This window comes from Pseudomonas sp. S2_H10, assembly GCF_054668285.1.
Window position 1 is genome coordinate 5511739 of sequence record NZ_CP162754.1, and the last position, 111734, is coordinate 5623472.

Consider the following 111734-nt stretch of genomic DNA (forward strand, 5'->3'; position numbering starts at 1 on the left):
GCATCGCCGCGTTTGAGGGCGAGCGTTATCAGGAGGCCATCGACTATTGGAATCGCCTGCTGGCGCAACTGCCACCGGAAGACCGCTCCCGCGAAGCGTTGCAGGGCGGGATCACCCGGGCCACGGAAAAACTGCTGGCCAGTGGCGGCCAGGTTGCGCAAGCGCCGGTGGCCAAGGCTGCGGCACTGCTCAAGGTCAGCGTCGATCTGGCCGCGGACCTCAAGGCCAAGGTCCAGCCGGGTGACAGCGTGTTCATCTTCGCCCGTGCGATCTCCGGTCCTCCGGCCCCGCTGGCGGTCAAGCGTTTGACCGTGGCCGATCTGCCGGTGACCGTCGAGCTGGGTGATGCCGACGCGATGATGCCGCAATTGAAACTGTCGAACTTCCCTGAAGTCCAACTGGTTGCGCGCATTTCCCGCGCCGGCAAACCCACCGCCGGTGAGTGGATCGGTCGCAGCCAGCCCCTGGCCAGCAGCACTACCGCGCCGCAAACTCTGACCATCGACAGTCCGGACAAATAACAGGAAACGCCACCATGACCGCCATCGCTCGTATTGCCCTGCTCAGCGTCGTTTTGGGGTTGAGCGCTTGTGCGGTCCAGCGGCCACCGGAGCAGACAGCTCCGCCGCCGATCCCGCCGTCGCAACCGCGTCCAACGCCATCGACGTCACCCGTGCCGAGCAAGCCGTCCGTTCCGGCCAAGCCCTCCAAGCCGTTGCCGCGCACTTCGGCCAGCTTTGCGCCGCCGCCGGGGGGCAATAGCCATTGGGATCCGAAGCTTGGCGTTTATGTGCTGGATGATCAGCCCAATACCTTTTATCGCCAGCGTACCTATTACCGCTGGGATAACGGCTGGAGCCGGTCGATCAGTCCGAAAGGGCCGTGGGAGGAGACTGATATTCACGGTGTGCCGGGTGGTTTGGGGCGGCAGTTCGGGCAGTAAGGTACCAAGGCGACTTTCGGGTCGCCTTTTTTGTGCCTGCTGAATAATTTGGCCCAACCCTTGATTCCTGTAGGAGCTGGCTTGCCAGCGATGGCGGCCTGACAGCCGACCAGCCTTTTGTTGACCGTGTACATATCCATTCCTGCGGTAACGGCAACTTATGGTTTCGCCCTTACGGCGACTCACTTTTTTTACAAGCGCCAAAAAAAAGTAAGCAAAAAAACGCTCGCCCCTTGCGTCCGGCCCCTCGCTTAGGCTCGGCGTTCCTTCGCTCCGGTATCCATCCGGGGACACTGCCCTCCGGTCGGCTTCGCTTCGACCTACATGCAGCGTGTTCGACTGCGTCGAACGGCGCTGCGCGCCAATCCCCGGATGAACACCGGAACGAGGCCTTCCGAGGGGGCGGGTGGATCAAGATCAAGAGCTGCAGGCGAGCTAACGCTCGGCCTGTTGAGTGGTGAAGAGCAGCGGGTGTACGCGGCTTTTGCTTTTGTTTTTGCACTTCTGTGGGAGCTGGCTTGCCAGCGATGGCGGCCTGACAGCCGACCAGTCTCTTTCAGATGTACTCATTCCCTGTAGGAGCCGGCTTGCCAGCGATGGCGGTGTGTCAGGTGTAGCAGGGTTGGCCGGGATGGCGCCATCGCCAGCAAGCCGGCTCCTACAGGGATTGAGTACAGCTTCGCGATCAGGCCGGCCGGTATGCCGCCTCGCTTTTGCTTTTGATCTTCTTGCCCCCTCACGCCCTGAGCCTCTCCGTCAACCTGTGGCTACCGCCATCGCGGGCAAGCCCGCTCCCACAGGGTTCCTCCGTGGACACCCAATCTGGCTACAACCGCGACCAAATGCGCAAACCTCCAGCTCAACCTTTCACAAAACCTTCATCAAATGGCCCATCCAGTGACATGTGCAAGTCATAGGGCTGACATGCCCGGTGCCTAAAGTCTGTTGAACTCAAATGCAGCCACGGATGGCTGTTCAACCAGACAGAGAAGCCCATGAACGCAGCTATCCATGTCGATCATCTGAACAAGACCTTTGCGCGTAAAACCGCACTGGTCGACCTCGAACTGACCATCGCGGCCGGTGAGATGGTCGCGCTGATCGGCGCGTCCGGCTCCGGCAAGTCCACTTTGCTGAGGCATCTCGCGGGCCTGGCCTGTTGCGATCGCAACAACGGTGGCAGCGTCAGGGTGCTGGGCCGCGAGGTGCAGGCATCCGGCCGTTTGAATGGCAAGGTGCGCCGCCTGCGCGCCGACATCGGCTACATCTTTCAGCAGTTCAACCTGGTCAACCGTTTGAGCGTGCTCGACAACGTACTGCTCGGCTGTCTGGGGCGCATGCCGCGCTGGCGTGGCAACCTGAGCCTGTTCAATGCCGAGGAAAAGCAGTTCGCCATGGAGTCCCTGGACCGGGTCGGCCTGGCTGACCTGGCGGCACAACGGGCTTCGACCCTGTCCGGTGGTCAGCAGCAGCGCGTGGCGATTGCCCGTGCCTTGACCCAGCGGGCCGAGGTGATTCTGGCGGACGAGCCGATTGCCTCCCTCGACCCGGAGTCGGCACGCAAGGTCATGGAGATTCTCGCCGACATCAATCGCCGCGACGGCAAGACCGTTGTGGTGACCCTGCATCAAGTCGATTACGCCACCCGTTATTGCCCGCGCGCCGTGGCGCTCAAGGCCGGGCGGATTCATTTCGACGGTCCGGGTTCGCAATTGAGCGGCCAGTTCCTCAATGATTTGTACGGTGCCGACATCGACACCAGCCTCATGTGTTCCGAGTCTTCCCGTCACAGCGAAGCGGCGCCGCGTCTGGTGCTGGCGCGCGTGTGATCAACCTCGAACTCCCTAGCCGTTCACCCTCAGGAAACCTTTCCATGTTGAACCGTATCGGTCGCGTTTTTGCTGGTGCAGCGCTGCTCGCCAGCTGTGTATCGGGCACTGCCCACGCTGAAGAAAAAGCCATCAACTTCGGCATCATGTCCACCGAGTCTTCGCAAAACCTCAAGAGCATCTGGCAGCCGTTCCTGGATGACATGCACAAGAAGACCGGCCTGAAGATCAACGCCACGTTTGCCTCCGACTATGCCGGCCTGATCCAGGGCATGCGCTTCAACAAGGTCGATGTGGCCTGGCTGGGCAACAAGGCCGCCATCGAGGCGGTGGACCGCTCCAACGGCGAGATCTTCGCCCAGACCGCTGCCGCCAGTGGCGCCGCCGGTTACTGGAGCGTGCTGATCGTGCGCAAGGACAGCCCGATCAACTCCGTCGACGACATGCTGAAAAATGCCAAAAACCTGACCTTCGGCAACGGTGATCCGAACTCCACCTCGGGCTATCTGGTGCCGGGCTACTACGTGTTTGCCAAGAACAACGTCGATGCCGCCACCGCTTTCAAGCGCACGCTCAACTCCAGCCATGAAGTCAACGCGCTGAGCGTGGCCAAGGGGCAAGTGGATGTGGCGACCTTCAACACCGAAAGCTGGGATCGCCTGGAAGTCACCCAGCCGGATAAAGCCGCTCTGCTGAAAGTGATCTGGAAGTCACCGCTGATCCCCGCCGACCCGCTGGTGTGGAGCAAGAACCTGAGCGACAGCGAGAAGACCAAGATCCGCGATTTCATCTTCAGCTATGGCGACACCGACGAAGAGAAGGCGGTGCTCAAGGGCATGCAGTTGGGCAAGTTCCTGAAATCCAGCGACGACCAGTTGCTGCCGATCCGCCAGCTCGAGCTGTTCAAGCAGCGCACCACGATCAGTGCTGACGACAAGCTGGAAGCCGCCGACAAGACCAAAAAACTGGCCGATATCGATGCCGAGCTGGCCAAGCTGCAAGAGCGCCTGACCTTGCTCGACAAAACCGCCGACAAAAAATCCGCAGCCAACGGCTAACCCCTGTAGGAGCGAGCCTGCTCGCGATGGTCGTCAACGATGACGCGGGAAACCGGGAGACACGCGGCGTCCTTACGTTCATCGCGAGCAGGCTCGCTCCCACAGGTTTTTGTACAAAGCATAATTTTTTAGAGAACCCTCATGACCACTCTGCACGCTGAAGCTGTTGGCAAGCGCACCTGGCCGCAGTACGTCGGTTGGGGCCTGTTCCTGGTCATGCTGACCTGGGCCTGGCACGGCGCCGAAATGAATCCGATGGCGCTGTACCGCGACTCGGGGAACATGGCGACCTTCGCCGCGGATTTCTTCCCGCCGGACTTCCATGAATGGCGCATGTACCTCAAGGAAATGATCGTCACCGTACAAATCGCCCTGTGGGGCACGGTGCTGGCGATTGTCTGTTCGGTGCCGCTGGGCATTCTCTGCTCGGAAAACATCACGCCGTGGTGGATTCACCAGCCGTTGCGCCGGGTGATGGACGCCTTCCGTTCGATCAACGAAATGGTGTTTGCCATGTTGTTCGTGGTGGCCGTCGGCCTGGGGCCCTTTGCCGGCGTGCTGGCGCTATGGATCAGCACCACCGGGGTACTCGCCAAGCTGTTCGCCGAAGCCGTCGAGGCAATTGATCCGGGACCGGTCGAAGGCGTTCGCGCCACGGGCGCCAGTGCCTTGCAAGAAGTGATCTACGGCGTGATCCCGCAAGTGATGCCGCTGTGGGTGTCCTACGCGCTGTATCGCTTCGAGGCCAACGTGCGCTCGGCGACGGTGGTGGGAATGGTCGGGGCGGGCGGGATCGGGGTGATTCTCTGGGAGAACATCCGCGCCTTCCAGTTTGTGCAGACCTGCGCCGTTTTGCTGGTGATCATCGTCGTCGTCAGCCTGATCGACATCCTCTCGCAACGCCTGCGCAAGCAGTTCATCTGATTTTTCGGAGGGGTGCCCGCGGGCGCTTTTTTTAAAGCATGAACTTGTCTAGACAAGATGAACCGGTGTACCGCGAATTGGCCGACATCCTGCGTCGGGAGCTGGCGGATTACCGCGCCGGAGATTTCCTGCCGGGGGAGGTGATGTTGGCCGAACGCTTCGGGGTCAACCGCCATACCCTGCGCCGCGCCATCGATGAACTGGTGTTCGAAGGCAGCCTGTTGCGGCGCCAGGGCAAGGGCACCCAGGTGCTGGAGCGGCCGCTGATTTACTCGATGACCGCCGAGAGTGCCTACAGCCAGTCGCTGTCGGCCCAGGGGCATGGCGTCCAAGCGCTGTTGCTCAAGCGCCGCTACTGCTTCGCCAGTCGTGAAGAGGCGCAATACCTGGGCATTGCCGAGATGGCGCCGATGATCGAATTGCAGACCTTGCGCAAGCTCGACAACCAACCGGTCAGCCTGATCCGCCATCGCTACTGCGCCAGCCACGCGCCGCTGCTGGCCGACTACAACGGCGGTTCCCTGCGCCAGTACTTGCGCGAGCGCGATATGCCGCTGACCCGCACCCAGAGCCTGATCGGCGCCCGTTTGCCCAACCGCGAAGAAGCCGCGTTGCTGCTGATGCCCCGGCATCTGCCGGCCCTGAGCGTGTTCACCCTTTCCCGCGATCGCGACGGCCGTGCGGTGGAGCTGGCGCAGTCCACCAGCCGTTCGGATCGCTTCCAGTACCAGGTCGTCACCTGATGGAGAACGCAATGCAAAACCCAGCTCCTCACACCGAACGGCAGCACTGGATCGGCGTGCTGGCCCGCGCCAGCCGCAGTGAATTGCAGCCCTTCGAAGACGCGTTGCGCGACGTCGAGTACCGACTGATCCGCGCCCCGGAAATCGGCATGACCCTGGTCCGTGGCCGCATGGGCGGTAATGGCGCGCCGTTCAACGTCGGCGAAATGAGCGTGACCCGCTGCGTGGTGCGCCTGGCCGATGGCCGTACCGGCTACAGCTATCTGGCGGGTCGCGACAAGGTTCGCGCCGAACTGGCCGCCCTGGCCGATGCGCATTTGCAGGGCGTGCAACAGCGCCATTGGCTGGCGGAGATGATCACGCCGCTGGCGACTGTCCAGGCCGAACGTCGGGCGCAAAAAGAGGCGGAAACCGCCGCCACCAAAGTCGAATTCTTCACCCTCGTGCGAGGAGAAAACTGATGAGCGCACAGCTGTTGCAACCGGCGTTCGCCGACCCGGTGCTGGATGCCCAGCGCGGATTTCGCGCGGCCCTCAAGGCCTTGGCCGGCCCCGGTGTGATCCAGACGTTGCACGCCACGCCGAGCCTCGAAGGCTTGGCGCCCGCGACCTATGCGCTATGCCTGGCGCTGTTGGATGTCGACACGCCGCTGTGGCTGGCGCCGTCCTTCGACACGCCGCTGATCCGCGCCAACCTGGCGTTCCACTGTGGTTGCTCGCTGACCTCCAAGCGTGAAGGCGCGCGGTTCGCCTTGCTTGCCGCCGAGGATCTGCTCGACCTGGGCGGCTTCGACACAGGTAACGACCGTTACCCGGACCAGTCCTGCACCTTGCTGGTTCAACTGCCGAGCCTGGACGGCGGGGCAGAGCTGAAGTGGTACGGGCCGGGCATCGAAAGCGAACACGGCGTCGCGCTGCCGCTGGCCGCTGGCTTCTGGCGCGAACGCGAACGGCGCAACGAATTCCCCCGTGGGCTGGACCTGTTTTTCACCGCCGGCGACGACCTGATCGGCCTGCCCCGCAGTACCCGTATCGCAGAGGAGCGCGCCTGATGTACGTAGCCGTCAAGGGTGGCGAACAGGCCATCGACAATGCCCACCGTCTGCTGGCGAAAAAGCGCCGGGGCGATACCTCGGTCACTGAACTGAGTGTCGAGCAGATCCGTCAGCAACTGCCGCTGGCGGTGGCGCGGGTGATGAGCGAGGGCTCGCTGTACGACGAAGAACTGGCGGCGCTGGCCATCAAGCAAGCGGCGGGGGATCTGGTGGAAGCGATCTTCCTGCTGCGGGCCTACCGCACCACGTTGCCGCGCTTCAGCCCGAGCCTGCCGATCGATACCCAGAACATGCAGCTCAGCCGACGTTTGTCCGCGACCTTCAAGGACGTACCAGGCGGCCAACTGCTGGGCCCGACCTTCGATTACACCCATCGTTTGCTGGACTTCGCATTACTGGCCGAAGGCGAATACCCGGGGCCGCAAGTCACCCCGAATGCCAGCCTCGAAGCATGCCCGCGAGTCCTCGGATTGCTGGCGCAGGAAGGCCTGATCAAGACCGAATCCGACAACGGCGAAAGCGTGGCGGACATCACCCGCGACCCACTGGAGTTGCCAGCCAGTCGCGCGCAACGCCTGCAAGCGTTGGCCCGTGGCGACGAGGGTTTCCTGCTGGCGCTGGGTTATTCCACCCAGCGCGGTTATGGCCGCAATCACCCGTTCGCCGGGGAAATCCGTATCGGTGAAGTCGAGGTGTGGATCGACCCCGAAGAGCTGGGCTTCCCGATCAACCTGGGCTGCATCGAAGTCACGGAGTGCGAGATGGTCAACCAGTTTGTCGGCTCGGCCACGGAGCTGGCGCAGTTCACTCGCGGCTACGGGCTGGCCTTCGGACACGCCGAGCGCAAGGCCATGGGCATGGCGCTGGTCGACCGTGCGCTGCGCGCTGACGAATACAACGAAGAGATCGTCTCGCCGGCCCAGCAGGAAGAGTTCGTGCTGATGCACTGCGACAACGTCGAGGCCGCAGGCTTCGTCTCGCACCTGAAGTTGCCTCACTACGTCGACTTCCAGGCCGAACTGGAACTGATCCGCAAACTGCGCAAGCCTGCCGAGGGGCAAAACCATGAATGACTTGAGCCAGGCACCGGTGCGCGATGCGGCGTACAACTTCGCCTACCTCGATGAGCAGACCAAACGCATGATCCGCCGCGCCTTGCTCAAGGCCGTGGCGATCCCCGGGTACCAGGTGCCGTTCGGCGGCCGCGAGATGCCGTTGCCCTACGGCTGGGGCACCGGCGGCATGCAATTGACCGCGGCGATTCTCGGCGACGATGACGTGCTCAAGGTCATCGACCAGGGCGCGGACGACACCACCAACGCGGTGTCTATCCGCCGCTTCTTCGCTCGCACCGCAGGGGTCGCAACCACCGAAAGCACGCCGGACGCGACGGTGATCCAGACCCGCCACCGCATCCCCGAAACGCCGCTGCATGCCGATCAGATCATGGTCTATCAGGTGCCGATTCCCGAGCCGCTGCGTTTTATCGAACCGTCGGAAACCGAGACCCGGACCATGCACGCCCTCAACGATTACGGGGTCATGCACGTCAAGCTCTACGAAGACATCGCCACCTTCGGCCACATCGCCACGGCGTACGCCTATCCGGTGATGGTCGACGAGCGCTATGTGATGGATCCGTCGCCGATCCCCAAGTTCGACAACCCGAAACTCGACATGAGCCCGGCGCTGATGCTGTTCGGCGCCGGCCGTGAGAAGCGTCTGTACGCGGTGCCGCCGTACACCAAAGTCACCAGCCTCGACTTCGAGGATCACCCCTTCGAAGCGCAGAAGTGGGAAGAGTGCTGTGCCATCTGCGGCAGCCGCGATTCGTTCCTCGATGAGTTGATTCTCGACGACGCCGGCACCCAGAGCTTCGTCTGTTCCGACACCTATTACTGCGCCCAGCGCGTCAGCCAGCAGGAGCAGGGCCAATGAACCAGGCGCTGAAAAACCAATTGTCCGTGTCCACCGAACCCTTGCTGCGGGTGCGCGATCTGTCGCTGTTGTACGGGCTGGAGAAGGGTTGCCAGGACGTCAGCTTCGATTTGTACCCCGGTGAAGTGCTGGGGATTGTCGGCGAGTCCGGGTCGGGCAAGTCGACCTTGCTTTCGCTGCTCAGCGGACGCTTGCCGCCGCAGCGCGGCAATATCGGTTACCGCGACAAACAGGGCCAATGGCTGGACCTGTACAGCGCCAGCGAAGCCGAGCGCCGCACCTTGCTGCGCACTGAATGGGGTTTTGTCGAGCAGAACCCGCGGGACGGCTTGCGCATGGGCGTGTCTGCCGGGGCCAACATCGGCGAGCGCCTGATGGCCCAGGGCGTGCGCAATTACCAGCAACTGCGCGGAGCCGGCCTGGATTGGCTGAGCCAGGTGGAAATTGATCCGCAGCGCATCGACGACTTGCCCCGGACCTTCTCCGGCGGCATGCAGCAGCGCCTGCAAATCGCCCGCAACCTGGTGTCGAGTCCGCGGCTGGTGTTCATGGACGAGCCGACCGGTGGCCTCGATGTCTCGGTGCAGGCGCGCTTGCTCGACCTGCTTCGTGGGCTGGTGCGTGAGCTGGACCTGGCCGTGGTGATCGTCACCCACGACCTGGCGGTGGCGCGGTTGCTGGCCGACCGTTTGATGGTGATGCGCCGCTCACGGGTGGTGGAAACCGGGCTGACCGACCAGATCCTCGACGATCCGCAGCACCCTTACTCGCAACTGCTGGTGTCCTCGGTGTTGCAGCCGTGAAGCCCCGTTCAATAGTGGAAACCCTGCGATGAATACCTTGATCGAGGTCCGTGACCTCTCGAAAACCTTCACTTTGCATCAGCAGAACGGCGTGGTCCTCAACGTGCTGCGCGGGGTGGATTTCAGTGTGGCGGCCGGTGAATGCCTGGTGCTGCATGGCCAGTCCGGCGCCGGTAAAAGCACCTTGCTGCGCACCCTGTACGGCAACTACCTGCCGGCGGGCGGCAGCATCCGCGTGCAGCACGACGGCGAGTGGCTGGAGCTGGTGGGCGCCGAACCCCGGGACATCCTGCAAGTGCGTCAGCGCACCTTGGGTTATGTCAGTCAGTTCCTGAGAGTGATCCCGCGGGTCGCGTGCCTGGACGTGGTGATGGAGCCGGCCCTGGCCCGTGGTTGGGCGAAAGAGCAGGCGCAAGCGCGCGCCGAATTGCTACTCACGCGCCTGAACATCCCGCAACGCCTCTGGCAACTGGCGCCCGGCACCTTCTCCGGTGGCGAACAGCAGCGAGTCAACATCGCCCGCGGGTTCATGGTGGCCTGGCCGGTGATGTTGCTCGACGAACCGACAGCCTCACTCGACGACAACAATCGCCAAGTGGTGCTGGAACTGATGAATGAAGCAAAGGCCGCCGGTGCCGCGCTGATCGGCATCTTCCACGACCGCATCGCCCGCGAGGCGGTTGCCGACCGCCATCTCGACATGACCCCAGCCGCTGTGACTGAAAAGGAGTACGCCGATGTCCGTTGAACAGATCCTCAGCAATGCCCAACTGGTCACCGCTGACCGTGTGTTCTACGGCACCGTGCTGCTGCGCGACGGCTTGATCGCCGAGGTCGCCGAAGGCCCGAGCCGTTTGCCCCAGGCTCTGGACCTCAATGGCGACTACCTGCTGCCGGGTCTTGTCGAGCTGCACACCGACAATCTGGAACGCCACATGACCCCGCGTCCCGGTGTGGACTGGCCGTCGGTGCCGGCGGTGCTCAGTCACGATGCACAGATCATCGCGGCCGGCATCACCACGGTGTTCGACGCGGTGTCGATCGGCGATGTGAACCCCAAGGGCAATCGCATGCAGAAACTGCCGGCGATGCTCGACGCCATCTCCAAAGCCAGCGACGCCGGGCTGACCCGCGCCGAACACCGCCTGCACTTGCGCTGCGAACTGTGCCACCCGGACACCCTCAGCGTGTTCCGCGATCTGGTGGAGAACCCGCTGGTGCAATTGGTGTCTGTTATGGACCACTCGCCGGGTCAGCGCCAGTTCGTGCTGGAATCCAAGTACCGTGAGTACTACATGGGCAAGTACCACCTGACCACTACGCAGATGGATGAATTCATCACCCTGCAGATGGCCAACTCGCGCACCTATGGCGACCGCTACCGCGCGGCGATTGTCGAGCACTGCCTGGCCCTTGGCCTGTCGGTTGCCAGCCATGATGACGCGACCCTGGCCCACGTCGAGGAGTCGGCGCGCTACGGCATGACCATCGCCGAGTTCCCGACCACCGTCGAGGCCGCGCGCGGTTGCCGGGAGCACTGCATGAATGTGTTGATGGGTGCGCCGAACATTGTGCGCGGCGGGTCACACTCGGGTAACGTGGCCGCCTTCGATCTGGCCGACGAAGGCTTGCTGGATATTCTGTCCAGCGACTACTACCCGGCAAGCCTGCTGCAATCGGCGTTCGCGCTGGCGGCGCAGAGTGAGCGGATCGGTCTGGCCGAAGCGGTGCGCATGGTCAGCCTGAATCCGGCCCGGGCCGCCGGGTTGAACGATCGTGGCGAGATTGCACCGGGTCTGCGCGCGGATCTGCTGCAAGCGCGTAGCCAGGATGGCTTGCCAGTGGTCCAGCAAGTATGGCGACAAGCGAAGAGGGTGTTTTGATGGCGGGCAGGTTGATCTATCTCATCGGGCCCTCGGGCTCAGGCAAGGACAGCCTGTTGGATGCGGCGCGAGAGCAGTTGGCAGATCGCGGCTGCCGGATCGTGCGCCGGGTCATCACCCGTTCGGCGGAAGCGGTGGGCGAGGCGGCACTGGGCGTCAGCCCGCAGCAGTTTGCCGACATGGAGGCAGACGGCGCGTTTGCCCTGAGCTGGCATGCCAATGGCCTGTCCTATGGCATCCGACGGGAAATCGACGACTGGCTGGCCGCCGGGCACGACGTGCTGGTCAATGGCTCGCGGGGGCATTTGCAGAAAACCCGCGAGCGCTATCCGAATGTGCTGGTGTTGTTGCTGACCGTGAACCAGGCCGTGTTATGCGAGCGCCTGCTGGCGCGCGGGCGGGAATCGGTGGCCGAGATCGATGCCCGGCTGGCGCGCAATGCGCGCTTCAATCAGCGTGTGCTCGCTGACAATGACCCGACGCTGCATGTGCTGGATAACTCCGGGGCACTGGAGCATACGGTGGCACGCATGCTAGCCTGCATCGATGGCCAGGCTGCATGCGCCTGACGTTGCTGGGCACCGGCGACGCCCGACAAGTCCCGGTCTACGGCTGCGAATGTGTGGCTTGTGACGCGGCCCGCAGGGATGAGTACTTGCAGCGTCGACCCTGCAGCGCGCTGATCGAGTGTGGCGATCAGCGCTGGTTGATCGACAGCGGCTTGCCTGACCTGTGCGAACGGTTCCCGCCGCACAGTTTCAACGGCATTCTCCAGACCCATTACCACGCCGATCATGCCCAGGGCCTGTTGCATCTGCGCTGGGGCCAGGGGCTGGTGATTCCGGTCCACGGCCCGGTGGACCCGGAGGGCCTCGCCGACCTCTACAAACACCCCGGCATTCTCGATTTCAGCCAACCCTTCGACGGCTTTGAAACCCGGCAATTCGGTGCGCTCAGTGTCACCGCGCTGCCGCTGCAACACTCGAAACCGACCCTCGGTTATCTGCTGGAAGGCGAAGGGCGGCGAATCGCCTACCTGACCGACACCGTGGGCCTGCCGCCGGACACTTCGAGCTGGCTGCAGCGTGAGCCACTGGATGTGCTGGTGCTGGATTGCTCCCTGCCACCGCAACCCCAGGCCCCGCGTAATCACAACGACCTGAACCTGGCCTTGCAGTGCATCGACGAGTTGCAGCCGAAGAAGGCGGTATTGACCCATGTCGGGCATACCCTGGATGCCTGGTTGATGCAGCATCGGGGTGAATTGCCGGTGAATGTCAGGGTCGGGTTTGATGGGGGGTGTTGTAGGAGGGAGCGGCAAGCCCGCTCCCACACTTGTCAGGTGGCGTTAATCAGAACGCGGCCTCCGTCGAACTCGTACGTCTGGGCCGTTGACCTCGGCGTAACAGATCCCACCATCCCCGGGCGGCGATTGAACTAAGCCGTCGCCAGCGAACCTTTCTGCGAAACACTCAGGAAGCGCAGCAACGCCAGCAACGGGAACGCGCTGCCGACGATCACGATCCACAACCAGCCGCCGTGTTCGTACACCGCGCTGGCCACCGAAGAACCGAAGGCACCGCCGATGAAGATGCTGGTCATGTACAGCGCATTCAGGCGGCTGCGGCTTTTGCCGTCGAGGGCGTAGACCGCGCGCTGGCCGAGGACCATGTTCATCTGCACGCAGAAGTCGAGCACCACGCCGGTCACGGCCAGGCCGATGACGCTGTAGGCTGGATGGATGAACGCCGGCAGGAAACTCAGGCTGGCGAACACCAAGGCCAGCAACGAGGCGATGCGGGTATGGCCGGCATCGGCCAGGCGTCCGGCGATCGGTGCGGCAATGGCGCCGATGGCGCCCACCAGCGCGAAAATCGCGATGCCGCTTTGCGACAAACCATGATTGCGCGCCAATTCAAGCGGCACGGCAGTCCAGAACAGGCTGAAAGTGGCAAACATGCAACCCTGGTAAAACGCCCGTTGACGCAGTACCGGTTGCTTGCACAACAGCGTCCACAGCGAGCCCAGCAACTGGCCGTAGGACGCGCTGTGATCGGGCTCACGCTTGGGAATGGTCACGGCCAGCACGATGCTGATGGCCGCCATCAACACGGCGGCAATCATGAACATCGCCCGCCAGCCGAAGTGATCGGCCACCACGCTGGACACCGGCCGGGCCAGCAGAATGCCGAGCAACAGACCGCCCATGATCCCGCCCACTACACGCCCACGTGTTTCTTCCGGCGCCAGGTGCGCGGCCAACGGGATGAGGATTTGCACCGACACCGAACTGAACCCCACCAACAGCGAAATCAGCAGGAACACGTTGGGCTGATCGGTGAATGCCGCACCCAGAAGGCTGACAATCGCCACCAGCGTGGTGATGATCATCAGCCGACGGTTCTCCAGCAGGTCCCCCAGCGGCACGAGGAAAAACAGCCCCAGCGCATAGCCGATTTGCGTCAGGGACACGATCAGGCTGGCCATGGTGTTGGTCAGGCCGATGTCCGGCGCGATCAGGCCGATGATCGGCTGGGCGTAGTAGATGTTGGCGACAATGGCGCCGCAGCAGAAGGCGAACAGCAGCACCATGCCTCGGGTCATTGTCGCGGTGCCGTGGGGCACGTGGGTCGCAGGGGTCATAACGGGTCTCGCTGTACGGAATGGAATGCGCGCAGGCTAACGGGCTGACTGAAAACGCGGAAGCGGGATTGGAGTGATAGTAATCATGCCATTGCGTAATGATCAGCACATGGCAACCGGCCATCCGAAGAAAAACCCGCAGGGCCCCGGCAGCTAGAATCTACAGGGGGGATCACTTCAATGTGTCCTTACAAGCGGGAGTATCACGATGAAAATCGTATCTTCGCTGGCGTTAGTCTTAGCGTTCGGCGGGCTCTGTGGTTGTTCGACAGTGCCTGACAACCAGGTCACCAACGTTCCCCTGAATGGCACCGCGATCAATGCCGGAAATATTGGCCGGCCGATCATGATGCCCAGCGGGCATGACACCGTGTTCTGGTTTGCGCTCAGTGGTGAGCCCATGGGCAGTGCGCTGCCGGGCCGTTTGATGGCTTACATCTACCCGGGCAGCTGCGAGAACCTGGGTGCGAAACCGGCCTATGACATGAACGACGGACCCAACGCGCGGTTCTATTCTGCGGCCTCGCACCAGTATTTCTGGAAGAGCGCACCGGTCGCCGTCGAAACCCTTCGAGCCGGCGGCTACGCCTTGGTGGTGCGTGAAAGCCCGGCCGATGGTCACCAGGCCATTTTCTGCGGCAACTTGAGCTGAAACAGCAGGCGAAAAAAACTGTGGGAGCGAGCTTGCTCGCGATGGCGTAATGACAGTCAACGTCGATGTTGACTGTGCAATTGTCATCGCGAGCAAGCTCGCTCCCACAGGAATTGCTGTGTTCCAGGCGATTATTGACCGCTGTAGATCTGGTCGAAAACCCCACCATCGTTGAAGTGGGTCTTCTGCACGGTACGCCAGTCACCGAAGGTCTTCTCGACGGACAGGAAGTCCACTTTCGGGAAGCGGTCGGTGTACTTGGCCAGCACGGCCGGGTCACGCGGGCGCAGGTAGTTGGCGGCTGCAATTTCCTGGCCTTGCGGCGACCACAGGTACTTCAGGTATTCCTCGGCGGCGGCGCGGGTGCCTTTCTTGTCGACGGTCTTGTCGACCACCGACACCGGTGGCTCGGCTTCGGCGGAAACGCTTGGGTAGATGACTTCGAACTGATCACGGCCGAACTCGCGGGCGATCATTTCCGCTTCGTTCTCGAAGGTCACCAGCACGTCACCGATCTGGTTGGTCATGAAGGTGGTCGTGGCGGCACGGCCACCGGTGTCGAGTACCGGCGCTTGCTTGAACAGCTTGCCGACGAAGTCTTTGGCCTTGTTCTCGTCACCGCCGTTTTTCAGCACGTAGCCCCAGGCGGAAAGGTAGGTGTAGCGACCGTTGCCGGAGGTTTTCGGGTTCGGCACGATGACCTGGACGCCATCCTTGAGCAGGTCCGGCCAGTCTTTCAGGGCTTTCGGGTTGCCCTTGCGCACGATGAACACGGTGGCCGAGGTGAACGGCGCGCTGTTGTTCGGCAGGCGCGTGACCCAGTTGTCCGGGACCAGTTTGCCGTTGTCCGCCAGGGCGTTGATGTCGGTGGCCATGTTCATGGTGATCACGTCAGCCGGCAGGCCGTCGATGACCGAGCGCGCCTGTTTGCTGGAGCCGCCGAAGGACATTTGCAGGGTGATGTTTTCGTTGTGCTCGGCTTGCCAGTGTTTCTGGAACGCAGTGTTGTAGTCCTTGTAGAAATCGCGCATCACGTCGTAGGAAACGTTGAGCAGGGTTGGTGCGGCCTGAGCCACGCTGGTCAGTGCCAGGCCAGCGGCCAGAAGAGAGGCGCCAAAGAGTTTTTTCACTGCGCAATCCTTGTTCTATTTAAAAGATGGGGCATTTTGCCAGCGACTATAACCGGGGTCGTATAGTCCCTTAAAGATTAAAAAGCTCTTTGCTTATTCCAATTTCTTGAACAACGCATTGCCACAACGGGAGCAGAACGCGGCGCCGTGTTCGTGGTTGTTTTTCTTGCACACCGGGCAGTCGTGCTGCAGTTGATCGCCACGCATGGCGTTGGCCAGTTCGGCAGTGAAAATGCCGGTGGGTACCGCAATGATCGAGTAACCGGTGATCATCACCAGAGAGGAAACCACCTGGCCCAGCGGCGTCTTCGGCACGATGTCACCGAAACCCACGGTAGTCAGCGTCACGATTGCCCAATAGATGCCTTTGGGAATGCTGGTGAAGCCATGTTCCGGGCCTTCGATGACATACATCAGCGTGCCGAACACCGTCACCAGCGTGCAGACGCTGACCAGGAACACCACGATTTTCTGCTTGCTGCCGCGCAGCGCCGCCATCAGGTAGTTGGCTTGTTTCAGATAGGGGCTGAGCTTGAGCACGCGGAAAATCCGCAGCATGCGGATGATGCGGATAATCAGCAGGTACTGCGCATCGGCGTAATACAGCGCGAGGATGCCCGGCACGATCGCCAGCAGATCCACCAACCCGTAAAAGCTGAAGGCGTAGCGCAAGGGCTTAGGCGAGCAGTACAGGCGCAGGATGTACTCGCCCAGGAAGATCACCGTGAAACCCCACTCGATGTACGCGAGGACATCGGCGTAGTTCTGGTGAATGCTGTCGATGCTGTCGAGCATCACGATCACCAGGCTGGCGAGGATGATCAACAGCAGAATGCCGTCGAAGCGTCGACCCGCCTTGGTGTCGCTTTGGAAAATCATGACGTAAAGCTGTTCACGCCATTGTTTGTTGCTGATGTCCATGGATAACGCCTGGCTCGAAGATCAGCGCAGCCTAGGTTGATTCTCCTCCAGAGTGCAAGGCTCACTGGCAACCGTGGCCTTGCCAAGCATTTGCACCGCGCTGCGGACCAGCCAGCAGGCAAGAATGAACGGCGCGGTCAGCGTCGGCAGACCGATGACGGCGAACAGCGGGGTCAGCGCCAGCGCCAGGCCGATGCCCAGCAACGGCAGCCACGGCTGGCGACGCTGCGAGCTGAAGGCGAGGGCGGCGAGTACGGCGTTATAGCCACCCAGACCGAGCAGCGCCGTGTAGAAATCGTGCTGCAGCATGCTCCAGCCCATGCCCGCGACAGAGGCCAGCAACGCCCAGAAAAATGCACGGCGATCAGCGATCAGCAAGCCGGCGGCAATCATCGCACCGGCCAGCGGATGGCCGAGGAACATCACCTGGCCAATGCCTTTGAAGGGGGCGGCGAGCATGTTCAGGGTGCTGACTTCGATCAAGTGCGCCTCGGTCGACGGCGTGGCGAAGCACAGCAGCCCCCAGCTCAGCACCACGAACGGCGTGGTGTAGGCGGGGAGGTATTGGCTGAACCGGACGCGCTTGAGCCACTGCTGGGTGATCATCGCGCTCAGGCCACCGGCGGCCAGAATCAGCGGCGGCATCATCGCCGACCAGGGGAAATACAGGCTCAGCAACAGTCCGAGCAGAACGCCGTTGTAGCTGAACAACCCGGCCTGGCGATCAGCCTTGGCATAGTTGCGGCGTTGCGCAGTGAGCAGCCCGGCGACACCGCCCAGGAGGGCACCGCCGAGCAGGGCCGGGGCGGTGAACAGGATGGCCGAAAGAATCAGCAAACCGCACAGCGGATTGCGCTGGAGGAATATTTGACTGAAACCGTTGAGTAACGCTTCGGCCCAGTCGGGGCAGTGGGTGTTGAAATGGTTGGCGGGCATGGCAGATCTGAAAGGTCAGTGAAACCAGGTTGCTTTCATCGCCAGCAAGCCGGCTCCTACAGAAATACGCTGTCCCTGTAGGAGCCGGCTTGCTGGCGATGAGGCCGGTATGGGCGTTCTAGATCAACGTCTCGATACGCAAAGAGTTAGTCGACCCCGGCTGCCCAAAGGGCACACCGGCGGTGATCAACAGCGTGTCGCCTCGCTGGGCCATGCCTTGTGCCTGGGCGATCTCAAGCGCCGTGGAGCAGACTTCATCGACCTGGCGCAGGCGATCGTTGACCACCGAGTGCACACCCCAGGCCACGCTCAGGCGACGGGCGGTCTGCAGGTTCGGCGTCAGGTTGAGGATCGGCACCGTCGGCCGTTCCCGCGCCGCACGCAGGCTCGATGCGCCGGATTCGCTGTAGTTGACCAGCACCGCCACCGGCAGCACGTTGCTGATGCGGCGAATGGCGCAGCTGATCGCGTCGGAAACTGTCGCCTCGGCTTTCGGCCGGCTGACGTCGAGTTGAGTCTGATAGTCCGGACCGTTCTCCACCTGACGGATGATCTTGCTCATCATCTGCACGGCTTCGAGCGGGTATTCGCCGGACGCGGTTTCGGCCGACAGCATCACCGCGTCCGCACCTTCGGCCACCGCGTTGGCCACATCGGTTACCTCGGCGCGGGTTGGCGCCGGCGAGAAGCGCATCGACTCGAGCATCTGCGTCGCCACCACCACCGGTTTGCCGAGTTGGCGGCAGGTGCTGATGATGTTCTTCTGAATCTGCGGCACGCTTTCGGCGGGCACTTCCACGCCCAGGTCACCCCGGGCGACCATGATCGCGTCGCTCAATTCGGCGATCTCGCGCAGTTGTTCAACGGCAGACGGCTTTTCGATCTTGGCCATCAGGAACGCCTTGTCGCCGATCAGGGTACGGGCTTCGCGGATGTCATCGGGACGTTGCACGAACGACAGCGCCACCCAGTCCACACCCAGCTCCAGGCCGAAGGTCAGGTCGCGGCGATCCTTGGCGGTCAGCGGGCTCAGGTCGAGTACCGCTTGTGGCACGTTCACGCCTTTGCGGTCCGACAGTTCACCGCCGTTGAGCACGGTGGTGTCGATGGCGTCGGCGTACTTGGTCACGACCCGCAGGCGCAGCTTGCCGTCGTCGAGCAGCAGGTCCATGCCCGGCTCCAGGGCGGCGATGATTTCCGGGTGCGGCAGGTTGACCCGGCGCTCATCGCCCGGCGTGGCATCGAGGTCCAGGCGCAAGGCCTGGCCGCGCACCAGTTGCACCTTGCCTTCGGCGAACTTGCCGACCCGCAGTTTCGGGCCTTGCAGGTCCATCAGGATGCCCAATGGGTAATTCAGCTGGCGCTCGACTTCACGGATCCACTGGAAACGCTGGGCGTGGTCGGCGTGATCGCCATGGCTGAAGTTCAGGCGGAAGATGTTCACCCCGGCCAGTACCAGCTCACGGATGGCGTCGATGCCGTCGGTGGCAGGTCCCAGGGTGGCGAGGATTTTGACCTTTTTATCAGGCGTCATGTTTAGTGCTCTCAAGGATCAGAATGGCGCGGAAGTCGTTGACGTTGGTACGGGTCGGCTCGGTGACGATCAGCGCGTCGAGTGCCTCGAAGTAGCCGTAGCCGTTGTTGTTGTCCAACTCGTCACTGGCGCTCAGGCCCAGCGCGGCGGCGCGGGCGAAGCTGTCCGGGGTCATGATTGCGCCGGCGTTGTCTTCGGAACCGTCGATGCCGTCGGTGTCACCGGCCAGCGCGTAGACACCGGGCAGGCCTTTGAGGCTGTCGGTCAGGCTCAGCAGGAACTCGGCGTTGCGCCCGCCACGGCCGTTGCCGCGTACGGTCACGGTGGTTTCGCCACCGGAGAGAATCACGCAGGGCGCCGCCAGTGGCTGGCCGTGCAGGACGATCTGCCGCGCGATGCCGGCGTGGACTTTCGCCACCTCGCGGGATTCGCCTTCGAGGTCGCCGAGGATCAGCGGGCTGAACCCGGCCTTACGGCATTTCACCGCCGCCGCTTCCAGCGATTGTTGCGGGCGGGCGATCAACTGGAAATGACTGCGGGCCAGGCTCGGATCACCGGGCTTGACGGTTTCCGATTCGGGGCTTTGCAGCCAGGTGCGAACCGAGGCCGGAACCTCGATGGCGTAGCGCTTGAGGATCGCCAGCGCTTCGGCCGAGGTGCTTGGGTCGGCCACGGTAGGGCCGGAGGCGATGACCGTGGCGAGGTCGCCCGGTACATCGGAAATCGCGTAGGTGTAGACAGTGGCCGGCCAGCAGGCTTTGCCCAGGCGGCCGCCCTTGATCGCCGAGAGGTGCTTGCGCACGCAGTTCATCTCGCCGATGGTCGCCCCGGATTTGAGCAGGGCTTTGTTGATCGACTGCTTGTCGGCCAGGGTGATGCCGACCGCCGGCAGTGCCAGCAGGGCAGAACCGCCACCGGAGAGCAGGAAGATCACGCGGTCTTCTTCGCGCAGGTCACTGACCAGTTCGAACACGCGCTTGGCGACGGCAAGACCCGCAGCGTCAGGCACCGGATGCGCGGCTTCGACCACTTCGATTTTTTCGCACGGGGCGCCGTGACCGTAACGGGTCACCACCAGACCGGACACTTCACCCTGCCAGCAGCGCTCGACCACCTGGGCCATGGCGGCGGCGGCTTTACCGGCGCCAATGACGATCACCCGACCGCTGCGATCTTTGGGCAAATGGGCTTCGAGGACTTGCTGAGGATGGGCCGCGTCGATGGCTGTGGCGAACAGCTCGCGCAGGAATTGTTGCGGATCGACCGACATGGCGGGCTCCCGGAATTCTTGTTATTTGAAGGGAAACTCGGTGCTGTAGGAGCCGGCTTGCTGGCGATCCAGGCGACACGGCCTGTCATGCACACCGCGGTGATGCCATCGCCAGCAAGCCGGCTCCTACAGGGAGGGGGCAGGGCTTACTTCTTGTCGCGAATCGAGAAGTTGGCCATGTGTTCCAGGCCCTTGATCAGCGCCGAGTGGTCCCAGTTGCTGCCACCGATGGCCGCGCAGGTGCTGAACACTTGCTGGGTGTTGGCGGTGTTCGGCAGGTTGATGTTCAGCTCCTTGGCGCCTTGCAGGGCCAGGTTCAGGTCCTTCTGGTGCAGGCTGATGCGGAAGCCCGGATCGAAGGTGCCCTTGATCATGCGCTCGCCGTGCACTTCGAGGATCTTCGAGGAGGCGAAACCACCCATCAGTGCTTCACGCACCTTGGCTGGATCGGCACCGTTTTTCGCAGCGAACAGCAGGGCTTCGGCTACGGCCTGGATGTTCAGGGCGACGATGATCTGGTTGGCGACCTTGGCGGTCTGACCGTCGCCGTTGCCACCGACCAGGGTGATGTTCTTGCCCATGGCCTGGAACAGCGGCAGGGCGCGTTCGAAAGCGTCGGCATCGCCGCCGACCATGATGCTCAGGGTCGCGGCCTTGGCGCCGACTTCACCACCGGAAACAGGTGCGTCGAGGTATTGCGCGCCTTTTTCGTTGATCTTCGCGGCGAAGGCCTTGGTGGCGGTCGGCGAGATCGAGCTCATGTCGATGACGACTTTGCCTTTGCCCACGCCGGCAGCGATGCCGTCGGCACGGAACAGCACGTCATCGACCTGCGGGGTGTCCGGCACCATGACGATGATGAATTCGGCTTCCTGGGCCACATCGCGCGGGTTCGCCAGGGCGACGGCGCCACCGGCAACCAGGTCGGCAGGGGCGGCGTCGTGGTGCGCCGACAGGAACAGGCTGTGACCGGCTTTCTGCAGGTTCAACGCCATTGGGTGGCCCATGATGCCGGTGCCGATAAATCCGATTTTAGCCATGAGAAAATCCTCTTGTTTTTGTCTTGCTTCAAACAAATTGGGAACTGCTTTTGTAGGAGCCGGCTTGCTGGCGATGGCATCACTGCGGTGTGCTTGACAGACCGTGTCGCCTGGATCGCCAGCAAGCCGGCTCCTACAAGGATCAGCGTCAGATTGCGTTGTGGGTTTTCAACCAGCCCAGGCCCGCTTCGGTGGTGGTCAGCGGCTTGTATTCGCAACCGACCCAGCCCTGGTAACCGATGCGGTCCAGGTGTTCGAACAGGAAGCGGTAGTTGATTTCGCCGGTGCCTGGTTCGTTGCGCCCCGGGTTGTCCGCGAGCTGTACATGGTTGATCTCGCCCAGGTGCGATTGCAGGGTGCGGGCCAGATCGCCTTCCATGATTTGCATGTGGTAGATGTCGTATTGCAGGAACAGGTTGGCGCTGCCGACCTGCTCGCGAATCGACAGGGCTTGCGCCGTGTTGTTCAGGTAGAAGCCCGGGATGTCACGGGTGTTGATCGCTTCCATCACCAGTTTGATGCCCGCCGCTTGCAGCTTGTCGGCCGCGTACTTGAGGTTGGCGACGAAGGTTTTTTCCACGGTGGCGTCGTCAAAACCCTGCGGACGAATACCGGCCAGGCAGTTGACCTGGGTGTTGCCCAGAACCTGCGCGTAGGCGATGGCCAGGTCGACACCGGCACGGAACTCTTCCACCCGATCCGGCAGGCACGCGATGCCGCGTTCGCCCTTGGCCCAGTCACCGGCCGGCAGGTTGAACAGCACTTGGGTCAGACCGTTGGCGTCGAGCGTGGCCTTGATTTCGGCGGAGCTGAAATCGTACGGGAACAGGTATTCGACACCACTGAAACCGGCCTTGGCGGCCGCTTCGAAACGGGCGAGAAAGTCCTGTTCGGTGAACAGCATGGACAGGTTGGCTGCGAAACGCGGCATGGTGGTCTCCTGTAAATTTGTGAGGCCCCCTGTAGGAGCCGGCTTGCTGGCGATGGCGTTGTGTCAGTCACATCAATGTCGATTGATACACCGCTATCGCCAGCAAGCCGGCTCCTACAAGGGACGCGGTCAGCAGTTAATCGAGCAACGAAATCGCAGTCGGTGCGTCGTCGCCAACCAGCGCCAGGTCTTCGAACTCGTTGACGGCGTTGATCTCGGTGCCCATGGAAATGTTGGTCACACGCTCCAGAATAATCTCGACAATCACTGGAACCTTGAACTCTTCGATCAGCTCCTGGGCCTTGCGCAGGGCAGGCTGGATCTGGGACGGTTCGAACACACGCAGTGCCTTGCAGCCCAGGCCCTCGGCCACCGCGACGTGGTCCACACCGTAGCCGTTGAGTTCCGGTGCGTTGAGGTTGTCGAAGGACAACTGCACGCAGTAGTCCATGTCGAAACCGCGCTGCGCCTGGCGGATCAGACCCAGGTACGAGTTGTTCACCACGACGTGGATGTACGGCAGCTTGAACTGCGCACCCACCGCCAACTCCTCGATCATGAACTGGAAGTCATAGTCCCCCGACAGGGCCACGACTTTACGGTTCGGATCGGCCTTGACCACGCCCAGCGCGGCCGGAATGGTCCAGCCCAACGGGCCGGCCTGGCCGCAGTTGATCCAGTGACGCGGCTTGTAGACGTGCAGGAACTGCGCGCCGGCAATCTGCGACAGACCGATGGTGCTGACGTAGCAGGTGTCTTTGCCGAACACCTGGTTCATTTCTTCGTAAACGCGTTGCGGCTTGACCGGCACGTTGTCGAAGTGAGTCTTGCGATGCAGGCTGGCTTTACGCTGCTGGCAGTCTTGCAGCCAGGCGCTGCGGTTCTTCAGCTTGCCGGCGGCTTGCCATTCGCGAGCGACTTCGATGAACACGGTCAGCGCGGCAGCGGCGTCGGACACGATGCCCAGGTCCGGGGTGAACACGCGGCCGATCTGCGTGCCTTCGATGTCGACGTGGATGAACTTGCGGCCTTCGGTGTACACGTCGACCGAACCGGTGTGACGGTTGGCCCAGCGGTTACCGATGCCCAGTACCACGTCGGATTTGAGCATGGTCGCGTTGCCGTAGCGGTGCGACGTCTGCAAGCCAACCATGCCCACCATCAGTGGGTGATCGTCCGGGATGGTGCCCCAGCCCATCAGGGTCGGGATAACCGGAATACCGGTCAGCTCGGCGAACTCCACCAGCAGGTCGCTGGCGTCGGCATTGATGATGCCACCACCGGCTACCAGCAGTGGACGCTCAGCCTGATCGAGCAGGGCCAGAGCCTTCTCGACCTGAACGCGGCTGGCGGTCGGCTTGGCCAAAGGCAGCGGCTGGTAGGCGTCGATGTCGAATTCGATCTCGGCCATCTGCACGTCGAACGGCAGGTCGATCAGCACCGGGCCTGGACGGCCGGAGCGCATTTCAAAGAAAGCTTTCTGGAACGCGTAAGGCACCTGGCCCGGTTCGAGAACAGTGGTCGCCCACTTGGTGACTGGCTTGACGATGCTGGTGATGTCGACAGCCTGGAAGTCTTCCTTGTGCATACGGGCGCGGGGTGCCTGGCCGGTAATGCAGAGGATTGGAATCGAGTCGGCCGAGGCGCTGTAGAGCCCGGTGACCATGTCGGTGCCGGCAGGGCCGGAAGTCCCGATGCACACGCCGATGTTGCCGGCCTTGGTGCGGGTGTAGCCCTCGGCCATGTGCGAGGCGCCTTCAACGTGGCGAGCGAGTACGTGATCGATGCCGCCGACTTTTTGCAAGGCGTTGTACAGCGGGTTGATGGCTGCACCCGGGATGCCAAAAGCGGTATCAACCCCTTCACGGCGCATCACCAGAACGGCGGCTTCGATTGCTCTCATTTTGCTCATGGTTTTGTGCCTCTTTACGTTTTGTAATTGTATACAAGTGGCTTTGCGCAGAGTGTATTCACGGCGGACGGCGCAGGTCAATCCATTTTCTCAAGCGCTTGTTTCATTCGACGGAAGGCCAATCTACTGTGGCTTTTCGTCGCATGTGGCGATTTTCGAGAATTATTGTATACAAAAAAATAGTTCATTGTGTTCTATTTGTTGCATCGGGCTGCGGCAGATCGTCTCGCACTTGTGCCGCAGCCCCACGGCTTTCCGAAAAACAAAATGAGGACGGCACCATGAGCGCTTTAACCTTGAAAGTCGCAGTCAACCTGGTCAACGAAGCCATCAGCGCAGGGCGTGCGATTTGCGCGGCACCCTTGACCATCGCGGTACTGGATGCCGGCGGGCATCTGATCACCCTGCAACGCGAAGACGGCGCCAGCCTGCTGCGCCCGCACGTCGCCATCGGCAAAGCCTGGGGCGCCATCGCGCTGGGCAAGGGGTCACGCCTGCTGGCGCTGGACGCCCAGCAACGCCCGGCGTTCATCGCCGCATTGAACAGCCTGGGGCAGGGCAGCGTCGTGCCGGCACCGGGTGGTGTGCTGGTTCGCGATCAGGACGGGAATGTGCTGGGGGCGGTAGGGATCAGCGGCGATCTGTCGGATGTTGACGAGCAGTGCGCGATCAATGCGATCGAGGCGTTGGGGTTGGTGGCGGATGCGGGGGTGGCGGCTTGATCGGCAGCGCCTGAGCTAATGCCATCGCGGGCAAGCCCCACAATGATCGAAGGTGCTCACATATTTTATGTACACCATCAGGCCCTGTGGGAGCGGGCTTGCCCGCGATGGCTATCGACGGGACACATCCAGCTAAAGGTCTGCATGACCATCCGGCATTTCCGGGGCTAGCCTTCTCATGACTTCATCATGAGAGTGGCAAAGGAATGCCGGATTCACCTGCTTCACATCGCCTGCGCACGAGTCGCTATGCCGAACCCAATCGAATCTATTTACTGACCACCAATACGCTTGGCCGAGAACCGGTTTTTGCCGATTACGCTTTGGGCAGATTGGTGGTGCATCAATTTCGCCGGGCACAAGATCTTGGATTGGCTAAGTCACTGGCTTGGGTTGTCATGCCCGACCATTTTCATTGGCTGGTCGAATTGGAAAACTGTTCGCTCAGAAAGCTCATGCGCCAGACTAAATCCCTGATTACGCGGGACGTGAATCTTTCGAATGGTAGAGGTGGACCGCTTTGGCAGCAGGGTTATCACGACCGGGCGTTGAGGCGGGAGGAGGATTTGGTGAAGTTAGCTCGGTATGTGGTAGCAAATCCACTGCGAGCCGGGCTTGTTGAAAAGCTTGGTGACTATCCGTTGTGGGATGCCGTTTGGGTTTGAACCGGTACCGAGTCGCCTTCATCGCTGGCAAGCCAGCTCCCACAGGTTTCTGTGTTGAACTCAAGCTTTGTGAACGGCACAAATCTCTGTGGGAGCTGGCTTGCCAGCGATGGCCATACCACAGGTCTACCTGTCCGGCTCACACCCCTTCAACACCAACCGGATAATCGTCTGCGCCGCCGCTTCATAATCCTCTTCATCGAGCCGGGCCTTGCCGGTGATGGCGGTGATCTGCCAGTCGAAGTCGGCGTAGGTCTGGGTCGCGGCCCAGATGCTGAACATCAGGTGGTTGGGGTCGATGGGGGCGATTTGGCCGCGGTCGATCCAGGTCTGGATGCACTCGATGTTGTGTTTGGCCTGGCCATTGAGCTGTTCGACCAGATCGCTGCTCAGGTGGGGGGCGCCGTGCATGATTTCGCTGGCGAACACCTTGGAGGCGAAAGGCAGGTCGCGGGAGATGCGGATTTTCGAGCGAATGTAGCCGCTGAGCACTTCACCGGGTTCACCGTCCGGGTTGAACGGCGTCGAAGCCTGCAGGATCGGCTCGATGATGCTTTCCAGGACCTCGCGGTAGAGGTTTTCCTTGGATTTGAAGTAGTAGTAGACGTTGGGCTTGGGCAATCCCGCCTTGGCTGCGATGTCACTGGTTTTGGTCGCAGCGAAGCCCTTGTCGGCGAACTCCTCACTGGCGGCACGCAGGATCAATTGTTTGTTGCGCTCGCGGATAGTGCTCATAAACCCGGTGATTCCTTGCCTGTTCTGGCGGTTGCGCATGGTATCACCGGCCTCGCGCGGCGCTCAAGAATGCACCGCAGCCCGTGATGCCGCGCTATGCTGCTGCGCATTCATTTGCAGAAGGAAACCCGATTCATGGCAGGAAGCAGTTTGCTGGTGCTGATCGACGACATCGCGGCCGTGCTGGACGACGTGTCGGTGATGACCAAAATGGCCGCCAAGAAAACCGCCGGCGTACTCGGTGACGACCTGGCACTCAATGCCCAGCAAGTCAGCGGCGTGCGGGCCGAGCGGGAAATCCCGGTGGTCTGGGCGGTCGCCAAGGGTTCGTTCATCAATAAATTGATCCTGGTGCCGTCGGCGCTGGCGATCAGTGCATTCATTCCGTGGCTGGTCACCCCGTTGTTGATGGTGGGTGGCGCCTACTTGTGCTTTGAGGGTTTTGAAAAACTCGCCCACAAGTTCCTGCACAGCAAGGCCGAAGACCACGCTGAGCATGCCGAACTGGTCGAGGCGGTGGCGGACCCGGCGGTCGACCTGGTGGCGTTCGAAAAGGACAAGATCAAAGGCGCGATCCGCACCGACTTCATTCTTTCGGCGGAAATCATCGCCATTACCCTCGGCACCGTGGCCGGTGCGCCATTGAGCCAGCAAGTCATCGTGCTGTCGGGGATCGCAATCGTCATGACCGTCGGCGTGTACGGGTTGGTGGCGGGTATCGTCAAACTCGATGACCTGGGACTCTGGCTGACCCAGAAACCCGGGCAGATGGCGAAAAGCATCGGTGGCGCCATCCTGCGTGCTGCGCCGTACATGATGAAAAGCCTGTCGGTGATTGGCACGGCGGCAATGTTTCTGGTCGGCGGCGGCATCCTGACCCACGGCGTGCCGGTGGTGCATCACTGGATCGAAAGTGTCAGTGCGGCGGCGGGTGGCGGCGGATTTATCGTGCCGGTGTTGCTCAATGGCGTAGCGGGGATTGTCGCAGGGGCGGTGGTGTTGGTTGGCGTGATGGCCGTCAGCAAGATCTGGAAAGCCCTGAAAGGCTGAAGACAGCACATGACAACTGTGGGAGCGGGCTTGCTCCCACAGTGTTTTTCGGCTGCCTTGTTTACTCGGCGACCTGCAACTTGCGCGCTTCGGTGTACACGTAGCGTACTTTCTCGTACTCGAACGGCGAGTTCATCTGGCCATAGCGGAAGCTGGTCTGGTTGCGCTTGTCGATGCCGCGCAGGATCCAGACTTCCGGATGGTTGGAGCTGACTTCGGCCACGTTGAGGAAGTTGATCGCATTCTCGGCCGTGTAGTCCACCAGCAGGCCGCCGGTGTCACGCAGGTTCGACGGACCGAGGATCGGCAGGACGAAGTAAGCGCCGCCCGGCACGCCATAGAAGCCCAGGGTCTGGCCGAAGTCTTCGCTCTGGCGCGGCAGGCCCATGGCGGTGGCCGGGTCCCACAGGCCGGCGATGCCGATGGTGGTGTTGAGCAACAGGCGCCCGGTGGTTTCCAGCGAACGCTGACCCTTGAGTTGCAGCAGGCTGTTCAACAGGTTGGGCACGTCGCCGAGGTTGTTGAAGAAGTTGCTGACACCGGTGCGCAGGAAGCTTGGGGTGACGTAGCGGTAACCGTTGACCACCGGCAGGAACACCCATTGGTCGAAGCGGTAGTTGAAGTGATAGACGCGTCGGTTCCACTCTTCCAGCGGATCGTAGACGGCCAGTGCGCCGAGCGTCGAGCGCTCGAACTCGCGCTGATCCAGGCCCGGGTTGAATTTGAGTTTGCTCAGCGGTTCCTTGAAGCCGTCACTGTCGACGACCACGGGGGCGTTGGCTTTGCTGTTGTCTGCCTGGGCGACGCCTGCACAGAGTAACGCTGCAAGAAGCAGGAGATATTTAGCCACGGAAGAACTCCAGCATGGCGTCGCTGTTGACGCGGTAGTTAATGTTGCCGCAATGCCCACCCAGCGGGTAAACGGTCAAGCGGTCACCGAAAGTCTTGCGCAGGAAGCCCAGGTCGCCAGGGCCGAGGATCACGTCATCGGCGTTGTGCATCACGGCGATTTTCGGGCTTTTTTGCAGATAGTCCTTCAGCGCATACAGGCTGACCTGGTCAATCAGTTGCAGCAGGCTGCCGCCGTCGGTGCGGGCGCGCCACATCGGGATGACCTGTTCGGTGATGTAGCAGTCGAAGTCGCATTGCAGCGCACGCTTGAGGAATGGCGTGAGGCTGGTGCCCTCGGTGATCGGGAACTTGGGCGGGGTGATCAGGCCGCGACGGTTGATCAGGTCCGAGGTGAAGGCGATGTCCGCCGCCGAGAAACGGAACGACGTACCGATCAGCATGGCCATCTGCTCGTTGGTCAGGTGCTGTTTGGATTGCTGGAAGTCGTAGAGCAGGGCGTCGTTGAGGTCGATGTAGCCCTTTTGCTGGAAGTAGCGGGTCAGCTTGTCCAGCACCAGTTCATAGAAGGTGGTGCTGTTGTTGATGCCCTTGACCTCGGTCTGGACCAGCTTGTCGAGGTTGCTGATCGAGGTGTAGAGATTGACCGGCGGGTTGAGCAGCAGGACTTTCTTGAAGTTGAAGCTGCGCCGGGTTTCGTCCAGGTGCGCGACGAAAGCGGCATCCAGCGCACCGAGGCTGTACCCGGTCAGGTAGTAATCGGTGACCGGCAATTTCGGGTTCTGTGCCCGCACGGCCTGCATTACCCGGTACAGGTCTTCGGCGTCTTCCTTGGACACGCCCGGCGTGGCGAAGCGCGATGCGGCGCTGATGAAGTCATAGCTGGTGGGCGATGACAGCTGCACCACGTGGTAGCCGGCCTTGTAGTAGAGCTTCTTCAGGTATTCGTTCAGGGTGCTGTCGTAGCGTGCACCGGTACCGGCGATCAGGAAAATCAGCGGTGCGGCGTGATCCTGCGTGGCAATGAGGTAGTTGAGTTTCTTCACCGCCCAGAAATTGTCCGGCAGCTCGAACGCCCGTTCCGGACGCAAGGTGACGCTGCGCACTGACTGATCGATGTCTTCGTCCAGCGGTAGCTCCGGACGCAGGTCCGGAGGCGTGGTCGCGATGGTCGCCTCGAACGGGTTGGTCAGGGGGTAGCCATAACTGGCGGCGTCAATGTCGACCGCCAGTGCAGACGCACTCAATATAAGGCCGCCAAACAGGGCGGCGAAGCGCAAGGAACGGAGCATGACTAAATCCCTTAGAAGAAGGTGCCGGATGAATTTCGCAGGCTATGACCACCGGATATGCGCCTAAGTGCCAACCATCGGCACCAAACAGGCTTGATTTCGAAGTAATAGTAGCTGGACGATACACTTTGCAGCGATTGAATGACCAGTTAACAGTTGTTATAGCTTGCGAAACGTTTAAGGGCGATTAAGCTGGCCGCCGTTTTTCGCCGATTGGAGTGTTCCATGTCTCGCCGCCTGCCCGTGATTCTGCTGCTCGTTTTGCTGCCTGTATGGCTGGCCGCCAGTTATGGCGCGCGTTATGGCTTCATGGAGGATGCGCAGTGGGTCGGCATTTGCGTGGATGGGGTCAGCCGCTGGGAATGCCAGGTGCGTTCGAACCTGGGCTTGATGATTCACTTCGCGGTGCTGGGCTGGGCTGCGTTGGCGTCAGCCATCGTCGGCTTCGTCGTGCCGGGACGGGCAGGGTGGTGGCTGGCGGTGCTGGCGTTGGTGCTCGGGTTCCCGGCGCTGGCGTTGTACAACACCACGCTGGCGGTGTTTGCGGTGGTGATTGCGGGGTTGCGGTTGGTCAGGGAGTCTCGTAGCGCCTGACTGGCCTCATCGCGGGCAAGCCCGCTCCCACAGGGATCTTTGTCGTACACAAACTCTGTGTTCACTGAGTAACCCTGTGGGAGCGGGCTTGCCCGCGATGGCGAACTATCAGGTCGCTAAAGAATCAAGCCTTGCGAACGCGCAGGCAGCGCCACAACGCCGCCGCCATCAACCCGCTCACCAGCGCCCAGCCCAAGGCCTGGTGGTTCTGCAGGCCTTCAACGAACAACTGCGGCGCAATACCGGCTCCGATGATGAAGGTCAGCAAGGCAATCTCGCGGCGCGGCACGTTCACCGGGCGGCACAGATAAACCAGCGCCGGCAAGATGAACGCGACACTCGGGAAGCTGCGGTAGCGCGGGTCGAGCACCAGTTCCAGCATCATCACGGCTGCCGCGAAGCCTGCCGTTGCCACCAGCCAGCCAGCCCGACGTTCCAGCACGTTGAAAACCTGTGCGCGCCAGCCGCTGCGAGGGCTCAATGCCAGTGCGGCATGGGCCAGTACCAGCAGGTTCAGAGCGGTCAGCAAGCCGACCCATAGCCATTCGCTGGCAAAACGCGTGGTCACCCGTGCCAGGTCACCCCAGGCGCCAATCGAACAGGCCGCCAACGCGGCGAGCAGGGGCAGCACCAGCGCCGAGCGCGTCGTGCGAACCCGGCCGCCCAGCAACAACGTGCCGATGAAGATCAAGCCACCCACCGCCAGCCATTGCGACCAGTACGGTACGTTTGTCACCGGCCCGGCCAGTACGCCCTTGTCCTGGCGATCGGCATCGAACAGTCCCCAGTAACCCCCGACCGCACCTTCACTGGCGCGTTTCCATGGCTGGTCGAAGGCTTCGATCAGGTTGTAGTGCCAGCCCTGTTGCTCGGCCATGGCGACAAAACCACGAATGAACCTGGCTTCGTTGACCCGACTTGGAACAGCGATGCGGCGCTGACGGCCTTCACTGGGCCAGCCAGTTTCGCCGATAAACACTTCCTTGGGGGCGAACATACTGCCGAACATCTTGCGCACATCGGCAAGTTGCGACAGGGAGACCTCGACGTCCCAAGGGTAATCGCCCCAGTAAGGCAACAGGTGGATAGTCACGAAGTCCACCGATGGAGCGATTTCCGGATGCTTTTGCCAAAACTCCCAAACGTCTGCGTAGGTGACGGGTTGTTTGACCTGACTCTTGACTCGATCAATCAGTTTTACCAGCTGGGTGCTGGTGACTTCCTTACGCAACAGGGCCTCGTTGCCGACGATTACCGCAGTGACCACGTCCGGGTTGGCGTTGGCTTCGGCGATCAGCAGCTCCACTTCCTTGGCGGTATCCACCGGGTTGCTGTTGACCCAGGCGCCGATCATCATTTTCAGGCCATGCTTGCGCGCCAGTTCCGGCAGGGCTTCGAGGCCGGTCATGGAATAGGTGCGGATGCATTCGAAGCTTTTGGACAGCAGCGCGAGGTCGGCATCCATGCGCTCGGGGCGCAAGTTGAATGGAACGTCGAATGGCGACTGGTCTTTATCGAACGGGGTATAAGAGGCGCATTGCAGCTTGTGCGTCGCGCTGGCGACATCCGGCAGGATCACTGGTTTGCCGAGGCCGTACCAGAAGCCGCCAAGGGCAAACAACCCCAGCAGGCAAGCGAATAGATAAGCAGCAAAAGGGAAACGGGATGTCGCGGACATGGTCACTGCCGTGTGGGAGCAAAGCGGCGCATGTTACCTGCATTTAACACGTGTCTGGTGGCTTGCATGATTTTGACATGCAAAGTTCGGGCGGGTTGGCGTGGGTGTTTGTCGTGGTCAGGATTAATGGCTTTCTGATGTCGTTTCTCGATGCCTTGAGGTCGCTGGCAGAGCAGGTCGCGATGAGCGTCAGGTTGATTATCGAGGCGTCAGTACTCCGCTGATGTTCGGACGAGTTTGCGGTGAGGCGTGATGGGGGCGCTGAGCACCATAACAATACGTTTAAGCGACTCGGCATCCGTCGAGCGCAGCACTTTCGGGGAAGTAACGATGAAGATGCGACGACTCTTGGGCGCAGGTGCCGCTTTGGTGCTGGCAATCAGCTCCACCGTGGCCAGTGCCGCCGGCAAGGAAGTGACTCTCGGTTATGTCGATGGCTGGTCGGACAGCGTTGCCACGACCAACGTGGCTGCGGAAGTGATCAGGCAGAAACTCGGTTATGACGTGAAGCTGCAAGCCGTCGCCACCGGGATCATGTGGCAGGGCGTTGCCACCGGCAAGCTCGACGCCATGCTGTCGGCCTGGCTGCCGGTGACCCACGGTGATTACTGGACGAAGAACAAGGATCAGGTCGTCGATTACGGCCCGAACTTCAAGGACGCGAAAATCGGCCTGATCGTGCCGGAGTACGTTAAAGCCAAGTCCATCGAGGACCTGAAGACCGACGATAGCTTCAAGAACCGCATCGTCGGCATCGACGCCGGTTCAGGCGTGATGCTCAAGACCGATCAGGCCATCAAGGACTACGACCTGACCGGCTATCAACTCAAGGCCAGTTCCGGCGCCGGCATGATCGCCGAGCTGACCCGTGCCGAGAAGAAGAATGAATCCATCGCAGTGACCGGCTGGGTGCCGCACTGGATGTTCGCCAAGTGGAAACTGCGCTTCCTCGAAGACCCGAAAGGCGTGTACGGCGCGGCTGAAACCGTGAACAACATCGGCAGCAAAGGCCTGGAGGCCAAGGCGCCGGAAGTGGCCAAGTTCCTGAAGAACTTCCAGTGGGAATCCAAGGATGAGATCGGTCAGGTGATGCTGGCGATCCAGGACGGTGCCAAGCCAGAAGCGGCGGCGAAGGATTGGGTAGCCAAACACCCAGAGCGTGTTGCTGACTGGACCAAGTAACAGGCATCTCGCTGTACCCTGTAGGAGCGAGCCTGTTCGCGATGGACGTGAACGTTAACGCGTGCTTTCAGAAATAGCGTGGCGTCTGCGAATTCATCGCGAGCAAGCTCGCTCCTACAATTGGCAGTTCTGTCATGTGGTTCTAAGACTAAGGTCGTCTGGAACCTGCCCCGCAGCCGCATAGAGTGGATACCGTTCCAACTTAATCTGTGCTGCGAGGATAAAAACAATGAACGACAGCATTTACCTCTCGATTCAAAACAGCCCGCGCTTCAAGGAGCTGGTTAGCAAGAGGGAACGATTCGCCTGGATTCTTTCGGCGATCATGCTAGGGCTTTACTCCGGATTCATCCTTTTGATTGCTTACGGGCCGCATGTACTGGGGGCGAAGATCAGCCCTGAGTCCTCGATTACCTGGGGCATCCCGATCGGTGTCGGGCTGATTGTCTCGGCCTTCATCCTGACCGGCATCTACGTGCGCCGCGCCAATGGCGAATTCGACGACCTGAACAATGCGATTCTCAAGGAGGCTCAGCAATGATCCGGCGTCTAATGGCTCTTTTGAGCATCGCAGCGTTCGCACCTGGCGCCTGGGCGGCTGACGCCCTGACCGGCGCCGTGCAGAAGCAACCCCTCAACGTTTCCGCGATCCTGATGTTCATCGCATTCGTCGGCGCGACCCTGTGCATCACGTACTGGGCGTCCAAGAAAAACAAGTCGGCCTCCGACTACTACGCCGCTGGCGGCAAGATCACCGGTTTCCAGAACGGTCTGGCGATTGCCGGTGACTACATGTCCGCGGCGTCCTTCCTGGGTATTTCCGCGCTGGTGTTCACCTCCGGCTACGACGGCCTGATCTACTCGATCGGCTTCCTGGTGGGCTGGCCGATCATTCTGTTCCTGATCGCCGAACGCCTGCGTAACCTGGGCAAATACACCTTTGCCGACGTGGCGTCCTACCGCCTCGGGCAAACCCAGATCCGCTCGCTGTCCGCCTGCGGTTCGCTGGTGGTGGTGGCGTTCTACCTGATCGCGCAAATGGTGGGTGCCGGCAAGCTGATCCAGTTGCTGTTCGGTCTCGACTACCACGTTGCGGTGATCCTGGTCGGTATCCTGATGTGCCTGTACGTGTTGTTCGGCGGCATGCTGGCGACCACCTGGGTGCAGATCATCAAGGCAGTGTTGCTGCTGTCCGGCGCTTCCTTCATGGCGCTGATGGTGATGAAGCACGTCAACTTCGACTTCAATGCACTGTTCTCCGAGGCGATCAAGGTTCACCCGAAAGGTGAAGCGATCATGAGCCCTGGCGGCCTGGTGAAAGACCCGATCTCGGCGTTCTCCCTTGGCTTGGCGCTGATGTTCGGTACCGCTGGCCTGCCGCACATCCTGATGCGCTTCTTCACCGTGAGTGACGCGAAAGAAGCGCGCAAGAGCGTGCTGTACGCAACCGGCTTCATTGGTTACTTCTACATCCTGACCTTCATCATCGGCTTCGGCGCGATCCTGCTGGTCAGCACCAACCCGGCCTTCAAGGATGCTGCTGGCGCTCTGTTGGGCGGCAACAACATGGCGGCGGTGCACCTGGCCAACGCGGTCGGTGGCAGCATTTTCCTGGGCTTCATCTCGGCGGTGGCGTTCGCGACCATTCTGGCAGTGGTTGCCGGTCTGACCCTGGCCGGTGCTTCGGCGGTGTCCCATGACCTGTACGCCAGCGTGATCAAGAAGGGCAAGGCCAACGAGAAGGACGAGATTCGCGTCTCGAAAATCACCACTATTGCTTTGGCGGTGCTGGCAATTGGTCTGGGTATCCTGTTCGAGAGCCAGAACATTGCGTTCATGGTGGGCCTGGCGTTCTCCATCGCGGCGAGCTGCAACTTCCCGGTGCTGCTGCTTTCCATGTACTGGAAAAAGCTGACCACCCGCGGTGCGATGATTGGTGGCTGGTTGGGCTTGATCAGCGCTGTTGGCTTGATGGTCCTTGGGCCAACCATCTGGGTGCAGATCCTGCATCACGAGAAGGCTATCTTCCCGTATGAGTATCCAGCTCTGTTCTCGATGATCATTGCGTTTGTCGGTATCTGGTTCTTCTCGATTACTGACAAATCCACGGCGGCTGACAATGAGCGTGCGCTGTTCTTCCCGCAGTTTGTTCGTTCGCAGACTGGGTTGGGGGCGAGTGGGGCTGTTTCGCACTAAGATATAAGTAGCACTGACATTGAATGCCCCGGTCGAGAGATCGGGGCATTTTTTATTGGTCGATAACCGCCCCGTATTTGGCTGATGTACGTGGTCTTGTAGGAGCTGGCTTGCCAGCGATGGCTATCTGACTGAGTACATATCCATTTCTGCGGTAACGGCGGCTTATGGTTTCGCCCTTACGGCGAGTCACTTTTTTTACAAGCGCCTAAAAAAAGTAACCAAAAAAACGCTCGCCCCTTGCGTCCGGCCCCTCGCTAAGGCTCGGCGTTCCTTCGCTCCGGCATTCATCCGGGGGCATCGCCCTCCGGTTGGCTTCGCTGGCACCTACATGCGATGAGTTCGACTGCGTCGAACGGCGCTGCGCGCCAATCCCCGGATGAACACCTCCACTCAGCCTCCCGAGGGGGCGGGTGGATCAAGATCAAGAGCTGCAGGCGAGCTAACGCTCGGCCTGATGAGTGGTGAAGAGCGGCGGGTGTACGCGGCTTTTGCTTTTGCTTTTCTGTGGGAGCCAGCCTGCTGGCGATGGTGGGCTGACAGCCGCCCAATCTCTCTCAGATGTACTCAATCTCTGTAGGAGCCTGGCTTGCCGGCGATGGCGGTGTGTCAGCTACAGCAGGGTTGGCTGGGATGGCGTCATCGCCAGCAAGCCGGCTCCTACAGGAAGGTGTGTACAGTCTCGCGATCAGGCTGCCTCGCTTTGGCTTTGGCTTTGGCTTTGGCTTTGGCTTTGGCTTTGGTTTTTGATCTTCTTGCCCCCTCGAGAGGCCGAGTGGAGGTTCTGCGCAGTGGGCAACCCGGCATGGATGCCGGGTTAGCCGCCCCCGGCCATGGATGGCCGATGGCGGCGGGCCCACGGAGCAGGACCGGAGCGAGGGCATGCCGAGCCTAGGCGAGGCACCGAACGACAGGGGCAAGAGCCCTTTGGTTACTTTGGGGCTTTTCCAAAGTGACCCGCTGTAAGAGCGGAACCATAAGCCGCCGTTACCTAAGCAACGGATATGCCCCCGATCAAAAAAACGAGACACAAACAAAAACGGCCCCTGCTCTTATATAAAAGGCAGAGGCCGTCTCCGGTACATCTCAACACGCTACAGCAAGAAAAATCTTACTTACGGTCTTCCAGCTTGGTGATATCACGCGACTCGTAGCCGGTGTACAGCTGGCGCGGACGGCCGATCTTGTACGGGCTGGAGAGCATTTCCTTCCAGTGGGAGATCCAGCCGACGGTCCGCGCCAGGGCGAAGATCACGGTGAACATGCTGGTTGGAATGCCGATCGCCTTGAGGATGATCCCCGAGTAGAAGTCGACGTTCGGGTACAGCGAGCGCTCGATGAAGTACGGGTCGGTCAGGGCGATCTCTTCCAGGCGCATGGCCAGTTCGAGTTGCGGATCGTTCTGGATGCCCAGTTCCTTCAACACTTCGTCGCAGGTCTGCTTCATGACTGTGGCGCGCGGGTCGCGATTTTTGTAAACGCGGTGACCGAAGCCCATCAGTTTGAACGGATCGTTCTTGTCCTTGGCCTTGGCGATGAACTTGTCGATGTTCGAAACATCGCCGATTTCATCGAGCATGGTCAGTACGGCTTCGTTTGCACCGCCGTGGGCAGGGCCCCACAGTGCAGCGATGCCGGCGGCGATACAGGCGAACGGGTTGGCGCCCGAAGAGCCGGCCAGGCGTACGGTGGAGGTCGAAGCGTTCTGCTCGTGGTCGGCATGGAGGATGAAGATCCGGTCCATGGCCTTGGCGAGCACCGGGCTGATCGGTTTGATCTCGCACGGGGTGTTGAACATCATGTGCAGGAAGTTTTCCGCGTACGACAGGTCGTTGCGCGGGTACATCATGGGTTGGCCCATGGAGTACTTGTAAACCATTGCGGCCAGGGTCGGCATCTTGGCAACCAGGCGGATCGCGGAAATTTCGCGATGCTGCGGGTTATTGATGTCCAGGGAGTCGTGGTAGAACGCCGAGAGGGCGCCGACTACGCCGCACATGACAGCCATCGGGTGGGCGTCGCGACGGAAGCCGTTGAAGAAGGTCTTCAACTGCTCGTGAACCATGGTGTGGTTCTTCACGGTGCTGACGAACTGGGCCTTCTGTTCTGCGGTCGGCAGTTCGCCGTTGAGCAGCAGATAGCAGGTTTCCAGGTAGTCCGACTTTTCAGCCAGCTGTTCGATCGGGTAGCCGCGGTGCAGCAGGATGCCGTTGTCGCCGTCGATATAGGTGATCTTCGACTCGCACGAGGCGGTCGACATGAAGCCTGGGTCAAAGGTGAAACGGCCCGTGGCCGTCAGGCCCCGAACATCGATAACATCGGGACCAACGGTGCCGGTTAAAATGGGCAGCTCGACGGGGGCTGCGCCCTCGATGATCAACTGCGCTTTTTTGTCAGCCATGTGGCCTCCTATTTATGCTTGAAATCATCAGACAGACCCCCCACGCAGGGCCCGCACCACTATAGTGAGATAAATTCGAATGTCAATTTGCCTAAAGTCTTGCTCCAGAAGGCTTTAACCGGACTTTTTCCTCGAAATTGACTGCCATTTACGCCTTTTATGTCAGTTGCGCAATCAGCTGTTTGGGTTAGGTGTTTGCGTTGTCATTAGTAGCCTAACTGTCTATACTCGGCCACCGACCGCCAAGGGCTTTTGGGCTTGCTTTCATTGGGGGTCGCATCCCTGGGTGGTGGTTACCTGACCAGTGCACTCCCCAACAACTTTGCCCTGATTGTTAGGGGCTCTTCAGTGTGAAAAAAAAGCCGTGAAAAGCCAACGACCTGTAAACCTAGACCTAAGGACCATCAAACTCCCAGTCACTGCTTACACGTCCATCCTTCACCGTATTTCCGGTGTCATCCTCTTCGTGTGCCTTGCCATCATGCTTTACGCATTGGACAAGTCGCTGAGCTCCGAGGAAGGCTTCGGTCAGGTGAAAGCGTGTCTGACCAGTCCGCTAGCCAAGCTAGTGACATGGGGCATCCTGTCCGCTCTGCTGTATCACCTGGTAGCCGGTGTGCGCCATTTGATCATGGACATGGGCATCGGTGAGACGCTGGAAGGCGGCAAGCTGGGCTCGAAAATCGTTATCGCCGTTTCCGTGGTGGTAATCGTTCTGGCAGGAGTTTGGATATGGTAACTAACGTCACGAACCTGTCGCGTTCGGGCCTCTATGACTGGATGGCGCAACGTGTGTCTGCGGTCGTTCTCGCGGCTTACTTCATCTTCCTGATCGGATACATCGTGGCCAACCCGGGCCTCGACTACGCCCAGTGGCATGAACTGTTCGCCCACAACGGAATGCGTATCTTCAGCCTCCTGGCCCTCGTTGCCCTCGGCGCTCACGCCTGGGTCGGCATGTGGACCATCGCGACCGACTACCTGACGCCAATGGCGTTCGGCAAGTCCGCGACCGCTATACGTTTCCTTTTCCAGGCAGTATGCGGCGTTGCGATGTTCGCTTACTTCGTCTGGGGCGTGCAGATTCTCTGGGGTATCTGATTCATGGCTAACATTCCAACGATTTCTTTCGACGCCATCATTATTGGTGGCGGCGGTGCCGGCATGCGCGCAGCGCTGCAACTGGCGCAGGGTGGTCACAAGACTGCCGTGATCACCAAGGTTTTCCCGACCCGTTCGCACACGGTATCCGCTCAAGGCGGCATCACCTGCGCAATCGCGTCCGCCGACCCGAACGATGACTGGCGCTGGCACATGTACGATACCGTCAAGGGTTCCGACTACATCGGTGACCAGGACGCTATCGAATACATGTGTCAGGAAGGCCCGGCTGCCGTTTACGAGCTGGACCACATGGGTATGCCGTTCTCCCGTACCGAGCAGGGCCGCATCTACCAGCGTCCGTTCGGCGGCCAGTCCAAGGACTACGGTAAAGGCGGCCAGGCTGCGCGTACTTGCGCTGCTTCCGACCGTACCGGTCACGCACTGCTGCACACCCTTTATCAGGGCAACCTGAAAGCCGGTACCGTGTTCCTGAACGAGTACTACGCTGTCGATCTGGTGAAGAACAGCGAAGGCGAGTTCGTCGGTGTGATCGCGATCTGCATCGAAACCGGTGAAACCACCTACATCCGCGCCAAGGCTACCGTGCTGGCGACCGGCGGTGCAGGCCGTATCTACGCTTCGACCACCAACGCCCTGATCAACACCGGTGACGGCGTTGGCATGGCGCTGCGTGCCGGCGTACCGGTACAAGACATTGAAATGTGGCAGTTCCACCCGACCGGCATCGCCGGCGCCGGTGTACTGGTTACAGAAGGCTGCCGTGGTGAAGGTGGATACCTGATCAACAAGCACGGCGAGCGTTTCATGGAGCGTTATGCTCCGAACGCCAAAGACCTTGCCGGTCGTGACGTTGTTGCCCGTTCGATGGTTAAAGAGATCATCGCCGGCAACGGTTGCGGTCCGAACGGCGACCACGTGATGCTCAAGCTCGACCACCTGGGCGAGGAAGTGCTGCACAGCCGTCTGCCAGGCATCTGCGAACTGTCGAAGACTTTCGCGCACGTTGACCCGGTGGTTGCTCCGGTTCCGGTTGTTCCGACCTGCCACTACATGATGGGCGGCGTTGCCACCAACATTCATGGCCAGGCGATCACCCAGAACGCCGAAGGCGTGGACCAGATCATTCCTGGTCTGTTCGCTGTAGGTGAAGTGGCTTGCGTATCGGTTCACGGTGCCAACCGCCTGGGCGGCAACTCGCTGCTCGACCTGGTGGTATTCGGCCGCGCTGCCGGCCTGCACCTGGAAAAGGCGCTGACCGACGGCATCGAGTACGACGACGCTACCGAAGCCGACATCGACGCTGCCCTGTCGCGCCTGAACGCACTGAACAGCCGTACTGATGGCGAAGACGTGGCTACCTTGCGTCGCGAGCTGCAAAGCTGCATGCAGAACTACTTCGGTGTATTCCGTACCGGCGAATACATGCAGAAAGGTATCGCTCAGCTTGCTGATCTGCGTACCCGCATTGCCAACGTGAAGATCAACGACAAGTCGCAGGCGTTCAACACTGCCCGTATCGAAGCGCTGGAACTGCAGAACCTGCTGGAAGTGGCCGAAGCTACCGCCATCGCTGCCGAAGTGCGTAAAGAGTCCCGCGGTGCCCACGCCCGTGAAGACTTCGAAGACCGTGACGACGAAAACTGGCTGTGCCACACCCTGTACTTCCCGGGTGACAAGCGCGTAACCAAGCGTGCCGTGAACTTCTCGCCGAAGACTGTTCCGACTTTTGAACCTAAGATTCGGACTTATTAAGGGTGGCAGCCATGTTGCAAGTCAGCGTTTATCGTTACAACCCTGATCAGGACGCCGCGCCGTTCATGCAGGAATTCCAGGTCGATACCGGTGGTAAAGACCTGATGGTGCTGGACGTGCTGGCCCTGATCAAAGAGCAGGACGAGGGTTTCTCCTATCGTCGCTCTTGCCGTGAAGGTGTTTGCGGTTCCGACGGCATGAACATCAACGGCAAAAACGGCCTGGCGTGCATCACGCCGCTGTCTGCTGTCGTAAAAGGTAACAAGTTGATCGTTCGTCCTCTGCCAGGTTTGCCGGTTATCCGTGACCTGGTCGTTGATATGAGCATCTTCTACAAGCAATACGAAAAGGTTAAGCCATACCTGCAGAACGACACGCCGGCTCCGGCCATCGAGCGTCTGCAGTCCCCAGAAGAGCGTGAAAAGCTGGACGGTCTGTACGAGTGCATCCTGTGCGCTTGCTGCTCGACTTCCTGCCCGTCCTTCTGGTGGAACCCGGACAAGTTCCTGGGTCCTGCTGCCCTGCTGCAAGCGTACCGCTTCCTGGCAGACAGCCGCGACACCAAGACTACCGAGCGTCTGGCTTCGCTGGATGACCCGTTCAGCGTATTCCGCTGCCGCGGGATCATGAACTGCGTCAACGTATGTCCGAAAGGCCTGAACCCGACTAAGGCCATCGGTCACATCCGTAACATGCTGCTCTCCAGCGGCGTGTGATTCAGCTGCTGTACCCGTTGTACCCGTAGATGCTACGGCGCAGGCTTCAACCGGCGCCGTAGTTTTAACCTGAGCAGCAGCTTAAAAGGCTGCGGCTCTTATTTTGAAGAAATGAGACAAGCAGGGGCATCCGGGCTGGTACCCGGACTATCAGTGTGATCCTAGTGGCTTGTTTTGGTCGCTGCATTCGGACTTCTGCAAGCGTGCTCGGTGTCGACACCGGTGGTGTTCCCCTAACCGAGGGTGACCAAGCATGCAAGAAAGCGTGATGCAGCGCATGTGGAACAGTGCCTACCTATCCGGTAGTAACGCTGCCTATGTGGAAGAGCTTTATGAGCTCTACCTGCACGACCCTAACGCTGTGCCAGAAGAGTGGCGCACCTACTTCCAGAAGTTGCCTGCTGACGGCAACTCTGCCACCGATGTTTCGCACTCCACAATTCGCGATCATTTCGTCTTGCTGGCAAAGAACCAGCGCCGCGCCCAACCGGTTTCCGCCGGCAGCGTGAGCAGTGAGCACGAGAAGAAGCAAGTTGAAGTGCTGCGATTGATCCAGGCCTACCGTATGCGTGGCCACCAGGCAGCCCAGCTTGACCCGCTGGGACTGTGGCAGCGTCCTGCACCTGCAGACCTGTCGATCAATCATTACGGCTTGACCAATGCCGATCTTGATACGACCTTCCGTGCCGGCGACCTGTTCATCGGCAAAGAGGAAGCGAGCCTACGCGAAATTCACGAAGCGTTGCAGCAGACATATTGCCGCACCATCGGCGCTGAATTCACGCACATCACCGATTCCGAGCAGCGCCAGTGGTTCCAGCAGCGTCTGGAAAGCGTGCGCGGCCGTCCGACGTACTCCGCCGACATCAAGAGCCACCTGCTTGAGCGCGTGACCGCCGGTGAAGGCCTGGAAAAATACCTGGGCACCAAATACCCGGGTACCAAGCGTTTCGGTCTGGAAGGCGGCGAAAGCCTGATTCCGATGCTCGACGAGCTGATCCAGCGTTCCGGTTCCTACGGCACCAAGGAAATCGTCATCGGCATGGCCCACCGTGGCCGTCTGAACGTGCTGGTCAACACCTTCGGCAAGAACCCGCGCGAGCTGTTCGACGAGTTCGAAGGCAAGAAGAAGGTCGAGCTGGGTTCCGGTGACGTCAAATACCACCAGGGCTTCTCGTCCAACGTGATGACCACCGGCGGTGAAGTTCACCTGGCCATGGCGTTCAACCCGTCCCACCTGGAGATCGTTTCCCCGGTGGTCGAGGGTTCGGTTCGCGCCCGTCAGGACCGTCGCAACGATCCTACCGGTGAGAAGGTTCTGCCGATCTCCATCCACGGTGACGCTGCATTCGCAGGTCAGGGCGTGGTCATGGAAACCTTCCAGATGTCGCAGACCCGCGGTTTCAAGACCGGCGGTACCGTGCACATCGTGATCAACAACCAGGTTGGTTTCACCATCAGCAACCCGCTGGACTCGCGCTCCACCGAGTACGCGACCGACGTTGCGAAAATGATCCAGGCGCCGATCCTCCATGTGAATGGCGATGATCCGGAAGCCGTATTGTTCGTGACCCAGCTGGCCATCGACTACCGCATGCAGTTCAAGCGTGACGTGGTGATCGACCTGGTCTGCTACCGTCGTCGCGGCCACAACGAGGCCGACGAACCAAGCGGCACCCAGCCGATCATGTATCAGCAGATCACCAAACAGCGCACCACCCGTGAGCTGTATGCCGATCGTCTGACCCAGGGCGGTGTGCTCGACGCAGAGCGTGTTCAGGCGAAAGTCGACGAATACCGCAACGCGCTGGACAACGGGCTGCATGTAGTGAAAAGCCTGGTCAAAGAGCCGAACAAAGAGTTGTTCGTGGACTGGCGTCCGTATCTGGGCCACGCCTGGACCGCGCGTCACGACACGCGTTTCGACCTCAAGACCTTGCAGGAACTGTCCGCCAAGCTGCTGGAAATCCCGGAAGGCTTCGTGGTTCAGCGCCAGGTTGCGAAGATCTACGAAGACCGTCAGAAGATGCAAGCCGGCGGCCTGCCGATCAACTGGGGTTACGCCGAAACCATGGCGTACGCGACCCTGGCGTTCGAAGGTCACCCGATCCGCATGACCGGCCAGGACATCGGCCGCGGTACGTTCTCGCACCGTCATGCCGTGCTGCACAACCAGAAAGACGCGGGTACCTACATCCCGTTGCAAAACCTGTACGACGGTCAGCCACGTTTCGACCTGTACGACTCGTTCCTGTCCGAAGAAGCGGTGCTGGCGTTCGAATACGGTTATTCGACCACCACGCCGGATGCACTGGTGATCTGGGAAGCCCAGTTCGGCGACTTCGCCAACGGTGCCCAGGTTGTTATCGACCAGTTCATCACCAGTGGCGAGCACAAGTGGGGCCGTCTGTGCGGTCTGACCATGCTGCTGCCGCACGGTTATGAAGGTCAGGGGCCGGAGCACTCCTCGGCGCGTCTGGAGCGTTACCTGCAGCTGTGCGCCGAGCACAACATTCAGGTCGCGGTACCGACTACGCCGGCACAGATCTACCACTTGCTGCGCCGTCAGGTGATTCGCCCGCTGCGCAAGCCATTGATCGTTCTGACTCCGAAGTCGCTGCTGCGTCACAAGCTGGCCATCTCGACCCTGGAAGACCTGGCCGAAGGTTCGTTCCAGACCGTTATCCCGGAAATCGATGCCCTGGACCCGAAAAAGGTCGAGCGCGTTGTCCTGTGTAGCGGCAAGGTCTACTACGACCTGCTGGAAAAACGCCGTGCCGAAGGCCGTGACGACATCGCCATCGTGCGTATCGAGCAGCTGTACCCATTCCCTGAGGACGACTTGAAAGAAGTCCTGGCTCCCTACACCAACGTCAAAGCTGCCGTCTGGTGCCAGGAAGAGCCGATGAACCAGGGTGCGTGGTACTGCAGCCAACACCACATGCGTCGCAGCATCAGCAACCTCAACAAGTCTCTCGTACTCGAGTACGCGGGCCGTGAGGCTTCTGCTGCACCTGCATGCGGTTACGCATCGATGCACGCCGAACAGCAGGAAAAACTGCTGCAAGACGCCTTTACTGTTTAACGCCTTCGCGCACCTGAAACCGAATTTAAGGAACCACAGACAATGGCTATCGAGATCAAAGCCCCCACTTTCCCGGAATCGGTTGCCGATGGCACCGTTGCCACCTGGCACAAGCAACCGGGCGATGCGGTCAAGCGCGACGAACTGATCGTCGACATCGAAACCGACAAAGTCGTGCTGGAAGTGTTGGCTACCGCTGACGGCGTGCTGGGCGCAATCGTCAAGAACGAAGGCGAAACCGTTCTGTCCGACGAAGTCCTCGGCTCCATCGTTGAAGGCGGCGCTGCTGCCGCCGCTCCGGCTGCCGCTGCTGCTCCGGCCGCTGCCGCCGCTGCTCCAGCTGCCGGCGCTGACGAAGACGCCATCGCCGCTCCGGCTGCTCGCAAGCTGGCCGAAGAAAACGGCATCAACCTGGCTTCCGTCAAAGGCACCGGCAAAGATGGTCGTGTAACCAAGGAAGACGTGGTTGCCGCTGTCGAAGCCAAGAAAGCCGCTCCGGCTGCCGCACCTGCCAAGGCTGCTGCTCCGGCTGCCGCTGCTCCTGTGTTCGCCGCCGGCGATCGCATCGAGAAGCGCGTACCGATGACCCGCGTTCGTGCCACCGTGGCCAAGCGTCTGGTTGAAGCTCAATCGAACATGGCGATGCTGACCACTTTCAACGAAGTCGACATGACCGAAGTCATGGCCCTGCGTTCGAAGTACAAGGACCTGTTCGAGAAGTCCCACAACGGCGTGCGCCTGGGCTTCATGTCGTTCTTCGTGAAAGCGGCCACCGAAGCGCTGAAACGCTTCCCGGCTGTCAACGCCTCGATCGACGGCGGCGACATCGTTTACCACGGCTACGCTGACGTCGGCGTTGCAGTTTCCAGCGATCGCGGCCTGGTTGTACCGGTCCTGCGTAACGCCGAACTGATGAGCCTGGCTGAAATCGAAGGCGGCATCGCCACCTTCGGCAAGAAAGCCCGCGACGGCAAACTGTCGATGGACGAAATGACCGGTGGTACTTTCACCATCACCAACGGTGGTACTTTCGGTTCGATGATGTCGACCCCGATCGTCAACCCGCCACAAGCCGCCATCCTGGGCATGCACAACATCATCCAGCGTCCGATGGCCATCAACGGCCAGGTCGTTATCCGTCCGATGATGTACCTGGCACTGTCCTACGATCACCGTCTGATCGATGGCAAAGAAGCTGTGACCTTCCTGGTGACCATCAAGAACCTGCTGGAAGATCCGGCTCGTCTGTTGCTGGATATCTGATAGAAGCAGCCATGAGCTGCAAGCCAGGCTGTCGGAAAACCCGCAGCTTGGCTTGCCGCTCGCGGCTTGAAGCTTTTCGCTAAAGAGGATTTTTTGAATGTCGCAGAAATTTGACGTAGTAGTGATCGGCGCGGGCCCTGGCGGTTACGTGGCTGCCATCAAGGCCGCCCAGCTTGGTCTTTCGACTGCCTGCATCGAGAAGTACACCGACAAGGAAGGCAAACTGGCTCTGGGCGGTACTTGCCTGAACGTCGGCTGCATTCCATCCAAGGCGCTGCTGGACAGCTCCTGGAAGTACAAGGAAGCCAAAGAAGGCTTCGCGATCCACGGTATCAACCACGCTGGCGTGACCATGGACGTGCCAGCAATGGTCGGCCGCAAGGCCACCATCGTCAAAGGCCTGACCTCCGGCGTTGCGACCCTGTTCAAAGCCAACGGTGTGACTTCCATTGAAGGTCACGGCAAGCTGCTGGCCGGCAAGCAAGTTGAAGTCACCAAGCCAGACGGCTCGGTAGAAATCATCCAGGCCGAGAACGTGATCCTGGCTCCAGGTTCGCGTCCGATCGACATTCCACCGGCTCCGGTCGACCAGAATGTGATCGTCGATTCGACTGGCGCCCTGGAATTCCAGACCGTGCCTAAGCGTCTGGGCGTGATCGGCGCTGGCGTGATCGGCCTGGAACTGGGTTCGGTCTGGTCGCGTCTGGGTGCAGAAGTGACTGTCCTGGAAGCCCTGGACACCTTCCTGATGGCCGCCGATGCCGCTGTTTCCAAGGAAGCGCTGAAAACCCTGACCAAACAGGGCCTGGACATCAAGCTGGGCGCTCGCGTGACCGGTTCCAAAGTGAACGGCGACGAAGTCGTTGTTAACTACACCGATGCCAACGGCGAACAGAACATCACTTTCGACAAGCTGATCGTAGCCGTTGGTCGCCGTCCGGTGACCACTGATCTGCTGGCTGCCGACTGCGGCGTGACCCTGGACGAGCGCGGTTTCGTGCACGTTGACGATCACTGCGCCACCACCGTACCGGGCGTCTACGCCATCGGCGACGTGGTTCGCGGCATGATGCTGGCGCACAAGGCGTCGGAAGAGGGCATCATGGTTGTCGAGCGCATCAAGGGCCACAAGGCCCAGATGAACTATGATTTGATCCCTTCGGTTATTTATACTCACCCGGAAATCGCGTGGGTTGGTAAAACCGAGCAGGCCTTGAAAGCTGAAGGCGTTGAAGTTAACGTCGGCACCTTCCCGTTCGCAGCCTCCGGCCGTGCCATGGCTGCCAACGACACCGGTGGTTTCGTCAAGGTCATCGCAGATGCCAAGACAGACCGCGTACTGGGCGTCCACGTGATTGGCCCAAGCGCTGCCGAACTGGTTCAGCAGGGCGCGATCGGTATGGAATTCGGCACCAGCGCTGAAGACCTGGGCATGATGGTTTTCTCCCATCCGACCCTGTCTGAAGCCTTGCACGAAGCTGCTCTGGCAGTGAATGGCGGCGCCATCCACATCGCCAACCGCAAGAAGCGTTAAGACATAATAAGAAACCACGGCGGTTTGGCCCGTCGTGAGCCTTGCATGCAAGACTCACCGCGGAATATCCGCTGGACGCAGTCTTGCATAGCTGCACCGGGTATCCGGAAAGGCTATGCAAGCAGCAGTCACAGGTGGTGCGGCACTTGAATGAGTGCAGCACCGAATGCGCAGTACCTAACGAAGACGGTAATAAGCATGAATCTTCACGAGTATCAGGGTAAGCAGCTGTTCGCTGAGTACGGCCTGCCAGTTTCCACCGGTTACGCGGTAGACACCCCGGAAGCAGCAGCAGAAGCTTGCGACAAAATCGGCGGCAGCGAGTGGGTTGTCAAAGCCCAGGTCCACGCCGGTGGTCGCGGTAAAGCGGGCGGCGTAAAGCTGGTTCGCAGCAAAGAAGACGCCAAAGCCTTCGCACAGCAGTGGCTGGGCAAGCGTCTGGTGACTTACCAGACTGACGCCAATGGTCAGCCAGTCACCAAGATCCTGGTTGAATCGTGCACTGATATCGCTAAAGAGCTGTACCTGGGCGCTGTCGTTGACCGTTCGAGCCGTCGCATCGTGTTCATGGCTTCCACCGAAGGTGGCGTGGACATCGAGAAAATCGCTCACGACACTCCAGAAAAAATTCTGAAGGCCACTATCGATCCACTGGTTGGCGCTCAGCCATTCCAGGGTCGCGAGCTGGCATTCCAGCTGGGTCTGGAAGGCAAGCAAGTTGCCCAGTTCGCCAAGATCTTCGTAGGTCTGGCCAAGCTGTTCAAGGATCACGACCTGGCCCTGCTGGAAGTGAACCCGCTGGTGATCAAGGCTGACGGCGATCTGCACTGCCTCGATGCCAAGATCAACATCGACGCCAACGCCATGTACCGTCAGCCTAAGCTGAAGACTTTCCACGATCCGTCGCAAGACGATCCGCGCGAAGCGCACGCTGCCAAGTTCGAACTGAACTACGTAGCACTGGAAGGCAACATCGGTTGCATGGTCAACGGTGCTGGCCTGGCCATGGGTACCATGGACATCGTCAACCTGCATGGCGGCAAACCAGCCAACTTCCTCGACGTGGGCGGCGGTGCTACCAAGGAACGCGTTACCGAAGCGTTCAAGATCATCCTGTCCGACACCAACGTCGCTGCAGTACTGGTCAACATCTTCGGCGGCATCGTTCGCTGCGACATGATTGCCGAAGGCATCATCGGCGCTGTGAAAGAAGTCGGCGTGAAAATCCCGGTTGTTGTTCGCCTTGAAGGCAACAACGCTGAGCTGGGCGCTAAAGTACTGGCAGAAAGCGGTTTGAACATCATCGCTGCTACCAGCTTGACCGACGCTGCTCAACAAGTTGTCAAAGCTGCGGAGGGCAAATAATGAGCGTCCTGATCAATAAAGACACCAAAGTTATCTGCCAGGGTATTACCGGTTCGCAAGGTAGTTTCCACACCCAGCAAGCCATCGAGTACGGCACCAAGATGGTTGGTGGTGTAACTCCAGGCAAAGGCGGCACCGAGCACCTGGGTCTGCCGGTGTTCAACACCGTTAAGGACGCAGTAGCTGCCACCGGCGCTACCGCCAGCGTGATCTACGTTCCGGCTCCTTTCTGCAAGGACTCGATCCTGGAAGCTGCTTTCGGCGGCATCAAGCTGATCGTCTGCATCACCGAAGGCATTCCTACCCTGGACATGCTGGACGCTAAAGTTAAGTGCGACGAGCTGGGTATCACCCTGATCGGCCCTAACTGCCCAGGCGTGATCACCCCAGGCGAATGCAAGATCGGCATCATGCCAGGTCACATTCACTTGCCAGGCAAGGTCGGTATCGTTTCCCGTTCCGGCACCCTGACCTACGAAGCTGTGAAGCAGACTACTGACGCCGGTTTCGGTCAGTCGACTTGCGTCGGCATCGGTGGGGACCCGATCCCGGGTTCGAACTTCATCGACATCCTGAAGCTGTTCCAGGAAGACCCGAAGACCGAAGCGATCGTGATGATCGGCGAGATCGGCGGTTCGGCTGAAGAAGAAGCGGCTGCCTACATCAAGGCACACGTGACCAAGCCGGTTGTTTCCTACATCGCTGGTGTGACTGCTCCTCCGGGCAAGCGCATGGGCCATGCTGGCGCAATCATCTCTGGCGGCAAAGGCACTGCAGACGAGAAATTCGCTGCTCTGCAAGACGCAGGCGTTAAAACCGTGCGTTCGCTGGCAGACATCGGCAAGGCCCTGGCCGAGCTGACTGGTTGGGCTGTCAAGTAAGCCTCGCGCTTAGCTTGCAACTCTGCTGACAAAGGCCACCTTCGGGTGGCCTTTGTCGTTTTCGGGATGCATGCGGGTTTTGGGATCTGTAGGAGCCGGCTTGCTGGCGATTCAGGCTGCGCGGTGTGTCAGGCAGCCTGAATCGCTGGCAAGCCAGCTCCTACGGGGTTGTGTTGGTAAATTAGATACGTAAACGCGACATGGAAATGTCGCGCATCGGAATGTTCGCCCTCTAACAGTGCGTTTGTCGGCCAAATTCGTTAGGCTACGCGCCATTTTTGCGTCCGCTGCCCACAAGGTGGCAACGCGCTAAAAGGGTTGGTCTTATACGGACCGACAGCATTTCCCTCACCCATAGGGAAATCCCTCTCTAAATTCCGATTCAGTAGTGTGGTATTTCCTTAATGAAAGTGTTGAAAGGCCAGGACATCCTGGCACTTGGTTTTATGACGTTTGCCCTGTTCGTCGGGGCCGGCAACATCATCTTCCCGCCTATCGTCGGTTTGCAGTCCGGGCCTAATGTCTGGATGGCGGCGCTGGGTTTCCTGGTCACCGCAGTCGGTCTGCCGGTGATCACCGTTGTAGCCCTGGCCAAGGTCGGCGGTGCAATGGATGCCTTGAGCAGCCCGATCGGTAAAGTCGCCGGTGGCCTGCTGGCAGCGGCTTGCTACCTCGCTGTTGGCCCGTTGTTCGCGACGCCACGTACCGCGACGGTTTCCTTCGAAGTGGGCCTGGCGCCGCTGACCGGCGAGAGTCCGCTGGCGCTGTTCCTGTACAGCTCGGTCTACTTCCTGCTGGTGTTCTTCATCTCGCTGTATCCGGGTCGCTTGCTCGATACCGTAGGGCGATTCCTCGCCCCGCTGAAGATCATCGCCCTGGCCGCTCTCGGCATCGCCGCATTCGCCTTGCCGGCCGGTGACATTGGCCATGCAACGCCTGAGTACGTGGCGGCACCGTTTTCCCAGGGCTTCATCAATGGTTACCTGACCATGGATACCCTGGGCGCCCTGGTGTTCGGCATCGTCATCGTCAACGCCATCCGTTCCCGCGGCGTCGAGTCGCCAGCGTTGATCACCCGCTATGCGATCATCGCCGGCCTGATCGCCGGTGTAGGCCTGGCGCTGGTCTATGTCAGCCTGTTCCGTCTCGGTTCGGGCAGCCATGAAGTGGCCGCAGGCGCTACCAACGGTGCGGCGGTGTTGCACGCTTACGTGCAACATACCTTCGGTTCGCTGGGCAGCGGTTTCCTGGCCGTGCTGATTTCGCTGGCGTGCCTGGTGACCGCGGTCGGCCTGACCTGTGCCTGCGCCGAGTACTTCAGCCGGGTGCTGCCACTGTCCTACAAGACACTGGTGATCATCCTCGCGGCATTCTCCCTGCTGGTGTCCAACCTGGGCCTGACCAAGCTGATTGCGTTCTCGATCCCGGTACTGACCGCGATCTACCCGCCATGCATCGCCCTGGTGGCCCTGAGCTTCTGCAAGGACTTCTGGCATGAGCAGGGCCGCATCGTCGGCCCGGTCATGCTGGTGTCGTTCATCTTCGGCCTGATCGACGCCCTCAAGGGTGCAGGCCTGGCGGACTGGATGCCGGCGCAAATGGCCCACCTGCCGCTGAGCGAGCAGGGGCTGGCGTGGCTGGTGCCATCGGTGATGACGCTGGTGGTTGCCGTTGTCTGCGACCGTATGCTGGGCAAGCGCGAAGAAGCGCTGGCTTAAAGCTTTCGACCTGCCATAAGCGGGTCGGACAAGCAGAAAATGAAATGCCCCGTATCAATCGATACGGGGCATTTTTTTATGGGGTGGTGCGGTGTCTTTTCTGTTGAGCTAACGTCGAAGCTCTACAAAATCCATTGTGGGAGCGAGCTTGCTCCCACAGGGTTTGTGTACTCCGCCAATACATCACAAGGACCTGCATGTCGTTCATCCAAGCCAACCTGATCCACATCCTCGCGGCCATCTGGTTCGTCATCTGCTGGGGCGGGTACACCCGCTATGCCACCTGGAAAGGCCGTGACACTGCGTGCCTGGCCAGCGTTCTGCACCTTTACCGCGAAGACTGGATGCGCCGCATGCTGTTGCGCGACAACCGTATCGCCGATGCCAGCGTGATCGGCAATCTGGAGCGCAACGCTTCGTTCTTCGCCTCCAGCACGCTGATTATCCTGGCCGGTATTCTCACGGTGTTGGGGGCGTCGGAGCGGGCGGTATCGTTGCTGGCGGATATCCCGATGGTGCAACAGGCCTCCCAGGGCATGTCGGAAATCAAGTTGCTGTGCCTGGCGCTGGTGTTTGTCTATGCGTTCTTCACGTTCAGCTGGTGCATGCGCCAGTACAACTTCGCGGCGGTACTGGTGGGTTCGGCGCCAATGGTCGGCGAGCGTCTGGTGTCCGAGCAAGAGCGTAAAGCCTTTGCTGCCCGCGCAGCCCGCGTCATCTCCATGGCCGCCAACCAGTTCAACTTCGGGCTGCGTTCCTACTACTTCGGCATGACCATGCTGGCCTGGTTCGTCAGCCCATGGTTATTCATGTTGATGAGTGCCGGCGTGGTGTTCGTGTTGTACCGCCGCGAGTTTCATTCCGACGTTCTCGACGTGATGGTCTATACCCCTACAGAGGCGCCGTTGCCGGAGTCGATAAAAGAGGCTGCTTGATGAGTATTCCATTCTGGTGCGTGTTTATCAGTGCGGTGTTGATTTACCTGGCACGGATGCCCGTGACTACCGCCATGAAAGAGCTGGGCGGCTACGACAACCACTTGCCGCGCCAACAGCAGACGCAACTCACGGGCCTGGGGGCCCGGGCTCTGGCGGCGCATCAGAATAGTTTCGAAGCATTCATCCTGTTTGCGGTGGGTGTGTTGATGGCGCACACAACGCAGACGGCCGGTTGGCTCATCGATTTGCTCGCGATCATCTTTGTGATCTCGCGGATCATTTATCTGGCGTGTTACTGGAAAGACCTGACCTGGCAACGCAGCATGGTTTGGCTGGTGGGATTTATCTGTTCGATGTTGCTGATGATTAGTCCGACTTTTAGAACGATTTTGCTCTAACCGTTTTTTTGAGGACAAAAGAAAACCCGCACTTGGCGGGTTTTCCTTTACAGCTCTAAAAACCGTATTAGTTCTTAGGTGCTTCCGGAGCAGCTGGAGTGGCCGGAGCGGCCTCTTTTGCAGCTTCCGCGTTCGATTCAGCCTGATCTTTGGCGGCTTCGGCGTTTTCTTTCGCGGCGTCGTTCACTTTATCCTGAGCTTTGCTCATGTCTTGCTGAGCTTGCTCAGCATGTTTGGCAGCATCTTGAGCTTTGTCCTCGGATTTTTTATCGCAGGCAGCGAGACCGAGGGAAGCGGTCAACATCAAGGCAATAGCTAAAGTCTTACGCATGGGGTGTTTCTCCTGATGAAAAGCATCTACTGGCCTTAAGAACCCACGCAACAGGGTTAAGTTCCTTAATTCTGTAAGATATATAAGTTTTATTCTAATGCGGAACTTTTACCCGACCGTCAGCGCATTGAATGGACCTAAACAAGAGTGTTTATCAAATGGCTGAAAACCCCATTTTTGAGCGTGCGACGCGCTTTCTGTCGGCGTTGCGACATTGTCAGGTACTTGGACTAAGCGTTCACAGCGCCAGCAGCGAAGGGCTGACGGTCGTGCTGCCATACAGCCCGCAGATCGTCGGCAATCCCGAAACCGGCGTGATTCATGGCGGGGCGCTGACCTCGCTGATGGACACCGCCTGTGGCATGGCGACGCTCTGCGTACTCCCTGAGTTTGAAGTCTGCCCGACCCTCGACCTGCGCATCGACTATATGCACGCCGCCGAGCCACATAAGGATGTCTATGGTTTTGCCCAGTGCTACCGGGTCACCACCGACGTGATTTTTGCCCGTGGCTTCGCCTATCAGGACGACCCCGAACAGCCCATTGCCCATGTGATGGGCACTTTCATGCGCATGGGCAAGGGCATCAAAGGTACCAAGGGCTTTGGCGGCGTAGTTGCCGGAGGGGCGCAATGAGCGAATCCTTGAGGGACCAACTGCAAAAGGCCCACGAGCAGGGCGATTACGCCTCGCTGCTGGATTTGATTCCCTATGCCCGGCTGATCGGCGTCGAGTGCTCCAGGGTGGGAGATGAGCTGCTGTTCAAGCTGCCGGCGAACAAGGACAACATTGGTAACCCCTTGTTGCCGGCAATTCACGGCGGAGTGATTGCCGGTTTCATGGAATTGGCCGCGGCGCTGCACCTGTTGGTGTTTACCGGAACGTCCGGGGTGCCGAAGATCATCGACTTCTCCCTCGATTACCTGCGTGCCGGGCAGTATCGCGATACGTGGGCCCGATGCCAGGTCTGGCGCCAGGGGCGGCGGGTCGCCAATGTGGCGATTACTGCCTGGCAAAGCACCGAAGCCGAACCCATAGCCACGGCCCGTGCGCATTTCAAACTCGAAGAGCCCTTGAAATCCTGAACTCAGCCCCAAACTCAGATGACAACCCGCCGTCGATCGCTCAAGGTCGCGGCCAATGCCATCTGATTGGAGTTTGATGACCATGAGTGTGGAAACTCAAAAGGAAACCCTGGGCTTCCAGACCGAGGTGAAGCAACTGCTGCACCTCATGATCCATTCGCTGTATTCCAACAAGGAAATTTTCCTTCGCGAATTGATCTCGAACGCCTCTGACGCTGTCGACAAATTACGTTTCGAAGCCCTGGCCAAGCCCGAGCTGCTGGAAGGTGGCGCCGAACTGAAAATCCGCGTGAGCTTCGACAAGGACGCTAAAACCGTCACTCTCGAAGACAACGGTATCGGCATGAGCCGCGAAGATGCGATCACCCACCTGGGCACCATCGCCAAGTCCGGCACCGCCGACTTCATGAAGCACCTGTCTGGCGATCAGAAAAAAGATTCGCACCTGATCGGTCAATTCGGCGTGGGTTTCTACTCCGCATTCATCGTCGCCGACAAAGTCGACGTGTTCAGCCGTCGTGCCGGTGCTGCCGCCAGCGAAGGCGTGCACTGGTCGTCCAAGGGTGAAGGCGATTTCGAAGTCGCGACCATCGAGAAAGCCGAGCGCGGCACTCGCATCGTCCTGCACTTGAAATCCGGCGAAGACGAATTCGCCGATGGCTGGCGCCTGCGTAACATCATCAAGAAGTACTCCGACCACATCGCCTTGCCGATCGAGCTGCCGAAAGAAGTGGCTGCTGCCGAAGGTGAAGAGAAACCGGCCGTTGAATGGGAAACCGTCAACCGCGCCAGCGCTTTGTGGACCCGTCCGCGTACCGAGATCAAGGACGAGGAATACCAGGAGTTCTACAAGCACATCGCCCACGATTTCGACAACCCGCTGAGCTGGAGCCACAACAAGGTCGAAGGCAAGCTCGAATACAGCTCGCTGCTGTACGTGCCGACCCGCGCTCCGTTCGATCTGTACCAGCGTGAAGCGCCGAAAGGCCTGAAGCTCTACGTACAGCGCGTATTCGTCATGGATCAGGCCGAGTCCTTCCTGCCGCTGTACCTGCGCTTCATCAAGGGCGTGGTCGATTCCAACGACTTGTCGCTGAACGTGTCGCGGGAAATCCTGCAGAAAGACCCGATCATCGACTCGATGAAGTCGGCGCTGACCAAGCGCGTGCTGGACATGCTGGAAAAACTGGCGAAAAACGATCCTGAGCAATACAAGGGCTTCTGGAAAAACTTCGGTCAGGTCATGAAAGAAGGCCCGGCAGAAGATTTCGCCAACAAGGAAAAAATCGCCGGTCTGCTGCGTTTCGCATCGACCCATGGCGACGATGGCGAGCAGGTTGTCGGCCTGGCCGAGTACCTGGCGCGCGCCAAGGAAGGTCAGGACAAGATCTACTACCTGACCGGCGAAACCTATGCGCAGGTCAAGAACAGCCCGCACCTGGAAGTCTTCCGCAAGAAAGGCATCGAAGTGCTGCTGTTGACCGACCGCATCGACGAGTGGCTGATGAGCTACCTCAGCGACTTCGACGGCAAGAGCTTCGTCGACGTGGCGCGCGGTGACCTGGACCTGGGCAACCTGGACTCGGAAGAGGACAAGAAAGCCGCGGAAGAAGTCGCCAAGGCCAAAGAAGGTCTGGTCGAGCGCCTGAAGGCCGCGCTGGGTGAATCCGTTGCGGAAGTCCGGGTGTCCCATCGCCTGACCGATTCCCCGGCGATCCTGGCCATCGGCGAGCAGGACCTGGGCCTGCAGATGCGCCAGATCCTCGAGGCCAGCGGTCAGAAGGTTCCGGATTCGAAGCCGATCTTCGAATTCAACCCGGCTCACCCGCTGATCGAGAAGCTCGACAACGAGCAGAGCGACGAGCGCTTCGGCGACCTGTCGCACATCCTCTTCGATCAGGCGGCCCTGGCGGCCGGTGACAGCTTGAAAGATCCGGCCGCATACGTGCGCCGTTTGAACAAGCTGTTGGTCGAGCTATCGGCTTAACTGTGTTGCAGAAAAACCCGCTTCGGCGGGTTTTTTCATTCTGGTGTTCAACAATCAGGAGTCAGAAATGAGCCAAATCACTGTACGTTCCGTTGCCTATCAGATTGATGGTCGGGATTACGAAAGCCGTCTGGCCTTCGACGCCGACCATAAGGGGCCACGCCCGGGTTTGTTGATGGCGCCGAACTGGATGGGCGTCAGCGCCGGTGCCGAGGAGATCGCCAAATCGGTGGCCTCCAAGGGGTATGTGGTGTTGATCGCCGACCTTTACGGGCAATCGGTTCGTCCGACGAACAACGACGAGGCGGGCGCGGCGATGATGCCGTTGAAGAATGACCGTCCGTTGTTGCGCAAGCGCATGCAGGTGGCGTTCGAGCAGTTGCAGAAGCAGGGTGAGGCCCAGATCGATACTTCGAAACTGGCGACCTTCGGTTTTTGCTTCGGTGGTTGCTGCGCTCTTGAGTTCGCCCGTACCGGTGCGCCGGTGAAGGCCGCGGTGTCTTTCCACGGCACGCTGGACACACCGGCCCCGGCTGATGCGAACAACATCAAGGGCAAGGTCCTGGTGTTGCACGGTGCCTCTGATCCCCTGGTGCCGAAGGAGCAGTTGCCGGCGTTCGAAGATGAAATGAACGCGGCCGGTGTGGACTGGCAGTTGCTGAGCTACGGCGGTGCGTTCCACTCGTTCACCGACCCGCACGCCAACGTGCCGGGCATGATGATGTATGACGCCAAGATCGCCGCTCGGGCGTTCACTTCGATGCATAATCTGCTGGATGAAGTGTTCAAGGGTTGATCTGTTGCCTGGCATCGGCAATTTCGGTGCCCGGGTTGACCTCTTCGCGGGCAAGCCCGCTCCCACAGGTTCAGTGTCGTTCGAAAAACTTGTGTTCGACGCGGTCACTGTGGGAGCGGGCTTGCCCGCGAAGGCGGCCTGACAAACGATAGAAAAACTAAGGCAGTTCGATCCTCTCAACTTCCCCCGGCACCGTCGGCCAATCCCCGGCCGCCCAGCGCCGACGTGCTTCATCAATTGCCGCCGGATCGCTCGCGACAAAATTCCAGTTGATCCGCCGTGGCCCGTCCAGCGCCGCGCCGCCAAACAACACGGCGTGACTGTCGCTTTCGGCAAACAGCGTCATCTCTTCCCCCGCAGGCAGGACCACCAGCGAATGCGGCTCCACCGGTTCGCCATCCAGCTGCACCTCACCGCTCAAAACATACAACGCACGTTCTTCATGCTCGGTGGGGATCAGCAATGTGGTCGCCGTTTGCAGCTGCAATTCCGCGTACAGCGTAGGAGAAAGCACCGGCACTGGCGATTCCAGGCAAAAGCCCGACCCGGCAATCATGCGAATCTTCACCCCCAGGTTGTCGCTGACCGGCAAGGTCGATGCCGGATGATGGCTGTAATGCCCCGGCCCTTGTTCCTTGTCCTTGGGCGATGCCAGCCAGATTTGTAAACCGTGCATCGTGAAGCCGCTTTCTTTCAGGGCCGCAGGTGTGCGTTCGACGTGGGCAATGGCGCTGCCGGCCGTCATCCAGCTGACATCGCCGGTATCAACGACCTGATCGGAGCCGAGGCTGTCCTTGTGCTGGATTTGCCCCTGGAACAAGTAGGTGAGGGTGGACAGGCCGACGTGCGGATGCTGGCGGATATTCATGCCTTTACCCGGCGGATAACGGGTTTCCAGCATGTGATCGAAAAACACGAAGGGGCCGACGCTGCGGCACTTGGCGGATGGCAGCGGGCGGAGAATCGGCTGGCCTTCGACATCTTCGGCGCGGGGGCGGATCACGAGTGGAGAGTTCATGGTGCGTTCCAGGCTGGGCGGGTAATGCGTTCGAGCATAACCCGCCTGCGCAAGCCTTGCCGCTATTGGCTGAAGGCGCCTTCGGACAAATGCGTTTCGATGCTGACTTCAGACGTGGTCATCAGCTTGTGGATCGGGCAACGATCGGCCACGCGGTGCAATTCATCGCGCTGGGCGTCGGTGAGCACGCCCTTGAGGGTCAGTTTGACGTGCAGCGCGTATTTGCCTTTTTGCTCTTCACTGTTGTCGCGCTTGACCTCCACACCGACACCGGTCAGCGGGATGTTTTTCTTCCTGGCATACAACTTCAGGGTCAGTGCCTTGCACGCTCCCAGCGCCGCATCGAAATAATCGTGCGGCTCCGGGGCCGAGCCTTCTCCGCCTGCCGTGACGGGCACGTCGGCGAAGAGTTCATGGTCATCGATTTGTACGCTGTGGCGAAAACCTTCGGCGGATACGGTGTTGACGGTGACAGTCATGGCAAACCTCGCAAGCGGCTGGAAATGGCATTCGATCAAAAAAGACCTTGAAGGTATAGAGCCATCACGCTTGTCGGGTGTTCCAATTTTCGCGCCCACAAAAAAGCCCCGCAATGGCGGGGCTTCATGATGTCGATCAGGATCAGCTGCCTTTGACAGCCTTGCCGTTGACCGTGCCGTCCAGGAGCATGATGTTGTACTCCTTGCCGTCGGTTTCGACCTGTTGCAGGCGGACCAGCAGGTAGTCCCAGTCCTTGGCGAACCACATCACGGTGATGCGTTTGCTTTGCGTCGGGTCGCGCACGCGCTCGACCTTGATCGCATCGATCTGGCCGGCCTTGGTGTCGACTTTTTCCGAACCCAGTACGCGGAAGTCATAGGTGTCGACTTCACCGCCATCGACCACTTGATAGCTCATGGTCTTCTTGCCGGCAGCCACATCGTGTTGCAGCGCCAGCTGGTAGGTGGATTTGTCGACCATGCCGCGGTTGAGGGGGAGCTTGACGGGGTCACCGCGATCGGTGCCGGTGACCATCTTGGTGTTCCAGTCGAAATCCAGATCCGCTTTCCTGGCCTTGCCCAGGCCGCCACGTTCAAAGTGGTACGACTGCGGAAGAAGGGTGTCCTTGTCCACGGTCAGGGTGCTTTCCTCGGACAGGCTGGCGATCATCATCGACGCCTTGAAACTCAGTTTCCATTTGCCGTCGCCGATTTTTTCCAGGCTGCGCTCGGCAGTGCCGCTCATGGGCAGCTGTTTCCAGTCGGCGGTGTAGCTGGCGGAGAAGGGTTGAAGGTCTGCCGCCTGGGCGAAGGGCAAGGCAAGCAGAGCGCAAGCGAAGAGCAGGGCGCGACGCATAAAATCTCCTAGTTTCGAATCAAGTGGCCGCTGGCCGCGAGTAGCTGTCCATCCAGTAAAGCACCTTGCTCGCCGAGGGCTATACGGCCTTCGGCAAACCAGCGTACGGCCATCGGGTAGATCAGGTGTTCCTGAACATGGACCCGCTGCGCCAGACTCTGCGGCGAATCCTGTAACTCTACCGGTATTACAGCCTGTACGACCAGTGGTCCGCCATCGAGTTCCTCGGTGACGAAGTGCACGGAGCAGCCGTGCTCGGCGTCGCCGGCTTCCAGCGCGCGCTGATGAGTGTGTAACCCTTTGTATTTGGGTAGCAGCGAGGGATGGATATTGAGCAGGCGACCCTGATAGTGGCGCACGAAACCAGCGCTGAGAATGCGCATGAATCCGGCCAGTACCACGAGTTTGGGGTTGAAGGCGTCGATCAGTTCGATCAGCGCGGCGTCGAAGGCTTCGCGGCCCTCGAAGGCCTTGTGGTCCAGGGTGCGGGTAGCGATCCCCGCGTCACTGGCACGTTGCAGACCGAAAGCGTCGCTGCGGTTGGAAATCACCGCAGCGATGCGGACCGGGCTGTCGCCGGTCCGCGTGCTGTCGATCAGGGCCTGCAAGTTACTGCCGGTGCCGGAGAGCAGCACCACGACATCACAGGTCTGAGACATCCGCACTTGCATCAGTGTGCCTTGAGGTTCTTCAGTTCTACCTGAGCCGCGCCTTCGGCAGCGGTGGCGATCTGACCGATGACCCAAGGCTGCTCGCCGGCTTCGCGCAGAACGTTCAGCGCGGTTTCAACGTGCTCTTGAGCCACGCAGATGACCATGCCGACGCCGCAGTTCAGCACGCGGTGCATTTCGTTCTCGTCGACGTTGCCTTTCTCTTGCAGCCAGTCGAACACCGCCGGGCGGTTCCAGCTTGCCACGTCAACCACGGCCTGTGCGCCTTTTGGCAGTACGCGCGGGATGTTGTCCAGCAGGCCGCCACCGGTGATGTGGGCCATGGCTTTGACAGCGCCGGTTTCCTTGATCAGCTTGAGCAGCGGCTTGACGTAGATGCGGGTCGGGGCCATCAGCAGGTCGGTCAGCGGCTTGCCGTCGAGCTGGATGTTTTCGATGTCGGCACCGGACACTTCGATGATCTTGCGGATCAGCGAGTAGCCGTTGGAGTGCGGGCCGGAAGACGGCAGGGCGAGCAGGGCATCGCCGGCAGCGACTTTGGAACCGTCGATGATTTCGGATTTTTCCACGACACCGACGCAGAAGCCGGCCAGGTCGTAGTCTTCGCCTTCGTACATGCCAGGCATTTCAGCGGTTTCGCCGCCGACCAGGGAGCAACCCGACAGTTCACAGCCAGCGCCGATGCCGGTCACGACCTGGGTCGCGGTTTCGACGTTGAGTTTGCCGGTAGCGTAGTAGTCGAGGAAGAACAGCGGCTCGGCGCCACAGACCACCAGGTCGTTCACGCACATGGCAACCAGGTCGATGCCGATGCTGTCGTGCTTGTTCAGGTTCAGTGCCAGGCGCAGCTTGGTGCCGACGCCGTCAGTGCCGGAAACCAGCACAGGCTGCTTGTAGCCGGCCGGGATTTCGCAGAGGGCGCCGAAACCGCCCAGGCCGCCCATGACTTCCGGGCGCGCAGTGCGCTTGGCGACGCTCTTGATGCGTTCGACCAATGCTTCACCGGCGTCGATGTCTACACCGGCGTCCTTGTAGCTCAGGGAGGGTTGCTTGCTCATGATCCAGGCCTTTAGGGGGGATTCAGGGGTAACGACCGAGTTCAGCGGGGCCGCCGAAATCGACGAAGGCGATTGCCTCACGCGAATTTCGAGGGTGCCCGGCTGTTGCCGGTCTGCGAAGGCGCGCGATTTTATCAGGCTTGAGCCGCAGCGGCCATCCTCAGGCCGACAGCAGGGCCATATCCGTTCAAAAAAAACCGTCGATGCGCGGTGTCGGTGGCATCCTGCATGGCTGTATAAGGTATCGCGATTAACCGTCTATCGTTATGACAGTGCGAAAACTTACCCGGGACGCGTGAATGTTTTGCGTCGGGCGATGGTCACAGCCTTGCTCGATCGTCTTCATGCGGTCTGTTCCAGCCGCTCTTGTCGTCAGGAATCTTCCATGCGTTTTTGTAAATTCTTGCTTGTGGGTTGTTTGTCGTTGGTCAGTCTGGTTTGCCATGCCGAAACCGTCAAAGGCCTTTATCAGGTGCGCGAGCCGGTGAATGGCCAGTCGCCCGAGGAGCGTGAACAGGCGACCATACGCGCGTTGGACACGTTGGTGCTGCGCCTGACCGGCGACCCCAAGGCCGCTCAAAGTCCGGGGCTGGCCGCGATTCGCAAAGACCCGCAACAGATCATCAGCCAATACGGCTTCGAAGCCGGGCCGCCGGAAGTCCTGAAAGTCGATTTCGATCCCGGCACCACCGAGCAAGCCTTGCGCCGCGCCGGCCTGGCCATGTGGGGGGCCAATCGGCCGTCGATCCTCGGATGGTGGCTGAACGATTCCACCGAGGGTTCAAGCCTGGTCGGCGACGGTCAGGCCAGCGCGGTGCCGCTGCGTCGGGCGGCGCAACACCGTGGCTTGCCATTGCGTTTGCCGTTGGCGGACCTGAACGAGCAGATCGTCGCGACCGCGCCGAATCTTGAGGGCACGGATCCCGCGCCTTTGCAGGCGGCATCGGAACGCTACAACGCCGACGCCCTGCTTGCTGTACACGCCAAGGAAGAGGGCGGGCAGTGGCAGGCCAAGTGGCAATTGTGGCTGGGGGATAAAAAAGAGGCCGGCACCGTGCAGGGCGCCGATCAGGCCGCCGTGGCCGATGCGGTGATGCTGGCGGTCAACGAGCGCCTGGCGCCGCGGTTCGTCGCCAAGCCTGGTGCTTCGAGCGCGCAATTGCTGGAAGTGCAGGGCATGAACCTTGAGCATTATGCGTCCCTTGGCCGCTTGCTGGAGCCATTCGGCGGGCGTGTGCAAAGCGTCGACGGCGACCGGATCGTCTACCGGGTCAATGGCAGTACCGATCAGTTGCGTGCACAACTGTCGCTGGCAAGGCTGCAGGAAACACCGGTGGGTCAAACCCCGGCTCCGGCCGTACCGGTTCAGCCTGCCGCCCCTGGTGCCGCGCCTGCCCCGGCACCGGCCCCGACACCGCAACTGCGTTTTCGCTGGTAGTTTTTCTTTCTTTATATAGAAGCAATGGAGTGGTTCATGGCCGATTCGCGGCGTTGGTTCTGGCTCGGTGGGGTGGTCCTGCTTTGCGCGTTTGTCTGGTTGTTGCATCCGATCCTGACGCCGTTCCTGGTGGCGCTGCTGTTGGCTTACCTCTTCGACCCCCTGGTGGATCGACTGGAGAAGGCGGGGCTGTCGCGAACCTGGGGTGTAGTGGCGGTGTTTACGCTGTTTACCCTGATCTTTACCGCGCTGCTGCTGGTCCTGGTGCCCCTGCTCGCTCGCCAGCTGTTTCGTTTATATGAGCTGGCCCCGCAGATGCTCGATTGGCTGCAGCACACGGCGTTGCCCTGGGCGCAATCGAAGTTCGGCCTGTCGGAAGGCTTCTGGAAGTTCGACAAGCTCAAGGCGGCCATCAGCGAGCATATGAGTCAGACCACCGATGTTGTCGGGGTGGTGCTCAGTCATGCTACGGCCTCGGGCCTTGCATTGATTGGCTGGCTGGCGAATCTGGTGTTGATTCCGGTGGTGAGCTTCTACCTGTTGCGCGATTGGGACCTGATGATGGCCAAGATCCGCAGCTTGCTGCCCCGCGATCGTGAAGAGCGTGCGGTGTCGTTGGCAGGTGAATGTCATGAGGTGCTCGGGGCCTTCGTTCGCGGACAGCTGCTGGTCATGGTGGCCCTGGGGATGATCTACGCGGCCGGTCTGATGCTGGTCGGGCTGGAGCTGGGCTTGCTGATCGGCCTGATTGCAGGGCTGGCGGCGATCGTGCCGTACATGGGATTTATCATCGGCATCGGCGCGGCGCTGATTGCAGGGCTGTTCCAGTTTGGTGGCGATCTGTACCCGATGCTCGGCATTGTCGCGGTGTTCATGGTCGGCCAGGCGCTGGAGGGCATGGTGCTGACGCCGTTGCTGGTCGGTGACCGGATCGGCCTGCACCCGGTGGCGGTGATTTTCTCGATCCTGGCCGGGGGCGAGCTGTTTGGCTTCACCGGTGTGCTGCTGGCATTGCCGGTCGCCGCGGTGATCATGGTGCTGGTGCGTCATGTGCATGATTTGTATAAGGACTCCGAGATCTACGGCGGGGTCGACGAGGTGGAGCTGTAAGGGGTGTCGACGGACGCTTGCGGGCTGCCCGGGTTCACGCCGGGTCAGCCTGTTTGCATCGGGTGACTGTCACATGCGCCGCCAAAGAAACTGTCATAAAACCGGTGCATTAACGCAAACCTTTGATTTTGCTTGTGGTCTGTCGCATTGTGCGGCCCGCTTCACGGGTATAAACTTCGCAAACTTTACACAGAGGCCACTAACGGTTCCTTTGGAACTGTTCAGTCAGCATGAAACCGATTCAGCTGCCCCTAGGTGTGCGTCTGCGTGACGACGCCACCTTTATCAACTACTACCCAGGCGCCAATGCCGCTGCACTCGGCTATGTCGAGCGGCTATGCGAAGCCGACGCCGGCTGGACCGAAAGCCTGATCTATCTTTGGGGCAAGGATGGGGTAGGGCGTACGCACCTGTTGCAGGCCGCCTGCCTGCGCTTCGAGCAATTGGGCGAGCCTGCGGTGTACCTGCCGCTGGCCGAGCTGCTCGATCGCGGCATTGAGATCCTCGATAACCTTGAACAGTACGAACTGGTCTGTCTCGATGACTTGCAGGCGGTTGCCGGCAAGGCGGACTGGGAAGAGGCGCTGTTCCACCTGTTCAATCGCCTGCGCGACAGCGGCCGGCGCTTGTTGATTGCCGCGTCGACATCCCCGCGCGAGTTGCCGGTGAAGCTGGCGGACCTCAAGTCGCGCCTGACCCTGGCCTTGATCTTCCAGATGCGCCCGCTGTCCGACGAGGACAAACTGCGTGCCCTGCAATTGCGCGCCTCCCGTCGCGGGCTGCACCTGACCGACGAGGTCGGGCATTTCATCTTGACCCGCGGTACCCGCAGCATGAGTGCGCTGTTCGAGTTGCTCGAGCGTCTCGACCAGGCCTCCCTCCAGGCTCAGCGCAAGCTGACGATCCCGTTTCTGAAAGAAACCCTCGGCTGGTAACCCCGCTGAAACCGTTGGTTTTAATGGGTTTGGCATATTTCAGGCGCCAGAAATCCCGCTTTCCTGCCAGGTTGCAGGCTGCGCACAGATTTAAAATAGGCTTAAGCGCTTAGATGTAATCGAGAAACCGGGAAGTCACAAAAAGTTCGATTGAATTTGCAAATGGGTTTGATAGCGGGCATAGTCTCGACTTCTTTACAACTTCAGCCACGGTCGTGCCCATGCTAAATCGCTTCGCACCCCTCGTGCCTCTCGCACTCGTCACCCTGCTGTTCGGTTGCGCTGCCCACACTCCAGTGGTCCAGCAAGCTCCGCAACCGCAGGTGCAAAACTCGGTTACCGCCCAGTCTTCCACTCTCTTTCAGGAAGAGCTGGCTACCGAAAAGGAACTCGCCGACTTCGCTGGCGGCAAGTCCTACCAGCTTCCGGTCCTGGCCGACAGCATCCTCGAACGTGGCATGTCCCTGATCGGTACCCGTTACCGTTTCGGCGGTACTTCTGAAGCCGGCTTCGACTGCAGCGGTTTCATCGGCTACCTGTTCCGCGAAGAAGCGGGCATGAACCTGCCACGCTCCACCCGCGAAATGATCAACGTGGACGCTCCGCTGGTCTCGCGCAGCAAGCTTGAGCCGGGTGACCTGCTGTTCTTCGCAACCAACGGCCGTCGCGGTCGCGCCAGTCATGCCGGGATCTACCTGGGTGACAACCAGTTCATCCACTCCAGCAGCCGCCGTAGCGGTGGTGTGCGGATCGACAGCCTGGGTGACAGCTACTGGAGCAAGACCTTCATCGAAGCCAAGCGCGCCCTGGCAATGGCACCTAACGCGTCGCCAATCGTCACCGCTCGCAAATAAGCGCACAGTTTGTAAGGCAAACTTAAAGTCTTACTTGAAGTTTGCCATATAACCGCTAGAATCCTGATATATGAATGATGGCAAACCGCCTGCGCCCCGCGCAGGCGGTTTTCTTTTCTGCATTCCCGGCAGAAAACGCCGCAGCCAGATCAGGATGCTCTGCTTATGACGACGTCGGCCCGCCTCGCAATCATGTTCTTCGCAGCGCTGCTCAGTGCCTGCGCCAGCCGTACACCGCCGCCTGCACCGGTGGTTCGCACCCCCATCGTGTTTGGTTCCCCGCAAGCTTTTTCACCCGAGGCGGAAGACGTGCTGTTTCGCGCGCTCGGCCTGGTGGGCACCCCTTATCGCTGGGGTGGCAATACGCCGGATTCCGGGTTTGATTGCAGCGGCCTGATCGCCTACGTGTACCGCGATGTCGCCGGCATTTCCTTGCCGCGCACCACTCGCGAGATGATCTCCATGCAGGCGGCGAATGTGGGCAAGGAAGGCCTGCAAACCGGTGATCTGCTTTTCTTCGCCACCAATGGCGGCTCCCAGGTCAGCCATGCCGGTATCTACGTGGGAGAAGGGCGCTTCGTCCACGCGCCGGCCACTGGCGGCACGGTGAAACTCGACAGTCTGTCCAAGAATTATTGGCAAAAAGCCTATCTGAGCGCCAAGCGTGTTCTGCAGCCTGAGCATCTGGCGCGCAACCCGTAACATCCGGAGCTGCTGGTCAGGCTGGCGGGCGCGCTTTGATACAAAGCGCGCTGCCTTTTCGTATTTGTTGCATTCCTTCCTTCTGCCCCGCTCGCTAGATTGCGCTTATCCAGCAGTCCGGTCGTCTTGGTTCGAGCTGCAATCACCGAAAATACAAAGAGCAGTACATGAAAAAGACACTGACCCTACTTGGCAGCGCATTCCTTCTCGCGGGAGCGACTTGTGCTTTCGCTGCCTCCAGCACGGACCTGATGGTCACCGGCATCATCACTCCGGTTGCGTGTACGCCGAGCCTGTCGAAGGGCGGTCTCGTGGACAACGGCGAGATCTCGGCAGGGGACCTCAATCCAACCAGGCCGACTATAGTCGGCACGCACCCACTGCAATTGACCGTGGCTTGTGATGCACCAGCTCGGTTCGCACTGGGCCCAATCGATAATCGTGCCGGTACGGGAATAGGGTGGTTTGGCCTGGGATTGACCGACGATGGAGAAAAACTGGGGTACTTTCATGTAGGGGTCAAAAACGCTTTGGCAGATGGGCAGCCGGCACAGGCGATCTACTCCGACGACGGCGGTGCGACCTGGGACAGAGCTTGGGTCACCAACCCCGGGGAGCTTCTGTCAGTCAGTTCGGCCACCGACTTCAGTGTGCCAATAGCGGTGGAAGACCTCACGATGGATTTCGAGGTGCAGACAATCATCGCCCCCGCCGACAGCCTGACCCTGACCGACGAAGTCGTCATGGACGGCTCGGCGACATTTGAAATGAAGTACCTGTAAGTCCCGGTGCTGAACCAGTCACGGCGGCAAAACCGCTGACTGGTTCAGCGCTGACTGTCATTTCTCCAGAGCATCCACCGGTAGCTGCCGACACCGCACTTTTTTCGTTCATCTGGCCGCCGACACCCGCCACACCTTGTTCCCCACATCATCGGCCACCAGCAGATCACCTTGCTGATCAATCACCACGCCTACCGGCCGGCCCATGGCTTGTTCCTTGTCGTTGAGGAAGCCGGTAAGTACTTCAACCGGTTTCCCCGCAGGTTTGCCAGCGCTGAACGGTACGAAAATCACTTTGTAGCCACTGTGGGGCTTGCGGTTCCACGAGCCGTGCTGGCCGATGAACGCGCCTTGGGTGAACGGTGCCGGCAGCTTGCTGTTTTGCGCAAAGGTCAGCCCCAGTGACGCCGTGTGCGGGCCGACGGCGTAGTCCGGGGCGATGGCCTTGGCCACCAGGTCGGGGTTTTGTGGTTCGACACGAATATCGACGTGCTGGCCGTAGTAACTGAAGGGCCAGCCATAGAAACCGCCGTCCTTGACCGAGGTGATGTAGTCCGGCACCAGGTCGCTGCCGATTTCATCCCGTTCGTTGACCGCGGTCCATAGCGCGCCAGTGCTCGGCTCCCAGGCCATGCCGTTGGGGTTGCGCAGGCCGGAGGCGAAGATCCGGTGCTGCCCGGTGGCACGGTCCACTTCCCAGATCGCTGCGCGACCTTCTTCCTTGTCCATGCCGTTTTCCGCGACGTTGCTGTTGGAACCCACGGTGACGTAGAGCTTGCTGCCGTCCTTGCTGGCGATCACGTTTTTGGTCCAGTGGTGGTTCAGCGGGCCACCCGGCAGATCGATCACCTTGATCGGTGGAGATTTGATCTGCGTATCGCCATTTTCATAGTGAAAGCGCACAAGGCGATCGGTATCGGCCACGTACAGGTCATTGCCGACCAGCGTCATGCCAAAGGGTGAATTGAGGTTTTGCACAAACACCGTGCGGGTTTCCGCGACGCCATCGTGGTCCTTGTCGCGCAGCAGGGTGATGCGGTTCGGGCTCGGCACCGTAGCCCCGGCACGGCCCATGACCTTTTTCATCACCCAGCCGCGAATGCCTTTGCCGTCTTCGGGTTTGGGCGGTGCGTTGGTTTCCGCCACCAATACGTCGCCATTGGGCAGCACATAAAGCCAGCGCGGGTGATCCAGGTCTTCGGCAAACGCTGCCACTTGAGTACCCGTGGCAGCGACGGGTTTCGCACCCTGCGGCCAGCCGATGGCCGGTGCGATGTTCAGGGTCGGAACCAGGGTCTTGTTGGGTTCGGGCAGTTGAGGTGACGGGCCGGTGCCGTCGGAGACTTGCAGTCTGGAGGTCTCACCACAAGCGGCAAGCCCTCCGGAGAGCGCGATAACGAGAACGAGCGGGATCGTGCGCATGCTGATGTTCCCTATGAATGCCTTGTTCTAATCATAGAGAAGCGTTGCCGTGCGATGGTTCAACCCTTAGCCGCGTGCTTCCTTGAACAGCACGGCAATGCCTGGGTGATAGTTGCCGGCTTCGTTGCGCAACTTGCGGTAGGCATACGGGAAATACCAGGCGACCGCGCAGGTGTGTTCCTTTTGCAGGTCGTCGACCATGTCCTGCAGTTCTTCCGGTGTTGCGCCTTGCTGGGCCTTTTGCGGGGCGACGAACAGGCAGCCGAGTTTCAGGTCGCTGGCGTGGCTCAGGCGCTTCGCATCGCTGGCGATGTCGAGCAGGGCCTGGGTCAGGTTGAGGCTGTTGACCCGTGGCCAGCGCTGGCTGGTCTGGATGTAGGCGCGGGTTTCGGCCGAGGCGAGGAGCAGGTCGGCGCGGCTGTTGCGTTCGCCTTCTTCGGTCTGTTTGCGGGTGGGCGTCTGTTGCAGCGTGACCATCTCGGCCATCCAGGCGGCGGCGGACAGCAGTCCGAGATTGGCTTTTTCGTCGTGCCAGTAGGGTGTGTCGCCATCACCGCGAACGGCGTTGTAGCGGTCGATGCATTCGAACCAGCGCTCGAGCACCGGGCGCAGGAATTCCAGCTTTGGATTGCTGATGATCATGCCTTGCATGGGCTCACCCTTGTTATTGTGTTGTGAGGTTGTGGCTCTTTGATATCACTGCTGAGGGCGAGGCACAAGATTGACGTCAGTTTTTTGATTGACGACAGTTATTCGGCCGCTGGCCGCCCGGCTTTAATTGACGCTCCACCCCCAACCCTCTAACCTTCGCGGCTTGTTTCAGGTGCTCTGTGACTTGGGTCGACAGAGTGAAACAGGGAAGCCGGTGAGCGAGTCCTTCTGTTGGTCGAAGGCCTGCAATTCCGGCGCTGCCCCCGCAACGGTAAATGAGTGAAAGCTGTGTCTATGCCACTGTGTCGATTCGATGCGGGAAGGCGCACAGTCTGGCCCCGCGGCCACTCATGAGCCCGGAGACCGGCCTGATTCATCCAGCGGCATCACGGTGGGCGATGCCAGGCTTGTTGCCTTCTATTCTTGTGCCTGCCCGCCGTTATTCCTGCCTCAACGGAGAGCTCCCCCATGACTGATACCCCCGATCGTGACGAACGCCACCTGGCGCGCATGCAGCGCAAAAAAGCCGTGATCGACGAGCGCATCGCCAATTCCCCGAACGAGTGTGGCCTGTTGCTGGTGCTGACCGGCAACGGCAAGGGCAAGAGCAGTTCGGCTTTCGGCATGCTTGCCCGCGCCATGGGGCACGGCATGCAATGCGGCGTGGTGCAGTTCATCAAGGGCCGCAACAGCACGGGCGAAGAGTTGTTCTTCCGACGCTTCCCCGAGCAGGTGCGTTTTCATGTGATGGGCGAAGGTTTTACCTGGGAAACCCAGGATCGCCAGCGCGACATCGCCGCCGCCGAAGCTGCCTGGGCTGTGTCGCAGCAGCTGTTGCGCGACCCGTCCATCGGTCTGGTGGTGCTCGACGAGTTGAACATCGCCCTCAAGCACGGCTACCTCGACCTCGATCAGGTGCTCAGCGACTTGCAGGCCCGGCCGCCGATGCAGCACGTGGTGGTCACCGGTCGTGCCGCCAAGCCGGAAATGATCGAGATGGCCGACACCGTCACCGAAATGGGCGTTATCAAACACGCCTTCCAGGCCGGGATCAAAGCGCAGAAAGGCGTCGAGCTGTGAGCCGCACTCTATGAATAGCCCTCGTCAATGTCCCGCGGTACTGATTGCCGCGCCGGCTTCCGGCCAGGGCAAGACTACCGTCACCGCCGCCTTGGCCCGATTGCACCGCAATCAGGGGCGCAAGGTTCGCGTGTTCAAGTGCGGCCCCGATTTTCTCGATCCGATGATCCTCGAGCGCGCCAGCGGTGCACCGGTGTATCAACTGGACATGTGGATGGTCGGCGAGCAGGAGAGTCGCCGCCTGTTGTGGGAAGCCGCCGCTGAAGCCGATCTGATCCTGATCGAAGGCGTCATGGGGCTGTTCGACGGTACGCCGTCGAGCGCCGACCTGGCGCGGCATTTCGGTGTGCCGGTGCTGGGTGTGATCGATGGCACCGCCATGGCCCAGACCTTTGGCGCACTCGCTCTGGGGCTGGCGCGTTATCAGCCGGACCTGCCGTTCGCCGGCGTGCTGGCCAATCGCGTCGGCACGCTGCGCCACGCGCAACTGCTCGAAGGCAGCCTGACCGAAGGGTTGCGCTGGTACGGCGCGCTGTCCCGGGAGACCGGGATCGAACTGCCGAGCCGGCACCTGGGGCTGGTGCAGGCCAGTGAGTTGAACGATCTCGACCTGCGCCTCGATGCGGCAGCCGATGCCCTGGCCAGCAGCTGCGAGGTTGCGTTGCCCCCGGCAGTCGAATTCGCCGCGCCTGATGTCATCACGGCCGAACCGCTGCTGGCCGGTGTGCGCATTGCCGTTGCCCGGGATGAAGCCTTTGCATTCACCTACGGCGCGAGTCTGGACCTGCTGCGGGCGATGGGTGCCGAACTACGGTTTTTCTCGCCGATCCGTGATGCGCAATTGCCGGAGGCAGACAGCTTGTATCTGCCGGGCGGTTATCCGGAATTGCACCATGTGGCTCTCTCGCAAAACACTTCGATGCTGAACGCAATTCGCGCGCACCACGCAGCGGGCAAACCTTTGCTGGCCGAATGCGGCGGCATGCTTTATCTGCTCGATTCGTTGACCGATGTCGAGGGCGCTCGTGCGGAGCTGGTCGGTTTGTTGAACGGTGATGCGGTGATGCAAAAACGCCTCGCCGCGCTGGCGTTGCAAGCGGTGGAACTGCCGGAAGGTTCGCTGCGCGGGCACACCTATCACCATTCGCTGACCACCACCGAACTGGTGCCGATTGCCCGTGGCCTGAGCCCCAACGGCGGGCGAGGAGCGGAGGCGGTCTACCGTGAGGGACGGATGACTGCCTCATACGTGCACTTTTATTTTCCGTCGAATCCCGCGGCTGTCGCTGCATTGTTTGCGCCAGACCGTAAGGCCGCCTTCGCTGGCAAGCCAGCTCCTACAAAGGATCACCTAAACCCTGTGGGAGCGGGCTTGCCCGCGAAGAGGCCATGACCGACACCGCATTCTCCGAAGCCGAACGCAAAGCGGTCTACCGCGCCATCGCCGAACGCCGCGACATGCGCCACTTCAGTGGCGGCACCGTCGATCCCGAATTGCTGCGGCGCCTGCTCGAGGCCGCACATCAGGCGCCGAGCGTGGGCCTGATGCAGCCCTGGCGCTTCATTCGCATCAGCGATCGCGCCTTGCGCGGGCAAATCCAGGAGCTGGTGGAAGAGGAGCGCATCCGCACCGCCGAAGCCCTCGGCGAGCGCAGCGATGAGTTCATGAAGCTCAAGGTCGAAGGCATCAACGATTGCGCCGAGGTACTGGTTGCCGCCCTGATGGACGACCGCGAGCAGCACATCTTCGGCCGCCGCACCTTGCCGGAAATGGACATGGCTTCGCTGTCCTGTGCGATCCAGAACCTGTGGCTGGCATCCCGCGCCGAAGGGCTGGGCATGGGTTGGGTGTCGCTGTTCGAGCCGCAAGCGCTGGCCGATCTGTTGCGGTTGCCAGCAGGCGCCAAACCGCTCGCGGTGCTGTGCCTGGGGCCTGTCAAAGAATTTTATCCGGCGCCGATGCTGGTGCTCGAAGGCTGGGCGCAGGCGCGTCCGCTACATGAATTGCTGTATGAAAATTATTGGGGAGTGAGTCAATGAGTGTGGCGTTGTTGAGTGTCGCCGCGGTTGCGCTGGATGCGCTGCTGGGCGAACCCAAACGCTGGCATCCGCTGGTGGCGTTCGGCCGATTTGCCGAGCGCATCGAGCAACGTTTCAACGGCGGTGGTCGCGGCTGGCGCAGCCATGGCGTCACCGCGTGGGTGATCGCCGTGTTGCCGCTGGTGCTGTTGGCCACGGCATTCTCCTGGGCGCCCTACGTTGGCTGGATCGTCGAGATTCTCGCGCTCTATTGCGCCCTCGGCATGCGCAGCCTCGGTGAGCATGTCAAGCCGGTGGCCAAGGCCTTGCGTGGCAATGATCTTGAGGAAGCACGCAAACGCGTCAGTTATCTGGTCAGCCGCAAAACCAGTGATCTGGATGAAACCGAAGTCGCCCGTGCCGCCACCGAGTCGGTGCTGGAGAACGGCAGCGACGCGGTGTTCGCGGCGTTGTTCTGGTTTGCCGTGGCCGGTGCGCCGGGCGTGGTTCTTTACCGCCTGAGCAACACCCTGGATGCGATGTGGGGTTATCGCAACGAGCGCTTCGAACGGTTCGGCTGGGCAGCGGCGAAGATCGACGACGTGCTCAATTACATTCCCGCGCGCCTGGTGGCACTGACTTACGCGTTGCTGGGCAAAACCCGGCTGGCGTTGAAGTGCTGGCGCACCCAGGGCCCGACCTGGGACAGCCCGAACGCCGGCCCGGTGATGGCGGCGGGGGCGGGTGCCCTGGGCGTCGAATTGGGCGGGGCGGCGATTTATCACGGCGAACTGCATCAACGTCCGCAGTTGGGCGAAGGCGTGCCGGCGGATGCCGACGCCATTGACCGGGGCTGGCAATTGGTCCAGCGCGGGGTATGGTTATGGCTGCTGATTCTCTGCCTGGGGGCCGAATTTTATGCTTGAGCACGGTGGGCGATTGCGCAAGGCAGCGCTCGAGTACGGCATAGATGAGGCCGACTGGCTGGACCTGTCCACGGGCCTGGCACCCTGGCCGTTCCCGGTGCCGGATATTCCGCTGCGGGCCTGGGCCCGTTTGCCGGAGACGGACGACGGCCTGGAGCAGGCCGCGTGTGATTACTACGGGACTTTGCAGGCGCTACCGGTGGCCGGCTCGCAAATGGCGATCCAGTTGCTGCCGCGATTGCGTCGGGCAGGCAAGGTCGGCGTGTTGTCGCCCTGTTATGCCGAGCACGCTGAAGCGTGGCGGCGCAACGGCTACATCGTGCGTGAAGTGGTGGAGCAGGAAGTCGACTTCTTTCTCGACAGCCTCGACGTGCTGGTGGTGGTCAATCCGAATAACCCCACGGGCCTGAGCCTGACGCCCAGTCGCCTGCTCGACTGGCACGCGCGGCTGGCCCAGCGCGGTGGCTGGCTGGTGGTGGACGAAGCGTTCATGGACAACACGCCGCAACTGAGCCTGGCGCCGTTTGCCCATCAAGTCGGGCTGATCGTCCTGCGCTCCTTCGGCAAGTTTTTCGGCCTGGCCGGTGTGCGCCTGGGGTTTGTGCTGGCCGAACGCAAGTTGCTCAAGCTGCTGGCTGACCAAGTGGGGCCGTGGGCCGTGAGCGGGGCCACCCGGGTCGTGGGCCAGGCCTGCTTGCGCGATACCCAGGGGCAGGCGCGGCAACGGGCACGCACCGACGAGGCCGGCGAACGCCTGGCGACGCTGCTGGAACAACACGGGTTCCAGCCCCAGGGCGGTTGTGCGCTGTTCCAGTGGCTGATCACCGAGCGCGCCGAAGCGCTGCGTGAATTCATGGCCCGGCGCGGCATTCTCCTGCGGTTGTTCACGCACAACAGCAGCCTGCGATTCGGCTTGCCCGGTGACGAAGCCGCCTGGGCGAGACTGGCGCAGGCGTTCGAAGATTTTGCCAAGGAAAACCAATGACCACGCTGATGGTGCAGGGCACCACCTCGGATGCCGGTAAAAGCACGCTGGTGACCGCACTCTGCCGTTGGGCTACGCGCCAGGGCGTCAGGGTCGTGCCCTTCAAGCCGCAGAACATGGCCCTCAACAGTGCGGTGACCGCCGACGGCGGCGAGATCGGCCGCGCCCAGGCGGTACAGGCCCAGGCCGCGCACCTCGAGCCACACACCGACATGAACCCGGTATTGCTCAAGCCCAACAGCGACACCGGTGCCCAGGTGATCATCCATGGCCGCGCCGTCACCACCATGAACGCCGTCGCCTATCACGACTACAAAACCATCGCCATGCAAGCGGTGCTGGCCTCCCACGAGCGTTTGAGCGCGGGGTATCCGCTGGTGATGGTCGAGGGCGCTGGCTCGCCGGCGGAAATCAATTTGCGCGCCGGCGACATCGCCAACATGGGCTTCGCCGAGGCGGTGGACTGCCCGGTGGTGCTGATCGCCGATATCAATCGCGGCGGAGTTTTCGCCCATTTGGTCGGTACGTTGGAACTGCTGTCGCCGAGTGAGCAGGCGCGGGTCAAAGGCTTCATCATCAATCGATTTCGTGGCGACCTCGCGTTGCTGCAACCCGGCCTCGACTGGCTCGAAGAGCGCACCGGCAAACCGGTGATCGGCGTGCTGCCGTATGTGATGGACCTGCACCTGGAGGCCGAGGACGGCATCGACCAGCGCCAGACCGATAAGGCCGAACAGGTGCTGAAGGTAGTGGTGCCGGTGCTGCCGCGCATCAGCAATCACACCGACTTCGATCCGCTGCGCCTGCATCCGCAGGTGGACCTGCAGTTCGTCGGTCCCGGCCAGGCGATTCCACCCGCCGACCTGATCATCCTGCCCGGTTCGAAAAGCGTGCGCAGCGACCTCGCGTACCTGCGCGCCAATGGCTGGGAAACCGCGATCGCCCGGCATCTGCGTTACGGCGGAAAACTGCTGGGGATTTGTGGCGGCCTGCAGATGCTCGGTGAGCAGGTGCATGACCCGCTGGGGCTCGAAGGCGCGCCCGGTTCCAGTGCCGGCCTGGGCTTGCTGGCGTTCCAGACCCGCCTCGAACAAGAGAAGCAGTTGCGCAACGTGCGTGGTCGCCTGGCGCTGGAAGACGCACCGGTATCAGGCTATGAAATTCATGCCGGCGTGACCAGCGGACCGGCGCTGGAACAGGCCGCCGTGCATCTGGATGACGGCCGTTGCGATGGTGCACAAAGTGCCGACGGGCAGATCTTCGGCACCTACCTGCATGGCTTGTTCGAATCGCCGGCAGCATGCAGCGCGTTGCTGCGCTGGGCCGGGTTGGAGGATGTGCAGGCCGTGGATTACCACGCCTTGCGCGAGCGTGATATCGAGCGGCTGGCGGACCTGGTGGAGAAGCATCTGGATACCGGGCTGTTGCGGCAGCTCTGCGGGATTTAGGCTGGTTTTGCCGGCCCCATCGCGAGCAAGCTCGCTCCCACATTGGAACGCGGTCAACTGTGGGAGCGAGCTTGCTCGCGATGAGGCCAGGCGCTTCACCGAAGACTTTAAGGAATAAACCATGCTTCAACTGATCCTCGGCGGCGCCCGCTCCGGCAAGAGTCGCCTCGCTGAAAAACTCGCCATCGACAGCGCCCTGGCCGTGACCTACATCGCCACCAGCCAGCCACTGGACGGTGAAATGAACGAGCGGGTCGCTCATCACCGCGCCCGTCGCCCTGCAGAATGGGCACTGATCGAAGAGCCACTGGAACTGGCCCGCGTACTGCGTGAAAACGCCCGTGCCGACCACTGCCTGTTGGTGGATTGCCTGACCCTGTGGCTGACCAATCTGCTGATGCTCGACGATCCCGCGCGCTTGCAAGCCGAACGTGACGCCCTGCTGGACTGCCTGGCGTCGCTGCCGGGTGAAATCATTTTTGTCAGCAACGAGACCGGAATGGGTGTCGTGCCGCTGGGCGAATTGACTCGCCGCTATGTCGATGAAGCCGGTTGGCTGCATCAAGCTCTGGCTGAGCGCTGCCAGCGTGTCGTCCTGACCGTCGCCGGCCTGCCCCTGACTCTGAAAGGAACTGCGTTATGACTCAATCCTGGTGGCTGAACCCGTGCAAACCGGTCGATACCCAAGCGGTCGAACAGGCCCGGGCGCGGCAACAGCAACTGACCAAGCCGGCGGGCTCCCTTGGTCAACTGGAATCGGTGGCGGTGCAACTGGCGGGTTTGCAGGGGCGGGTCAAGCCGAGCCTGGAGCAGGTGTGGATCGCGATTTTTGCCGGTGACCACGGCGTCGTTGCCGAGGGCGTGTCGGCGTTTCCCCAGGAGGTCACCGGGCAGATGCTGCTCAACTTCGTCAGCGGCGGCGCAGCGATCAGTGTGCTGGCGCGGCAACTGGGTGCTTCCCTTGAGGTGGTCGATCTCGGCACGGTAACGCCGTCGCTGGATCTGCCGGGCGTGCGTCACTTGAACCTTGGCCCGGGCACGGCGAATTTTGTCCAGGGCCCGGCCATGACCGAGGCCCAGGGGCAACTAGCCTTGCAGGCCGGCCGCGACAGCGTGCTGCGGGCAAAGGCCGACGGTGCGCAGTTGTATATCGGTGGCGAAATGGGCATCGGCAACACCACCGCTGCCAGCGCCCTGGCCTGTGCCTTGCTCGATTGCCCGGTGGACCATTTGACCGGGCCCGGCACCGGGCTCAACGCCGCAGGTGTCAGCCACAAGGCCCAGGTGATCGGGCGCGCGCTGACGCTACACGGTGCGCAGCGTGGCGATGCCTTGCAGACCCTGTTCAACCTAGGTGGTTTCGAGATCGCCGCGCTGGTCGGCGCCTGTCTTGCCTGTGCCCAGGAAGGTGTCGCGGTGCTGGTGGACGGCTTCATTTGCAGCGTCGCGGCATTGGTGGCGGTGCGCTTGAATGCTGAGTGTCGGCAGTGGCTGTTGTTCGGTCATCGCGGCGCCGAGCCGGGGCATCGGCATGTGCTGGAAACCCTGAATGCGCAGCCGTTGCTCGATCTCGGCCTGCGTCTGGGTGAAGGCAGTGGCGCGGCGTTGGCAGTGCCGCTGCTGCGCCTGGCGTGTGACCTGCACGGGCAGATGGCGACCTTCGCCGAAGCCGCCGTGGCGGATCGTCCGGCATGACCTTGCGCCTGGACCTGCTGCGTCACGGTGAAACCGAACTCGGCGGCGGCCTGCGCGGCAGCATCGATGATGCGTTGACCGACACGGGCTGGGCGCAGATGCGCGCCGCTGTGGTCGGGCAGGGGCCGTGGGATCGGCTGGTCAGTTCACCCTTGCAGCGTTGTGCACGGTTTGCCGAGGAACTCGGTGCGCAACTGGCTGTGCCGGTGCAGCTGGATAAAGACCTGCAAGAGTTGCATTTCGGCGCCTGGGAAGGGCAGAGCGCGGCGGCGTTGATGGAAACCGACGCGCAGGCGCTGGGCTTGTTCTGGGCCGATCCCTATTCGTTCACACCGCCCCGGGGCGAGCCGGTTGTGGACTTCTCGGCGCGGGTGCTGGCCGCGCTGGAGCGGCTGCACACGACCTATGCCGGTGAGCGCATTCTGCTGATCAGCCACGGCGGTGTGATGCGCCTGTTGCTGGCGCAAGCGCGCGGGCTGCCGCGAGAACAACTGCTCAACGTTGAGGTCGGGCATGGCGCACTGTTTTCGCTGACGCTGGAGCCCGCTGGCCTGTTGAAGGAAGTGCTCTGACCATGTTGTCATTCTGGATCGCCCTGCAATTTCTCAGCAGCCTGCCGATTCGCCTGCCTGGTATGCCTGAGCCTCGGGAGCTGGGGCGGTCACTGCTGTTTTATCCGCTGGTGGGATTGCTCTTCGGCGCGATTCTGTGGGCGCTGAACTGGCTGTTGTCGGGCACGCCGCCATTGCTGCACGCGGCGTTGCTGCTGAGCGTCTGGGTGCTGCTCAGTGGTGGATTGCATCTGGATGGCCTGGCGGACAGTGCCGATGCCTGGCTCGGTGGTTTTGGCGACCGCGAGCGTACGTTGACCATCATGAAAGACCCGCGCAGCGGGCCGATCGCCGTGGTGACGCTGGTGCTGGTGCTGTTGCTCAAATTCACCGCGTTGCTGGCGCTGGTCGAGCAGCCGCATTCACTGGCATTGATCATCGTGCCATTGATCGGTCGCAGCGCCTTGCTCGGCCTGTTCCTGACCACGCCGTACGTGCGTGCCGGTGGCCTGGGCCAGGCATTGGCCGACCATCTTCCGCGTTCGGCGGGCAAGCAGGTACTGGCGGTCAGCGCGCTGGGCTGTGTGCTGATTGCCGGTTTGAGTGGTGTAGTGGCGGTGGTGATGGCCGTTCTGGGATTTGCCTGGTTGCGCCAGGTGATGCTGCGGCGTCTGGGCGGCACGACGGGCGATACCGCAGGCGCAATGTTGGAGTTACTGGAAGTTGCAGTGCTGGTAGGCTTGGCACTGTTCTGACTGTTACTGCGCTTCTGTAACTTGATTTAACCGACTCGCGGGTATATACACGCACCATGCTCGATTCCCAGTGTTTATGCATCAACCTGCGACGCGCCGCCCGTGGCGTCAGCAGGCATTACGACGGCGCTCTCGATGGCTTCGGGATCAACGTTGCGCAGTATTCTTTGCTGTGTAATCTGCAGCGTCTGGATCAGCCAAGCATTTCGACCCTGGCCGAGGCCATGGGCCTGGATCGCAGCACGCTGGGGCGCAACCTGCGGGTGCTGGAGGGGGAAGGCCTGGTGACGCTGGTCGAGGGTGAGGACATGCGTAATCGCATCGTCCTGCTGACCGAGGCGGGGGCGGAGCGCCTGACGGCCGCCTTGCCGGCCTGGGAAGCCGCGCAGCAGCGCTTGATCGATCGCCTGGGGGCCGAGAAGCGCGAAATCTTATTGAAGCTGCTGGACGAACTGGCGTGACGCCGGTTTTTCCGATTTTAAGCGGGTATATACCCGCTACCGGAGAACAACAATGACATCGATGTGGCGTACGTGCGGTTGGGTTCTGTTGGGGAGTGCGCTGATCCTGGCGCTGTCCCTGGGGGTGCGGCATGGCTTCGGGCTGTTCCTGGCGCCGATGAGCGCGGAGTTCGGCTGGGGTCGTGAAGTCTTTGCCTTCGCCATCGCCTTGCAGAACCTGATCTGGGGCCTCGCCCAGCCGTTTACCGGCGCCCTGGCTGACCGCTTCGGCGCGGCGAAAGTGGTGCTGATCGGTGGCGTCCTGTACGCAGTCGGACTGATTTGCATGGGGCTCTCCGACTCGGCGGTGACCCTGTCCCTGAGCGCCGGCCTGCTGATCGGCATCGGACTGTCCGGTACCTCGTTCTCGGTGATTCTGGGGGTGGTCGGCCGCGCTGTACCGGCGGAAAAACGCAGCATGGGCATGGGGATCGCCAGTGCCGCCGGCTCGTTCGGCCAGTTCGCGATGTTGCCCGGCACGCTCGGCCTGATCGGATGGCTTGGCTGGTCCGCCGCGCTGCTGGCGCTGGGCTTGCTGGTGGCGTTGATCGTGCCGCTGGTGAGTATGCTCAAGGACAAGCCGCTGCCCGTCCTCGGCCACGAACAAACCCTGGGCGAAGCGCTGCGCGAGGCCTGCTCGCACTCCGGATTCTGGCTGCTGGCGTTCGGCTTTTTTGTCTGCGGCTTCCAGGTGGTGTTCATCGGTGTGCACCTGCCAGCCTATCTGGTGGATCAACACCTTCCGGCGACGGTCGGCACCACGGTGCTGGCGCTGATCGGCCTGTTCAATATTTTCGGTACCTATACCGCCGGTTGGCTCGGCGGGCGCATGTCCAAGCCGCGCTTGCTCACCGCTCTGTATTTGTTGCGGGCAGTGGTCATCGGTTTGTTTCTGTGGGCGCCGGTGACCACGACCTCGGCCTACCTGTTCGGCATGGCCATGGGCTTTTTGTGGCTGTCGACGGTGCCGTTGACCAACGGTACGGTGGCGACCTTGTTTGGTGTGCGAAACCTGTCCATGCTCGGTGGGATTGTTTTCCTGTTTCACCAGCTCGGTGCGTTCCTCGGTGGCTGGCTGGGCGGCGTGGTGTACGACCGAACCGGCAGCTATGACTTGATCTGGCAGGTCGCGATTCTGCTGAGCCTGTTGGCCGCCGCCCTGAACTGGCCGGTGCGTGAGCGGCCGGTGGCGCGCCTGCAAACACAAGTGAGTGCGACATGAACAGACTTTGGCCCCGGATCACGGTTCTCGCTGTCTGCGCGCTTCTGCTCGCCCTGGTGTGGTGGGGCTGGCATCAGGGCGGGCTGGCGCTGATGCAGTTGGGCATGAGCATCTGCTAGCAGCAGGCTTGCTAGCAAGCGGGGATGGCGAGTAACGTCGAACTTTGACGATTGTTCAAGGATGCTCGAGATGCTCAAACGCTGGTGTGCCGTTCCCGCGTTGCTGATGGCGTTGTCAGGACTGACCTGGGCCGCAGATTGCCCTGAGGTGCTGCAGGGCTCGCTGCCGAAACTGCGGGCCAAGGAGTCCATCGACCTGTGCCAGCGTTATGCCGACAAACCGCTGGTGGTGATCAACACCGCGAGCTTCTGCGGTTTCGCGCCGCAGTTCGAGGGCCTTGAAGCGCTCAATCAGCGCTACAAGGGGCAAGGCCTGGAAATGTTGGGTGTGCCGTCCAACGACTTCAAGCAGGAGTCCAGGGACAGCGCCGAGACCGCGAAAGTCTGCTATGCCAACTATGGTGTGACGTTCACCATGTCTGAGCCGCAGAAGGTACGTGGCGACGGCGCCACCCATCTGTTTCAGGTACTGGCCAGGCAGAGCAGCGCACCGAAGTGGAATTTCTACAAGTATGTGATCGACCGCCAGGGTAACGTGATAGCCAGCTTTTCCAGCCTGACCAAACCGAACGATCCCGAGTTTCTGGCCGCAGTGGAAAAGGCCATTGCTTCCGCGCCGCTGAAACCCTGATCGAAAGCCACAAAAAAGCCCCGTGTCGGTCACCCGAACGGGGCTTTTTTGTGGGCGAGGGGTCAACCCCGCCATGCAGCATCAGAAGCGGTAGGTTGCGCCAACACCGAAACCGTTTGCCGAGTTTTCATACTTGGAATCGTAGGTCTGGCCACGATCGTTTTCGTTTCTGATCTTGACCGACTCTTCCTTCAGGTACGAGTAGGCAACGTCGATGGTCAGGTCTTCGGTCGGGCTCCAGCCGGCACCGATGCTGAAGATGGTCCGGTCGCCAGTAGGGATGCGTGGCGAGCGGTCGACGTTGTTGGTCGGCGACTGATCGAAAGACAGACCGGTACGCAGGACCCATTCCTTGTTCAGCTGGTAGGAAGTACCAATGGCGTAAGCCCAGGTGTCGTGCCAGTTTTGCTCTTCGGTAATTTCACCGAACTGACCAGCCAGCACCGGTTGCACGCCATCGTTCTTGACGGTGATTTTTTCCAGCTGGCTCCAGCGGGTCCAGGTGGTACCCGCGTAAGCGGTCCACTTGTCGTTCAGCACCTGGGTGACCGAGAAGTCCACGGACTCAGGCGTGGTGATCTTCAGCGATGCATCGTACTTCTGGTTGGCACCCAGACCGATTGCGCCCAGCACGCCGTAGTTGACCTTGGTATCGCCTTCGAGTTTGTAGTCGACTTTCGAGTGGTAAGTCAGACCCAGGCGGGTGGTATCGGTCGCTTGCACCAGCACGCCAATGTTGTAGCCCAGCGCGGTGTCATCACCCTTGATCTTGACCTTGCCGTCCGGCGCCGCCTGAGTGATCGACAGGTTGGATTCCAGCGTGCCATCGATGCGGTTGATGGTCGGGCCGAAGCCGATCGACACCTTGTCGTTGAAGGCGTAGCTGACGGTTGGCTGCAGGGTGACGATTTGCACTTCGGACTTGCTGCCGAAATAGCGGCCGGCAAAGCCGTTTTCGTAGTCGGTAATCAAGCCGAATGGCACGTACACGCCTACACCGAATGCCCAATGCTCGTCGATTGGCTTGACGTAGAAGCCCATAGGAACGGTGGTGAAGGGCACCATGTCGCCATCGTTGCTACCGCTGTTAGGGCTGGAGCTGGCGTGGCTGATATCGGTTTTTGCATCGAGGAATGCAACGCCACCGGTAACCTGTTCGCGCTTGATGCGCGACATGCCGGCAGGGTTGCCATAAACAGTACTTGCGTCATCGGCAGAAGAAGATCGCCCGGCGTACCCAGTCCCCATCCCGCTGATGCTGTGTTCGTTGATGGCAAAGCCAGCTGCAAAGATCTGGGTGGATGCCATGGCAACGGCGAGGCTAATGGTGGATTTGAGCATTACTTTTTTCATTATTAGAACTCCTGGTGATCACCGGGGCGAAAATTACCAACATTTTCGCCGCAGCGCCATAGCCTGTATGGCTTGATTTAGAGCGGTTTTGTAGGACAATCGGACTAAAATCGCGACGTGTTGCGCGATATTGGATCCAGAGGTGTCAGCAGGCTACCTGATTCAGCGGCGAAACACAGGTTTGCCAAGCGCAAGTGAAATCACGCAGACGTCCCTGAGGCTGAAATGTCTGGCGCCAGATTCTGGCCATGCCCAGCAGATCATCAGGAGCGGGGAGGGGGGTGTTCTGTTCTTCCACCAGCAGCCAGGCGATGGCTGTGGCGTAACGCAGGTTGACGGTCAATTCGAGGTGCGGGCCACTCAGAAACGCATGCTGGCTGGCCAGGCCGCGGACCAGGCTTGCACGTTCCGGATCCAGGGCCAGGTAATGGTCCCAAAGGGCCTGGTGGCGGGGCTCGGCGATGCGGTACAGGCCGTGCCCACGGCGGTCATGCAGGGCGGAACCAAGGGCGGACTGGCTGGCGGCGATGCCCAGCAGCAGGGATTCGGCAGTAGCGCTATGGCGTCCGAGGTAGATCAACGTCGGACGAATCACGTAGCGGCACAGTTCGCTGGCAGCGATACCCATAAAACCCTCGAGACCTGAATTGGACGGCGATACCTGAAGGGGGGCTTGGCAGCTGTGGATCGGCTCAGGCTCGCCGCAAGCGGGTCAAGCCGCTTGAGTTGAAGTGTAGTGTCATATTCGCGCTGTAAAGGCCTGTTTTTAAAATATTTCCAGCGACCAGTTATAACCGTTATATCGGATCGTGCTTAGGCCTGGTTCGAGCGCGGTGAAATATCGGGCAATAAAAAGCCCTGCTTTTCGGGCAGGGCTTTCGGGGTTTCAGCCTTTCTGGCGTTTCAGGCAACCAGTGCCTGACGGGTACGCTCGATCACGGCCTGCAGCGGCTCGGCGCTGGAATATTGATCGGGGTACAGGCGTTCGCTGTGACGGGCGATGCCGTGTTCGTTGACGAGGGTGAAGCTGAAGCAGCCTTTGCGAGCAGCCATGATCAGGCAGTTCATTGGTGCAAAAGCGTTGGTTAGGGTGCGAATGGCATCCTGAGTGTGGATTTGAGTAGACATTATTGGGTGTTCCTACAAATGACACGGATAAGAACCGTGCAACGTTAAAACGTTCCAGTAACGTCGATCACCATTGATCGAACGAAGAACCCGACTGGAACAAAGCAGCCAGTTTGAAGCGCTGATAAGTTGGCGCGCTTGGGCTGGCAGGTAGGTACTTAGGAGGGCAGGCAACACATCGAGGGCAAAGGTTCTGGGCCCGGGGTGAAGATCCTGATCAATTTGCAGGTTGGTTCGAGCAGAGTAGGCAGGCGGAGCAACATCCTTTGTTTTCGATTCAAAGGTTGTGTCGGCGCAAGATTTACCTGGAAACCATCGAGGTGGTCGATCCCGCTTGTTCGGTGGAGGCTTCCGTCGGGAAGGCTGTCCGGGGGGATTTGTTCGACCAGAATTGACTTTCAGCTTGGTACTAACGCCGCGGATACTAACGGATTGAACTGGCGAATGGAAGTGTGCTAGCGAAAAGATTTGCAAAGCGGATTGATTTGCCCCTGTGTCCGGTCTGAATCCGACCATTGGTCATGGAGATTTTCAGCCGCGCATCGGTCTAAACGCCGGCTTTTCCAGCGTTTATCCCCAGGCAGAGCAAAAAATGCGCCGAAAAAGCGCATCGATATAACCGCCGGGAAGGCACTTGTGCACATTAGTTGCAGAGCCTGTCACCCTGCTGTCATCTCCCGTTCAAGCTCAGTGGCTGCCTGTAACCAAAATTTAAGTCAATGAAAAACATCGCTTTTTTTTACTGGTGAAAAAATCGTCAGTTTGACTGCGAGCCCCATTCCACAGGGCTTTGAGCGGGTTCAGGGGCGGTTGTCCACTGAGTTATCCACAGCTTCTGTGGATTGTCCCGAGCGCTTGCTCTAGGACGGGCGTGCCGGGATATTTTCAGCTTTACCTGTAAGAAAAAGAGAGTAAAGTTGCGCGCCTTCCGATCTGCCCCACAGTGCTTTATGAAGTTTCGCTCAGCTCCAGTTTCTTCTTCCTCTACGCCCCCGACTGTTGTCCCTACCAAGCGCTTTTCCATGCGCGTGGCGGAGTGGCTGTTGGACAGTCCGCACCTGGGTGAAAACCGCAACGTCAAACACATTGCCGGACGTCTGCTCAAGCAACCGGCCCGAGAGGGCGTGGTGGCTGCGCAAAGTCGCCTGGGCCAGTTGATGTGCCGCGAATGCGGGAATGCCCGGGACCGTCGGATCGGTCAGGACCTGCTGCGTCAGGCCGCCCGGGCAGGTGATGTCCGCGCTCAACAGGAACTGGGGCTGATCGAAGACTGAGCTGTCCAAGACCGGACGCCTTGGTTAACCTTCAGGCTTTATCCGAATCGCAGGAGTGGCTATGGCAATGGACTTGACCAGCATATTGCTGGGGCTGGCAGCGGCAGGGTTACCGTTGCTGGTATTGGCCTGGCAACTTCAGCGTCGGGCCAGCACCACGCAGGCAGACGTTGCTTTGCTGCAGGAACGCCTGGCCATGGCGCAACTGGCCCAGGACGGATTGAATGCCCAGCTCGAATCCAGCCGTGATGAAGTCGCTGATCTGACCCTCGCCAATTCCGCCAAACAGGCTGATCTGGCTGCGCTGCGTCGTGAAGTCGAATTGCTGCAGATCGAGCGCGACGACGCCCGGGACGCCGCCCATGCCTGGAACATCGAACGCGCCGGCAAAGAAGCCGAATTGCGCCGTCTGGATGCCCAGACCGCGTCGCTCAACGCCGAACTGCGCGAGCAACAGGACAGCCATCAACAACGCCTCAACGACCTGCAAGGTTCGCGGGACGAGTTGCGCGCGCAGTTTGCCGAGCTGGCGGGGAAAATTTTCGATGAGCGCGAGCAGCGTTTTGCCGAAACCAGCCAGCAGCGCCTGGGGCAGTTGCTCGATCCACTCAAGGAGCGCATCCAGTCCTTCGAAAAACGTGTCGAGGAAAGCTATCAGAACGAGGCTCGCGAGCGTTTCTCCCTGGCCAAGGAGCTGGAGCGCCTGCAGCAGCTGAATTTACGCTTGAGCGATGAAGCCACCAACCTGACCCGTGCCTTGAAAGGGCAGAAGACCCAGGGCAATTGGGGTGAGCTGATTCTTGAGCGAGTGCTTGAGCATGCGGGGCTGGAGAAGGGCCGCGAGTACCAGACTCAGGTCAATCTCAAGGGGCCGGACGGCGAGCGCTTCCAGCCGGACGTGATCATTTATCTGCCGGGCGACAAACAGGTGGTGGTCGATTCCAAGGTCAGCCTGACGGCCTATCAGCAATATGTCGCGGCTGAAGACGAGGCTATCGGCCAGATCGCCATCAAGCAGCACGTGCTGTCGTTGCGCAATCACGTCAAAGGCCTGGCCGGCAAGGACTACAAACGCCTCGATGGTCTGCACAGCCTGGATTTCGTGTTGCTCTTCGTGCCGATCGAGGCGGCGTTTTCGGCCGCGCTGCAGGCTGAGCCGACGCTGTTCCAGGAGGCGTTCGACCGCAACATCGTGATCGTCAGTCCCACCACTTTGCTGGCGACCCTGCGCGTCATCGACAGCCTGTGGAAGCAGGAGCGCCAGAGCCAGAATGCCCGGGAAATCGCCGAGCGAGCCGGGTGGCTGTACGACAAGTTCGTGTTGTTTATCCAGGATCTGGACGAGGTCGGCAATCGCCTGCAGCAACTGGACAAGGCCTACAGTTCGGCACGCAACAAGCTGACAGAGGGACGCGGCAACCTGGTCAGTCGCAGTGAACAACTCAAGCTGCTGGGCGCGCGGGCGAGCAAGAGCCTGCCGGCGGATTTGCTGGAGCGGGCGATGACCGATGTCGATGGGTTGGTCGAGTTGCCGGAGTAGCTGAAAGAGCTTCGCGAGCAGGCTCGCTCCCACATTGGAATGCGTTCTCCTGTGGGAGCGAGCCTGCTCGCGAAAAAACTGGAGGCATCAGTGATTACAACGGTATGTACCGGCTCAACAACGCCCGCAACGCCGCCGGTTTCACCGGTTTGGCCAGATAGTCCAGCCCCGCCGCATGCACCAGGTCAACGGTCTCCGGTCGGCCATCGGCGCTGATCACCACCCCGGGAACCGGCTCGCCCATTTGCGTGCGCAACCAGGCCATCAGGTCGGTGCCGGTCTCGCCATGATCGAGGTGGTAATCCACCAGCGCCAATTGCGGACGCATGCCTTCGTCCAGCAACGCTGCGCACTCCTCGCGATTGCGCGCGGTCCAGACCTGACAACCCCAGCGGCTCAGCAGGCTGTTCATACCGATCAGGATGCTGTCTTCGTTGTCGATACACAGCACCTGCGCGCCATTGAGCAACTTGCCATTGAGCTCGGCCACTTTGATCGGCGCGGCGGTCTGCGCCCGGGCCAACGGCACGCTGACGCTGAACACGCTGCCGCGCCCCGGCCAGGAGCGTACACGCAAGGTATGACCGAGCACGCGACATAGCCCGTCGGCAATCGCCAGGCCCAGGCCCAGGCCTTTTTCAGCCCGTGTCTGGTGGCTGTCGAGGCGCTTGAATTCTTCGAAGATCACCTGTTGTTTGTCTTCCGGAATACCCGGCCCGCGATCCCAGACTTCCAGGCTCAGTTGTTCCTTGTGCCGGCGAACCCCCAGTAGCACCGGCCCTTTGCCATAGCGGAAAGCATTGGTCAGGAAGTTCTGCAGAATCCGTCGCAGCAGTTTGACGTCGCTGTCGACTCGCAGCGCGCTGCCACGAACGCGGAACTCCAGTTTTTGTTCTTGCGCCAACACCCTGAACTCGGCGCCGAGGGTGTCGAACAGTTCGTTGATCGCGAACGGCTGGCGATTGGGGTTGATCTTGCCGTTCTCCAGACGGGAGATGTCCAGCAGGTCGCTGATCAAGTCCTCGGCCGAACGCAGCGAGCTGTCCAGGTGCCCGACCAGTTTCTGCGCCTCGCCCGACAAGCCATCGTCCTGATGGGAGAGGGCGGCGGAGAACAGTCGCGCCGCATTCAGCGGTTGCATCAGGTCATGGCTGACGGCCGCGAGGAAACGGGTCTTGGACTGGTTGGCCGCCTCGGCGGTGCCCTTGGCTTCGGTCAGGGCCACGTTGAGCTGCGACAATTCATGGGTGCGTTCGGTGACCCGCTGCTCCAGGCCTTCGTTCGCCTCGGTCAGCGCCTGCTCGGCTTCGCGGAACGCGGTGATGTCGGTGAAACTCATGACGAAGCCACCGCCCGGCATCGGGTTGCCGATCAGCTCGATCACCCGGCCATTGGGGAACAGTCTTTCGGACGTATGCGCGCGGCCCTGGCGCATCCAGTGCAGGCGACGCGCGACGTGCACTTCGGCTTCGCCAGGGCCGCACAGACCGCGTTCGGCATTGTGGCGAATGATGTCGGCGATGGGCCGGCCGACTCTGATCAGGCCATCCGGGTAGTTGAACAGATCCAGGTAGCGACGGTTCCAGGCCACCAGTTTCAGCGACTGGTCGACCACGCTGATGCCCTGGGTGATGTTCTCGATGGCGCCTTGCAACAAGGCGCGGTTGAACTGCAGCACTTCCGAGGCTTCGTCGGCGATGCGCACGACGTCCTCCAGTTGCATCTCCCGGCCTTCAATGGCGGCTTTTACCACCGCGCGGGTCGAAGAGGCCCCGAGCACGCCGGCCAGCAAGCGTTCGGTATGGGCGATCCATTCACTGTCGGCGTTCTGGTTCGGGTTGAAGCCCTTGCCCTGGCGATAGGCAAAGCGGATGAAGCTTTGGCGGGCGCGTTCTTCGCCGACGAAACGCGCCGCCAGTTGCAGCAGGTCGTCGATCTGCACCGCCAGCATCGAACGTGCGCTGGGGCGGGCATTGATTTCCTGGCCGATGAAACGGCCCGCCTGCCAGTGCTCGGAAACCCGGGTACGCGACAGCACAGAGACCCAGGCAAACAGCGTGAAATTGCCTGCCAGCGACAGCACCACGCCCTGGGTCAGCGGGGTGATCGGCAGGTTCAGTGGATTGCTGTGCAACCAGGCCAGGCCCGGGAACGTGCTCAAGGACAGGCCGAGGCTATTGGCTGCAATCGGCAGGATCAGGGTGTAGAACCAGAGGAAGGTACCTGCGGCGAGCCCCGCGAAAACGCCGCGGCGGTTGGCCTGTTTCCAGTACAGCGCCCCGAGCATGGCGGGGGCCAGTTGGGTCACGGCGGCGAAGGCGATCTGGCCGATGGTCGCCAGGCTGGCGGTCGAGCCGAGCAGGCGATAACTGACGTAGGCCAACAGCAGAATCACCACGATGCTGACGCGACGCACCGACAGCATCCACTGGCGGAACACTTCGAACGGGCGCTCGGCATTGTTGCGCCGCAGCAGCCAGGGCAACAGCATGTCGTTGGAGACCATCGTCGAGAGTGCCACGCTGGCCACGATCACCATGCCGGTGGCCGCCGATGCGCCACCGATGAACGCCAGCAGGGCCAGCGCGGGGTGAGCCTGGGCCAGGGGCAGGCTGATGACGAACGAGTCCGGCAACACCGAGCTGGGCAACATCATCTGGCCAGCCAGGGCGATCGGCACGACAAACAAGGCGGCGAGGGCGAGATAGGCCGGGAACACCCACTTGGCCAGGCGCAGGTCCTGGGGATCGATATTCTCGACGACGGTCACGTGGAACTGCCGCGGCAAGCAAATGATCGCCATCATCGCCACACCGGTCTGCACCACCATCGACGGCCAGTTGATGGTTTCCTTCCAGTACTGTTCGAGCCGCGGGGCCAGCATGGCCTGGTCGAACAGGTCCTCGAAACCGTCGTACAGGCCGTAGGTCACGAAGGCGCCGACGGCGAGAAACGCGAACAGCTTGACCAGTGATTCGAAGGCAATCGCCAGCACCATGCCACGGTGGTGTTCCGTGGCGTCGAGGTTACGGGTACCGAAGACGATGGTGAACAGCGCCAGCACCAGCGACACGATCAGCGCGGTGTCCTGGGCGCGGGTGCCCATGGCGTCGGCACCGGCGCCGATCAGCAGGTTCACGCCGAGCACGATGCCTTTGAGTTGCAGCGCGATGTAGGGCAACACACCGACCAGGCAGATCAGCGCCACCACCACCGCCAGTGACTGGGATTTGCCGTAGCGTGCAGCGATGAAGTCGGCGATCGAGGTGATGTTCTCCTGCTTGCTGATCATCACCATTTTCTGCAGGACCCACGGCGCGCCGACCAGCAACAGGATCGGCCCGAGGTAGATCGGCAGGAACGACCAGAGCTGTTCGGCGGCCTGGCCCACGGCGCCGAAGAAAGTCCAGCTGGTGCAATAGACCGCCAGGGACAGGCTGTACACCCAGGCCCGCACACGCGGCGGCAGGGGCGCGCTGCGACGGTCGCCATAGAAGGCGATGGCGAACATGATGGCCATATAGGCCAGGGCGACGGCGGCTATCAGCCCGGTGGACAGCGACATGGGGACTCCAGACAAAAGACACACGGGCTTCCCGCCCGGACAGACAGTCTCGCACGACCGCCAGCGTTAGTCAGTGTCGACCAAGGTCGTGGCGTGGCGGGGTGTCGCAGGAGGATTTGCAGTGTCTGAAGTGGCCTCTTCGCGAGCAGGCTCGCTCCCACAATTAATCTGTGTCGCGCACAAGAACCCTGTGGGAGCGAGCTTGCTCGCGAATGGTTTTACTGATCCAGCGCAATCTCGATGAACCGGTGCAGCTCTTCAAGTTCAAGCGGCGCCTCGGAAAACAGGATGCGAAACACGATGGGCGCCGCGATCAGGTTGATCAGCCGGTCAACACCTGGCACTGGCTCCTCGGGATAGCGATCCAGAATCGTCTGCAACTGCCCACCAATGATGGTCGCGCAGTAACTCGGCTTCAGCGCCGCCTGCACGTCGCGCAGCATGTTGCGGCCGGGTTCGGAGCTCATCTCGTCCAGGTACTGTTCTGCCCAGGCCCGAATATCGCCGCGCAGGCTTCCCGTGTGGGTGGGGTCGTTGTCGGGTTGCATGCGGGCGAGGGCGACGTCGGCCAGCAGCGCCGACAAATCGCCCCAGCGACGATAGATGGTCGAGGGTGTAACGCCTGCGCGCGCGGCAATTTGCGGAACGGTCACGCTGGCGCGGTCCTGCTCCTCGAGGAGTTGGCGCACGGCCGAATGAATCGACTCTTGTACCCGCGCACTGCGCCCGCCTGGGCGTAAGGTCGGAGCTGTCATCCTGTGATTCCTGTAAAAGCCATGCTTCGGACCTTAACACAAAGAATTTGCTTTAAGAGAAATCCAGTAGCACACTGCGCAAAAGCAAAAAGTTAGCTTTTGCGGAGTGTGCCCATGTCGAGTTCTCATTCAAACCGTGCCAGCCTGTGGTTTCTGGCGATTACGCTGCTCAGCTTCCTGGCCGCCTCCACTGCGCCGACGCCGCTGTATCACCTGTACCAGGAGCAGATGCAGTTTTCGGCAGCGACCTTGACCCTGATTTTCGGCGTGTACGCCCTCAGCCTGTTGGCGGCGTTGCTGACGGTCGGCTCGCTGTCGGATTACCTGGGGCGTAAACCGGTGATCTTTACGGCGGTGCTGCTGAACATTCTGGCAATGTTGCTGTTTATCTACGCCGACAGCGTTGCGTGGCTGATCAGTGCCCGGGTCCTGCAAGGGTTTGCCACCGGCATGGCGACTGCCGTGTTGAGTGCAACCTTGCTGGACAGCGATCGCCAGCAAGGCCCGCTGATCAATAGCGTCGCGCCGTTGCTCGGCATGGCCCTGGGTGGAATGGGCTGCGGTTTGCTGGCCGAGTTTGCCCCGGCGCCGTTGCACCTGACCTATTGGCTGCTACTTGCTCTGTTCGCGATGCAGGCGGTGTTTGTCTGGCGTTTGCCGGAGAGCGTCACGCGCCAGTCCGGGGCCTGGGCCTCATTGCGACCGACCCTGCATGTGCCGGTCCAGGCGCGCGCGACGTTATGGCGGGTGTTGCCGCTCAACACGGCGACCTGGGCGCTGGGCGGATTCTACGCGTCGCTGGCGCCTTCATTGGTGCGCACGGCGACCGGTTCAACGTCGAACCTGATTGGCGGGGCGACCGTCGCCGCATTGACGGTGACCGGTGCCCTGATGATCTACACATTGCGCAATCAGGCTGCTACCAGGTCGCTGCAACTGGGCGCCAGTTCGTTGCCGGCGGGCGTCGCACTGATTCTGCTGGGTGTGCACAGCGCCAGTCTGCCGCTGTTTTTCCTCGGCACGCTGGTCGCCGGTTGTGGCTTTGGCGCCGGTTTCCTCGGGGCGGTGCGCAGCCTGGTGCCACTGGCCTTGCCCCATGAGCGCGCCGGGTTGATGTCGGCGTATTACGTGCTGAGTTATCTGGCGTTCTGCCTGCCGGCGCTGCTGGCCGGGAACCTGGCGCGGACCTTTGGTCTGGTGGCAACCACCGATGGTTATGGTGCGGTGCTGATGTTGCTGGCTCTCAGCGCAATGGCGAGTCTGCTGCGATCACGTTCGGCCAGGGTCTGCGAGGCCAACCGGTAAAATTGAGTTAGCCTTGGCCCCACTCAGCTCACTCGAAGGATCGGACCATGAAGATCATCCGCAGCAAATCGTTCACTGGCGAGCGTGCCTGGGCCGCGCTGGACATCGCCAGCATGAATGGCATCACCACGCGGCTGCACTGGACCGATCAGCCCTACAAGTGGCACGTCAACGATGGCGAGGAAGTGTTCGTGGTGCTCGATGGCCGGGTGCAGATGCGTTATCGCGAAGAGGGCGTGGAGCGGGAAGCCTTGCTCGAGGTCGGTGACATTTTTCATGCCTCGGTTGGCACTGAGCATGTGGCGCATCCGCTAGGACCGGCCCGGATATTGGTGATCGAATCGGAAGGGAGTGTCTGATGCTATATAGGTGATATCGATAAGATATAGAGATATTACCCGTTATATAGATATTCTATTCGGATCTAACATGGCTCTACCTCACGTGAGGACAGGAGTTCGCCATGACATGCGCCAATAGCATCAAGCCTGCAATCAAACCGTTCAGTCACTTGCAGCACCCCCGTGAGGTGATTCGTCAGTTCACCCCCAACTGGTTCGCAGCCACCATGGGCACGGGCGTGCTGGCGTTGGCACTGGCGCAATTGCCGGTCACCATACCCGGCTTGCACGCCTTTGCCGAAGGCCTCTGGCTGTTCAATATCGTCCTGTTTCTGTTGTTTACGGCGCTGTACACGGCGCGTTGGGTGCTGTTCTTCGACGAGGCTCGGCGGATCTTCGGCCACTCCACGGTTTCGATGTTTTTCGGCACCATCCCCATGGGTCTGGCGACCATCATCAACGGCTTCCTGGTGTTCGGTCTGCCGCGCTGGGGCGATGGTGTGATCCACATCGCCGAGGTGTTGTGGTGGCTGGATGTGGCCATGTCGCTGGCCTGCGGCGTGCTGATTCCCTACATGATGTTCACCCGTCAGGAGCACAGCATCGACCAGATGACCGCCGTCTGGTTGTTGCCGGTGGTTGCGGCAGAAGTGGCCGCCGCAAGCGGTGGCCTGTTGGCGCCGCATCTGGCCGACGCGCATTCGCAACTGGTGGTGCTGGTGACCAGCTACGTGCTCTGGGCCTTTTCCCTGCCGGTGGCCTTCAGCATCCTGACCATCCTGTTGCTGCGCATGGCCCTGCATAAGCTGCCCCACGAAAACATGGCCGCCTCGAGCTGGCTGGCCCTTGGCCCGATCGGCACCGGCGCGCTGGGCATGCTGGTACTGGGCGGCGACGCTCCGCTGATTTTCGCGGCGAACGCAATGCCCGGCGTCGGTGAGATTGCCGCCGGGTTGGGGCTGGTGGCCGGCATCACCCTGTGGGGTTTCGGCCTGTGGTGGATGCTGATGGCGCTGCTCATCACCGGTCGCTATCTGCGTGCCGGCATTCCCTTCAATCTGGGCTGGTGGGGCTTCACTTTCCCGTTGGGTGTCTACTCTCTGGCGACGTTGAAGCTGGCCAGTACCTTGAACCTGATGTTTTTCAGTGTGTTTGGCTGTGTGCTGGTCGCGTTGCTGGCCGTGATGTGGCTGATCGTCGGCAAGCGCACGGTGTTGGGCGCCTGGCGCGGAGAGCTGTTTGTCTCGCCGTGCATTGCCGGATTGAAGAAATAACCGGCAAAGATTAGGTAAGGTGTGGCCTGGATCGAGTTTCGATACTCCAATTACAGTATCCAGGCCACTCTCTACATAATCAGGGACACATGGAAGATGAGTCACCCCTCACAGTTCACCTTGCTGCGCACCCGGCGCTTCCTGCCGTTCTTCATTACCCAGTCCCTCGGCGCATTCAACGACAACGTGTTCAAGCAGTCGTTGATCCTGGCCATTTTGTACAAGCTGACCATCGAAGGTGACCGCTCTATCTGGGTCAACCTGTGCGCCCTGCTGTTTATCCTGCCGTTTTTCCTGTTCTCGGCCCTGGCGGGGCAATTCGGGGAAAAGTTCGCCAAGGACGCGCTGATCCGCCTGATCAAGCTTGGGGAAATAGCGATCATGGCGGTCGGCGCCGTTGGCTTCATGTTCGATCACCTGTCGTTGATGCTGCTGGCGCTGTTCGCCATGGGCACCCATTCGGCGCTGTTCGGGCCGGTGAAATACTCGATCATGCCGCAGGCCCTGCATGAAGACGAACTGGTGGGCGGCAACGGCCTGGTGGAAATGGGCACCTTCCTGGCGATCCTCGCCGGCACCATTGGCGCCGGGGTCATGATGTCTTCGGCGCATTACGCACCGGTGGTGTCCACGGCGATCATCGGCATTGCCGTGCTCGGCTATCTGGCCAGCCGCAGCATTCCCCGCGCGGCGGCCGCCACACCGGCGTTACGCCTGAACTGGAACATCTTCAGCCAGTCCTGGGCCACATTGAAGCTGGGCCTGGGGCAAACGCCGGCGGTGTCACGCTCGATTGTCGGCAACTCGTGGTTCTGGTTTGTCGGGGCGATTTACCTGACGCAGATCCCGGCCTATGCCAAGGAGTGGATGCACGGCGACGAAACCGTGGTGACGCTGATTCTGACGGTGTTCTCGGTCGGCATCGCCCTGGGTTCGATGTTGTGCGAGAAGCTCTCCGGGCGCAAAGTCGAAATCGGCCTGGTGCCGTTCGGTTCATTCGGCCTGACCGTGTTCGGGCTGCTGTTGTGGTGGCATTCCGGTGGAATCCCGGACAGCGCCGCCGGCCATGGCTGGATCGAGATTCTCGGTTTTGGCCATGCCTGGCTGGTGCTGTTCGATATCCTTGGCCTGGGCGTCTTCGGCGGTTTCTACATCGTGCCGTTGTACGCACTGATCCAGTCACGTACCGCCGAGAACGAACGGGCGCGGGTGATTGCCGCCAACAACATCCTCAATGCGTTGTTCATGGTGGTGTCGGCGATTGTCTCGATCGTCTTGCTGAGCGTGGCCAAGCTGTCGATCCCGCAGCTGTTCCTGGTGGTCTCGCTGCTGAACATCGGCGTCAACGCCTACATCTTCAGGATCGTCCCTGAGTTCACCATGCGTTTCATGATCTGGCTGCTCAGCCATTCCATGTACCGCGTCGAGCATCGCAACCTGGATCTGATTCCCGATGAAGGCGCGGCGTTGCTGGTGTGCAACCACGTGTCGTTCGTCGACGCCTTGCTGATTGGCGGCGCGGTGCGTCGGCCGATTCGCTTTGTGATGTATTACAAGATCTACAACCTGCCGGTGTTGAATTTCATCTTCCGTACCGCGGGGACGATTCCTATCGCGGGGCGTCATGAAGACATCCAGATCTACGAAAAGGCCTTCACGCGCATCGCCCGCTATCTGAAGGAAGGTGAGCTGGTGTGCATCTTCCCCGAGGGTAAATTGACCGCCGATGGCGAGATGAATGAGTTCAAGGGTGGTTTGACGCGGATTCTCGAAGAGACGCCGGTGCCGGTGATTCCGCTGGCCTTGCAGGGGTTGTGGGGGAGTTTCTTCAGCCGCGATCCGGGCAAGGGGCTGTTTCGCCGGTTGTGGTCGCGGGTGACGTTGGTGGCGGGGCCGGCGGTGGCGGTTGAGGTGGCGGAGCCGGCGAAGTTGCAGGCGTTGGTGGGGGATTTGCGCGGGGCAGTCAGATAGTCGGTGGCTGTACTGGCCCCATCGCGGGCAAGCCCGCTCCCACAAGGATTGATGGTGTACTCAACATGTGTGGGAGTACACGAAACCTGTGGGAGCGGGCTTGCCCGCGATGGCGGTAGTGGCCTAGGCGCTTACCTTCAGCCCAACCAACCCGAAAATGATCAACGCCACACTCGCCAGCCTTACCAGCGCCATGGATTCGCCAAACAGGATGATCCCGGCGATCACCGTGCCGACGGCGCCGACCCCGGTCCAGATCGCATAGGCCGTACCCAGCGGCAGTTCCTTCATGGCAAGGCCGAGCAAGCCAAGGCTGATCGCCATGGCCGCAACGGTCAAAACGGTGGGGAGCGGGCGGGTGAAGCCGTCGGTGTACTTGAGGCCGACGGCCCAGCCCACTTCGAACAGGCCGGCGAAAAACAGAATGATCCAGGACATGAAGACCTCCATCGTCTGACGGGGTCGTCCCCTGATTAATGACTCGATCGAGCCGCGAGGTCGTCCTCGCGATGCGCAATATAGTGCCCAGCATTAACCCGGGGATCAAGTTTCCAATCAGTCGCTGACGTGCCTGGCGGCCGTTTCCCGATCCTGTTTCTCGCTCATGCGACGGAAATACGTCGAAAGCAGCGCCCCGGAAATGTTGTGCCAGACGCTGAACAACGCGCTGGGCACCGCCGCCAGCGGCGAGAAGTGCGCGCTGGCCAGTGCCGCGCCCAGCCCGGAGTTCTGCATGCCGACTTCCAGGGCCAGGGACTTGCGCTGTGCCAGAGGCAGCTTGAACAGGCGCCCGGTGAAATAACCGAGCAAGTAGCCAAAGCTGTTGTGCAGCATGACCACGGCCATGATCAACAGACCGGACTCGGCAATCTTCGCCTGGCTGGCGGCCACCACGGCGGTGACGATGATCACGATGCTCACCACCGACACCAGCGGCAGCACGTCCACGGCGTGGCGAACCTTGTCGCCGAGCACTCGTTGGGCCACCACGCCCAGCACGATCGGCAACAGCACCACTTGCAGGATCGACCAGAACAGCTCCATGAACGACACCGGCAACCAGGCCGAGGCCAGCAGCCAGATCAGCGCCGGTGTCAGCAGCGGGGCGAGGAGGGTGGTGACGGCGGCGATGGCCACCGACAACGCCAGGTCGCCGCGGGCCAGCCAGGTCATCACGTTCGACGAGGTGCCGCTTGGGCAGCAGCCGACCAGAATCACGCCGACGGCGATTTCCGGCGGCAAGTGAAACGCCTGGCAGAGCAACCACGCCACGCTGGGCATGATCACGAAATGGGCAACCACGCCCAGGGCCACGCGCCACGGATGGCGGGCGACTTCGGCGAAGTCTTCGAGTTTGAGGGTCAGGCCCATGCCGAACATCACCAGCCCCAGCAAGGGCACGATGGCGCCTTTGAGGCCGAGGAACCATGCTGGCTGCAGAAACGCCACGACAGCGAAAATCAGTACCCAGTAGGCGAAGGTGTTGCCGACAAAACGACTCAATGCAGCCAGTGCGCGCATGGCTTGATCCTTATTGTAAGAAATACGCGGTCTTGTAGGAGCTGGCTTGCCAGCGAAGGGGCCATCAAGCCGTGCGCAGGCCATTGCGACGCCATCGCTGGCAAGCCAGCTCCTACAAAAGCTCACCGTTGAGGCTAGATCCCCTGCGGAGTCTCTTCCCCACCCAACGCTTCAACCAGTGCCGGCAGGAAGTCGCCGAAGGTCAGCATCATCAGGGTGAAGCTGGCGTCCAGTTGGCCCAGGGCTTCTTCGCCGCCGTCCTGTTCCGCCTGGTCCTGCAGCAGGTCTTCGAACTTCAGGCGCTTGACCACCATCTTGTCGTCGAGGACGAACGACAGTTTGTCCTGCCAGGCCAGGGACAGCTGAGTGACCACTTTGCCGGTGCTCAGGTGCAGCTGGATTTCTTCGCTGGTCAGGTCCTGGCGCTTGCAGCGCACGATGCCGCCGTCTTCGTGGGTGTCGCGCAGTTCACACTCGTCCAGCACGAAGAAATCGTCCGCGGCTTTCTGCGTGGTGACCCACTCGGTCATGGTCGCGGTCGGGGACATCTTCACGGTCAGCGGACGCACCGGCAGGGTGCCGATCACTTCGCGCAAGGTCGACAGCAGGTCTTCGGCGCGTTTCGGGCTGGCCGAGTTGACCAGGATCAGGCCCTGTTTCGGCGCGATGGCGGCGAAGGTCGAGGAACGGCGGATAAAGGCGCGAGGCAGGAAGGCCTGGATGATTTCATCCTTGATCTGATCGCGTTCCTTCTTATAGACCTTGCGCATCTGCTCGGCTTCGATCTCTTCGACCTTTTCCTTGACCGCGTCACGCACGACGCTGCCCGGCAGAATACGTTCTTCCTTGCGGGCGGACACCAGCAGGAAGTCGCCGCTGACGTGCACCAGTGGCGCATCTTCGCCTTTGCCGAACGGCGCGACGAAACCGTAGGTGGTCAACTCCTGGCTTGCACATGGGCGCGCCAGTTTGGTGGCCAGTGCAGTTTCCAACGCCTCGGCATCAACAGGCAGATCTTGGGTCAGGCGATAGATAAGCAGGTTTTTGAACCACATGGGGTGAGTCTCTCCTTTATACAAAGGGGGGCATTATTGACTTCGCCGTGCCATAGGCCAACCTTTCTCTAAGCCTTTGGAAGGCCTCGGAAAATTATTTTAAAAAGTGCTTGCCAGAGGTTGGGTCGCTCCGTAGAATGCGCGCCACACCGAAGCGAAGGGTGATTAGCTCAGCTGGGAGAGCGTCTGCCTTACAAGCAGAATGTCGGCGGTTCGATCCCGTCATCACCCACCATTCGTTTCAAGTGTTTAGCGCAGCGGTAGTTCAGTCGGTTAGAATACCGGCCTGTCACGCCGGGGGTCGCGGGTTCGAGTCCCGTCCGCTGCGCCATATTCGGTAACTTGGAACACTGAACGCCAGGTCACCACGGAAGAACCCGCAAACGCGGGTTTTTTTCTGCCTCAAAGTTTGTACAGTTGTACCCGCGGGATGTGTCGTTTTACCGGTTTTCGGATTTATTTGAAAAAAACTTCAATTAAATCAACACTTTACGAAAACTTGTGGCATAATGCGTCCCGTAACGAAGCGAAGGGTGATTAGCTCAGCTGGGAGAGCGTCTGCCTTACAAGCAGAATGTCGGCGGTTCGATCCCGTCATCACCCACCATTCGTTTCAAGCGTTTCGCGCAGCGGTAGTTCAGTCGGTTAGAATACCGGCCTGTCACGCCGGGGGTCGCGGGTTCGAGTCCCGTCCGCTGCGCCATATTCGGTAATCTGGAACACTGAACGCCAGATCACCACGGAAAGCCCGCCTAGTGCGGGCTTTTTGCTGTTCGGGATTTGGCTTTCCTGGCTCTCTGCGGGAGCGAGCTGGCTCGCGAAGGTCGTGAACGATAACGCGTAAATTCAGGTGCCCAGCGGTGCCTATGGGTTTCTCGCGAGCAAGGCTCGCTCCTACAGTTCGGCATTGCGGGCGTGCCGGTAGTCGCTGACGGCTTCGTATACGGCCTTGCGCAGGCGATTGATCCCGCCGATGGGGCGGTGCGCCTCGATGCCGAACCAGGGGTTGAACGACTGGTTGTCGCATTGCAGGTTCAGCGCCGGTGTATCGAAGTCCTGCGCCGCAACCTTGATCCGCGCCACCGTCTCGAAGGGCGCATCGCTCTCGCGCCATTCAATGCTGGTGTCCTCGATCGGCATGTACTTGTTGGCGTCCTGCCGCTGGATTTGCAAAGCGAAACACGCAGGTACCCGGTCGGTCGACAGCTGTTGGTTCAGCGCATTGCGCAGAAAGTTCGGCAGCTTGCGATTTTGTTCCGACAGGTTGTAGACCGGGCAACTGTCCGGATCGGGCATGACCCGGAACTTCGCATTGGCTTCGCCGAACTTGTAGGGTGAAACCGAAAAATACGTCGTCTGGGTCGGGCTCGACGGAGCCGGGGACAGTGTCGCCAGGGCAATGAACAGGTGGCGAACCTGCCATCCGCGTGGATCCCAGCCGGGGAAGAAGGCCATGATCTTTTTACCGTCGGCTTGAGCGGCGACGTTCTGACGGTATTCGGCGACATTGCTTACAAAGAAGTTCGGATGGCTGAACATCACGAAATCCTGTTCGTTTCGCCCAGGTTGATCGCTCAGCAGTTGTTTACCCGTAACATCGAGCAGTTTGATCGCCATGCCCCGGGCGTCGCGGATGCTGTCGAACTGCGGGTAGGCATTGCCGTTGGACAGGCGCAGCGTCGCTTGCCAGGTTTTCCCCGGCTCGCTGAATACGCCCTGGCGCAGTTCGATTGGCAGTTCCGGCAGCACCTGGACCTCGGCCTTCACACAGCCGTGGGCCTTGGCATGGGCGTCACGCAGGTAGCGGGTGCTTTCGCGGTGCTGGTCGACGATGCGCACCGCCGTCTGGATGATGTCCCGGGTCATCGCGGCTTCGCCTTCGGGAACAAGCTCCTGCGCCGAGACCGGCCCGCGTTGCTGCCAGGCGAACCAGGCGGTGGCCAATGCCCAGCCAAGTACGCCCAGCCCCAGCAGCCACAGCAACAGCTTGCCGAGGAAGGCGCCCAGTCGTAGCCAGAGAGTTGTCAGCATGGGTAAGTCCTTTTGGCTGAGGCTGTGGTCATGGCAATTGCGCTTCCAGCGGGCCGCCCAGCACTTTCAGGTATTCCAGCAGTGCCCAGCGTTCTTGCGGCTCCAACCAGCGGCCGATCACGCCATTGCCGAGTTTGCCGGCACGGAATTCATGACCGCTGTTGTGGTTGCCGGTAATGCGCGTGTCGAACAGAAAACCGTTGGCGAAGGCTTCGGTGCGGTAGCCCAGGTGCCCCGGGTCGTACTCGAACGTGCCTTTGTAGAAGGTGGTCGCACGCTCATCCTGAGGCGACAGCAGTTGATAGATGCTCGCAACCGAACCGTTGTGCAGAAACGGCGCTGTCGCCCATACGCCTGCCAACGGCCTGGCCTTGTACGAACGCAATTCGCGCACACCGATCGGCAGGCCGAAACCGTCCATTTGCGGACGCTCGGCAGGGCTGACCCTGGCGTCTTGATAGGCGCGGTCCTGGACATAGGCGGTGACATAGGCCAGCCCCTTGGTCACGGACATTTTGCTCAGGTCCAGGGGTTCGGTGGGTTTCGGCTCGACATCAAGCTGTTCCAGCTCCGCCTGCTTCCATTGCAGCGCTGTCAGGTCGAAGCGGTGGTCGGCGATGTTATTGGCTGCACCGGGGTCTGTGCCGATGTAATCCACCGGGAGCATTTTCAGGTGTTGAACGTATCGCCCCTCGCCCTGGGTCGAACGCGGTACATGACAACCCGCGCAGTTTTCGGCGAACAAGGCGCGGCCCTGGGCTGCCAGAGGCGTGTCGACCGCACCCAGCAGATCTTCCGGCCAGGCTGGAGGCGCGAGGCGTTGCAGGGTTTCTTCGATCAGGTGCAGGTCGCGCACACGGACGCTGGAGGGGTAGCGGGCATCGCCCATCAACGGCTGGCCGTTCTTGTCGAAGAAGTTCAGTGTGGCGCCGACGCCCAACGCCTCGCCGATGTTGCGGGCCATCGGTTGTTTCGCCGAGCCGTTCCACTGCACCCATTCGAATGTCCACATGTCCCACAACTGCGGATAATCGACCGGAGCGTTGGCCACGCGGTAGTTGTCGGGGGAAATGGCGTCACCGAAGCTGGCGTTGGCAATGCGCCCGAAGGCGTCTGTGCGCCCCGGGCCTTCTTCGGTCGGATAGAGCCCGCGATGGGTGTCGTTCCAGGCCACTTTGAGGAACGTATCGAGCGAGGATTTGAACTCTTTGCGCAACGCTTGGTGGCGGGCGTCGTAGTCCTGACCCAGCACGTTGCGTGCGAAACGTTCGAACTTCCACGGGTTGTAGTAAGTGGAGGCGAGACTGGCTACCAGGGCCTGTCCGAAACTACCCCCCTTGAGTGTAGGAACAGTGGACGGCAGCACATGCTGCGCCGAGCCGCCGTCGATACGCACGGCTTGACCCTTGAAACGCAGTTCGCCGGTATGACAGGCCGCGCAGGTGATATCCAGAAACATATCCGCGCTGCCGGCATTCTGGTGCCGGGTAAAGCCCACGGGAAGGTTGCCGGGGTTGAGCGGTGTCGGTTTCTGGCCAGGGTCGATCAGAAATCCGAAGCGCGCGAGGTATTCGGGGGCGGCGAAGCGTTGTTGCGAAAAGGGCAGTTCGAGGGCGGTGAACCAGTCATAACGCAAGCCTTTGACCTGGGTACCCTGGGGGGTGAAGTAGTAGGTTTCGCGGTCGGCCGCGCTCCATTGCTCCAGATAGTGCACCTGCTGCGCAGGCGACCAGGCCGGCAGTTTCGGGTTGGCGACGTAGTAGAGCACCACGGCCATGACCAGCCCGAGCAGTACTGCGATGAGAACCAGCAAGCGAAGGAAGAGGCGCAAGATAAACATCCTTGTCGAATTATCATGCCGTTATGCCCGAGTGCCCGGGGTGCGGCAAGAGGCCATTACGCCAGATGTTGTAGGCTCAGGATTCAGTCGGCGTGGGAGCCCGATGAAAGAAGCTTCATCAGCCGAATTGTGAAATGCGTTTAAACACCTGAACTTATCAATTGTTTCCGGCTCTCATGCCGGTAGCCATTGGTCGTGGCGGCCTGATAAGCTCGCGGCTTTACTCGATTGCCCTTTAGGCGCATGAACAAGGAAATAGCATGAAACAGCATCGGTTGGCGGCGGCGGTGGCCCTGGTTGGCCTGGTACTCGCGGGTTGTGATTCGCAGACCAGCGTAGAGCTGAAAACTCCGGCGCAAAAAGCTTCCTACGGCATTGGCCTGAACATGGGCAAGAGCCTGGCTCAGGAAGGCATGGATGACCTGGATTCGAAAGCTGTAGCCCAGGGCATCGAAGACGCCGTCGGCAAGAAAGAGCAGAAGCTCAAGGACGAAGAACTGGTTGAAGCGTTCGCCGCACTGCAAAAGCGTGCCGAAGAGCGCATGGCCAAGATGAGCGAAGAGTCGGCAGCTGCCGGCAAGAAATTCCTCGAGGACAACGCCAAGAAACCTGGCGTGACCACCACCGCTTCGGGCTTGCAGTACGAAGTCGTGCAGAAGGCCGATGGCCCTCAGCCAAAACCGTCTGACGTAGTGACCGTTCACTACACCGGCAAGCTGACCAACGGCACCGTATTCGACAGTTCCGTCGAGCGCGGCAGCCCGATCGATCTGCCGGTCAGCGGCGTGATCCCGGGTTGGGTCGAAGGCCTGCAACTGATGCACGTTGGCGAGAAGTACAAGCTGTACATCCCTGCTGACCTGGCTTACGGCGCTCAAAGCCCGAGCCCGGCGATTCCAGCCAACTCGGTGCTGGTATTCGACCTGGAACTGCTGGCCATCAAGGATCCGGCAAAAGAAGACGCCGCTGCCAAGTAATCAGCGCCTGCTTCGATAACAACGCCTCGCTCATGCGGGGCGTTGTTGCATCTGGCGTTCGGTACGGGTAAACAAAACGAACAGACGCTCTGGACCGGAGTCTTAGCCATAGTAGCCTCGGCGGTAGACGCACAAGGCCGCCAAGTCAATGAAATTATGGGTTTTTTTTGATGAGTAAAAAACGCCCGATCTGAACGCAGGCCTTGTAAAACGGGGCTTTCAGCGGTGAAAAGCGGCTCTGTTCACAAGGTTATCCACAATTTGTGTGGATAACATTTCAATGGGAGGAATGATGAAAGCACCCTGGAATTTCGCTCGTTTCCTGCCACTGGCCGGACGCCTGCTGGCACGCGGTCGATTGCCGACCCTGTTGTTCGCGGTCGCCAGCAAGGGCGCGAGCCAGGGCTATCGGCTGGGCAAGATCAAGGACGATTTGAAGCTGCTGCAGGCACTCTGCCTTGCGTACTGGCGTGGTGAGTATCGGGCCATCAGCCCCAAGTCACTGATTTCGGTCGTTGCGGGCCTGATGTATTTCCTCAGCCCGGTGGATGCGATCCCGGATTTCATTCCGGTGTTCGGCATGTTCGATGACATCGCGGTATTGGCGTGGCTGATGAAAGTGCTCGACGACGAACTCGATGCCTTCCGTTCCTGGCGCAAACGGCAAGTGCCGGAGAAGCTCGCAGTGGTCGAGCGTCTGCCCGCTACCCCCGAGCAACTGCAACTTCAAGGCCCGAAAAAACGTTGAGTCGATTGCGACCTGCTCACAGATAGATGCCCCCCGCGACCTTGGCCGCTGTTAGGATTACACTTCTAGGGAAAAGTGCCGACGCGCTAAGTGTTTTTGTCCTACGGGGTAGTCATGGATATTCAGATAATTACACGCGAAGGCGAGCCCGAATACGCGGTTCTGCCATGGGCTCAGTATCAGGCGTTACTGAAAGCAGCAGGCATCAAGGAGCAAGCGTCGGCTGAAGCCACGAAGGTTCAGGCGGCAACACCAGACGTGATTCTTCCGGGTCTGGATCAACTACGCAGTTTGCGCGAAGGGAAGGGCATCGCCATCGAGGCGCTGGCCCGCACGGTAGGCATCAGCCCGTCTTACCTGGCCATGATCGAAAGTGGCGAGCGTCTGCCCGACGCCGCGATTCGCCGCAGCCTGGCCTGGGAATTGACGGTGCCTGGGTGGAGGGATGAATCGTGAGCGTACGCATTAGTCGTCAACACTGGGACGGATTGCTGGGCGAACTGGATCAGGCGCGACGCCAGCGCCATCTGTTGACGTATCGGGCATTGCTGGAGCGTTTGCAGTTGCCGACCCCGGCCATGCAGACCCTGACGGCGGCCCTCGAGCATCTGGCGGCCCTGGACGCCAAGGCAGAGCAGCCATTGCGCAGTTCACTGGTGATCAGCCAGGGCGCCAGCCGCTTGCCGCGCACCGGGTTCTTTGAGTGCGTCGAGCGCCTCGGGCGTTTCTCCGGGCCATCGGACGGCGTTGCCGCAGCTTCCTGGCACGCGTCGGAAGTGGTGCGGGTGTTCGAATACGAATACCCGGAATCGGCCGAGGCCTGAGTGTTTTTACAACTCAAGGCGCGGGCCGGCTACTGGCTCGCGCGCAGGCTGTTTCACTGGTCGTGGTTTGTCCGCCAGCCACGAGGCTGGCGCTGGCTCGAAGGCCAGTTCGCACGCATGGCCAACCTGGGCGACGTCGGCGCCCAGAGCTTCTATGGGCACATCCTGACGTTTCGCGGCGTCGGCCTCGGTGCTCGTGAGGAGGGCGTGCGTTTGCTGCGCCTGGCGGCGTTGGCGGGCGATGGCAAGGCAGCGTATCAAGTGGGCGTGATCAGTCTGGCCGGAACGGCGAGCAAGGCGCCGGATCCGGCCGAAGCAGCGCGCTTCTGGGAGATCGCGGCGAAGGCCGGGCATCCGTTGGCGCCGATCAAGTTGCACGCATTGAAAGCTCATGATCCTGGTCATTGATTACCCGTGTTTCGACAAGCAAGCAGGTTGACCTGACAGCCGCGAAAAGCCTTTCATCAACTGTCAGCTCTGGCCAGAGTTAAACTAGCCTCACCTATCCTGTTTATTTTTTTATTAGTCGTGAGAACTCATTGAGTACGTTTGTCTTGTTACTGTTGTATACGCGGATTGTATATTGAGCGATATCGTAGGGGTGCGCTTCCATGTCTACGGGGTAGACCTTGTTGTCTTTCTCGGAGAAAAGAAAATTTTTGCCTTGTATGTCTTGATGGTATAAATCTTTCTTTTCCATCTCGTGGAATGCATCTTGTAGTGCATCTGCGGCCTGTGCTGGCAAAGTGTTTTCTTTGATTTTATGCAGCGGGATTCCGTCTAGTTTTATCATCTTGAGATAGGCGCTGCCATTCTCAATCATTGCTGTTGCTGAGCCCGCTCCGTAATAGGTGTTAAAACCGCTTTCTTCGGGTGCAATATAAGCTGGGATTTTAATGGCGTCTTTCACGTTATGGTATTTCTTGTAAACATGTCGGCCATCCTTGCTTTCATAAATTTCGCCATAACCACCACTGTCGATAGGATCGCGATCACCTATATCTGCCGAGACCGAAATGACGTTATCCCCATTGGCTCCGACTGCTAGTTGCAACTGTGCCATTGATTTCTCAATAGATGCAGACAAGCTGTTTTTTTCAGGCTCCCTTATAAGTGGTTGCGTACCCAGAGACTCTAAGAGGGAGAGAGGGGAGTGTGTCGGTGCAAGCGCATTTTCTTGTGAAGGATGATTCACCAAAGTTTTGTTCTCGGGAGGACTGTCTTCAGACTGGCGCCTGATCATCCGTCCATCTATATCTTCAAAGGTCAGCGGATTGTTTCTCACCATCCTATATAGGTTCAGTCCATCCACCGTTTCCATCGGATCCGAGCTTAACCAGCGCCCTGCCCAAGGTTGATAATAGCGATACCCATAGTAATACAAACCTGTGGCATCGCGTTCCTTGCCCGAGTAGCGGTGGGTTTTGTAATCCGCTTCAATCTGGTTTCGTGTTGTCCATACGGCGGTGCCGCCATATGGATAGTACTCTTCCAGACTAATTATGTTCCCGGCTCCGTCGATCTCCAGCCCGCTGCTACCCACCAGGTTGGTGTAGCTGTAACGGATTTGGTCGTTGCGGGCGGAATCTCGTTTGCCACTTTCCCAGTGCAACATCCGTACTTGGGTTCGTCCCACCTCACCCAGCGTAATGACATGCAGGCTTTCCTTATTCGTGCTGCCGCTTATCGTGGTGCGCAGTTCAAGCCCCGGCAGGTACACCACGCGCTGAATCTGATGGCTGCCTGCGTTTTTTTTCATGTTGATCTTTATCACCCGCTGACTGTGCGCATCGTAGCGATATCGTTCGTTATCACTGGGTTCGCCATTACGAGTGACCGGGGTCACCTGCAGTAATTCCCCGCGCCCTGTCCAGACAAGATGTTGTCCCGGCTGCAACTGGTGCTGATGTCCGCCGATGCTGAAATATTTTTCTACTTGCGCAGGGTCGGCGGTCAGACTGTCCAGCACTCCGCGGTTACTACTATTGGAGACCGTTATACGAGTGGTGTAATTATGATTTGAGGCGGGAGCACGGTGGCAGATCTGGGTCAGGTTTCCACCATCATCATAAGTGTAGTGACGGGTATAGGTGGTGAAGTTACTCTGGTCTGCGGTAAGGGGGGCGGAGAGGCCAGGCAGGCTGTTTTTCTGCTGTGCGATTGCAACTGTTTCCCGGCCGGTGGCGCTGATCAGTCGGTAGAGACTGTCGTAAGTGCAGGTGTTTTCCGGGACTATTTTTTGATTGCGCCAGAACCGGGTGGCTTCGGCATCATTGGTGACACGCAGCACATTGCCAACTGGGTCATACATGTATCGCAGGTCTTGCAGAACTTTTGCACCGCCTGCGTGGCCAAGCGGACGCTCTGTCTTGATACCGGTAAGGCGCTGAGTCTGCGGTTCATACGTATAGGTGGTCAGCACTCCATTGCCATGTTCTTCCCGTAACTTCTGACCGGTCGCCGAGTACGTCAGGGATTTCACGATAATCTGCTCCGTGTCCCCTTTCAGTGTCAGCCAACTGCCTTGTAACAGGCCGGTCACGTCATAGGCCAATCGCTGTACATGACCCATTGCGTCTGTGGTGGTCAGCACTGTGCCTGTAGCATCTGCCGTACTCTTCGTGACGAATGCTTCTGGTGCCAGATGGTCATTCCAGTCTGACTCCCCGTTGCCCTGCCAATCGGCACCTGCGTCATCCGGCAACAATTGCCGTGTAACCGACTGAGGCAGGCCGGTTAGCGTCACACTATTGGTCTGGCTGAGTCCGACCGTGTCGTAATGACAAGCGCATTGCCCGGCGAGGTTCAAGTCTTGCTCTGCAGGACTGTTGCCAGCCCAGACAAAGCGTTCCGTGATACAGGGCTTCTGGCCGGCAACGTGTTCGGTGATGCCCAGCAAGTGGCCAGATAGTGTGTTTTCTTCGTACTGCCAGGTGCGCATGACCCCCGTGGCATTGACGGCCAGTGCTGGCCGGCCTGCACTGTCATTCAGTGTGACCGCATTGCCGGAGTCCACGCTGTCAGAGCCTGTCACACTACCGGTCAGGCTGGTCAGGTAGGTGAAGTTCGGTTTTGCCCTGGCATCCGACTGCTTGAGGGCGAACAGCCTCGGGTCAATACTCTGTGTCAGATGACCTCGGGAATCAAAATTGTGACGGGTAATGCGTGCTTCGGTCGCGGTTGGTGGGCCCGGGAGACGGCGGTACTCGATGGTGCGCACCGACAGCCCGCGGTTATCTATTGACGTGATCAGTGGGGTGTTCCGATGTGTACCCTCATCATTGCTGCGCATGCGTAATCCCTCGCTGGCGGAAAGTGTCAGACTGCTTTAGTTCTGGACAACAAGATCTATCAGACGCAGTTCTTTTCTACCAGCTTGGTTTGAGTACACTGTATTGCCATCCACTAACACTTCCAAACCACGGGGCGGGTCATGGACATCAACGTTGGCCGGCAACCAGTGATTCTCCGATAGCCCGTACCACCAGGCTATCAATCACATGCACGCTACAGCCCTGCACATTCTTCGCATGGTGCTTGGCCTGTGATGCCATCTCGGCCAACCGGCTCGCGTCGAGTTGTCCACAGGCCTGTGGATGCAGGTGCACCACCCCGATCGACAGCGACAACAGCGCAAACTCCTGACGCACGCCCTGGCGGTTCGGTGCGATGAAGCATCCGGCTTCCAGGTGCTCGCTGCGGTAGAAGCGCCGGCACTGGCTCTGGAAGTCGTCGAGCAACTGGTTCAAGCGTTTGCGCCAGTCTTCCGGGCCCAGCACCAGCAGGAAATCATCGCCGCCGATGTGGCCGACGAAGTCGCGGGAGGGATCGACGCGGTCGTTCAGGCATTGCGCCAGGCACAGCAAGACTTCGTCGCCGCGGCCATAGCCGTAGATGTCGTTGAAGGGTTTGAAGCTATCGATGTCGACGTAGCAGATCACCGACTCCCGTTGCTGTTGCAGCAGTCGCGTCAGGCATTGCTGGATGGGTACGTTGCCCGGTAGCAGGGTCAGCGGGTTGGCGTAGCGGGCCTGCTGGATCTTCAGTTCGGTAATCAGTTTGAGCACATCTATGACACGGCCCAACCCGAGATAGCCGCCATTGAGGGTGATGATGAAATCTTCTTCGATGCGCTGGCGGGCACGGCCCGTGATCAGGCGGCTGACTTGTTGCAGCGACTGGCTCAGCTCGACAGCGAGGAAGTCATCGTTCATCAAGCGACTGATGGGTTTGCGGGCGAACAGGTCGGTGGCAAAGGGCTTGAGCAGGGCATCGGAGAGTGAATGGCGATGGACGATGCCGCAGGGCTGCCCCTGTTCATCCAGCACCGCCAGCGAGTTCAGGTTGGCCTGGCGGCGAAAGGCTTCGAGCACCATGGCGGTCGGGGTGTCCCTGCTCACGGCAGGTTGCTCGTTGAGCAGGGCGCTGAGGTCGCTGCCGTCCTCGCTCAGTACAACGGCGGTGCTGTCCTGTCGGGGCATCAATGCCCGGGCATCCCGTGGCGGGTGTTCCTGGGGCCGGCAGAGCAGATAGCCCTGCACCAGGTCCACGCCCATTTCGGTCAGCACCGCGAGTTCTTCCGCCAGCTCGATCCCTTCGGCGATGACTCGCGCCCGCGAGGCCTTGGCGATTTGCAGGATCGAGCCGACGAACTCGCGCTTGAGCGCATCCTGATGAATGCCATCAATGAAATGCCGGTCGATTTTCACGTAGTCCGGTCGTAGCTCGGACCACAAGCGCAAACTCGAATAACCCGCCCCCAGATCATCCAGCGCAATCGAAAACCCCATCGCCCGGTAGTGATGCAGGGCGGTCTGCAGCAGCTGGAAATCATCCGTCGGTGTCTGTTCCGTGAGCTCGATGACCACCTGGCTCGGCGCAATGCCGAAGTCCTGCAGCAATTGCAGGGTGCGTCCCGGTTGATGCGCCGCTTCGAGCAGGGATTCCGGGGATACGTTCAGGAACAACAGGCCAGGCAGTTGTTGTTCGTTGAAGCGTCGGCAGGCGCTTTGGCGGCAGGCAATTTCCAGCTCGCTCAGGCGTCCGGCCTGGCGGGCGACGGCGAACAGCGCGACAGGGGAGTGCAGAGGGCTGTTGGAGGGGCCGCGACTGAGGGCTTCGTAGCCGAGGATGCGCCGTTCGGAGAGGCTGATGATCGGCTGGAACAAGCTGTGCAAACCGCCTTGAGTCAGGATCGAGCCCAATGCACTCAGCTGTTCGGTTGTGGTCATGGCGATCTCTGGCGATAAAAAAAGGACCGGGCGGCCCTTGGTAAAAGAGGCACGCCCGGTCCTTTATTTCACGACAGAATGATGACTGTTTGATGACGCTCCGGGGAGCGTTAGCATTAAATTGCCATTAGCTGTTTGTGCGCACTCAGTGCTTGGCCACTGCCGTGTTGAGTTTCAGGTAGTCCAGCAGAATCCGCCCGGTTTCGCTCAGGTAGGCATCGTCTTCCGGCTTGGTCTTGTCATCCTCGGCGGCAATGGCGTCCTCGTCTTCTTTCTTCAGCTCTTTGAGCGGTTCTTCACCCTTGGCCTTGCGACGGATGTTTTCCATTGCCAGCTGTTTGGCTTCGATGTCGGCGTGCTGGGCACGACGCTCGACTTCATTGAGGCTGACGGTTTTTTCGGCCATCAGTTTCTGCGCCAGGGCCAGCTTGTCGCGGATGAACACGAACTCCGCATCCTTGGCCGTACGCAGGTCATGCTCGGACTTGAGCTGCGAAATGTACGGCTTGAACGGGTCCACCGCCGGCTTGATCGCCGCCTTGATGGTGTCCCACGGCATGGCTTCGGGCAGGGCGCTTTCACCGATTTCCTTGGTGTCGATGATCGACGGGTAATCGATGTCCGGCAAGACGCCCTGATGCTGGGTGCTCTGCCCGGAAACCCGGTAGAACTTGGCCAGGGTCAGTTTCAGTTCGCCATGGTTGAGCGGCTGAATGGTCTGCACGGTGCCTTTGCCGAAGGTCTGGCCGCCGATGATCAGTGCGCGGTGGTAGTCCTGCATGGCGCCGGCAAAAATCTCCGAAGCCGAGGCGGACAGGCGGTTGACCAGCAATGCCATCGGGCCTTTGTAGAACGCGCCCGGGTTTTCATCTTCAAGCACATCGACGCGGCCATCGGCGTTACGCACGAGCACGGTCGGGCCTTTGTCGATGAACAGGCTGGTCAGCTCGGTGGCTTCCTGCAAGGAGCCGCCGCCGTTGTTGCGCAGGTCGATGACCACGCCGTCGACTTTCTCTTTCTGCAGCTCGGTCAGCAGTTTCTTGACGTCGCGCGTGGTGCTCTTGTAGTCCGGGTCGCCGGCACGGAAGGCCTTGAAGTCCAGATAGAACGCCGGGATTTCGATGACGCCGAGCTTGTAGTCCTTGCCGTCCTGCTTGAGGTTCAAGACCGATTTTTTCACGGCCTGGTCTTCGAGCTTCACCGCTTCACGGGTGATCGGCACGATCTTGGTGGTCTGGTCGTTCGGCGCATTGCTGGCCGGGATGACTTCCAGGCGCACCACGGTGCCTTTCGGACCACGGATCAGCTTGACCACTTCGTCCAGGCGCCAGCCCACCACGTCGACCATTTCCTTGTTGCCCTGGGCAACGCCGATGATCTTGTCGGCCGGTGCAACCTGCTTGGTCTTGTCCGCCGGACCTGCCGGCACCAGGCGCACGACTTTCACCTGGTCGTTATCGCTCTGCAACACGGCACCGATGCCCTCGAGGGACAGGCTCATGTTGATGTCGAAGTTCTCCGCGTTATCCGGCGACAGATAGTTTGTGTGTGGGTCGTAGGACATGGCGAAGGTGTTGATGTACGCCTGGAAGATGTCTTCCGCGCGGGTCTGGTCCAGACGCGCCAGCTGGTTCTTGTAGCGCTTGGTCAGGGTTTCCTGGATCTGCTTGGAATCCTTGCCGGCGATCTTCTGACGCAGCACTTCATCCTTGACGCGTTTGCGCCACAGGTCGTCGAGCTCGGCGGTGGATTTGAGCCAAGGGGCATCCTTGCGGTCGATCAGCAAGGTTTCCTTGGTGGTGAAGTCGATCTTGTCGACGCCCTTGTTCAGCTCGGCAAGGGCGAAGTCCAGACGCGCCTTCACGCGGTCCAGGTAGCGCTTGTAGATGGTGAACCCGGCGTTGAGGTCGCCGCTTTTGAGGAAGTCGTCGAACTGCGTCTTCCACTTGTCGAATTCGGCAATGTCGCTGGCCATGAAGTAGCTGCGCGACGGATCCAGCAGCTTGAGGTAGCTGTCGTAGATGATCACCGAGCGCGCGTCATCGAGTGGCGGCTTGCTGTAGTGGTGGCGCTTGAGCAACTCCACGACGTTCAGGCTGGCGATCACTTCGTCACGATCGGGTTGAAGCTTGTCCCAGCTATTGGCTGCGAAGGTGTTGCCCGACATCGGCAGCAAGCCGATACCGATGATCAAGGCGAGGGCAGTGCTGGGGAACAGATGCTTCATGCTGATTCGACGCGGGGACAATTGATAACGCATATTAGGCCGTCTTTGAAGTCGCCGGTTCTTTGGGAGCCGGTCGCATAATGCAAAAAGCCCGGCGCTATAGCTTCGGGCTCAGTCCAGACTCACTATGGAGGCACTGTGAAAGCATTGCAAGGCGTTGACGGTCAAGTGGTGTGGGTTGATGAACCGCGTCCCACGTGCGATGTAGGACAAGTTCGTATACGAGTGGCGGCATCGGGTCTAAATCGCGCCGATTTGTTGCAGAAAGCCGGCCTTTATCCACCACCGCCAGGGGCCAGCCAAGTGCTTGGTCTAGAGTGCTCGGGGGTGATCAGCGAGGTCGGCGCCGGGTCTTCCTGGCAGGTTGGCGATCGGGTTTGCGCCTT

Annotated in this window: 104 protein-coding genes, 4 tRNA genes, 2 pseudogenes and 1 riboswitch (2 of these 111 only partly in view); of the genes and pseudogenes, 75 read left to right on the plus strand and 35 right to left on the minus strand. The window is 60.5% G+C overall.

All coding sequences use genetic code 11. The features are described from left to right. From ccmI to phnP, 15 genes and pseudogenes are all read left to right on the plus strand, one after another. On the plus strand, positions 1 to 521 hold the final stretch of the coding sequence (gene ccmI / locus AB4O16_RS24815) for a c-type cytochrome biogenesis protein CcmI (protein WP_160388269.1). 682 nt of this gene lie to the left of the window's left edge; the window shows 521 of its 1203 coding nt (coding positions 683-1203); its start codon lies off the left edge, out of view; it ends in the stop codon at positions 519 to 521. 14 nt (positions 522 to 535) lie between these two features. Continuing rightward, positions 536 to 943 carry a hypothetical protein gene (locus AB4O16_RS24820; RefSeq protein ID WP_160388270.1) on the plus strand — a complete coding sequence of 136 codons (408 nt, stop codon included), beginning with the start codon at positions 536 to 538 and terminating at the stop codon, positions 941 to 943. Positions 944 to 1938: 995 nt separating this feature from the next. Continuing rightward, positions 1939 to 2772 carry a phosphonate ABC transporter ATP-binding protein gene (gene phnC / locus AB4O16_RS24825; RefSeq protein WP_460156070.1) on the plus strand — a complete coding sequence of 278 codons (834 nt, stop codon included), beginning with the start codon at positions 1939 to 1941 and terminating at the stop codon, positions 2770 to 2772. Between the two features lie 44 nt (positions 2773 to 2816). Beyond that, positions 2817 to 3830: a phosphonate ABC transporter substrate-binding protein gene (gene phnD, locus AB4O16_RS24830; protein ID WP_460156071.1), complete on the plus strand. Its 1014-nt coding sequence runs from the start codon at positions 2817 to 2819 to the stop codon at positions 3828 to 3830. Positions 3831 to 3971: 141 nt separating this feature from the next. Further along, the gene (phnE, locus tag AB4O16_RS24835) at positions 3972 to 4754 is read left to right on the plus strand and encodes a phosphonate ABC transporter, permease protein PhnE (protein WP_160388273.1); all 783 of its coding nucleotides are present in this window, start codon (positions 3972 to 3974) and stop codon (positions 4752 to 4754) included. Positions 4755 to 4792: 38 nt separating this feature from the next. Further along, a complete protein-coding gene (phnF, locus tag AB4O16_RS24840) occupies positions 4793 to 5497 on the plus strand; it encodes a phosphonate metabolism transcriptional regulator PhnF (RefSeq protein WP_178120663.1) in 705 nt (234 codons plus the stop codon). Positions 5498 to 5508: 11 nt separating this feature from the next. Next, complete coding sequence (gene phnG, locus AB4O16_RS24845; RefSeq protein WP_460156072.1) at positions 5509 to 5958, plus strand: phosphonate C-P lyase system protein PhnG; 450 nt, start codon at positions 5509 to 5511, stop codon at positions 5956 to 5958. Next, positions 5958 to 6548, plus strand: a complete 591-nt coding sequence (gene phnH / locus AB4O16_RS24850) for a phosphonate C-P lyase system protein PhnH (protein WP_460156073.1) — start codon at positions 5958 to 5960, stop codon at positions 6546 to 6548. The genes phnG and phnH overlap by 1 nt, the downstream gene beginning before the upstream one ends. Next, complete coding sequence (locus AB4O16_RS24855) at positions 6548 to 7624, plus strand: carbon-phosphorus lyase complex subunit (protein ID WP_460156074.1); 1077 nt, start codon at positions 6548 to 6550, stop codon at positions 7622 to 7624. The genes phnH and AB4O16_RS24855 overlap by 1 nt, the downstream gene beginning before the upstream one ends. Then, the gene (locus AB4O16_RS24860) at positions 7617 to 8489 is read left to right on the plus strand and encodes an alpha-D-ribose 1-methylphosphonate 5-phosphate C-P-lyase PhnJ (protein WP_160388277.1); all 873 of its coding nucleotides are present in this window, start codon (positions 7617 to 7619) and stop codon (positions 8487 to 8489) included. Before AB4O16_RS24855 ends, AB4O16_RS24860 begins: the two co-directional genes overlap by 8 nt. After that, complete coding sequence (gene phnK / locus AB4O16_RS24865) at positions 8486 to 9292, plus strand: phosphonate C-P lyase system protein PhnK (RefSeq protein WP_460156075.1); 807 nt, start codon at positions 8486 to 8488, stop codon at positions 9290 to 9292. The genes AB4O16_RS24860 and phnK overlap by 4 nt, the downstream gene beginning before the upstream one ends. A 28-nt stretch (positions 9293 to 9320) precedes the next feature. After that, positions 9321 to 10040 (plus strand): phosphonate C-P lyase system protein PhnL, encoded by a 720-nt coding sequence (gene phnL / locus AB4O16_RS24870; protein ID WP_460156076.1) that lies wholly within the window; start codon positions 9321 to 9323, stop codon positions 10038 to 10040. Then, complete coding sequence (locus AB4O16_RS24875; RefSeq protein ID WP_460156077.1) at positions 10030 to 11175, plus strand: alpha-D-ribose 1-methylphosphonate 5-triphosphate diphosphatase; 1146 nt, start codon at positions 10030 to 10032, stop codon at positions 11173 to 11175. The genes phnL and AB4O16_RS24875 overlap by 11 nt, the downstream gene beginning before the upstream one ends. Continuing rightward, a complete protein-coding gene (phnN, locus tag AB4O16_RS24880) occupies positions 11175 to 11744 on the plus strand; it encodes a phosphonate metabolism protein/1,5-bisphosphokinase (PRPP-forming) PhnN (protein ID WP_460156078.1) in 570 nt (189 codons plus the stop codon). The genes AB4O16_RS24875 and phnN overlap by 1 nt, the downstream gene beginning before the upstream one ends. Continuing rightward, positions 11735 to 12478: pseudogene (gene phnP / locus AB4O16_RS24885) on the plus strand (phosphonate metabolism protein PhnP); the annotation flags it as partial. The gene phnN and the pseudogene phnP, both read left to right, overlap by 10 nt. Before the next feature lie 134 nt (positions 12479 to 12612). Here the strand turns inward: phnP and AB4O16_RS24890 are convergent. Continuing rightward, positions 12613 to 13818 carry an MFS transporter gene (locus AB4O16_RS24890; RefSeq protein WP_160388283.1) on the minus strand — a complete coding sequence of 402 codons (1206 nt, stop codon included), beginning with the start codon at positions 13816 to 13818 and terminating at the stop codon, positions 12613 to 12615. Between the two features lie 208 nt (positions 13819 to 14026). On the opposite strand from AB4O16_RS24890, the gene AB4O16_RS24895 reads away from it, so the two are divergent. Then, a complete protein-coding gene (locus tag AB4O16_RS24895; RefSeq protein WP_160388284.1) occupies positions 14027 to 14470 on the plus strand; it encodes a hypothetical protein in 444 nt (147 codons plus the stop codon). 131 nt (positions 14471 to 14601) lie between these two features. Here the strand turns inward: AB4O16_RS24895 and AB4O16_RS24900 are convergent, their stop codons facing one another. The 8 genes from AB4O16_RS24900 to gcl form a co-directional block, all read right to left on the minus strand. Then, positions 14602 to 15600 carry a sulfate ABC transporter substrate-binding protein gene (locus tag AB4O16_RS24900; protein ID WP_460156079.1) on the minus strand — a complete coding sequence of 333 codons (999 nt, stop codon included), beginning with the start codon at positions 15598 to 15600 and terminating at the stop codon, positions 14602 to 14604. A 93-nt stretch (positions 15601 to 15693) separates the two neighbouring features. Then, positions 15694 to 16521, minus strand: a complete 828-nt coding sequence (locus AB4O16_RS24905; protein ID WP_160388285.1) for an ion transporter — start codon at positions 16519 to 16521, stop codon at positions 15694 to 15696. 21 nt (positions 16522 to 16542) lie between these two features. Beyond that, positions 16543 to 17457: an urea transporter gene (locus AB4O16_RS24910; RefSeq protein WP_460156080.1), complete on the minus strand. Its 915-nt coding sequence runs from the start codon at positions 17455 to 17457 to the stop codon at positions 16543 to 16545. 118 nt (positions 17458 to 17575) lie between these two features. After that, positions 17576 to 18991, minus strand: coding sequence for a pyruvate kinase (gene pyk, locus AB4O16_RS24915; protein WP_046037667.1), 1416 nt, complete (start codon positions 18989 to 18991; stop codon positions 17576 to 17578). After that, positions 18981 to 20261, minus strand: a complete 1281-nt coding sequence (locus AB4O16_RS24920; RefSeq protein ID WP_460156081.1) for a glycerate kinase type-2 family protein — start codon at positions 20259 to 20261, stop codon at positions 18981 to 18983. The genes pyk and AB4O16_RS24920 overlap by 11 nt, the downstream gene beginning before the upstream one ends. Positions 20262 to 20407: 146 nt before the next feature. Then, positions 20408 to 21301, minus strand: a complete 894-nt coding sequence (locus AB4O16_RS24925; RefSeq protein WP_150716447.1) for a 2-hydroxy-3-oxopropionate reductase — start codon at positions 21299 to 21301, stop codon at positions 20408 to 20410. A 148-nt stretch (positions 21302 to 21449) separates the two neighbouring features. After that, complete coding sequence (hyi, locus tag AB4O16_RS24930) at positions 21450 to 22232, minus strand: hydroxypyruvate isomerase (RefSeq protein ID WP_160388288.1); 783 nt, start codon at positions 22230 to 22232, stop codon at positions 21450 to 21452. Between the two features lie 136 nt (positions 22233 to 22368). Then, positions 22369 to 24144, minus strand: a complete 1776-nt coding sequence (gcl, locus tag AB4O16_RS24935; RefSeq protein ID WP_460156082.1) for a glyoxylate carboligase — start codon at positions 24142 to 24144, stop codon at positions 22369 to 22371. Positions 24145 to 24425: 281 nt separating this feature from the next. Here gcl and AB4O16_RS24940 point away from each other — a divergent pair, with 281 nt between their 5' ends. Both AB4O16_RS24940 and AB4O16_RS24945 read left to right on the plus strand, forming a co-directional pair. Continuing rightward, positions 24426 to 24866 (plus strand): GlcG/HbpS family heme-binding protein, encoded by a 441-nt coding sequence (locus AB4O16_RS24940; RefSeq protein WP_460156083.1) that lies wholly within the window; start codon positions 24426 to 24428, stop codon positions 24864 to 24866. Positions 24867 to 25072: 206 nt separating this feature from the next. After that, positions 25073 to 25531: an REP-associated tyrosine transposase gene (locus tag AB4O16_RS24945; RefSeq protein WP_460156084.1), complete on the plus strand. Its 459-nt coding sequence runs from the start codon at positions 25073 to 25075 to the stop codon at positions 25529 to 25531. Between the two features lie 126 nt (positions 25532 to 25657). Here the strand turns inward: AB4O16_RS24945 and AB4O16_RS24950 are convergent, their stop codons facing one another. Then, positions 25658 to 26266 carry a TetR/AcrR family transcriptional regulator gene (locus AB4O16_RS24950; RefSeq protein WP_160388291.1) on the minus strand — a complete coding sequence of 203 codons (609 nt, stop codon included), beginning with the start codon at positions 26264 to 26266 and terminating at the stop codon, positions 25658 to 25660. Between the two features lie 135 nt (positions 26267 to 26401). On the opposite strand from AB4O16_RS24950, the gene AB4O16_RS24955 reads away from it, so the two are divergent. Further along, positions 26402 to 27316, plus strand: a complete 915-nt coding sequence (locus AB4O16_RS24955; protein WP_460156085.1) for a DUF808 domain-containing protein — start codon at positions 26402 to 26404, stop codon at positions 27314 to 27316. A 61-nt stretch (positions 27317 to 27377) separates the two neighbouring features. On the opposite strand, the gene AB4O16_RS24960 is transcribed toward AB4O16_RS24955, so the two are convergent. Together AB4O16_RS24960 and AB4O16_RS24965 are read right to left on the minus strand one after the other, a co-directional pair. Then, positions 27378 to 28166, minus strand: coding sequence for an MlaA family lipoprotein (locus AB4O16_RS24960; protein ID WP_160388293.1), 789 nt, complete (start codon positions 28164 to 28166; stop codon positions 27378 to 27380). Then, positions 28159 to 29457: a serine/threonine protein kinase gene (locus AB4O16_RS24965; protein ID WP_160388294.1), complete on the minus strand. Its 1299-nt coding sequence runs from the start codon at positions 29455 to 29457 to the stop codon at positions 28159 to 28161. The genes AB4O16_RS24960 and AB4O16_RS24965 overlap by 8 nt, the downstream gene beginning before the upstream one ends. Positions 29458 to 29682: 225 nt before the next feature. Between AB4O16_RS24965 and AB4O16_RS24970 the strand changes: the two genes are divergently transcribed. After that, positions 29683 to 30051 carry a hypothetical protein gene (locus AB4O16_RS24970; protein WP_460156086.1) on the plus strand — a complete coding sequence of 123 codons (369 nt, stop codon included), beginning with the start codon at positions 29683 to 29685 and terminating at the stop codon, positions 30049 to 30051. 124 nt (positions 30052 to 30175) lie between these two features. Here AB4O16_RS24970 and AB4O16_RS24975 read toward each other — a convergent pair. Then, positions 30176 to 31772: pseudogene (locus AB4O16_RS24975) on the minus strand (glycoside hydrolase family 17 protein). A 287-nt stretch (positions 31773 to 32059) separates the two neighbouring features. On the opposite strand from AB4O16_RS24975, the gene AB4O16_RS24980 reads away from it, so the two are divergent. The 3 genes from AB4O16_RS24980 to AB4O16_RS24990 all read left to right on the plus strand — a co-directional run bounded on the left by AB4O16_RS24980 (position 32060) and on the right by AB4O16_RS24990 (position 35107). Continuing rightward, the gene (locus tag AB4O16_RS24980; protein ID WP_150716436.1) at positions 32060 to 32911 is read left to right on the plus strand and encodes a glycine betaine ABC transporter substrate-binding protein; all 852 of its coding nucleotides are present in this window, start codon (positions 32060 to 32062) and stop codon (positions 32909 to 32911) included. Positions 32912 to 33140: 229 nt separating this feature from the next. Continuing rightward, positions 33141 to 33452, plus strand: a complete 312-nt coding sequence (locus AB4O16_RS24985; protein ID WP_008061165.1) for a DUF485 domain-containing protein — start codon at positions 33141 to 33143, stop codon at positions 33450 to 33452. Beyond that, positions 33449 to 35107 carry a cation acetate symporter gene (locus tag AB4O16_RS24990; RefSeq protein WP_160388297.1) on the plus strand — a complete coding sequence of 553 codons (1659 nt, stop codon included), beginning with the start codon at positions 33449 to 33451 and terminating at the stop codon, positions 35105 to 35107. The genes AB4O16_RS24985 and AB4O16_RS24990 overlap by 4 nt, the downstream gene beginning before the upstream one ends. Positions 35108 to 36218: 1111 nt before the next feature. Here the strand turns inward: AB4O16_RS24990 and gltA are convergent. After that, a complete protein-coding gene (gene gltA, locus AB4O16_RS24995; protein ID WP_007977501.1) occupies positions 36219 to 37508 on the minus strand; it encodes a citrate synthase in 1290 nt (429 codons plus the stop codon). Positions 37509 to 37872: 364 nt separating this feature from the next. Between gltA and sdhC the strand changes: the two genes are divergently transcribed. The 12 genes from sdhC (at position 37873) to AB4O16_RS25055 (ending at position 52283) form a co-directional block, all read left to right on the plus strand. Continuing rightward, positions 37873 to 38247, plus strand: coding sequence for a succinate dehydrogenase, cytochrome b556 subunit (gene sdhC / locus AB4O16_RS25000; protein WP_032829628.1), 375 nt, complete (start codon positions 37873 to 37875; stop codon positions 38245 to 38247). Continuing rightward, complete coding sequence (gene sdhD, locus AB4O16_RS25005; protein WP_056721678.1) at positions 38241 to 38609, plus strand: succinate dehydrogenase, hydrophobic membrane anchor protein; 369 nt, start codon at positions 38241 to 38243, stop codon at positions 38607 to 38609. The genes sdhC and sdhD overlap by 7 nt, the downstream gene beginning before the upstream one ends. A 3-nt stretch (positions 38610 to 38612) precedes the next feature. Next, positions 38613 to 40385 carry a succinate dehydrogenase flavoprotein subunit gene (gene sdhA / locus AB4O16_RS25010; protein ID WP_150715593.1) on the plus strand — a complete coding sequence of 591 codons (1773 nt, stop codon included), beginning with the start codon at positions 38613 to 38615 and terminating at the stop codon, positions 40383 to 40385. 11 nt (positions 40386 to 40396) lie between these two features. Then, a complete protein-coding gene (locus AB4O16_RS25015; RefSeq protein WP_053118486.1) occupies positions 40397 to 41101 on the plus strand; it encodes a succinate dehydrogenase iron-sulfur subunit in 705 nt (234 codons plus the stop codon). 253 nt (positions 41102 to 41354) lie between these two features. After that, positions 41355 to 44186: a 2-oxoglutarate dehydrogenase E1 component gene (locus tag AB4O16_RS25020; protein ID WP_150715594.1), complete on the plus strand. Its 2832-nt coding sequence runs from the start codon at positions 41355 to 41357 to the stop codon at positions 44184 to 44186. 42 nt (positions 44187 to 44228) lie between these two features. Next, complete coding sequence (odhB, locus tag AB4O16_RS25025) at positions 44229 to 45449, plus strand: 2-oxoglutarate dehydrogenase complex dihydrolipoyllysine-residue succinyltransferase (protein WP_056721685.1); 1221 nt, start codon at positions 44229 to 44231, stop codon at positions 45447 to 45449. Positions 45450 to 45546: 97 nt separating this feature from the next. Next, a complete protein-coding gene (gene lpdA, locus AB4O16_RS25030) occupies positions 45547 to 46983 on the plus strand; it encodes a dihydrolipoyl dehydrogenase (RefSeq protein WP_103394793.1) in 1437 nt (478 codons plus the stop codon). Positions 46984 to 47181: 198 nt separating this feature from the next. Continuing rightward, positions 47182 to 48348: an ADP-forming succinate--CoA ligase subunit beta gene (gene sucC / locus AB4O16_RS25035; RefSeq protein WP_007919879.1), complete on the plus strand. Its 1167-nt coding sequence runs from the start codon at positions 47182 to 47184 to the stop codon at positions 48346 to 48348. Continuing rightward, the gene (gene sucD / locus AB4O16_RS25040; protein WP_008032672.1) at positions 48348 to 49229 is read left to right on the plus strand and encodes a succinate--CoA ligase subunit alpha; all 882 of its coding nucleotides are present in this window, start codon (positions 48348 to 48350) and stop codon (positions 49227 to 49229) included. The genes sucC and sucD overlap by 1 nt, the downstream gene beginning before the upstream one ends. A 404-nt stretch (positions 49230 to 49633) precedes the next feature. Further along, positions 49634 to 50947 carry a branched-chain amino acid transport system II carrier protein gene (gene brnQ, locus AB4O16_RS25045; RefSeq protein ID WP_160390189.1) on the plus strand — a complete coding sequence of 438 codons (1314 nt, stop codon included), beginning with the start codon at positions 49634 to 49636 and terminating at the stop codon, positions 50945 to 50947. A 197-nt stretch (positions 50948 to 51144) separates the two neighbouring features. Further along, the gene (locus tag AB4O16_RS25050; protein ID WP_110659449.1) at positions 51145 to 51882 is read left to right on the plus strand and encodes a DUF599 domain-containing protein; all 738 of its coding nucleotides are present in this window, start codon (positions 51145 to 51147) and stop codon (positions 51880 to 51882) included. After that, positions 51882 to 52283: an MAPEG family protein gene (locus AB4O16_RS25055; RefSeq protein ID WP_460156087.1), complete on the plus strand. Its 402-nt coding sequence runs from the start codon at positions 51882 to 51884 to the stop codon at positions 52281 to 52283. Before AB4O16_RS25050 ends, AB4O16_RS25055 begins: the two co-directional genes overlap by 1 nt. Before the next feature lie 67 nt (positions 52284 to 52350). Here AB4O16_RS25055 and AB4O16_RS25060 read toward each other — a convergent pair whose 3' ends face one another. Then, positions 52351 to 52614, minus strand: a complete 264-nt coding sequence (locus AB4O16_RS25060; RefSeq protein ID WP_160390187.1) for a hypothetical protein — start codon at positions 52612 to 52614, stop codon at positions 52351 to 52353. A gap of 158 nt (positions 52615 to 52772) precedes the next feature. Between AB4O16_RS25060 and AB4O16_RS25065 the strand changes: the two genes are divergently transcribed. The 4 genes from AB4O16_RS25065 to AB4O16_RS25080 all read left to right on the plus strand — a co-directional run bounded on the left by AB4O16_RS25065 (position 52773) and on the right by AB4O16_RS25080 (position 56481). After that, positions 52773 to 53249, plus strand: coding sequence for a PaaI family thioesterase (locus AB4O16_RS25065; protein WP_460156088.1), 477 nt, complete (start codon positions 52773 to 52775; stop codon positions 53247 to 53249). Beyond that, the gene (locus AB4O16_RS25070; protein WP_460156089.1) at positions 53246 to 53698 is read left to right on the plus strand and encodes a PaaI family thioesterase; all 453 of its coding nucleotides are present in this window, start codon (positions 53246 to 53248) and stop codon (positions 53696 to 53698) included. The genes AB4O16_RS25065 and AB4O16_RS25070 overlap by 4 nt, the downstream gene beginning before the upstream one ends. Before the next feature lie 82 nt (positions 53699 to 53780). Continuing rightward, positions 53781 to 55685: a molecular chaperone HtpG gene (gene htpG, locus AB4O16_RS25075; RefSeq protein ID WP_460156090.1), complete on the plus strand. Its 1905-nt coding sequence runs from the start codon at positions 53781 to 53783 to the stop codon at positions 55683 to 55685. 67 nt (positions 55686 to 55752) lie between these two features. Then, positions 55753 to 56481, plus strand: coding sequence for a dienelactone hydrolase family protein (locus AB4O16_RS25080; RefSeq protein WP_460156091.1), 729 nt, complete (start codon positions 55753 to 55755; stop codon positions 56479 to 56481). A gap of 157 nt (positions 56482 to 56638) precedes the next feature. Here the strand turns inward: AB4O16_RS25080 and AB4O16_RS25085 are convergent, their stop codons facing one another. The 5 genes from AB4O16_RS25085 to purM all read right to left on the minus strand — a co-directional run bounded on the left by AB4O16_RS25085 (position 56639) and on the right by purM (position 60563). After that, entirely contained in the window at positions 56639 to 57499 is an 861-nt protein-coding gene (locus AB4O16_RS25085) for a pirin family protein (RefSeq protein ID WP_460156092.1), read from the minus strand. Positions 57500 to 57561: 62 nt separating this feature from the next. After that, entirely contained in the window at positions 57562 to 57978 is a 417-nt protein-coding gene (locus AB4O16_RS25090) for an OsmC family protein (RefSeq protein ID WP_160390181.1), read from the minus strand. Between the two features lie 142 nt (positions 57979 to 58120). Further along, positions 58121 to 58834 (minus strand): DUF3108 domain-containing protein, encoded by a 714-nt coding sequence (locus AB4O16_RS25095; protein WP_460156093.1) that lies wholly within the window; start codon positions 58832 to 58834, stop codon positions 58121 to 58123. Positions 58835 to 58842: 8 nt separating this feature from the next. Next, a complete protein-coding gene (gene purN, locus AB4O16_RS25100) occupies positions 58843 to 59493 on the minus strand; it encodes a phosphoribosylglycinamide formyltransferase (protein ID WP_460156094.1) in 651 nt (216 codons plus the stop codon). 11 nt (positions 59494 to 59504) lie between these two features. Next, positions 59505 to 60563, minus strand: coding sequence for a phosphoribosylformylglycinamidine cyclo-ligase (purM, locus tag AB4O16_RS25105; protein ID WP_008033526.1), 1059 nt, complete (start codon positions 60561 to 60563; stop codon positions 59505 to 59507). Positions 60564 to 60948: 385 nt separating this feature from the next. Here purM and AB4O16_RS25110 point away from each other — a divergent pair, with 385 nt between their 5' ends. The 6 genes from AB4O16_RS25110 (at position 60949) to AB4O16_RS25135 (ending at position 66384) form a co-directional block, all read left to right on the plus strand. Further along, positions 60949 to 62001, plus strand: coding sequence for a DUF2066 domain-containing protein (locus AB4O16_RS25110; protein WP_460156095.1), 1053 nt, complete (start codon positions 60949 to 60951; stop codon positions 61999 to 62001). 36 nt (positions 62002 to 62037) lie between these two features. Continuing rightward, positions 62038 to 63111, plus strand: a complete 1074-nt coding sequence (locus AB4O16_RS25115; RefSeq protein WP_460156096.1) for an AI-2E family transporter — start codon at positions 62038 to 62040, stop codon at positions 63109 to 63111. 230 nt (positions 63112 to 63341) lie between these two features. Next, positions 63342 to 64046: a DnaA regulatory inactivator Hda gene (gene hda / locus AB4O16_RS25120; protein ID WP_007898944.1), complete on the plus strand. Its 705-nt coding sequence runs from the start codon at positions 63342 to 63344 to the stop codon at positions 64044 to 64046. 221 nt (positions 64047 to 64267) lie between these two features. Further along, positions 64268 to 64900: a C40 family peptidase gene (locus AB4O16_RS25125; RefSeq protein WP_460156097.1), complete on the plus strand. Its 633-nt coding sequence runs from the start codon at positions 64268 to 64270 to the stop codon at positions 64898 to 64900. Positions 64901 to 65065: 165 nt separating this feature from the next. Beyond that, positions 65066 to 65602, plus strand: coding sequence for a C40 family peptidase (locus AB4O16_RS25130; protein ID WP_460156098.1), 537 nt, complete (start codon positions 65066 to 65068; stop codon positions 65600 to 65602). A 167-nt stretch (positions 65603 to 65769) separates the two neighbouring features. Continuing rightward, positions 65770 to 66384: a DUF1120 domain-containing protein gene (locus AB4O16_RS25135; protein WP_460156099.1), complete on the plus strand. Its 615-nt coding sequence runs from the start codon at positions 65770 to 65772 to the stop codon at positions 66382 to 66384. Between the two features lie 108 nt (positions 66385 to 66492). Here the strand turns inward: AB4O16_RS25135 and AB4O16_RS25140 are convergent, their stop codons facing one another. Continuing rightward, a complete protein-coding gene (locus tag AB4O16_RS25140; RefSeq protein ID WP_460156100.1) occupies positions 66493 to 67806 on the minus strand; it encodes a PQQ-dependent sugar dehydrogenase in 1314 nt (437 codons plus the stop codon). Between the two features lie 66 nt (positions 67807 to 67872). Next, positions 67873 to 68457 (minus strand): hypothetical protein, encoded by a 585-nt coding sequence (locus tag AB4O16_RS25145; RefSeq protein WP_160390174.1) that lies wholly within the window; start codon positions 68455 to 68457, stop codon positions 67873 to 67875. A gap of 153 nt (positions 68458 to 68610) precedes the next feature. Then, positions 68611 to 68843: riboswitch (cobalamin riboswitch) on the plus strand. A gap of 82 nt (positions 68844 to 68925) precedes the next feature. On the opposite strand from AB4O16_RS25145, the gene cobO reads away from it, so the two are divergent. The 14 genes from cobO to AB4O16_RS25215 all read left to right on the plus strand — a co-directional run bounded on the left by cobO (position 68926) and on the right by AB4O16_RS25215 (position 80388). Further along, complete coding sequence (gene cobO, locus AB4O16_RS25150; protein WP_057715808.1) at positions 68926 to 69537, plus strand: cob(I)yrinic acid a,c-diamide adenosyltransferase; 612 nt, start codon at positions 68926 to 68928, stop codon at positions 69535 to 69537. Between the two features lie 10 nt (positions 69538 to 69547). Next, positions 69548 to 70930 carry a cobyrinate a,c-diamide synthase gene (locus tag AB4O16_RS25155; protein ID WP_460156101.1) on the plus strand — a complete coding sequence of 461 codons (1383 nt, stop codon included), beginning with the start codon at positions 69548 to 69550 and terminating at the stop codon, positions 70928 to 70930. After that, on the plus strand, positions 70927 to 71577 hold the full coding sequence (gene bluB, locus AB4O16_RS25160; protein ID WP_460156102.1) for a 5,6-dimethylbenzimidazole synthase: 651 nt from the start codon (positions 70927 to 70929) through the stop codon (positions 71575 to 71577). The genes AB4O16_RS25155 and bluB overlap by 4 nt, the downstream gene beginning before the upstream one ends. Beyond that, on the plus strand, positions 71574 to 72482 hold the full coding sequence (gene cbiB, locus AB4O16_RS25165) for an adenosylcobinamide-phosphate synthase CbiB (protein WP_460156103.1): 909 nt from the start codon (positions 71574 to 71576) through the stop codon (positions 72480 to 72482). Before bluB ends, cbiB begins: the two co-directional genes overlap by 4 nt. After that, on the plus strand, positions 72475 to 73467 hold the full coding sequence (cobD, locus tag AB4O16_RS25170; protein WP_460156104.1) for a threonine-phosphate decarboxylase CobD: 993 nt from the start codon (positions 72475 to 72477) through the stop codon (positions 73465 to 73467). Before cbiB ends, cobD begins: the two co-directional genes overlap by 8 nt. Further along, positions 73464 to 74915, plus strand: coding sequence for a cobyric acid synthase (locus AB4O16_RS25175; RefSeq protein ID WP_160390169.1), 1452 nt, complete (start codon positions 73464 to 73466; stop codon positions 74913 to 74915). Before cobD ends, AB4O16_RS25175 begins: the two co-directional genes overlap by 4 nt. Before the next feature lie 121 nt (positions 74916 to 75036). Beyond that, complete coding sequence (cobU, locus tag AB4O16_RS25180; RefSeq protein ID WP_160390168.1) at positions 75037 to 75558, plus strand: bifunctional adenosylcobinamide kinase/adenosylcobinamide-phosphate guanylyltransferase; 522 nt, start codon at positions 75037 to 75039, stop codon at positions 75556 to 75558. Beyond that, complete coding sequence (gene cobT, locus AB4O16_RS25185; protein WP_460156105.1) at positions 75555 to 76610, plus strand: nicotinate-nucleotide--dimethylbenzimidazole phosphoribosyltransferase; 1056 nt, start codon at positions 75555 to 75557, stop codon at positions 76608 to 76610. The genes cobU and cobT overlap by 4 nt, the downstream gene beginning before the upstream one ends. Next, positions 76607 to 77182, plus strand: coding sequence for an alpha-ribazole phosphatase family protein (gene cobC / locus AB4O16_RS25190; protein ID WP_160390166.1), 576 nt, complete (start codon positions 76607 to 76609; stop codon positions 77180 to 77182). Before cobT ends, cobC begins: the two co-directional genes overlap by 4 nt. 2 nt (positions 77183 to 77184) lie before the next feature. Further along, a complete protein-coding gene (locus AB4O16_RS25195; protein WP_460156106.1) occupies positions 77185 to 77916 on the plus strand; it encodes an adenosylcobinamide-GDP ribazoletransferase in 732 nt (243 codons plus the stop codon). A 56-nt stretch (positions 77917 to 77972) separates the two neighbouring features. Then, on the plus strand, positions 77973 to 78377 hold the full coding sequence (locus AB4O16_RS25200) for a MarR family winged helix-turn-helix transcriptional regulator (protein WP_160390164.1): 405 nt from the start codon (positions 77973 to 77975) through the stop codon (positions 78375 to 78377). A gap of 52 nt (positions 78378 to 78429) precedes the next feature. After that, on the plus strand, positions 78430 to 79638 hold the full coding sequence (locus AB4O16_RS25205) for an MFS transporter (protein ID WP_160390163.1): 1209 nt from the start codon (positions 78430 to 78432) through the stop codon (positions 79636 to 79638). Then, entirely contained in the window at positions 79635 to 79757 is a 123-nt protein-coding gene (locus AB4O16_RS25210; RefSeq protein WP_256678363.1) for a hypothetical protein, read from the plus strand. Before AB4O16_RS25205 ends, AB4O16_RS25210 begins: the two co-directional genes overlap by 4 nt. 70 nt (positions 79758 to 79827) lie before the next feature. After that, positions 79828 to 80388: a glutathione peroxidase gene (locus tag AB4O16_RS25215; RefSeq protein ID WP_223593326.1), complete on the plus strand. Its 561-nt coding sequence runs from the start codon at positions 79828 to 79830 to the stop codon at positions 80386 to 80388. Positions 80389 to 80469: 81 nt separating this feature from the next. Here the strand turns inward: AB4O16_RS25215 and AB4O16_RS25220 are convergent, their stop codons facing one another. The 3 genes from AB4O16_RS25220 to AB4O16_RS25230 all read right to left on the minus strand — a co-directional run bounded on the left by AB4O16_RS25220 (position 80470) and on the right by AB4O16_RS25230 (position 82869). Next, the gene (locus AB4O16_RS25220; RefSeq protein WP_160390161.1) at positions 80470 to 81741 is read right to left on the minus strand and encodes an OmpP1/FadL family transporter; all 1272 of its coding nucleotides are present in this window, start codon (positions 81739 to 81741) and stop codon (positions 80470 to 80472) included. Positions 81742 to 81886: 145 nt separating this feature from the next. Then, a complete protein-coding gene (locus AB4O16_RS25225; protein WP_007984504.1) occupies positions 81887 to 82369 on the minus strand; it encodes a hypothetical protein in 483 nt (160 codons plus the stop codon). Positions 82370 to 82644: 275 nt separating this feature from the next. Continuing rightward, positions 82645 to 82869, minus strand: coding sequence for a hypothetical protein (locus AB4O16_RS25230; RefSeq protein WP_007898912.1), 225 nt, complete (start codon positions 82867 to 82869; stop codon positions 82645 to 82647). Between the two features lie 950 nt (positions 82870 to 83819). On the opposite strand from AB4O16_RS25230, the gene AB4O16_RS25235 reads away from it, so the two are divergent. Both AB4O16_RS25235 and AB4O16_RS25240 read left to right on the plus strand, forming a co-directional pair. Further along, a complete protein-coding gene (locus AB4O16_RS25235; RefSeq protein ID WP_160390159.1) occupies positions 83820 to 84143 on the plus strand; it encodes a sel1 repeat family protein in 324 nt (107 codons plus the stop codon). 175 nt (positions 84144 to 84318) lie between these two features. After that, positions 84319 to 85683 (plus strand): DNA recombination protein RmuC, encoded by a 1365-nt coding sequence (locus AB4O16_RS25240; RefSeq protein WP_178120819.1) that lies wholly within the window; start codon positions 84319 to 84321, stop codon positions 85681 to 85683. 94 nt (positions 85684 to 85777) lie between these two features. Here AB4O16_RS25240 and AB4O16_RS25245 read toward each other — a convergent pair whose 3' ends face one another. Both AB4O16_RS25245 and AB4O16_RS25250 read right to left on the minus strand, forming a co-directional pair. Then, positions 85778 to 89248 (minus strand): hybrid sensor histidine kinase/response regulator, encoded by a 3471-nt coding sequence (locus AB4O16_RS25245; protein WP_460156107.1) that lies wholly within the window; start codon positions 89246 to 89248, stop codon positions 85778 to 85780. 218 nt (positions 89249 to 89466) lie between these two features. Beyond that, positions 89467 to 90003, minus strand: coding sequence for a TetR/AcrR family transcriptional regulator (locus AB4O16_RS25250; protein WP_460156108.1), 537 nt, complete (start codon positions 90001 to 90003; stop codon positions 89467 to 89469). A gap of 114 nt (positions 90004 to 90117) precedes the next feature. Between AB4O16_RS25250 and AB4O16_RS25255 the strand changes: the two genes are divergently transcribed. The 4 genes from AB4O16_RS25255 to AB4O16_RS25270 all read left to right on the plus strand — a co-directional run bounded on the left by AB4O16_RS25255 (position 90118) and on the right by AB4O16_RS25270 (position 94894). Next, positions 90118 to 91308: an MFS transporter gene (locus tag AB4O16_RS25255; RefSeq protein WP_160390155.1), complete on the plus strand. Its 1191-nt coding sequence runs from the start codon at positions 90118 to 90120 to the stop codon at positions 91306 to 91308. Between the two features lie 47 nt (positions 91309 to 91355). Then, entirely contained in the window at positions 91356 to 91667 is a 312-nt protein-coding gene (locus AB4O16_RS25260; protein ID WP_160390154.1) for a cupin domain-containing protein, read from the plus strand. Between the two features lie 104 nt (positions 91668 to 91771). Beyond that, on the plus strand, positions 91772 to 92923 hold the full coding sequence (locus tag AB4O16_RS25265) for a TDT family transporter (protein WP_460156109.1): 1152 nt from the start codon (positions 91772 to 91774) through the stop codon (positions 92921 to 92923). 96 nt (positions 92924 to 93019) lie between these two features. Beyond that, the gene (locus AB4O16_RS25270; RefSeq protein ID WP_460156110.1) at positions 93020 to 94894 is read left to right on the plus strand and encodes an MFS transporter; all 1875 of its coding nucleotides are present in this window, start codon (positions 93020 to 93022) and stop codon (positions 94892 to 94894) included. A gap of 123 nt (positions 94895 to 95017) precedes the next feature. Here AB4O16_RS25270 and sugE read toward each other — a convergent pair whose 3' ends face one another. The 3 genes from sugE to rdgC all read right to left on the minus strand — a co-directional run bounded on the left by sugE (position 95018) and on the right by rdgC (position 97470). Further along, positions 95018 to 95332: a quaternary ammonium compound efflux SMR transporter SugE gene (sugE, locus tag AB4O16_RS25275; RefSeq protein WP_110660101.1), complete on the minus strand. Its 315-nt coding sequence runs from the start codon at positions 95330 to 95332 to the stop codon at positions 95018 to 95020. 117 nt (positions 95333 to 95449) lie between these two features. Continuing rightward, positions 95450 to 96415: a bile acid:sodium symporter family protein gene (locus AB4O16_RS25280; RefSeq protein WP_460156111.1), complete on the minus strand. Its 966-nt coding sequence runs from the start codon at positions 96413 to 96415 to the stop codon at positions 95450 to 95452. A 134-nt stretch (positions 96416 to 96549) separates the two neighbouring features. Then, positions 96550 to 97470, minus strand: coding sequence for a recombination-associated protein RdgC (gene rdgC, locus AB4O16_RS25285; RefSeq protein ID WP_110662726.1), 921 nt, complete (start codon positions 97468 to 97470; stop codon positions 96550 to 96552). A 159-nt stretch (positions 97471 to 97629) separates the two neighbouring features. On the opposite strand from rdgC, the gene AB4O16_RS25290 reads away from it, so the two are divergent. The 4 genes from AB4O16_RS25290 to AB4O16_RS25305 all read left to right on the plus strand — a co-directional run bounded on the left by AB4O16_RS25290 (position 97630) and on the right by AB4O16_RS25305 (position 98173). After that, positions 97630 to 97705 (plus strand) — tRNA-Val (locus AB4O16_RS25290). 19 nt (positions 97706 to 97724) lie between these two features. Further along, positions 97725 to 97801 (plus strand) — tRNA-Asp (locus AB4O16_RS25295). Positions 97802 to 98001: 200 nt separating this feature from the next. Next, a tRNA-Val gene (locus tag AB4O16_RS25300) sits at positions 98002 to 98077 on the plus strand. Positions 98078 to 98096: 19 nt separating this feature from the next. Beyond that, positions 98097 to 98173, plus strand: a tRNA-Asp gene (locus AB4O16_RS25305). 191 nt (positions 98174 to 98364) lie between these two features. On the opposite strand, the gene AB4O16_RS25310 is transcribed toward AB4O16_RS25305, so the two are convergent. Both AB4O16_RS25310 and AB4O16_RS25315 read right to left on the minus strand, forming a co-directional pair. Next, positions 98365 to 99501: a catalase family protein gene (locus AB4O16_RS25310; protein ID WP_460156112.1), complete on the minus strand. Its 1137-nt coding sequence runs from the start codon at positions 99499 to 99501 to the stop codon at positions 98365 to 98367. Between the two features lie 28 nt (positions 99502 to 99529). Beyond that, complete coding sequence (locus AB4O16_RS25315) at positions 99530 to 101332, minus strand: di-heme-cytochrome C peroxidase (RefSeq protein WP_460156113.1); 1803 nt, start codon at positions 101330 to 101332, stop codon at positions 99530 to 99532. A gap of 269 nt (positions 101333 to 101601) precedes the next feature. On the opposite strand from AB4O16_RS25315, the gene AB4O16_RS25320 reads away from it, so the two are divergent. The 5 genes from AB4O16_RS25320 to AB4O16_RS25340 all read left to right on the plus strand — a co-directional run bounded on the left by AB4O16_RS25320 (position 101602) and on the right by AB4O16_RS25340 (position 104298). Continuing rightward, positions 101602 to 102318: an FKBP-type peptidyl-prolyl cis-trans isomerase gene (locus AB4O16_RS25320; protein ID WP_160390148.1), complete on the plus strand. Its 717-nt coding sequence runs from the start codon at positions 101602 to 101604 to the stop codon at positions 102316 to 102318. Between the two features lie 292 nt (positions 102319 to 102610). Beyond that, a complete protein-coding gene (locus tag AB4O16_RS25325) occupies positions 102611 to 103066 on the plus strand; it encodes a YkvA family protein (RefSeq protein ID WP_160390147.1) in 456 nt (151 codons plus the stop codon). A gap of 114 nt (positions 103067 to 103180) precedes the next feature. Continuing rightward, positions 103181 to 103522, plus strand: a complete 342-nt coding sequence (locus AB4O16_RS25330) for a helix-turn-helix domain-containing protein (RefSeq protein WP_160390146.1) — start codon at positions 103181 to 103183, stop codon at positions 103520 to 103522. Beyond that, entirely contained in the window at positions 103519 to 103890 is a 372-nt protein-coding gene (locus tag AB4O16_RS25335; protein ID WP_003223109.1) for a hypothetical protein, read from the plus strand. Before AB4O16_RS25330 ends, AB4O16_RS25335 begins: the two co-directional genes overlap by 4 nt. After that, a complete protein-coding gene (locus AB4O16_RS25340) occupies positions 103891 to 104298 on the plus strand; it encodes an SEL1-like repeat protein (protein ID WP_160390145.1) in 408 nt (135 codons plus the stop codon). Positions 104299 to 104401: 103 nt separating this feature from the next. On the opposite strand, the gene AB4O16_RS25345 is transcribed toward AB4O16_RS25340, so the two are convergent. From AB4O16_RS25345 to AB4O16_RS25355, 3 genes are all read right to left on the minus strand, one after another. Next, positions 104402 to 107182: an RHS repeat-associated core domain-containing protein gene (locus AB4O16_RS25345; RefSeq protein ID WP_460156114.1), complete on the minus strand. Its 2781-nt coding sequence runs from the start codon at positions 107180 to 107182 to the stop codon at positions 104402 to 104404. Positions 107183 to 107330: 148 nt separating this feature from the next. Continuing rightward, positions 107331 to 109121: a bifunctional diguanylate cyclase/phosphodiesterase gene (locus AB4O16_RS25350; protein ID WP_460156115.1), complete on the minus strand. Its 1791-nt coding sequence runs from the start codon at positions 109119 to 109121 to the stop codon at positions 107331 to 107333. Positions 109122 to 109266: 145 nt separating this feature from the next. Continuing rightward, the gene (locus AB4O16_RS25355; protein WP_178120809.1) at positions 109267 to 111348 is read right to left on the minus strand and encodes a carboxy terminal-processing peptidase; all 2082 of its coding nucleotides are present in this window, start codon (positions 111346 to 111348) and stop codon (positions 109267 to 109269) included. 138 nt (positions 111349 to 111486) lie between these two features. Between AB4O16_RS25355 and AB4O16_RS25360 the strand changes: the two genes are divergently transcribed. Further along, positions 111487 to 111734, plus strand: partial view of a zinc-binding dehydrogenase gene (locus tag AB4O16_RS25360; protein ID WP_460156116.1) — the 5' portion only. It continues 715 nt past the right edge of the window; the window shows 248 of its 963 coding nt (coding positions 1-248); its start codon is at positions 111487 to 111489; the stop codon falls past the right edge of the window.

Bases quoted from the DNA above. Each gene is read 5' to 3' on its own strand.
- AB4O16_RS24820 (WP_160388270.1), top strand. From the start codon at position 536: ATGACCGCCATCGCTCGTATTGCCCTGCTCAGCGTCGTTTTGGGGTTG.
- phnC (WP_460156070.1), top strand. From the start codon at position 1,939: ATGAACGCAGCTATCCATGTCGATCATCTGAACAAGACCTTTGCGCGT.
- phnD (WP_460156071.1), top strand. From the start codon at position 2,817: ATGTTGAACCGTATCGGTCGCGTTTTTGCTGGTGCAGCGCTGCTCGCC.
- phnE (WP_160388273.1), top strand. From the start codon at position 3,972: ATGACCACTCTGCACGCTGAAGCTGTTGGCAAGCGCACCTGGCCGCAG.
- phnF (WP_178120663.1), top strand. From the start codon at position 4,793: ATGAACTTGTCTAGACAAGATGAACCGGTGTACCGCGAATTGGCCGAC.
- phnG (WP_460156072.1), top strand. From the start codon at position 5,509: ATGCAAAACCCAGCTCCTCACACCGAACGGCAGCACTGGATCGGCGTG.
- phnH (WP_460156073.1), top strand. From the start codon at position 5,958: ATGAGCGCACAGCTGTTGCAACCGGCGTTCGCCGACCCGGTGCTGGAT.
- AB4O16_RS24855 (WP_460156074.1), top strand. From the start codon at position 6,548: ATGTACGTAGCCGTCAAGGGTGGCGAACAGGCCATCGACAATGCCCAC.
- AB4O16_RS24860 (WP_160388277.1), top strand. From the start codon at position 7,617: ATGAATGACTTGAGCCAGGCACCGGTGCGCGATGCGGCGTACAACTTC.
- phnK (WP_460156075.1), top strand. From the start codon at position 8,486: ATGAACCAGGCGCTGAAAAACCAATTGTCCGTGTCCACCGAACCCTTG.
- phnL (WP_460156076.1), top strand. From the start codon at position 9,321: ATGAATACCTTGATCGAGGTCCGTGACCTCTCGAAAACCTTCACTTTG.
- AB4O16_RS24875 (WP_460156077.1), top strand. From the start codon at position 10,030: ATGTCCGTTGAACAGATCCTCAGCAATGCCCAACTGGTCACCGCTGAC.
- phnN (WP_460156078.1), top strand. From the start codon at position 11,175: ATGGCGGGCAGGTTGATCTATCTCATCGGGCCCTCGGGCTCAGGCAAG.
- AB4O16_RS24890 (WP_160388283.1), bottom strand. From the start codon at position 13,818: ATGACCCCTGCGACCCACGTGCCCCACGGCACCGCGACAATGACCCGA.
- AB4O16_RS24895 (WP_160388284.1), top strand. From the start codon at position 14,027: ATGAAAATCGTATCTTCGCTGGCGTTAGTCTTAGCGTTCGGCGGGCTC.
- AB4O16_RS24905 (WP_160388285.1), bottom strand. From the start codon at position 16,521: ATGGACATCAGCAACAAACAATGGCGTGAACAGCTTTACGTCATGATT.
- AB4O16_RS24910 (WP_460156080.1), bottom strand. From the start codon at position 17,457: ATGCCCGCCAACCATTTCAACACCCACTGCCCCGACTGGGCCGAAGCG.
- pyk (WP_046037667.1), bottom strand. From the start codon at position 18,991: ATGACGCCTGATAAAAAGGTCAAAATCCTCGCCACCCTGGGACCTGCC.
- AB4O16_RS24920 (WP_460156081.1), bottom strand. From the start codon at position 20,261: ATGTCGGTCGATCCGCAACAATTCCTGCGCGAGCTGTTCGCCACAGCC.
- AB4O16_RS24925 (WP_150716447.1), bottom strand. From the start codon at position 21,301: ATGGCTAAAATCGGATTTATCGGCACCGGCATCATGGGCCACCCAATG.
- hyi (WP_160388288.1), bottom strand. From the start codon at position 22,232: ATGCCGCGTTTCGCAGCCAACCTGTCCATGCTGTTCACCGAACAGGAC.
- gcl (WP_460156082.1), bottom strand. From the start codon at position 24,144: ATGAGCAAAATGAGAGCAATCGAAGCCGCCGTTCTGGTGATGCGCCGT.
- AB4O16_RS24940 (WP_460156083.1), top strand. From the start codon at position 24,426: ATGAGCGCTTTAACCTTGAAAGTCGCAGTCAACCTGGTCAACGAAGCC.
- AB4O16_RS24945 (WP_460156084.1), top strand. From the start codon at position 25,073: ATGCCGGATTCACCTGCTTCACATCGCCTGCGCACGAGTCGCTATGCC.
- AB4O16_RS24950 (WP_160388291.1), bottom strand. From the start codon at position 26,266: ATGAGCACTATCCGCGAGCGCAACAAACAATTGATCCTGCGTGCCGCC.
- AB4O16_RS24955 (WP_460156085.1), top strand. From the start codon at position 26,402: ATGGCAGGAAGCAGTTTGCTGGTGCTGATCGACGACATCGCGGCCGTG.
- AB4O16_RS24965 (WP_160388294.1), bottom strand. From the start codon at position 29,457: ATGCTCCGTTCCTTGCGCTTCGCCGCCCTGTTTGGCGGCCTTATATTG.
- AB4O16_RS24970 (WP_460156086.1), top strand. From the start codon at position 29,683: ATGTCTCGCCGCCTGCCCGTGATTCTGCTGCTCGTTTTGCTGCCTGTA.
- AB4O16_RS24980 (WP_150716436.1), top strand. From the start codon at position 32,060: ATGAAGATGCGACGACTCTTGGGCGCAGGTGCCGCTTTGGTGCTGGCA.
- AB4O16_RS24985 (WP_008061165.1), top strand. From the start codon at position 33,141: ATGAACGACAGCATTTACCTCTCGATTCAAAACAGCCCGCGCTTCAAG.
- AB4O16_RS24990 (WP_160388297.1), top strand. From the start codon at position 33,449: ATGATCCGGCGTCTAATGGCTCTTTTGAGCATCGCAGCGTTCGCACCT.
- gltA (WP_007977501.1), bottom strand. From the start codon at position 37,508: ATGGCTGACAAAAAAGCGCAGTTGATCATCGAGGGCGCAGCCCCCGTC.
- sdhD (WP_056721678.1), top strand. From the start codon at position 38,241: ATGGTAACTAACGTCACGAACCTGTCGCGTTCGGGCCTCTATGACTGG.
- sdhA (WP_150715593.1), top strand. From the start codon at position 38,613: ATGGCTAACATTCCAACGATTTCTTTCGACGCCATCATTATTGGTGGC.
- AB4O16_RS25015 (WP_053118486.1), top strand. From the start codon at position 40,397: ATGTTGCAAGTCAGCGTTTATCGTTACAACCCTGATCAGGACGCCGCG.
- AB4O16_RS25020 (WP_150715594.1), top strand. From the start codon at position 41,355: ATGCAAGAAAGCGTGATGCAGCGCATGTGGAACAGTGCCTACCTATCC.
- odhB (WP_056721685.1), top strand. From the start codon at position 44,229: ATGGCTATCGAGATCAAAGCCCCCACTTTCCCGGAATCGGTTGCCGAT.
- lpdA (WP_103394793.1), top strand. From the start codon at position 45,547: ATGTCGCAGAAATTTGACGTAGTAGTGATCGGCGCGGGCCCTGGCGGT.
- sucC (WP_007919879.1), top strand. From the start codon at position 47,182: ATGAATCTTCACGAGTATCAGGGTAAGCAGCTGTTCGCTGAGTACGGC.
- sucD (WP_008032672.1), top strand. From the start codon at position 48,348: ATGAGCGTCCTGATCAATAAAGACACCAAAGTTATCTGCCAGGGTATT.
- brnQ (WP_160390189.1), top strand. From the start codon at position 49,634: ATGAAAGTGTTGAAAGGCCAGGACATCCTGGCACTTGGTTTTATGACG.
- AB4O16_RS25050 (WP_110659449.1), top strand. From the start codon at position 51,145: ATGTCGTTCATCCAAGCCAACCTGATCCACATCCTCGCGGCCATCTGG.
- AB4O16_RS25055 (WP_460156087.1), top strand. From the start codon at position 51,882: ATGAGTATTCCATTCTGGTGCGTGTTTATCAGTGCGGTGTTGATTTAC.
- AB4O16_RS25060 (WP_160390187.1), bottom strand. From the start codon at position 52,614: ATGCGTAAGACTTTAGCTATTGCCTTGATGTTGACCGCTTCCCTCGGT.
- AB4O16_RS25065 (WP_460156088.1), top strand. From the start codon at position 52,773: ATGGCTGAAAACCCCATTTTTGAGCGTGCGACGCGCTTTCTGTCGGCG.
- AB4O16_RS25070 (WP_460156089.1), top strand. From the start codon at position 53,246: ATGAGCGAATCCTTGAGGGACCAACTGCAAAAGGCCCACGAGCAGGGC.
- htpG (WP_460156090.1), top strand. From the start codon at position 53,781: ATGAGTGTGGAAACTCAAAAGGAAACCCTGGGCTTCCAGACCGAGGTG.
- AB4O16_RS25080 (WP_460156091.1), top strand. From the start codon at position 55,753: ATGAGCCAAATCACTGTACGTTCCGTTGCCTATCAGATTGATGGTCGG.
- AB4O16_RS25085 (WP_460156092.1), bottom strand. From the start codon at position 57,499: ATGAACTCTCCACTCGTGATCCGCCCCCGCGCCGAAGATGTCGAAGGC.
- AB4O16_RS25090 (WP_160390181.1), bottom strand. From the start codon at position 57,978: ATGACTGTCACCGTCAACACCGTATCCGCCGAAGGTTTTCGCCACAGC.
- AB4O16_RS25095 (WP_460156093.1), bottom strand. From the start codon at position 58,834: ATGCGTCGCGCCCTGCTCTTCGCTTGCGCTCTGCTTGCCTTGCCCTTC.
- purN (WP_460156094.1), bottom strand. From the start codon at position 59,493: ATGTCTCAGACCTGTGATGTCGTGGTGCTGCTCTCCGGCACCGGCAGT.
- purM (WP_008033526.1), bottom strand. From the start codon at position 60,563: ATGAGCAAGCAACCCTCCCTGAGCTACAAGGACGCCGGTGTAGACATC.
- AB4O16_RS25110 (WP_460156095.1), top strand. From the start codon at position 60,949: ATGCGTTTTTGTAAATTCTTGCTTGTGGGTTGTTTGTCGTTGGTCAGT.
- AB4O16_RS25115 (WP_460156096.1), top strand. From the start codon at position 62,038: ATGGCCGATTCGCGGCGTTGGTTCTGGCTCGGTGGGGTGGTCCTGCTT.
- hda (WP_007898944.1), top strand. From the start codon at position 63,342: ATGAAACCGATTCAGCTGCCCCTAGGTGTGCGTCTGCGTGACGACGCC.
- AB4O16_RS25125 (WP_460156097.1), top strand. From the start codon at position 64,268: ATGCTAAATCGCTTCGCACCCCTCGTGCCTCTCGCACTCGTCACCCTG.
- AB4O16_RS25130 (WP_460156098.1), top strand. From the start codon at position 65,066: ATGACGACGTCGGCCCGCCTCGCAATCATGTTCTTCGCAGCGCTGCTC.
- AB4O16_RS25135 (WP_460156099.1), top strand. From the start codon at position 65,770: ATGAAAAAGACACTGACCCTACTTGGCAGCGCATTCCTTCTCGCGGGA.
- AB4O16_RS25140 (WP_460156100.1), bottom strand. From the start codon at position 67,806: ATGCGCACGATCCCGCTCGTTCTCGTTATCGCGCTCTCCGGAGGGCTT.
- AB4O16_RS25145 (WP_160390174.1), bottom strand. From the start codon at position 68,457: ATGCAAGGCATGATCATCAGCAATCCAAAGCTGGAATTCCTGCGCCCG.
- cobO (WP_057715808.1), top strand. From the start codon at position 68,926: ATGACTGATACCCCCGATCGTGACGAACGCCACCTGGCGCGCATGCAG.
- AB4O16_RS25155 (WP_460156101.1), top strand. From the start codon at position 69,548: ATGAATAGCCCTCGTCAATGTCCCGCGGTACTGATTGCCGCGCCGGCT.
- bluB (WP_460156102.1), top strand. From the start codon at position 70,927: ATGACCGACACCGCATTCTCCGAAGCCGAACGCAAAGCGGTCTACCGC.
- cbiB (WP_460156103.1), top strand. From the start codon at position 71,574: ATGAGTGTGGCGTTGTTGAGTGTCGCCGCGGTTGCGCTGGATGCGCTG.
- cobD (WP_460156104.1), top strand. From the start codon at position 72,475: ATGCTTGAGCACGGTGGGCGATTGCGCAAGGCAGCGCTCGAGTACGGC.
- AB4O16_RS25175 (WP_160390169.1), top strand. From the start codon at position 73,464: ATGACCACGCTGATGGTGCAGGGCACCACCTCGGATGCCGGTAAAAGC.
- cobU (WP_160390168.1), top strand. From the start codon at position 75,037: ATGCTTCAACTGATCCTCGGCGGCGCCCGCTCCGGCAAGAGTCGCCTC.
- cobT (WP_460156105.1), top strand. From the start codon at position 75,555: ATGACTCAATCCTGGTGGCTGAACCCGTGCAAACCGGTCGATACCCAA.
- cobC (WP_160390166.1), top strand. From the start codon at position 76,607: ATGACCTTGCGCCTGGACCTGCTGCGTCACGGTGAAACCGAACTCGGC.
- AB4O16_RS25195 (WP_460156106.1), top strand. From the start codon at position 77,185: ATGTTGTCATTCTGGATCGCCCTGCAATTTCTCAGCAGCCTGCCGATT.
- AB4O16_RS25200 (WP_160390164.1), top strand. From the start codon at position 77,973: ATGCTCGATTCCCAGTGTTTATGCATCAACCTGCGACGCGCCGCCCGT.
- AB4O16_RS25205 (WP_160390163.1), top strand. From the start codon at position 78,430: ATGACATCGATGTGGCGTACGTGCGGTTGGGTTCTGTTGGGGAGTGCG.
- AB4O16_RS25210 (WP_256678363.1), top strand. From the start codon at position 79,635: ATGAACAGACTTTGGCCCCGGATCACGGTTCTCGCTGTCTGCGCGCTT.
- AB4O16_RS25215 (WP_223593326.1), top strand. From the start codon at position 79,828: ATGCTCAAACGCTGGTGTGCCGTTCCCGCGTTGCTGATGGCGTTGTCA.
- AB4O16_RS25220 (WP_160390161.1), bottom strand. From the start codon at position 81,741: ATGAAAAAAGTAATGCTCAAATCCACCATTAGCCTCGCCGTTGCCATG.
- AB4O16_RS25225 (WP_007984504.1), bottom strand. From the start codon at position 82,369: ATGGGTATCGCTGCCAGCGAACTGTGCCGCTACGTGATTCGTCCGACG.
- AB4O16_RS25230 (WP_007898912.1), bottom strand. From the start codon at position 82,869: ATGTCTACTCAAATCCACACTCAGGATGCCATTCGCACCCTAACCAAC.
- AB4O16_RS25235 (WP_160390159.1), top strand. From the start codon at position 83,820: ATGAAGTTTCGCTCAGCTCCAGTTTCTTCTTCCTCTACGCCCCCGACT.
- AB4O16_RS25245 (WP_460156107.1), bottom strand. From the start codon at position 89,248: ATGTCGCTGTCCACCGGGCTGATAGCCGCCGTCGCCCTGGCCTATATG.
- AB4O16_RS25250 (WP_460156108.1), bottom strand. From the start codon at position 90,003: ATGACAGCTCCGACCTTACGCCCAGGCGGGCGCAGTGCGCGGGTACAA.
- AB4O16_RS25255 (WP_160390155.1), top strand. From the start codon at position 90,118: ATGTCGAGTTCTCATTCAAACCGTGCCAGCCTGTGGTTTCTGGCGATT.
- AB4O16_RS25260 (WP_160390154.1), top strand. From the start codon at position 91,356: ATGAAGATCATCCGCAGCAAATCGTTCACTGGCGAGCGTGCCTGGGCC.
- AB4O16_RS25265 (WP_460156109.1), top strand. From the start codon at position 91,772: ATGACATGCGCCAATAGCATCAAGCCTGCAATCAAACCGTTCAGTCAC.
- AB4O16_RS25270 (WP_460156110.1), top strand. From the start codon at position 93,020: ATGAGTCACCCCTCACAGTTCACCTTGCTGCGCACCCGGCGCTTCCTG.
- sugE (WP_110660101.1), bottom strand. From the start codon at position 95,332: ATGTCCTGGATCATTCTGTTTTTCGCCGGCCTGTTCGAAGTGGGCTGG.
- AB4O16_RS25280 (WP_460156111.1), bottom strand. From the start codon at position 96,415: ATGCGCGCACTGGCTGCATTGAGTCGTTTTGTCGGCAACACCTTCGCC.
- rdgC (WP_110662726.1), bottom strand. From the start codon at position 97,470: ATGTGGTTCAAAAACCTGCTTATCTATCGCCTGACCCAAGATCTGCCT.
- AB4O16_RS25310 (WP_460156112.1), bottom strand. From the start codon at position 99,501: ATGCTGACAACTCTCTGGCTACGACTGGGCGCCTTCCTCGGCAAGCTG.
- AB4O16_RS25320 (WP_160390148.1), top strand. From the start codon at position 101,602: ATGAAACAGCATCGGTTGGCGGCGGCGGTGGCCCTGGTTGGCCTGGTA.
- AB4O16_RS25325 (WP_160390147.1), top strand. From the start codon at position 102,611: ATGAAAGCACCCTGGAATTTCGCTCGTTTCCTGCCACTGGCCGGACGC.
- AB4O16_RS25330 (WP_160390146.1), top strand. From the start codon at position 103,181: ATGGATATTCAGATAATTACACGCGAAGGCGAGCCCGAATACGCGGTT.
- AB4O16_RS25345 (WP_460156114.1), bottom strand. From the start codon at position 107,182: ATGCGCAGCAATGATGAGGGTACACATCGGAACACCCCACTGATCACG.
- AB4O16_RS25350 (WP_460156115.1), bottom strand. From the start codon at position 109,121: ATGACCACAACCGAACAGCTGAGTGCATTGGGCTCGATCCTGACTCAA.
- AB4O16_RS25355 (WP_178120809.1), bottom strand. From the start codon at position 111,348: ATGAAGCATCTGTTCCCCAGCACTGCCCTCGCCTTGATCATCGGTATC.